103 protein-coding genes and 3 pseudogenes (2 of these 106 cut by a window edge) are annotated in these 112,194 nt (G+C 62.0%); 39 read left to right on the forward strand and 67 right to left on the reverse strand.

Annotated features, from left to right (window positions below; translation table 11 throughout):
• On the reverse strand, positions 1-361 hold the 5' portion of the coding sequence (locus ACFHWW_RS05415) for a cobalamin B12-binding domain-containing protein (RefSeq protein ID WP_379937563.1). It extends 107 nt beyond the left edge of the window; the window shows 361 of its 468 coding nt (coding positions 1-361); its start codon is at positions 359-361; its stop codon lies beyond the left edge, outside the window.
• A 12-nt stretch (positions 362-373) separates the two neighbouring features.
• On the reverse strand, positions 374-1,711 hold the full coding sequence (locus tag ACFHWW_RS05420; protein ID WP_379937564.1) for an aspartate aminotransferase family protein: 1,338 nt from the start codon (positions 1,709-1,711) through the stop codon (positions 374-376).
• Positions 1,712-1,802: 91 nt separating this feature from the next.
• On the opposite strand from ACFHWW_RS05420, the gene ACFHWW_RS05425 reads away from it, so the two are divergent.
• Positions 1,803-2,663, forward strand: a complete 861-nt coding sequence (locus ACFHWW_RS05425; protein ID WP_379937565.1) for a LysR family transcriptional regulator — start codon at positions 1,803-1,805, stop codon at positions 2,661-2,663.
• 104 nt (positions 2,664-2,767) lie between these two features.
• On the opposite strand, the gene ACFHWW_RS05430 is transcribed toward ACFHWW_RS05425, so the two are convergent.
• The 3 genes from ACFHWW_RS05430 to ACFHWW_RS05440 all read right to left on the reverse strand — a co-directional run bounded on the left by ACFHWW_RS05430 (position 2,768) and on the right by ACFHWW_RS05440 (position 6,107).
• Entirely contained in the window at positions 2,768-3,886 is a 1,119-nt protein-coding gene (locus tag ACFHWW_RS05430; protein WP_379937566.1) for a branched-chain amino acid ABC transporter substrate-binding protein, read from the reverse strand.
• Positions 3,887-4,124: 238 nt separating this feature from the next.
• A complete protein-coding gene (locus ACFHWW_RS05435) occupies positions 4,125-5,315 on the reverse strand; it encodes an acetyl-CoA C-acyltransferase (protein WP_379937567.1) in 1,191 nt (396 codons plus the stop codon).
• A gap of 24 nt (positions 5,316-5,339) precedes the next feature.
• On the reverse strand, positions 5,340-6,107 hold the full coding sequence (locus ACFHWW_RS05440) for a 3-hydroxyacyl-CoA dehydrogenase (protein ID WP_379937568.1): 768 nt from the start codon (positions 6,105-6,107) through the stop codon (positions 5,340-5,342).
• 120 nt (positions 6,108-6,227) lie between these two features.
• Here ACFHWW_RS05440 and ACFHWW_RS05445 point away from each other — a divergent pair, with 120 nt between their 5' ends.
• Positions 6,228-7,271 carry an AraC family transcriptional regulator gene (locus ACFHWW_RS05445; protein WP_379937569.1) on the forward strand — a complete coding sequence of 348 codons (1,044 nt, stop codon included), beginning with the start codon at positions 6,228-6,230 and terminating at the stop codon, positions 7,269-7,271.
• Here the strand turns inward: ACFHWW_RS05445 and ACFHWW_RS05450 are convergent.
• The gene (locus ACFHWW_RS05450) at positions 7,253-7,771 is read right to left on the reverse strand and encodes an RES family NAD+ phosphorylase (RefSeq protein ID WP_379937570.1); all 519 of its coding nucleotides are present in this window, start codon (positions 7,769-7,771) and stop codon (positions 7,253-7,255) included. The genes ACFHWW_RS05445 and ACFHWW_RS05450 overlap by 19 nt on opposite strands.
• Positions 7,768-8,157 (reverse strand): antitoxin Xre/MbcA/ParS toxin-binding domain-containing protein, encoded by a 390-nt coding sequence (locus tag ACFHWW_RS05455; RefSeq protein ID WP_338279661.1) that lies wholly within the window; start codon positions 8,155-8,157, stop codon positions 7,768-7,770. Before ACFHWW_RS05455 ends, ACFHWW_RS05450 begins: the two co-directional genes overlap by 4 nt.
• A 104-nt stretch (positions 8,158-8,261) precedes the next feature.
• On the opposite strand from ACFHWW_RS05455, the pseudogene ACFHWW_RS05460 reads away from it, so the two are divergent.
• Positions 8,262-8,471: pseudogene (locus tag ACFHWW_RS05460) on the forward strand (glycine cleavage T C-terminal barrel domain-containing protein); the annotation flags it as partial.
• Positions 8,472-8,561: 90 nt separating this feature from the next.
• Here ACFHWW_RS05460 and ACFHWW_RS05465 read toward each other — a convergent pair.
• Together ACFHWW_RS05465 and ACFHWW_RS05470 are read right to left on the reverse strand one after the other, a co-directional pair.
• The gene (locus ACFHWW_RS05465; RefSeq protein WP_379937571.1) at positions 8,562-9,056 is read right to left on the reverse strand and encodes a cupin domain-containing protein; all 495 of its coding nucleotides are present in this window, start codon (positions 9,054-9,056) and stop codon (positions 8,562-8,564) included.
• A 382-nt stretch (positions 9,057-9,438) separates the two neighbouring features.
• Positions 9,439-9,510 (reverse strand): annotated as a pseudogene (locus ACFHWW_RS05470) (VapC toxin family PIN domain ribonuclease); the annotation flags it as partial.
• A gap of 360 nt (positions 9,511-9,870) precedes the next feature.
• Between ACFHWW_RS05470 and ACFHWW_RS05475 the strand changes: the two are divergent.
• The 3 genes from ACFHWW_RS05475 (at position 9,871) to ACFHWW_RS05485 (ending at position 12,003) form a co-directional block, all read left to right on the forward strand.
• The gene (locus tag ACFHWW_RS05475) at positions 9,871-10,116 is read left to right on the forward strand and encodes a type II toxin-antitoxin system VapB family antitoxin (RefSeq protein ID WP_379937572.1); all 246 of its coding nucleotides are present in this window, start codon (positions 9,871-9,873) and stop codon (positions 10,114-10,116) included.
• Positions 10,116-10,553 (forward strand): type II toxin-antitoxin system VapC family toxin, encoded by a 438-nt coding sequence (locus tag ACFHWW_RS05480; protein WP_379937573.1) that lies wholly within the window; start codon positions 10,116-10,118, stop codon positions 10,551-10,553. The genes ACFHWW_RS05475 and ACFHWW_RS05480 overlap by 1 nt, the downstream gene beginning before the upstream one ends.
• A gap of 337 nt (positions 10,554-10,890) precedes the next feature.
• Positions 10,891-12,003, forward strand: coding sequence for a pyridoxal-phosphate-dependent aminotransferase family protein (locus ACFHWW_RS05485; protein WP_379937574.1), 1,113 nt, complete (start codon positions 10,891-10,893; stop codon positions 12,001-12,003).
• Positions 12,004-12,082: 79 nt separating this feature from the next.
• Here ACFHWW_RS05485 and ACFHWW_RS05490 read toward each other — a convergent pair whose 3' ends face one another.
• The 3 genes from ACFHWW_RS05490 to ACFHWW_RS05500 are packed head-to-tail and all read right to left on the reverse strand — an operon-like array spanning position 12,083 to position 15,437.
• Positions 12,083-12,730, reverse strand: coding sequence for a glutathione S-transferase family protein (locus tag ACFHWW_RS05490; RefSeq protein WP_379937575.1), 648 nt, complete (start codon positions 12,728-12,730; stop codon positions 12,083-12,085).
• 10 nt (positions 12,731-12,740) lie between these two features.
• Entirely contained in the window at positions 12,741-14,507 is a 1,767-nt protein-coding gene (locus tag ACFHWW_RS05495) for a Rieske 2Fe-2S domain-containing protein (protein ID WP_379937576.1), read from the reverse strand.
• 24 nt (positions 14,508-14,531) lie between these two features.
• Positions 14,532-15,437, reverse strand: coding sequence for an aromatic ring-hydroxylating dioxygenase subunit alpha (locus tag ACFHWW_RS05500; RefSeq protein WP_100673271.1), 906 nt, complete (start codon positions 15,435-15,437; stop codon positions 14,532-14,534).
• Positions 15,438-15,912: 475 nt separating this feature from the next.
• On the opposite strand from ACFHWW_RS05500, the gene ACFHWW_RS05505 reads away from it, so the two are divergent.
• The 5 genes from ACFHWW_RS05505 to ACFHWW_RS05525 all read left to right on the forward strand — a co-directional run bounded on the left by ACFHWW_RS05505 (position 15,913) and on the right by ACFHWW_RS05525 (position 21,421).
• The gene (locus ACFHWW_RS05505; RefSeq protein WP_379937577.1) at positions 15,913-16,683 is read left to right on the forward strand and encodes a GntR family transcriptional regulator; all 771 of its coding nucleotides are present in this window, start codon (positions 15,913-15,915) and stop codon (positions 16,681-16,683) included.
• Between the two features lie 54 nt (positions 16,684-16,737).
• Positions 16,738-17,832, forward strand: coding sequence for a BMP family ABC transporter substrate-binding protein (locus tag ACFHWW_RS05510; protein ID WP_379937578.1), 1,095 nt, complete (start codon positions 16,738-16,740; stop codon positions 17,830-17,832).
• Positions 17,833-17,917: 85 nt separating this feature from the next.
• Entirely contained in the window at positions 17,918-19,453 is a 1,536-nt protein-coding gene (locus tag ACFHWW_RS05515; RefSeq protein WP_379937579.1) for an ABC transporter ATP-binding protein, read from the forward strand.
• Positions 19,437-20,501, forward strand: coding sequence for an ABC transporter permease (locus ACFHWW_RS05520; protein WP_324764670.1), 1,065 nt, complete (start codon positions 19,437-19,439; stop codon positions 20,499-20,501). Before ACFHWW_RS05515 ends, ACFHWW_RS05520 begins: the two co-directional genes overlap by 17 nt.
• Positions 20,501-21,421 (forward strand): ABC transporter permease, encoded by a 921-nt coding sequence (locus ACFHWW_RS05525; protein WP_102763227.1) that lies wholly within the window; start codon positions 20,501-20,503, stop codon positions 21,419-21,421. The genes ACFHWW_RS05520 and ACFHWW_RS05525 overlap by 1 nt, the downstream gene beginning before the upstream one ends.
• A gap of 46 nt (positions 21,422-21,467) precedes the next feature.
• Here ACFHWW_RS05525 and ACFHWW_RS05530 read toward each other — a convergent pair whose 3' ends face one another.
• Complete coding sequence (locus tag ACFHWW_RS05530; protein WP_100673265.1) at positions 21,468-21,659, reverse strand: DUF6494 family protein; 192 nt, start codon at positions 21,657-21,659, stop codon at positions 21,468-21,470.
• Between the two features lie 276 nt (positions 21,660-21,935).
• On the opposite strand from ACFHWW_RS05530, the gene nuoH reads away from it, so the two are divergent.
• From nuoH to ACFHWW_RS05545, 3 genes are all read left to right on the forward strand, one after another.
• Positions 21,936-22,922 (forward strand): NADH-quinone oxidoreductase subunit NuoH, encoded by a 987-nt coding sequence (gene nuoH, locus ACFHWW_RS05535; protein WP_018096347.1) that lies wholly within the window; start codon positions 21,936-21,938, stop codon positions 22,920-22,922.
• Positions 22,923-22,989: 67 nt separating this feature from the next.
• The gene (locus ACFHWW_RS05540) at positions 22,990-23,556 is read left to right on the forward strand and encodes an NADH-quinone oxidoreductase subunit I (RefSeq protein WP_324764673.1); all 567 of its coding nucleotides are present in this window, start codon (positions 22,990-22,992) and stop codon (positions 23,554-23,556) included.
• A gap of 42 nt (positions 23,557-23,598) precedes the next feature.
• Complete coding sequence (locus tag ACFHWW_RS05545; protein WP_018096349.1) at positions 23,599-24,039, forward strand: CBS domain-containing protein; 441 nt, start codon at positions 23,599-23,601, stop codon at positions 24,037-24,039.
• A 92-nt stretch (positions 24,040-24,131) separates the two neighbouring features.
• On the opposite strand, the gene nuoG is transcribed toward ACFHWW_RS05545, so the two are convergent.
• The 14 genes from nuoG to ACFHWW_RS05615 all read right to left on the reverse strand — a co-directional run bounded on the left by nuoG (position 24,132) and on the right by ACFHWW_RS05615 (position 38,541).
• A complete protein-coding gene (gene nuoG / locus ACFHWW_RS05550; protein ID WP_379937580.1) occupies positions 24,132-26,693 on the reverse strand; it encodes an NADH-quinone oxidoreductase subunit NuoG in 2,562 nt (853 codons plus the stop codon).
• Between the two features lie 30 nt (positions 26,694-26,723).
• A complete protein-coding gene (gene nuoF / locus ACFHWW_RS05555) occupies positions 26,724-27,989 on the reverse strand; it encodes an NADH-quinone oxidoreductase subunit NuoF (protein WP_379937581.1) in 1,266 nt (421 codons plus the stop codon).
• Between the two features lie 3 nt (positions 27,990-27,992).
• Positions 27,993-28,502 carry an NADH-quinone oxidoreductase subunit NuoE gene (gene nuoE / locus ACFHWW_RS05560; protein ID WP_379937582.1) on the reverse strand — a complete coding sequence of 170 codons (510 nt, stop codon included), beginning with the start codon at positions 28,500-28,502 and terminating at the stop codon, positions 27,993-27,995.
• Positions 28,503-28,520: 18 nt separating this feature from the next.
• The gene (nuoD, locus tag ACFHWW_RS05565) at positions 28,521-29,735 is read right to left on the reverse strand and encodes an NADH dehydrogenase (quinone) subunit D (RefSeq protein ID WP_379937583.1); all 1,215 of its coding nucleotides are present in this window, start codon (positions 29,733-29,735) and stop codon (positions 28,521-28,523) included.
• A gap of 1 nt (position 29,736) precedes the next feature.
• On the reverse strand, positions 29,737-30,300 hold the full coding sequence (locus ACFHWW_RS05570; protein ID WP_018096354.1) for an NADH-quinone oxidoreductase subunit C: 564 nt from the start codon (positions 30,298-30,300) through the stop codon (positions 29,737-29,739).
• Positions 30,297-30,800 carry an NADH-quinone oxidoreductase subunit B family protein gene (locus ACFHWW_RS05575; RefSeq protein WP_102763235.1) on the reverse strand — a complete coding sequence of 168 codons (504 nt, stop codon included), beginning with the start codon at positions 30,798-30,800 and terminating at the stop codon, positions 30,297-30,299. Before ACFHWW_RS05575 ends, ACFHWW_RS05570 begins: the two co-directional genes overlap by 4 nt.
• Positions 30,788-31,153: an NADH-quinone oxidoreductase subunit A gene (locus ACFHWW_RS05580; protein ID WP_026168746.1), complete on the reverse strand. Its 366-nt coding sequence runs from the start codon at positions 31,151-31,153 to the stop codon at positions 30,788-30,790. Before ACFHWW_RS05580 ends, ACFHWW_RS05575 begins: the two co-directional genes overlap by 13 nt.
• 196 nt (positions 31,154-31,349) lie before the next feature.
• A complete protein-coding gene (locus ACFHWW_RS05585) occupies positions 31,350-32,789 on the reverse strand; it encodes an NADH-quinone oxidoreductase subunit N (RefSeq protein WP_379937584.1) in 1,440 nt (479 codons plus the stop codon).
• Positions 32,786-34,261 carry an NADH-quinone oxidoreductase subunit M gene (locus ACFHWW_RS05590; protein ID WP_379937585.1) on the reverse strand — a complete coding sequence of 492 codons (1,476 nt, stop codon included), beginning with the start codon at positions 34,259-34,261 and terminating at the stop codon, positions 32,786-32,788. Before ACFHWW_RS05590 ends, ACFHWW_RS05585 begins: the two co-directional genes overlap by 4 nt.
• A 5-nt stretch (positions 34,262-34,266) precedes the next feature.
• Entirely contained in the window at positions 34,267-36,027 is a 1,761-nt protein-coding gene (locus ACFHWW_RS05595; RefSeq protein WP_379937586.1) for a Na(+)/H(+) antiporter subunit D, read from the reverse strand.
• Positions 36,020-36,274, reverse strand: a complete 255-nt coding sequence (locus tag ACFHWW_RS05600; RefSeq protein WP_018096359.1) for a hypothetical protein — start codon at positions 36,272-36,274, stop codon at positions 36,020-36,022. Before ACFHWW_RS05600 ends, ACFHWW_RS05595 begins: the two co-directional genes overlap by 8 nt.
• Entirely contained in the window at positions 36,271-37,734 is a 1,464-nt protein-coding gene (locus ACFHWW_RS05605) for a monovalent cation/H+ antiporter subunit D family protein (RefSeq protein ID WP_379937587.1), read from the reverse strand. Before ACFHWW_RS05605 ends, ACFHWW_RS05600 begins: the two co-directional genes overlap by 4 nt.
• A 4-nt stretch (positions 37,735-37,738) precedes the next feature.
• A complete protein-coding gene (nuoK, locus tag ACFHWW_RS05610; protein ID WP_379937588.1) occupies positions 37,739-38,041 on the reverse strand; it encodes an NADH-quinone oxidoreductase subunit NuoK in 303 nt (100 codons plus the stop codon).
• Entirely contained in the window at positions 38,041-38,541 is a 501-nt protein-coding gene (locus tag ACFHWW_RS05615; RefSeq protein ID WP_102763241.1) for an NADH-quinone oxidoreductase subunit J, read from the reverse strand. The genes nuoK and ACFHWW_RS05615 overlap by 1 nt, the downstream gene beginning before the upstream one ends.
• Before the next feature lie 295 nt (positions 38,542-38,836).
• On the opposite strand from ACFHWW_RS05615, the gene ACFHWW_RS05620 reads away from it, so the two are divergent.
• The 8 genes from ACFHWW_RS05620 (at position 38,837) to ACFHWW_RS05655 (ending at position 50,726) form a co-directional block, all read left to right on the forward strand.
• Positions 38,837-39,508: a protein-L-isoaspartate(D-aspartate) O-methyltransferase gene (locus ACFHWW_RS05620; protein ID WP_100673251.1), complete on the forward strand. Its 672-nt coding sequence runs from the start codon at positions 38,837-38,839 to the stop codon at positions 39,506-39,508.
• A 145-nt stretch (positions 39,509-39,653) separates the two neighbouring features.
• Positions 39,654-42,869, forward strand: coding sequence for a PAS domain S-box protein (locus ACFHWW_RS05625; protein ID WP_379937589.1), 3,216 nt, complete (start codon positions 39,654-39,656; stop codon positions 42,867-42,869).
• A gap of 188 nt (positions 42,870-43,057) precedes the next feature.
• The gene (locus ACFHWW_RS05630; protein WP_018096365.1) at positions 43,058-43,741 is read left to right on the forward strand and encodes a response regulator transcription factor; all 684 of its coding nucleotides are present in this window, start codon (positions 43,058-43,060) and stop codon (positions 43,739-43,741) included.
• 177 nt (positions 43,742-43,918) lie between these two features.
• A complete protein-coding gene (locus ACFHWW_RS05635; protein ID WP_379937590.1) occupies positions 43,919-45,280 on the forward strand; it encodes a CheR family methyltransferase in 1,362 nt (453 codons plus the stop codon).
• The gene (locus tag ACFHWW_RS05640; RefSeq protein WP_379937591.1) at positions 45,277-45,945 is read left to right on the forward strand and encodes a chemotaxis protein CheW; all 669 of its coding nucleotides are present in this window, start codon (positions 45,277-45,279) and stop codon (positions 45,943-45,945) included. The genes ACFHWW_RS05635 and ACFHWW_RS05640 overlap by 4 nt, the downstream gene beginning before the upstream one ends.
• The gene (locus ACFHWW_RS05645) at positions 45,923-47,563 is read left to right on the forward strand and encodes a methyl-accepting chemotaxis protein (RefSeq protein ID WP_379937592.1); all 1,641 of its coding nucleotides are present in this window, start codon (positions 45,923-45,925) and stop codon (positions 47,561-47,563) included. Before ACFHWW_RS05640 ends, ACFHWW_RS05645 begins: the two co-directional genes overlap by 23 nt.
• Positions 47,550-49,676 carry a response regulator gene (locus ACFHWW_RS05650; RefSeq protein ID WP_379937593.1) on the forward strand — a complete coding sequence of 709 codons (2,127 nt, stop codon included), beginning with the start codon at positions 47,550-47,552 and terminating at the stop codon, positions 49,674-49,676. Before ACFHWW_RS05645 ends, ACFHWW_RS05650 begins: the two co-directional genes overlap by 14 nt.
• A gap of 9 nt (positions 49,677-49,685) precedes the next feature.
• Positions 49,686-50,726 carry a chemotaxis protein CheB gene (locus tag ACFHWW_RS05655; RefSeq protein WP_379937595.1) on the forward strand — a complete coding sequence of 347 codons (1,041 nt, stop codon included), beginning with the start codon at positions 49,686-49,688 and terminating at the stop codon, positions 50,724-50,726.
• Positions 50,727-50,804: 78 nt separating this feature from the next.
• Here the strand turns inward: ACFHWW_RS05655 and ACFHWW_RS05660 are convergent, their stop codons facing one another.
• The 8 genes from ACFHWW_RS05660 to ACFHWW_RS05695 all read right to left on the reverse strand — a co-directional run bounded on the left by ACFHWW_RS05660 (position 50,805) and on the right by ACFHWW_RS05695 (position 58,376).
• Positions 50,805-51,770 carry a type II secretion system F family protein gene (locus ACFHWW_RS05660; protein ID WP_379937596.1) on the reverse strand — a complete coding sequence of 322 codons (966 nt, stop codon included), beginning with the start codon at positions 51,768-51,770 and terminating at the stop codon, positions 50,805-50,807.
• 9 nt (positions 51,771-51,779) lie between these two features.
• Positions 51,780-52,781, reverse strand: coding sequence for a type II secretion system F family protein (locus tag ACFHWW_RS05665; RefSeq protein ID WP_102763251.1), 1,002 nt, complete (start codon positions 52,779-52,781; stop codon positions 51,780-51,782).
• A gap of 28 nt (positions 52,782-52,809) precedes the next feature.
• Positions 52,810-54,234 (reverse strand): CpaF family protein, encoded by a 1,425-nt coding sequence (locus ACFHWW_RS05670; protein ID WP_379937597.1) that lies wholly within the window; start codon positions 54,232-54,234, stop codon positions 52,810-52,812.
• Positions 54,235-54,326: 92 nt separating this feature from the next.
• Positions 54,327-54,503 carry a Flp family type IVb pilin gene (locus tag ACFHWW_RS05675; RefSeq protein WP_102763253.1) on the reverse strand — a complete coding sequence of 59 codons (177 nt, stop codon included), beginning with the start codon at positions 54,501-54,503 and terminating at the stop codon, positions 54,327-54,329.
• Positions 54,504-54,841: 338 nt separating this feature from the next.
• Entirely contained in the window at positions 54,842-55,267 is a 426-nt protein-coding gene (locus tag ACFHWW_RS05680) for a TadE/TadG family type IV pilus assembly protein (protein ID WP_379937598.1), read from the reverse strand.
• Complete coding sequence (locus ACFHWW_RS05685) at positions 55,264-57,006, reverse strand: AAA family ATPase (RefSeq protein ID WP_379937599.1); 1,743 nt, start codon at positions 57,004-57,006, stop codon at positions 55,264-55,266. The genes ACFHWW_RS05680 and ACFHWW_RS05685 overlap by 4 nt, the downstream gene beginning before the upstream one ends.
• 22 nt (positions 57,007-57,028) lie before the next feature.
• The gene (cpaB, locus tag ACFHWW_RS05690; RefSeq protein ID WP_338279762.1) at positions 57,029-57,820 is read right to left on the reverse strand and encodes a Flp pilus assembly protein CpaB; all 792 of its coding nucleotides are present in this window, start codon (positions 57,818-57,820) and stop codon (positions 57,029-57,031) included.
• Between the two features lie 43 nt (positions 57,821-57,863).
• Positions 57,864-58,376 (reverse strand): prepilin peptidase, encoded by a 513-nt coding sequence (locus ACFHWW_RS05695; protein WP_100673453.1) that lies wholly within the window; start codon positions 58,374-58,376, stop codon positions 57,864-57,866.
• Positions 58,377-58,633: 257 nt separating this feature from the next.
• On the opposite strand from ACFHWW_RS05695, the gene ACFHWW_RS05700 reads away from it, so the two are divergent.
• Both ACFHWW_RS05700 and ACFHWW_RS05705 read left to right on the forward strand, forming a co-directional pair.
• Positions 58,634-59,929: a pilus assembly protein TadG-related protein gene (locus ACFHWW_RS05700; protein ID WP_379937600.1), complete on the forward strand. Its 1,296-nt coding sequence runs from the start codon at positions 58,634-58,636 to the stop codon at positions 59,927-59,929.
• An 87-nt stretch (positions 59,930-60,016) separates the two neighbouring features.
• Complete coding sequence (locus ACFHWW_RS05705) at positions 60,017-60,529, forward strand: pilus assembly protein N-terminal domain-containing protein (RefSeq protein ID WP_379937601.1); 513 nt, start codon at positions 60,017-60,019, stop codon at positions 60,527-60,529.
• Positions 60,530-60,567: 38 nt separating this feature from the next.
• On the opposite strand, the gene ACFHWW_RS05710 is transcribed toward ACFHWW_RS05705, so the two are convergent.
• From ACFHWW_RS05710 to ACFHWW_RS05725, 4 genes and pseudogenes are all read right to left on the reverse strand, one after another.
• On the reverse strand, positions 60,568-61,851 hold the full coding sequence (locus tag ACFHWW_RS05710; protein WP_379937602.1) for a mechanosensitive ion channel family protein: 1,284 nt from the start codon (positions 61,849-61,851) through the stop codon (positions 60,568-60,570).
• A 99-nt stretch (positions 61,852-61,950) separates the two neighbouring features.
• Positions 61,951-63,714: a tetratricopeptide repeat protein gene (locus tag ACFHWW_RS05715; RefSeq protein WP_379937603.1), complete on the reverse strand. Its 1,764-nt coding sequence runs from the start codon at positions 63,712-63,714 to the stop codon at positions 61,951-61,953.
• A 115-nt stretch (positions 63,715-63,829) separates the two neighbouring features.
• Complete coding sequence (locus ACFHWW_RS05720; RefSeq protein WP_379937604.1) at positions 63,830-64,132, reverse strand: hypothetical protein; 303 nt, start codon at positions 64,130-64,132, stop codon at positions 63,830-63,832.
• 469 nt (positions 64,133-64,601) lie between these two features.
• A pseudogene (locus tag ACFHWW_RS05725) lies at positions 64,602-65,043 on the reverse strand (transposase).
• 305 nt (positions 65,044-65,348) lie between these two features.
• Between ACFHWW_RS05725 and ACFHWW_RS05730 the strand changes: the two are divergent.
• Positions 65,349-66,746, forward strand: coding sequence for a family 16 glycosylhydrolase (locus ACFHWW_RS05730; protein WP_379937605.1), 1,398 nt, complete (start codon positions 65,349-65,351; stop codon positions 66,744-66,746).
• A gap of 288 nt (positions 66,747-67,034) precedes the next feature.
• Positions 67,035-67,244: a hypothetical protein gene (locus ACFHWW_RS05735; RefSeq protein ID WP_100673572.1), complete on the forward strand. Its 210-nt coding sequence runs from the start codon at positions 67,035-67,037 to the stop codon at positions 67,242-67,244.
• A 344-nt stretch (positions 67,245-67,588) separates the two neighbouring features.
• On the opposite strand, the gene ACFHWW_RS05740 is transcribed toward ACFHWW_RS05735, so the two are convergent.
• The 5 genes from ACFHWW_RS05740 to ACFHWW_RS05760 are packed head-to-tail and all read right to left on the reverse strand — an operon-like array spanning position 67,589 to position 72,567.
• Entirely contained in the window at positions 67,589-68,656 is a 1,068-nt protein-coding gene (locus ACFHWW_RS05740; protein ID WP_379937606.1) for a DUF2218 domain-containing protein, read from the reverse strand.
• Entirely contained in the window at positions 68,653-69,495 is an 843-nt protein-coding gene (locus ACFHWW_RS05745; RefSeq protein WP_379937608.1) for an ABC transporter ATP-binding protein, read from the reverse strand. Before ACFHWW_RS05745 ends, ACFHWW_RS05740 begins: the two co-directional genes overlap by 4 nt.
• A complete protein-coding gene (locus ACFHWW_RS05750) occupies positions 69,492-70,532 on the reverse strand; it encodes a FecCD family ABC transporter permease (protein ID WP_379937609.1) in 1,041 nt (346 codons plus the stop codon). Before ACFHWW_RS05750 ends, ACFHWW_RS05745 begins: the two co-directional genes overlap by 4 nt.
• Positions 70,529-71,575 carry a FecCD family ABC transporter permease gene (locus ACFHWW_RS05755; RefSeq protein WP_379937610.1) on the reverse strand — a complete coding sequence of 349 codons (1,047 nt, stop codon included), beginning with the start codon at positions 71,573-71,575 and terminating at the stop codon, positions 70,529-70,531. The genes ACFHWW_RS05750 and ACFHWW_RS05755 overlap by 4 nt, the downstream gene beginning before the upstream one ends.
• Positions 71,572-72,567: an iron-siderophore ABC transporter substrate-binding protein gene (locus tag ACFHWW_RS05760; RefSeq protein WP_379937611.1), complete on the reverse strand. Its 996-nt coding sequence runs from the start codon at positions 72,565-72,567 to the stop codon at positions 71,572-71,574. Before ACFHWW_RS05760 ends, ACFHWW_RS05755 begins: the two co-directional genes overlap by 4 nt.
• Before the next feature lie 311 nt (positions 72,568-72,878).
• On the opposite strand from ACFHWW_RS05760, the gene ACFHWW_RS05765 reads away from it, so the two are divergent.
• Positions 72,879-75,017: a TonB-dependent siderophore receptor gene (locus ACFHWW_RS05765; RefSeq protein WP_379937612.1), complete on the forward strand. Its 2,139-nt coding sequence runs from the start codon at positions 72,879-72,881 to the stop codon at positions 75,015-75,017.
• A gap of 37 nt (positions 75,018-75,054) precedes the next feature.
• On the opposite strand, the gene ACFHWW_RS05770 is transcribed toward ACFHWW_RS05765, so the two are convergent.
• The 4 genes from ACFHWW_RS05770 to ACFHWW_RS05785 form a co-directional block, all read right to left on the reverse strand.
• Positions 75,055-75,954, reverse strand: a complete 900-nt coding sequence (locus tag ACFHWW_RS05770; protein WP_379937613.1) for a helix-turn-helix domain-containing protein — start codon at positions 75,952-75,954, stop codon at positions 75,055-75,057.
• A 175-nt stretch (positions 75,955-76,129) separates the two neighbouring features.
• The gene (locus ACFHWW_RS05775) at positions 76,130-77,044 is read right to left on the reverse strand and encodes an agmatinase (RefSeq protein ID WP_379937882.1); all 915 of its coding nucleotides are present in this window, start codon (positions 77,042-77,044) and stop codon (positions 76,130-76,132) included.
• Between the two features lie 13 nt (positions 77,045-77,057).
• Positions 77,058-77,543 (reverse strand): YidB family protein, encoded by a 486-nt coding sequence (locus tag ACFHWW_RS05780; RefSeq protein ID WP_018096395.1) that lies wholly within the window; start codon positions 77,541-77,543, stop codon positions 77,058-77,060.
• Between the two features lie 27 nt (positions 77,544-77,570).
• On the reverse strand, positions 77,571-77,822 hold the full coding sequence (locus ACFHWW_RS05785) for a GlsB/YeaQ/YmgE family stress response membrane protein (protein ID WP_324764696.1): 252 nt from the start codon (positions 77,820-77,822) through the stop codon (positions 77,571-77,573).
• A gap of 196 nt (positions 77,823-78,018) precedes the next feature.
• On the opposite strand from ACFHWW_RS05785, the gene ACFHWW_RS05790 reads away from it, so the two are divergent.
• A complete protein-coding gene (locus ACFHWW_RS05790) occupies positions 78,019-78,369 on the forward strand; it encodes a DUF2200 domain-containing protein (protein ID WP_324764697.1) in 351 nt (116 codons plus the stop codon).
• 115 nt (positions 78,370-78,484) lie between these two features.
• Here the strand turns inward: ACFHWW_RS05790 and ACFHWW_RS05795 are convergent, their stop codons facing one another.
• The 5 genes from ACFHWW_RS05795 to ACFHWW_RS05815 all read right to left on the reverse strand — a co-directional run bounded on the left by ACFHWW_RS05795 (position 78,485) and on the right by ACFHWW_RS05815 (position 83,428).
• Positions 78,485-79,072: a DJ-1/PfpI family protein gene (locus ACFHWW_RS05795; protein WP_379937614.1), complete on the reverse strand. Its 588-nt coding sequence runs from the start codon at positions 79,070-79,072 to the stop codon at positions 78,485-78,487.
• 118 nt (positions 79,073-79,190) lie between these two features.
• Positions 79,191-80,159: a substrate-binding domain-containing protein gene (locus ACFHWW_RS05800; protein ID WP_100673494.1), complete on the reverse strand. Its 969-nt coding sequence runs from the start codon at positions 80,157-80,159 to the stop codon at positions 79,191-79,193.
• A gap of 29 nt (positions 80,160-80,188) precedes the next feature.
• Positions 80,189-81,184 carry an ABC transporter permease gene (locus ACFHWW_RS05805; protein WP_324764699.1) on the reverse strand — a complete coding sequence of 332 codons (996 nt, stop codon included), beginning with the start codon at positions 81,182-81,184 and terminating at the stop codon, positions 80,189-80,191.
• Complete coding sequence (locus ACFHWW_RS05810; protein WP_379937615.1) at positions 81,150-82,739, reverse strand: sugar ABC transporter ATP-binding protein; 1,590 nt, start codon at positions 82,737-82,739, stop codon at positions 81,150-81,152. The genes ACFHWW_RS05805 and ACFHWW_RS05810 overlap by 35 nt, the downstream gene beginning before the upstream one ends.
• Entirely contained in the window at positions 82,736-83,428 is a 693-nt protein-coding gene (locus tag ACFHWW_RS05815; protein ID WP_379937616.1) for a GntR family transcriptional regulator, read from the reverse strand. The genes ACFHWW_RS05810 and ACFHWW_RS05815 overlap by 4 nt, the downstream gene beginning before the upstream one ends.
• A 94-nt stretch (positions 83,429-83,522) precedes the next feature.
• On the opposite strand from ACFHWW_RS05815, the gene ACFHWW_RS05820 reads away from it, so the two are divergent.
• From ACFHWW_RS05820 to ACFHWW_RS05840, 5 genes are all read left to right on the forward strand, one after another.
• Complete coding sequence (locus ACFHWW_RS05820; RefSeq protein WP_379937617.1) at positions 83,523-84,551, forward strand: Ldh family oxidoreductase; 1,029 nt, start codon at positions 83,523-83,525, stop codon at positions 84,549-84,551.
• Positions 84,548-85,747 (forward strand): iron-containing alcohol dehydrogenase, encoded by a 1,200-nt coding sequence (locus tag ACFHWW_RS05825; RefSeq protein WP_379937618.1) that lies wholly within the window; start codon positions 84,548-84,550, stop codon positions 85,745-85,747. Before ACFHWW_RS05820 ends, ACFHWW_RS05825 begins: the two co-directional genes overlap by 4 nt.
• A 16-nt stretch (positions 85,748-85,763) precedes the next feature.
• Complete coding sequence (locus ACFHWW_RS05830) at positions 85,764-87,227, forward strand: NAD-dependent succinate-semialdehyde dehydrogenase (protein WP_379937619.1); 1,464 nt, start codon at positions 85,764-85,766, stop codon at positions 87,225-87,227.
• 15 nt (positions 87,228-87,242) lie between these two features.
• Positions 87,243-88,088 carry an alpha/beta hydrolase gene (locus ACFHWW_RS05835; RefSeq protein ID WP_379937621.1) on the forward strand — a complete coding sequence of 282 codons (846 nt, stop codon included), beginning with the start codon at positions 87,243-87,245 and terminating at the stop codon, positions 88,086-88,088.
• A gap of 251 nt (positions 88,089-88,339) precedes the next feature.
• Positions 88,340-90,433 (forward strand): NAD(P)-binding protein, encoded by a 2,094-nt coding sequence (locus ACFHWW_RS05840; protein WP_379937622.1) that lies wholly within the window; start codon positions 88,340-88,342, stop codon positions 90,431-90,433.
• Between the two features lie 55 nt (positions 90,434-90,488).
• On the opposite strand, the gene ACFHWW_RS05845 is transcribed toward ACFHWW_RS05840, so the two are convergent.
• The 8 genes from ACFHWW_RS05845 to ACFHWW_RS05880 all read right to left on the reverse strand — a co-directional run bounded on the left by ACFHWW_RS05845 (position 90,489) and on the right by ACFHWW_RS05880 (position 98,828).
• Positions 90,489-91,466 carry a 3'-5' exonuclease gene (locus ACFHWW_RS05845; protein ID WP_379937623.1) on the reverse strand — a complete coding sequence of 326 codons (978 nt, stop codon included), beginning with the start codon at positions 91,464-91,466 and terminating at the stop codon, positions 90,489-90,491.
• Between the two features lie 126 nt (positions 91,467-91,592).
• Positions 91,593-92,273 (reverse strand): DUF2161 domain-containing phosphodiesterase, encoded by a 681-nt coding sequence (locus ACFHWW_RS05850; protein WP_379937624.1) that lies wholly within the window; start codon positions 92,271-92,273, stop codon positions 91,593-91,595.
• A gap of 158 nt (positions 92,274-92,431) precedes the next feature.
• A complete protein-coding gene (locus tag ACFHWW_RS05855; RefSeq protein WP_100673505.1) occupies positions 92,432-93,436 on the reverse strand; it encodes a TRAP transporter substrate-binding protein in 1,005 nt (334 codons plus the stop codon).
• Between the two features lie 51 nt (positions 93,437-93,487).
• Positions 93,488-94,765, reverse strand: coding sequence for a TRAP transporter large permease (locus tag ACFHWW_RS05860; RefSeq protein ID WP_275598203.1), 1,278 nt, complete (start codon positions 94,763-94,765; stop codon positions 93,488-93,490).
• Positions 94,765-95,298 (reverse strand): TRAP transporter small permease, encoded by a 534-nt coding sequence (locus ACFHWW_RS05865; protein WP_018096421.1) that lies wholly within the window; start codon positions 95,296-95,298, stop codon positions 94,765-94,767. Before ACFHWW_RS05865 ends, ACFHWW_RS05860 begins: the two co-directional genes overlap by 1 nt.
• A complete protein-coding gene (locus ACFHWW_RS05870) occupies positions 95,299-96,495 on the reverse strand; it encodes a fumarylacetoacetate hydrolase family protein (RefSeq protein ID WP_379937625.1) in 1,197 nt (398 codons plus the stop codon).
• Between the two features lie 147 nt (positions 96,496-96,642).
• Positions 96,643-97,368: a FadR/GntR family transcriptional regulator gene (locus ACFHWW_RS05875; protein ID WP_338279816.1), complete on the reverse strand. Its 726-nt coding sequence runs from the start codon at positions 97,366-97,368 to the stop codon at positions 96,643-96,645.
• A 14-nt stretch (positions 97,369-97,382) separates the two neighbouring features.
• The gene (locus ACFHWW_RS05880) at positions 97,383-98,828 is read right to left on the reverse strand and encodes an FAD-binding oxidoreductase (RefSeq protein ID WP_338279817.1); all 1,446 of its coding nucleotides are present in this window, start codon (positions 98,826-98,828) and stop codon (positions 97,383-97,385) included.
• 196 nt (positions 98,829-99,024) lie between these two features.
• On the opposite strand from ACFHWW_RS05880, the gene denD reads away from it, so the two are divergent.
• The 4 genes from denD to otsA all read left to right on the forward strand — a co-directional run bounded on the left by denD (position 99,025) and on the right by otsA (position 104,535).
• Positions 99,025-100,008: a D-erythronate dehydrogenase gene (denD, locus tag ACFHWW_RS05885; protein ID WP_379937626.1), complete on the forward strand. Its 984-nt coding sequence runs from the start codon at positions 99,025-99,027 to the stop codon at positions 100,006-100,008.
• Positions 100,005-100,886, forward strand: coding sequence for an NAD(P)-dependent oxidoreductase (locus tag ACFHWW_RS05890; protein ID WP_379937627.1), 882 nt, complete (start codon positions 100,005-100,007; stop codon positions 100,884-100,886). The genes denD and ACFHWW_RS05890 overlap by 4 nt, the downstream gene beginning before the upstream one ends.
• A gap of 8 nt (positions 100,887-100,894) precedes the next feature.
• Positions 100,895-102,673 carry an IlvD/Edd family dehydratase gene (locus ACFHWW_RS05895; RefSeq protein WP_379937628.1) on the forward strand — a complete coding sequence of 593 codons (1,779 nt, stop codon included), beginning with the start codon at positions 100,895-100,897 and terminating at the stop codon, positions 102,671-102,673.
• 470 nt (positions 102,674-103,143) lie between these two features.
• On the forward strand, positions 103,144-104,535 hold the full coding sequence (gene otsA / locus ACFHWW_RS05900) for an alpha,alpha-trehalose-phosphate synthase (UDP-forming) (protein WP_100673514.1): 1,392 nt from the start codon (positions 103,144-103,146) through the stop codon (positions 104,533-104,535).
• A 52-nt stretch (positions 104,536-104,587) separates the two neighbouring features.
• On the opposite strand, the gene ACFHWW_RS05905 is transcribed toward otsA, so the two are convergent.
• The 5 genes from ACFHWW_RS05905 to ACFHWW_RS05925 all read right to left on the reverse strand — a co-directional run bounded on the left by ACFHWW_RS05905 (position 104,588) and on the right by ACFHWW_RS05925 (position 110,196).
• Positions 104,588-105,109: a transcription elongation factor GreAB gene (locus ACFHWW_RS05905; RefSeq protein ID WP_379937629.1), complete on the reverse strand. Its 522-nt coding sequence runs from the start codon at positions 105,107-105,109 to the stop codon at positions 104,588-104,590.
• Positions 105,110-105,357: 248 nt separating this feature from the next.
• Entirely contained in the window at positions 105,358-105,780 is a 423-nt protein-coding gene (rnk, locus tag ACFHWW_RS05910) for a nucleoside diphosphate kinase regulator (RefSeq protein WP_379937630.1), read from the reverse strand.
• A 316-nt stretch (positions 105,781-106,096) separates the two neighbouring features.
• The gene (gene gdhA, locus ACFHWW_RS05915) at positions 106,097-107,443 is read right to left on the reverse strand and encodes an NADP-specific glutamate dehydrogenase (protein ID WP_379937631.1); all 1,347 of its coding nucleotides are present in this window, start codon (positions 107,441-107,443) and stop codon (positions 106,097-106,099) included.
• A gap of 146 nt (positions 107,444-107,589) precedes the next feature.
• Positions 107,590-108,582, reverse strand: coding sequence for a PQQ-dependent sugar dehydrogenase (locus tag ACFHWW_RS05920; protein ID WP_379937632.1), 993 nt, complete (start codon positions 108,580-108,582; stop codon positions 107,590-107,592).
• Positions 108,583-108,729: 147 nt separating this feature from the next.
• Positions 108,730-110,196, reverse strand: coding sequence for an MFS transporter (locus tag ACFHWW_RS05925; RefSeq protein ID WP_379937633.1), 1,467 nt, complete (start codon positions 110,194-110,196; stop codon positions 108,730-108,732).
• Positions 110,197-110,324: 128 nt separating this feature from the next.
• Between ACFHWW_RS05925 and ACFHWW_RS05930 the strand changes: the two genes are divergently transcribed.
• Positions 110,325-110,939 (forward strand): TetR/AcrR family transcriptional regulator, encoded by a 615-nt coding sequence (locus tag ACFHWW_RS05930; protein ID WP_275598193.1) that lies wholly within the window; start codon positions 110,325-110,327, stop codon positions 110,937-110,939.
• Positions 110,940-111,087: 148 nt separating this feature from the next.
• On the opposite strand, the gene ACFHWW_RS05935 is transcribed toward ACFHWW_RS05930, so the two are convergent.
• Positions 111,088-111,789, reverse strand: a complete 702-nt coding sequence (locus ACFHWW_RS05935; protein ID WP_379937635.1) for a GntR family transcriptional regulator — start codon at positions 111,787-111,789, stop codon at positions 111,088-111,090.
• A gap of 118 nt (positions 111,790-111,907) precedes the next feature.
• On the opposite strand from ACFHWW_RS05935, the gene ACFHWW_RS05940 reads away from it, so the two are divergent.
• Positions 111,908-112,194: the beginning of an aldehyde dehydrogenase family protein gene (locus tag ACFHWW_RS05940; RefSeq protein WP_379937636.1), read on the forward strand. The gene runs 1,228 nt beyond the window's last position; only the first 287 of its 1,515 coding nucleotides appear in the window; its start codon is at positions 111,908-111,910; its stop codon lies off the right edge, out of view.

Raw genomic sequence — 112,194 nt, forward strand, 5'->3', positions numbered from 1 at the left:
GATAGTCCTGCTCGGGGATCACGCCGCCGGCGACCACGAAAACGTGCTCCGCGCCCTCCTCGCGAAGGCAGCGGCACAATTCGCGAAAGAGCGGGACATGCGACCCCGAAAGAAGGCTGACGCCGATGACGTCGACATCCTCCTGGATCGCCGCCGCGACGACGTCCTTTGGCGACTTGTAGAGCCCCGTATAGACCACTTCCATGCCGGCATCGCGCAGAATGCGCGCCACCACTTTGGCGCCGCGGTCATGGCCATCGAGGCCCAGCTTGGCGACAAGGACACGAATGGTGTCGGCCGCGTGCGACGGAGTTTCGGCTCCGTCGCCAAGGCCATCGCCGGTGCGATTCGTTTCGGTCATCGGCTGCCTTCCCTATTCTGCCGCAAGATCGGGAAGGCCCGCGCCGAGAGACAGAGCCGCTTCGATGGACTGCGTGATGATGCCCAGCCCGAGGTCGATCTCCTCCTCGGAAATCGTCAACGGCGGCGCGATACGGAACACGCCGCCCATGCCGGGAAGCTTGACGATGTTCATGCTCAATCCCCGGCGGAAAGCCTCGGCGGCGATCCTGCCGCCAAGCTCGTGATCGGCGCTCCTGCTCGGGCCCGGCTTAACGATCTCGACGCCGAGCATGAGGCCGCGGCCGCGAACGTCGCCGACGCATTCGAACCTCTGCTTCAGTTGCGACAGCCCGTCGAAGAGCTTCGCGCCTGTCAGGCGGGCGCGGTCGACGAGCCCTTCCTCGGCAACGACATCGAGCACGGCCAGCCCTACCGCGGCCGGCAAGGGATCCGACACATGGGTCGTGTAGAAGAGGAAACCCTTCTCATGTGCCGCGTCTTCGATCTCGGCGGTCGTCATCACGGCGGAAAGCGGCAAGCCGGCGCCGATCGTCTTCGAAAGCGTGAGTATGTCGGGCGTGACGCCATCGCGCTGGAATGCGAACATGCTGCCGGTCCGGCCGATCCCGGTTTGCGCCTCGTCCAGAATCAGCAGCATTCCGCGCGCGTGGCATTTCTCCTTCAACGCTGCGAGATAGCCCTGAGGCAATTCGAGCATTCCGCCGCTCGACAGGATCGGCTCGGCTATGAAGGCGGCGAGGCTGCCGGTCGACTGGCTGTCTATGAGCGCGAAGGCATCCTCCAGTTCCGTCTCCCAGTCGAGGCTGCCGTCCGGATGGCGAAAGCGCGGACGGAACGCGTTGGGCGCGGGAATGGTGAGCGAGCCGACCATCGCGGGGCCATATCCCCTGCGGCCGGCACTGTACGTGGCGGAACTCGCCGCGCCCGTCATGCCGTGCCAGCTTTTGGAAAAGGCGACGATTTCATGCCTGCCGGTGACCAGCTTGGCCATGCGGATCGCCGCCTCGTTGGACTCCGCCCCGGTCGAAAGCAGCATGACCCTGTCCAGACCGGGCGCCAGCGCGGCCAGGCGCTCTGCCAGGTCGACGACAGGCCGCGACAGCATTCCGCTGAACAAATGCGCGACCTTTTCCATCTGTCGCTGGACGGTTTCGACGATCCGCGGATGGGAATGGCCGACCAACGCACTCATCTGTCCCGATGTGAAATCGAGGATGGGCCGATCGTCCGCATCGAAAACGAAGGAGCCCCGGGCCCGCTCGATGATCGCCGGGTCGAAGCTTCCGCCATAGCGTATCAGATGCCTGCTCGCGGCCGCCCAGAAGGCGGGATCCTGATTTTTCGACATTGTAAGCCTCCCAACACCTGGGAATCGATAGCGGCTGACAAGTTCTGTGTAAAATTGATAGTATTGGGATTCAGATATAAGGAAAACTGATATGCACGGACCGCTCGACCTTCGCCTGCTGATCACCTTCGTGCATGCTGCCCATTCCGGGTCGCTGAGCGCGACGGCGGTGCAGGTCGGGCGGACGCAGTCCGCGGTCACGATGCAGATGCAGCGGCTCGAGGAGATGCTCGGCCAGAGCCTGCTGCATCGCAGCGGCAGCGGTGTTCGGCTCACCGGCAGCGGCGAACGCTTCCTCGCTCATGCCGAACGCATCCTGAAAATGCACGACGAGGCGGTGTCGGCCTTTTCCGAGAAGGGTTTGCACGGCTCCATGGTTTTCGGCAGCCCGGAGGACTATCTGATATCCTTCTTTCCGGCGCTCCTGAGGAGCTTCGGCACAAAATACCCCGACGTCGAAATCAAGGTCGTATCCGCTCCCACGGCCGAATTGCGGACGCTTCTGCAATCGCACAAGGTCGATCTCGCGCTGGTTTCGACACCCAACCTGAACGACGTCGAAACCATCATCAGAACGGAGCCGCTCGCCTGGGTCGGCAGCAAGCCGGCGCTGGAGCTGCATGATTTCGGCGACACGGTGCCCCTGGCCCTGCCGGCGTCGAACGCCATGGACCATCGCGCAGCCCGGGAGGCGATGGCGCGTGCCGGATTGCGCTACAAGATATCCTATGCGAGCAACAGTCTTGCTGGTCTGATCGGTCTTGCACGCTCCGGACTTGCCGTCAGCGTCATGACGCAGGAAGCCGTTCCGCCGGATCTCCACATCCTGAATGCGCCGCTTCCGGAACTGCCGCATCTGGGCATCTTGCTGGCGTTCGCTGACGCCGACCACCAATCTCCCGCGGTCGCGGCCTTCGCCGAACATGTTCGGGCGGTCTTGCCAACGCTTTGAGGTATGGATCTGATTTCCGTCGCCGGATTGCGGCTGCGGCGAGCCCCTCTCCTGCCGCAGCCATGATGTTCACGAACGCCGCACTTCATGCAACCGTCGGTGCTCTATTTCTGAAAATAGGTCGGCCTTCCGTCCTCGCCCTTTTTCCATTCGTAGATCACATAATCCGGACGCGTGATATCGCCCTTGTCGTCATAACCGATCTCACCCAGGACGGTCGACCACGGTCCGCCCGCCTTGATGGTTTCGGCGACCTTCTGCGCGTCGTCGGCCGAACCCGTTTTCTCGATGGCCGCGGCAACGATCTGCACGGCGATATAGGCGTAGAGCGTATAGGCTTCCGGCTCGAAGCCGGCGGCACGGAAGGTTTCGACCACCTCCTTGGCGGCCGGATTGCGCCGCGGATCGGGAGCGAAGGTGTTCAGGGTCCCGACGACTGCGTCGCCGGCGATCGATGCCAGTTCGCTGGAAACCATGCCGTCGCCGGAAAAGAGGGTGGCGCCGAGCCCCTGATCGGCGGACTGTCGCATGATCAGGCCGGCCTCGGTATGCAGTCCTCCGAAGTAGATGAGCGTCACGCCGGCATTCTTCATCTTGGCGATCAGCGCCGAGAAGTCCTTCTCTCCGGCGGTAATTCCCTCGTAAAGCACTTCTTCGATGCCTGAGCCGTTCAGCACCTGCTTCGCCACGTCGACGATACCTTGCCCGTAGGGCGTCTTGTCGTGAACGATCGCTATCTTGTCCCCGTGAAAATTGGCGGCGATGTACTCGCCCGCGACCTTGCCCTGCTGGTCGTCACGCCCGCATGTGCGGAACGTGTTCCAAAGGCCGCGCTCGGTGAACTGCGGATTTGTCGATGCGGGCGTGATCTGGAGCACACCGTTTTCCGCATAGACTTCCGAAGCGGGGATCGATACGCCGGAATTGTAATGCCCCACGACGTAGCGGACGCCGTCCGCGACGAACTTGTTGGCAACCGAAATGCCCTGCTTGGGGTCCGAAACGTCGTCCCCGATGACGATCTTGAGCTTTTCGCCAAGCACACCGCCGGCGGCGTTGACGTTGGCAACGGCACGTTCCGCGCCCTTGACGAACTGCGCTCCGAAAGCAGCGTTCGGACCCGTGACCGGACCGGCGACACCGATCAGGATGTCGGCCCAGGCAGTGCCTCCGGGTGCGACGATCGACGTCGCGACCACGGCGGACAAGAGTAGTTTCTTCATTGTTGCGCTCCCAGTACTGCTGCGGGCCCCCGATGAAGCCTCCTGCGCTGCCCACTCGTGACGCAGAAAGCCGTCTGGCGCGCAGAGATACGCGTCAGGCATTCCGTACCGGCGACTTTGGATCGTATTGTTCCCTGGACGGGCCTCTTCTATGTCTCCGAGGCATCGGCGCCCGCCAATGCCCGCCACCCTCCACCTACTAGGCGCGCCGCCCGTGCGTGCTGCGCCCTGTCCTCCCTCAGCCTGATATCTCCACCGCCACCGCGGTCGCCTCACCGCCGCCGATACAGACGGAAGCTATGCCGCGTCTGAGGCCGCGGCGGCGCAGCGCATTGACGAGCGTGACGATCACCCGGGCGCCCGAGGCGCCGATTGGATGGCCCAGTGCGCAGGCGCCGCCGTGGACGTTCACCTTTTCCGCGGCAAGGTCCAGTTCGCGCATTGCCGCCATCGGCACGACGGCAAAGGCCTCGTTGATTTCGAAGAGATCGACCTCACCGATGTCCCAGCCGATGCGCAGGCAGAGTGCCTTGATCGCTCCGATCGGCGCCGTCGGAAAGAGACTGGGGGCATCCGCATGGGTGGAGTGACCGCAGATCGTCGCCAGAGGCGCGATGCCCTTTTGATCCGCCGCCGACCGGCGCATCAGCACCAGCGCCGCCGCGCCGTCCGAAATCGAAGAGGCATTGGCAGCCGTGATCGTGCCGCCGTCGCGAAAAGCCGGTTTCAACAGGGGAATCTTGTCGAGCCGCGCCTTTTGCGGTTGCTCGTCCAGGCTGACGGTTCGCTCCCCCTTGCCCGAGGCGATGTTCAAGGGGACGATCTCCTCCGCAAAGCTGCCGTCGGCACTTGCCTTTTGCGCCTTCTCGAGGGACGCAATGGCATACTCATCCTGAGCGCTGCGGGTGAATTGGTAGGCTTCGGCGCAATCCTCGGCAAACGTGCCCATCAGGCGCCCCTTGTCATAGGCATCCTCGAGGCCATCGAGGAACATGTGGTCCAGCACCTTCTGGTGGCCGATGCGATAGCCCTGCCGCGCGCGGTCCAGCAGATAGGGGGCATTGGTCATGCTTTCCATGCCGCCCGCAACCACGATCGAGGCGGAATCCGCCTTGATCAGGTCGTGTGCCAGCATCGCCGCCTTCATGCCCGAACCGCACATCTTGTTGACGGTGGTCGCGCCGACGCCGGGAGGAAGGCCCGCAGCGAGCGCAGCCTGACGGGCTGGCGCCTGTCCCTGTCCCGCGGTCAGCACACAACCGAACATCACCTCATCGACCGCATCCGGGGCAAGCCCGGCGCGCTTCAGAGCATCGGCAATCGCGGCCGCCCCTAGCTCGGCGGCGCAAAGGTCCCTCAACTCACCTTGGAAACTGCCAAGCGGGGTTCGGGCCTGCCCGACGATGACCACAGGATCCTGCTTGTTCATTCGAACCTCCCTGCATGGCCATGCTTACCGGGGCGCCATGCGCAAAGCCCCGTCGAGGCGGATGACCTCGCCATTAAGCATCGTATTCTCGCAAATATGCTTCACGAGGGCGGCATATTCCTCGGCCCGACCAAGACGCGGGGGAAAGGGCACACTTGCCGCGAGCGCGTCCTGAACATCCTGAGGCATACCGGCCATCATCGGCGTATCGAAGATGCCAGGCGCGATGGTGACGACGCGAATTCCAAAACGCGCGAGCTCGCGCGCGGCCGGAAGCGTCAGCGCGGCGACGCCGCCTTTCGACGCAGCGTAGGCGGCCTGGCCGATTTGCCCGTCGAAAGCGGCGATCGAGGCGGTATTGACGATCACCCCCCGCTCTCCGTCGGCGTCCGGCACTCCCTGCGACATGACCTCGGCGGCAAGCCGTATCATGTTGAATGTCCCGATCAGATTGACGGCGACCGTGCGGGCGAAACTGCCCAGTGCGTGCGGGCCGCTCCTGCCGAGAATCTTCTCGCCGGGCGCAGTGCCGGCACAATTCACCAATCCGTGGACGTGCCCGAATTCCTGCTTCGCAAACACCAGAGCGGCGGTGGCGTCGGCCTCACTCGTCACGTCGGCATTTCGGAAGCACACCGCCGCGCCGAGTTCGGCGGCAAGCTCCTCTCCCGCTTGAGGCTTCAGGTCGAGCCCCAGCACCCTCGCGCCCTCCTGAGCCAGCATGCGCGTCACAGCCGCGCCAAGTCCGGAACTGGCCCCCGTGACGATAAAGACGCGGCCCTTGAGTTGCATAGGCTCCGGCTCCAACTTTTTCCAACCGGGATGATGCAGAGGAGAAATATGGTATGCAATGACCGAATGACTCAGATTACGTGATCGCTTTTGCAATGTTCGACGAGAGGGACGTCGCCCATGGAACGCCGGATGATCGCCCCATGTTTCATGGACGACACGCTCGAATGCCTCCGGCGCCATGGAGTGGATGCCGAACCCCTCCTTGCACAAGCCGGCCTGCCATCCGTCGTCACCGGTCCGGTTTCGGCCGAACAATACGGCGCCTTCTGGCATGCGGTGGCACAGGCGATGGATGACGAGTTTTTCGGCGAGGGCGCTCGGCCGATGCGCGCCGGCAGCTTCGCATTGCTGTGCCACGCCATTCTTTCGACCGTGACGCTCGAACATGCGCTGCGGCGAGCGCTGCGCTTCCTCAGGGTGGTCCTCGAGGAACCGCATGGCGAGCTGGTCGTCGAAAACGGTCTGGCACAGATTGTCCTGAAGGACGCCGGCGCGACGCGCTCGGCCTTCGCCTATCGTACCTTCTGGATCATCCTGCATGGCGTCAATTGCTGGCTGATCGGACGCCGGCTTCCGATCCGCTGGGTCGACTTCCGCTGCAGTGCGCCCCCCGCCGGAACCGATTATCGGCTCTTCTTCGGCGCGCCCGTCCACTTCGATCAGCCCCGGACGCGGCTCGTTTTCGATGCCGAGTACCTGAAACTGCCGCCCATTCGTGACGAGCGGGCACTGAAGCACTTCCTCCGTCATGCGCCTGCAAATATTCTAGTGCGCTATCGCCACGACGCAGGATTGTCCGCGGCAATACGCCAGCGGCTCCATGCCACGGCTCCGTCCGCCTGGCCGGGTTTCGAGGCGCATGCCGCGCGCATGCGGATTGCAGCGCCGACCCTTCGACGGAGATTGAAGCAGGAGGGCCAGACCTATCGATCGATCAAGGAGGACCTGCGCCGGGCGCTTGCGATGGAAGCCCTCGCCGACGGCCGGACGAATGTGGCCCAGCTTGCCGTCGAGCTCGGCTTTTCCGAGCCGAGCGCCTTTCACCGCGCATTCCGGAAATGGACCGGAAAGTCCCCGGCGCAATTCCGGCGCAATGCAACGCGGACGGAATTCTCGGAAAGCACTTCACCACGGAAACGCAGTCAGCCCCAGGAGAGCTGATCTTTAGGCAGCCGGCCACTTGGATCGTACACGTCCACGCGATGCGGCAAATCCGGTCCCCACGTCCAAAGTACGAGATTCCGGTCTTCCGCTTCGGTCCCCGGTGCGAAACTCGGAACCAGGATGCCGGCGGTCCCGCGCGGATGGAGACGGTCGTAAATGGCCCAGGAGGCCGGACGCCTCCCCTCGGCAAGCGCGCCCGCCCAGCTGCAGGCCATCTCCTCGAGCGATACTCCGTGTTCCGCCCTCCCCCTCTCGGTCGTCAGATCAGCGATGTCGGCGCAATCGATGTCGTAGGAGCAAAGCACGCAAGGATCGATACGATGGGCGAAGCCCTGATTGGCCTCCTTGACCGCTGTCATGATGCTGAGTGCAAGGTAAAGCGTCTTCACGCCCTTCGGGTTGAAGCGTGCGCCCTTTATTGCCGCGCCATCGCCGGATATAGGCTTGAAAGCCCAGCGTGGGTCATGCGCGCGATAGCAGGTTCCGGTGAACCTCAAGCAAAGCCCCCGAGGGCCATGTGGTCGAGATAATCGCGCACGGCCGCCGCCTTGCCGTCCTTCACCAGAGCTTCGGCCGTTCTTCCGCCGAATGCCGGGAGGGGCTGGGCGCGATACCACGCCATTGCCTGCTCCTTGCCGCCCGCCCAGTCGGTGACGCGGCTGATGATCTCGAGCATTTCGCGGAGGCGGTTCTGCGTCTTCGTCGCCCGACTGCGCTCCAGCCGGTAGAGCGTTTCACGCGCAAGCCCGGCCGTTTCGGCAAGTTGCGTTTTCGACATGCCGAAGCCGTCCGCGACCTGCTGAACCGCGATCTTTCCGCCCTTGTCCATGTAGGACAATATCAGCGGTCCGCCATCGCTTTGGGTCTTATGAGACTGAGCCATGTTGCGTCATATCCAAGAACATATTTCCTGTGCAAAATATATGGCAGTGTATGCGATTTCACAAGATAGACACGACCGCCCATCGATAACCGCTTTTCACCGCTATCTTTCGCCGTGACGGCACCCCGATTGGCCATGTTTCATCCGGCGCCTACGGCTATACCGTCGGCATGTCGCTAGCGCTCTGTTACATCAAGGCTGAAATGGCGAAACCGGGTGACACGGTGAGTGTCGCAATCCTCGGCCGCCCTCATGACGCAGTCATCCTGGAACGGCCTCCCTTCGACCCGGCAGGCGAAAGGCTTCGAATGTGACGGACAAATGTGTGCCGTCTCTCTGAAGCCGACACGGTAGAACCGGTCCGATATCTGCCGGAAGATCTCGTGCTCTGGAAGAACGCCGGGTCAGCCAGGATGTTTGTGGATCGGATCCACCCAGTAGACTTCCTCTGGCTTTTCGACCGCATCGACATCGGTAATGTTCACCACGACCGCCTCATTATCGGATCGGACCAGCACGCATTCAAGCGGATTTTCCGGATCCGCGTTGATTTCCTGGTGCGGCACGAAAGGCGGCACGTAGATGAAGTCACCGGGTCCGGCTTCGGCGACATATTCGAGCCTGTCGCCCCAACGCATGCGCGCCTTGCCGCGAAGCACGAAGATCACGCTTTCAAGCGGCCCGTGATGATGCACCCCGGTCTTGGCATTGGGCTCGATCGCAACGGTCCCGGCCCAGATCTTCTGGGCGCCGACGCGGGCATGGTTGATTGCCGCCTGCCGATACATGCCTGGCGTCTGAGCCGTGTTGGCGTCGAGTTGGTCACCCTTGATAACGCGAACGCCGTTGTTCCTCCAGTGGTCCTCTCCGTGATGATCGTGATCGTGCTTCTCGGGCATTCTCCGTCTCCTGCGTTAGACACAGTTCCGCACTAGATCACGATGAGTTAGGTCGGGTCGACCGAAAAACATGAAGGTGATCGATATCGACACCGCGCCGCCACTATGGCAGGTTCGCGCCAACAAAAGCCATCGCATGCCAAGCGACATGCCGGAAGCGACGGCGATACCGGAACGGCGGCGGTGCCGGTTTCCTCTCTGGGGGTCGGAACAAGAGCTGCTCGAAGTCGTACGCTAACGCAGAACGAACCGGAAACGCGGTACTTTTGGCGTACTCAATCGTGTTTTAGGTCTTTTGGACGCTGATTTTAGCACATGAAAGCCGTGCTCATTCTAACGAGAGGCTTCCATGTTCAAATCTCTATTGCACGCGCTGGGGTTCATTGGCATCGGCTTTGCCGTCACCGACCTTGCGCAGTTCGGAAACTACATTGGTATCGAGCACGTATCTCAAGACAAGTCCAAGTCGCGCGGAAACTTTCCGCGTCTGAGCAAAGGTTCGACGCCGCCATCCAGATAGCCCCAGGGAGCATAGTAGCAGAGATCACCCGGAGCTTCGTTGGAGAGCGCGTCGCTGCCTTCCTGGAAACTGCGTCCGGCATGCCACACGCGGGTCCCGGTCGGTTACAAGCCAGCCAGTCCTCTTGCCGTCGTGGCGCATAATGCCCTCAGGCAGCGTCGCTCCCTGCCGTTTCTCTTCTGCCCTGAGCGAAAGCCGTCTGGAGAGGCGGATGCGCCCTGACCCTTGCGATTGATGTATATTCAAGCTAATATATCCGCATATTCCATGCTGGATATACATGAGGAAACGGTCATGTCTCTCTACATTCGCGACGACGATGTTGATGCCCTGGCAAAGAAGGTGCAGCAGGTCACCAAAGCCCCGACGAAGACCGAGGCGGTCAGACGCGCTCTAGAAAATGAGTTGGCGCGAGTGGAACAAGCTGTGCCGCTAAAAGAGCGAGTCGAAAAGATTCAGAACAGTGTTCGAGCCAAGATGGGACCAAACAAGCCGGACTTCGACATGAAAAAATTTACTGACGAAATGTGGGAGATCTAATGTTCTTGGATGCGTCGGCGATCGTCGCCATCTTGGCTGGTGAAGAGGATGCAGGTTACCTTCTCGCCAAGATTGAGATGTCGGAAGGTCATAAGATCTACTCGCCGCTCTCGATGTTCGAGGCCGTGATCAGTTTAGCCCGTATAGTCTCGATCTCGCAGTTCGGCGATCAGGTCCCTACTCCGCCCGAGTTGATCGATGAGGTGCAAGAGGACGTAGCGAAGTTCCTGGAGACGATCGGCGCGCGCGAAGTGTCCGTGAGCGGCTCCCTACACCGCAATGCAATTGAAGCGGCTCGCAACTATGGCCGTTTTGTCGGGCACCCGGCGCGGCTGAATTTTGGTGACTGCTTCTCCTATGCCTGCGCCAAGGAATATCGCCTTCCCCTTCTGTTCGAAGGCGACGATTTCTCGAAAACGGATATCGACGCTGCTTAAAAGTGCGCACCTTCGCAGGTTTGCGGGCAATGGCTTGCTCGCGGCAAAGCTGCCGGGTTGGCAGTGATCGCGGGATGTGGATCACAGGTGGAGCATTTTCTCGAGGGCGGCGAGATCGATGCGCCGGACGCCGCGTCCCAACCACTGCCGCAGCGCCCGCGCCCGGGCCGCCAAGTCGGACACAACGCAGGCGGCCACAAGAGGTGCACCTGCATTGCGTAGGTAAATTATTATTACCGAACTCCTAAATAAACTAAACTTTACTTATCGCCGCCTGTGCCTGCATCGTGCTCCCGGAAACAAACGCGCCGGGGACCGCCGGCAGAGGAATGCTCGAATGAATGCTTTTTCGCCGCCGCCCCGCCTCCTGATGGGCCCCGGTCCGTCCAACGTCGCGCCGGAAGTGCTCGCGGCACAGGCGCGACCGACGATCGGTCATCTGGACCCCAGCTTCGTCGGATTGATGGACCGCATCAAGGACCAACTCCGCCTCGCGTTCCGAACAGATAACCGTGTGACTTTCCCCCTATCGGCCCCCGCCTCGCTCGCCATGGAGATGGCGTTGGTGACGCTGCTCGAGCCAGGCGACACCGCCATCATCGCGCAAAACGGCGTGTTCGGCGGACGCATGGCCGAAATTGCTCGGCGCGCGGGCGCGGAGGTACGGCTGGTTTCCGTCAAATGGGGCAAGCCTGTCGATCCCGAGGCGGTTCGCGCGTCAATTCTGGAGGCACCGCAGGCCAAGCTGCTCGCTTTCGTGCACGCAGAGACTTCGACCGGCGTACGGTCGGATGCGGCCGCGCTCTGCGCCCTGGCGCGCGAAGCGGGGTTGCTGTCGGTCGTGGATACCGTGACGGGCCTCGGCGGAATTCCGGTGTCGGTCGACGAATGGCAGGCGGACGCCGTCTATGCCGGCACGCAGAAATGTCTGTCCGCGCCGCCAGGGCTTGCGCCGATCACCTTTTCCGATCGCGCCGTCGCGGCAGTCAAGGCGCGCAAGGCGCCGATCCAGAGCTGGTTCCTCGATCTCGGTCTTATGCTGGGGTATTGGGAGGGGGAGGGTGCCCGATCCTACCACCACACCGCACCGGTCAATGCGCTTTACGGCCTGCACGAGAGCCTTACCCGCCTGCTTGGCGAAGGCTTGGAGACCGCCTGGGCGCGCCACCGCTCCGCCCATGATCGGCTGGTCGAACGGTTAGAAGGGCTGGGCGTCGGCTTCGTCGTCGACAAGGAGCACCGGCTGCCGCAGCTGAATACGGTTTGGCTCCCGGAAGGCGTGGAGGACGCGCCCGCGCGCAGACGCCTGCTTGACGAGTTCGGGATAGAGATCGGCGGAGGACTCGGGCCGCTCGCCGGCCGTATCTGGCGCATCGGACTGATGGGCGAGACTTGTCGGATCGAGAATGTCGACCGTCTGGCCGAGGCGATCGGGGCAGTTCTGCCGTAGCCTCTTGGGCCCTGAGTTCCCACTCCGCCAAGAAGAGCGCCGTAAGAGTGCCGACTGCTGTGATCCGGTCGCTTGCCCCCTAGGCGGCACGCGCCGGCCCGGCCGGGAACACACCCGACATGACCGTGAAGCCCTTGATCCGCTTGAGGCGATCGCACCAACGACGGATTGCCGGATAATCCTGCCGGGGAATGCCCCCCTCTTCCGAAAGCATGATGTAGGGGAAACAGGCGATATCGGCCACGGTCGCGTGCGGCGCCGAGCATATCCAGTCACGCCCTTCCTGCTCGCCGAACCAGAGATGCTCGTCGAGGATGCGAAACAGCCTGTGAGCGCCGGCCCGAGCCGCCTCGACGTCCAGATCGTAGAACAGGCCGTCATGGAGACGCGCGGCTGAAGCCGTGCCGGTGATGCCGTCCGCAAAGGCGAGCCATTGGCCGATCTCGCCGAGAAGCGCCGGATCGCTGCGCGGGTACCAGGTGCCGGAGGGATCATATTTGGAGGCGAGATAGACGAGGATCGCCTGCGCGTCGCGCAGCACCAGTCCGTCATCCTCGATCACCGGCAGCTGTCCAAGCGGATTGAGCTTCAGGAACCAATCCGACTTGTGTTCGCGGCCGGGATAGAAATCGACCGGTACCGTCTTGTACTCGATGGCGAGCATGCTCATCAGAAGTCTGAGCTTGTAGCAATTGCCCGAGAGTTCGTAATCGTAGAGGGTGATCATCGGGCAGCTCCTAGAGATCGAGGACGAGACGCGCGGATTTGGCGCGCGACACGCAGGTCATGATCTTGGTGCCGGACCTGCGCTCGGCATCGTTGAGGTAGACGTCCTGGTGATCGGGCTCACCCTCGATCACGGTCGCAAGGCAGGTGCCGCAGGCGCCCTGCTCGCAGGATGACGGCATGTCGATGCCGGCTTCGCGCATCACCTCCAGGATCGTCCTGCCGGCGGGGACCTTCAACGTCACGCAGGAGCGCGCAAGCGCCACCTCGAAGCTCGAACTGTCGTCGATCGTATTGGTGTTCTTGAAATATTCGAAATGCACCGCCGTTTCCGGCCAGCCGCGATCCGCCGCGATCCGGCGCGCCGCCTCGAGCATTGGCCCCGGACCGCAGAGATAGAGGTGCATGCCGGGCCGATATCCGGAGAGAATGCCCTCGAGCTCGGCGGCAGTCGCGTCCGGACGGAGTCCGAGGTGAGGCTTAATCGCCTCGCCGAGGAGAGCGGTCTTTTCCGGAAAGGCGAGCTGTTCCTGGTTCTGGGCGAAGTAGTGGAAGGCGAAGTCCAGGTTCTGGTTCTTAAGGGCCTGTGCCATGGCAATCAGCGGCGTGACGCCGATGCCGCCGGCGACGAAAATCGTCTTCTCGGCATCGCGGCGCAGCGGGAAATTGTTGCGCGGCTCCGAAATCGCCAGGACGTCGCCCTCGCGAAGCGTCTCGTGCATGCAGAGCGAGCCGCCCTTCGAATCCCGCTCCAGCTTGACGCCGATGACGTAGCTGTCGCTTTCGCCCGGGCCATTGGTGATCGAATATTGCCGGATGAGGCCATTCGGCAAGTGAACGTCGATATGGGCGCCGGGCTGGAAAGTCGGCAGCAGGCCCTTGACCGGGCGAAGCTCGAACGCCGCGATGCCCTCGGCAGCCATCCACTTCCGCGCGACCGTTACACGGACCGTCGCCTTGCGGCCGTGAGCGGTCAGTTCCGGCATCTCTGCAAGTTCCGGCGAGACGCGCTCGATCACCGGCTCGAGCGGCGCCGGCTGCGGTGCGGCGGCCGCCTCGCGCTCGACGATCTCACGCAGGTTCGAAAGCCGCTCGTTGTGATGGCGCAGAACGGCGATCCGTTCGGCGCCGCGCGGCGAGCCATCGAGTACGCCGCGGATGACCGAACGGTTGGAGTCGACCGGCTGGACGAAGAAGACGGCCAGCGTCTCGGTGCCGTCTTCGCGGGCCGTGAGCGCCACCGAGAAGCCGTCGCTCGCCTTAAGCGACATATCTGCCGCTGTGCCTTCGAGGCAGCCGTTCGGCTGAAAGCGATAGCCCGTCAGCGCCGGCACCACGACATCGGCCGGCGCATTGACCGGAATGCCGCGAAGGGTGAGAAGATCGCCTTCGGCGAGGCCCGCAACGTCCGGCACGTCCCCTTGAGGCTCCTCCGCCGACCAGACGAGGCCATAGCGCTCGACGCCCGCAAAGGTACGGTTGGTAATGGTGCGGGCCGGCGCGTCGGCCGGATGTGCCGGAATATAGGTACAGCCGGCGGTGCGGTTGGAATACCGCCAGCCGTGATACTGACACTTCAACTCGCGTCCATCGTTGATGCCGATCGAGAGGCGGACGCCGCGGTGCAGGCATCGGTTCTCCCAGATATTGACGTAGCCGTCGTCGGCACGCCAGACGGCGAACTCGCGGCCGAGCAACTGGGCGTGGAAGACGTGGCGGAACGGCAGATCATAGGACGCGGCAACGGGATGCCATCTGGTCTTGGCGGTATCGAGCATCGTTCTCTCCAGAATTCTGAAACGTCAGGTGGCGGCCGGGATGACCCCGTAGGTCACGCCCTTCTGGCTGAGCCAACGGCGGTAGGCGATCGCCGACTTGTCGGCGCGGATCGGCGTCTCGGCCCGCGGGTCGAGCGGCAAACGCTTCGGAAACTGGTTCTCCAGGATCGGCTTGTCCTGGCCGAAAATCGTTTGCTGGAAGCGCTTGATCACCTTGTCTTCGTTCTCTTCGTCGAGGACACAGAGCATCATATGCGCGCGGACATGCTCCTGATCGACCGGCTGAAGGAAAACGGCAATGACGTCGAGGCGGCTCTCGTCGATGGGGCTGGATTTGTACAGCACCGAACAATAGGGATGCGGCACCCGATAGATATATTCGACATCGGCGCCTCCGGTCGATGCGGTCGAGGCCATCGGTTGGAAGAAGCGACAGCGCGTGGCGACGATCTCGTCGCGCTCGACCGAAAGCTCGACGTCGTATTCCTTGACCTCCGTATGGGGTTCTGCTCCCAGAATATCGGTATGGACATAAGGAAAGTGGCCCATGTCGAGGAAATTCTCGATAGCGCGGGGTGCCGAAACATTGACTCCGATGGTGGCGGCATTGAGCCTGCGCCGATCGGCCTCCGCATATTCGGGAATGGGAAACAGCTCGGCGGGCGGCGTCCCCAGCGAGGTCCAGATATAGCCATAGGCAAGTTTGATCGGTAGACAGCCGCCGAGCGTACCGATATCGACCGGACTGCCGGCAGGGAGCTCCGGGCGCGAACGCCAGACGGCCGCCTTGCCTTCGCCATCCGAAACATAGCTGATGCGCTCCTCGAGCAGCACCGTGTCCTGCACCGTCCCCGCCGGCACCTCGTCCACCGCCGCCAGCGGGTGCCACAGATCGAGAACCACCTGGTCCTGGCATTTGGTCGGGCTCATGCGTTCATCTCCGTGAATGGCGTCTGGTCATGAAGCGGTTGGAAACCGTAACGGCTGTCGGAATTCACCGGCTCGCCGCTACCGCTGCGAACCACCTGCCGGCGATAGCCGCCCACGGCACTGGGTGGCGAGGTCAACAGCGATCAGGCGCGGGTGAAGGGGCCCGCCCGACGACGTCAGGTCCGCGGCGACATCGCAGTCACTAAGAAGAACTCGATCGCTACAAAGGGCAGTTCTGCTCATCGCATCCTCCCTGGCTAGCACTTCCCTATGAACCTAGCTCCGTGATGGACTCATTGGAACCACAAGATTGGATACCAATCAACAAAAAATTGCATGGCAAAATGCGTTTTTTGATTGACAGCTTGATTTGATTGAATACCGATATGGAATTCGTAACGCCGGATATGCGGCCGTGCAATGCTCCGGTGCGACCGTCCCGCAGATTTTTCTGCGGGAGATGGAGAGACCTGTCATGAGCAGCCGTTCGCAGGCGATTGCCGACATCCTGACCCGGGCGATCATCGATCACCGGCTCGTACCCGGATGCAAGCTCGGTGAGCGCGAACTGGCCGAAATCTTCGAGGTCAGCCGCATCGTCATCCGCCAGGCGCTGATCAGGCTTGCCGACGACGGGCTCGCGCAGATCGAACGCAATCGCGGCGCCTTCGTCGCACGCCCGAGCATGCAAGAAGCGATGGAGATCTACGACGCGCTGACGCTCGTGGAACAGGGCGTCGCCGCCCAGCTCTGCGACCGGCTGGGGCCCGCCGGCTTCGCCGAGTTGCGCCAGCACGTCGAGCGGCAGCGCCAGGCCGTCGCATCCGGCAACGACGCGCTTGCCGACGTTCTCGGCCAGGAGTTTCACACTCTCTTCGTCCGCCTCAGCCGTAACAAGGTCATGCAGGAAATTCACGCGCAGCTCGTGCGGCGCACCACGCTCCTGCGCTCGTTGATCTCCGCCGATTTCGACTATTGCAATCTGCTGGACGACCACCAGCGCGTGATCGACCTGCTCGAAAAGGGTCGGCTGAAGCCTGTCATGGAGTTGATCGACACCCATCACCGCAGCGTCGTGCGCGGCTATATCATGGATCGGCAGGTCTTTCCGGAGCTGACGTCGCGGGAGGCGCTTCAGCCCTATCTCGACGGCAAAGCCGATGAGGCGTCCAAGGCGGCGCCACGCAAGAAAGCGGGAGAAAGCGGCGGGGCCGGCGCGAGCCGCCACGTCCACGCCACGAAATAGATCCGGCGGCCACAAGCCGGAGAAACGACACGAACCGACAAAGGGGTTACTGCCATGTTCAACCTGACCAGACGACAATTCCTTCGATATTCCGGCGCGACCGGTGTGGCACTCGGAACCGGAAGCCTTGCCAGCTTCGCGAGCGCAGAGGAGCCGTTAAAGATTGGCGTCGTCTACGTCTCGCCGATCGCTGAGATAGGCTGGACCAAACAGCACAGCCTGGGCGTCGACGCGATCAGGGAGGAATTCGGCGACAAGGTCGCCATAACGGTCATTGACAACATCTTCATGCCCCAGGATGCCGAACGCGTGTTCCGCGAGCTCGCCGCCTCCGGAAATCAGCTGATTTTCGGGACCAGCTTCTCGCACGGCACGCCGATGCAGAAGGTGGCGCCGCGCTTCCCCAAGACGGCGTTCGAGCACTGTTCGGGCATCGTGCACCGCGCGAACCTCGGCACCTTCGAGGCCAAATATTACGAGGGCACCTTCGTCGCGGGCGCGGCCGGCGGGCATATGAGCAAGTCCGGCAAGATCGGCTTCATCGGCGGGTTCCCGATCCCCGACATTGTCGGGCCGGCGAACGCGCTTCTTCTCGGCGCGCAGAGCGTCAATCCGGAGGTCACCTGCAACGCCATCTTCCTCAACTCCTGGTTCGATCCGGGCAAGGAGAAGGAAGCAGCCAACACGCTCCTGTCGCAAGGTTGCGACGTGATCTGTTCGATGACCGATACGGCAACCGGCGTACAGGTGGCCGGTGAAGGCGGCGCCTGGTCGATCGGCTACGCCAGCGACATGGCCAAGTTCGGCTCCGGCAAGCAACTCACGGCCTTTACCCTCGACTGGTCAAGTGAGTATCTGCGCGCCGCAAGGGGCGTAGCGGAAGGCAGCTGGAAGGCTGAGGCGCGGTGGGACGGGCTTGCCGCCGGCGTCGTCAAGATGGCCCCCTATAACGAGGCGATCCCTGCCGACATCCAGGCCAAATTGAAGCAGCTCGAAGCCGATATCGCAGCGGGCAAGATCCATCCCTATGCCGGCGAGCTTAAGGACCAGGACGGCAACGTCAAGGTCGCTGCCGGGTCGGTTCTTTCGGATAGCGACATCCGAGGGATGAACTGGTTCGTCAGGGGGATGATCGGCAAGCTCAGCTGAGCCGCGTCCTGAAATCGGCGTGACCGCGGCGGAATCCGCGTCGCGGACACGTCGTCGCCAACGCACAACCACGGCAGGAGCGGCCATGATCCCCCGCCTCGAATTGCGCAGCATTACCAAGAGCTATCCCGGCACCGTCGCGAACGACGCCGTCTCGCTGTCGATCCTGCCGGGAGAGATACACGCCGTCCTCGGAGAGAACGGCGCCGGCAAATCGACGCTGATGAAGATCATCTATGGCGCAGCTCAAGCCGACTCGGGCGAAATCTATTGCGACGGCAGACGGATCGAAGCGCACAATCCCGCAATCTCGCGCTCGCTCGGGATCGAAATGGTCTACCAGCATTTCGCGCTCTTCGAATCGGTCTCGGTGGTCGAGAATATCGCCCTGGCGGTCAAAGGCACTTTCGATCTCGACCGGCTCGCGGCTGAGATCAAGGCCTTGTCGGCGCGCTACGGCATGCCCATCGATCCGCACCGCAGGGTGCACGATCTCTCCGTCGGCGAGCGGCAACGCGTGGAGATCGTACGTTGCCTCTTGCAGTCACCCAAGCTTCTGATCCTGGACGAACCGACCTCGGTGCTTACGCCGCAAGCCGTGGTGAAGCTCTTCGAAACGCTTCGCCAACTGGCAAGCGAAGGCTGCAGCATCGTCTATATCAGCCACAAGCTCGATGAAGTGCAGGAACTTTGCGACACCGCCACGGTGCTGCGCAACGGCAAGGTGACCGGCACGGCAAAACCCAAGGAATCGACGTCGCTGGAGCTCGCCCGGATGATGGTCGGCTCGCAGCTTCCGCAAATGCATGTGAGCCCTTCAGCCCCCAGCGCCAAGCCGCTGCTGGAAGTCCGCGGGCTATCCGCTCCCGCCCGGGACAAGTACGGCACCGAGCTGACGGATGTATCCCTCGAAGTGCATGGCGGCGAGATCGTCGGACTGGCCGGTGTGTCGGGCAACGGCCAGGCTGAGCTGATCGCGCTGTTGAGCGGCGAGCGGACCCATCCGCGTGCGGAGACGATCCTCATCGGCGGCAGACCGTCCGGCCATCTCAGCGCCGGCGAACGACGCAAGCTCGGCATGGCCTTCGTCCCGGAGGAACGCCTCGGCCGTGGCGCGGTGCCGCCCCACGCCCTGTGGGAGAACGCCGTGCTGACGGCCCACCGGGCTGGCCTCGTACGCAACGCCCTTGTCGACCGCAGGAGGGCCGGCGATTTCGCGAGGCGCGTTATCGAGCGCTTCAAGGTAAAGGCGAATGGACCGCAAGCGAGCGCGCAGAGCCTCTCCGGCGGCAACCTGCAGAAATTCATCGTCGGGCGCGAGCTCACCCTGGAGCCGAAGGTTCTTCTCGTGTCCCAGCCGACCTGGGGCGTGGATGTCGGTGCAGCCGCCTTCATCCGCCAGACGCTCGTCGATCTCAGCCGCGCCGGCGCAGCGGTGCTGGTCGTATCGGAAGAGCTCGATGAGCTGTTCGAGATCTGCGACCGGTTGCTGGTCATTTCCAACGGCCGCGTTTCGCCGCCATTGATCAGAAAGCAAACCAATCGCGAAGAGATCGGCCTCTTGATGACCCGGGTCGGCCATGGCGAAACGAGGAGAACCGAAGTTGCCCTTGAGGATTGAACAAAGGCAGGAACCATCCGCGCAGATGCGGATCGCCGCTCCGGTGATCGCCACGGTGCTGACCTTCCTTGCGGGGTCCGTACTGTTTGCCGCCCTCGGCTATGATCCGCTGGCGACGCTGTACGCCTTCTTCGTGGCGCCCATCAATTCCATCAACGGCCTTTCGGAGTGGCTGCTCAAGGCCTCGCCTCTGATCCTGATCGCCTGCGGACTGGCGGTCGGATTCCGTGCCAACATCTGGAACATCGGCGCCGAGGGGCAACTCATTATCGGCGCTGTCGCAGCCTGTGGCGTCGGCCTCTTCTATCCCGATCCCGAGAGCCCGCTCCTCATTCCCCTGATGTTTCTCGCAGGCGCAGGCGCCGGCATGGCATGGGCCGCGATCCCGGCATTTCTCAGAGCCCGCATGAACACCAACGAGATCCTCGTCACGCTCATGCTGACCTATATCGCGACGCTGTTGCTGTCCTTTCTGGTCCACGGCCCGTGGCGCGATCCGGCCGGGTTCAACTATCCGCAAACGGCGCTCCTGCCGGCGGCGGCGATGTTCGAACCTTTCGATTATGCCTACCGGCTCAATCCGTCGATCTTCATCACGGTCGTGGCGGTCGTCATGATGTGGCTCTTCACCGATCGCAGCTTCCTCGGCTACAAGATGTCGGTGAGCGGCGCCGCCCCCCTAGCGGCACGCTATGCGGGCTTTCGCGAATCCTCCGCAGTCTGGACAGGGCTGCTTGCGGGCGGCGCGGCGGCAGGCATCGCCGGTATGGCGGAAGTGGCCGGTCCGCTCGGACAATTATCGCCCCAGATCTCGCCCGGTTACGGCTTTGCCGCCATCATCGTCGCCTTCATCGGACGGCTGAACGCCTTCGGCATCGTGCTCGGGGGACTGCTGATGTCGCTCCTCTTCCTCGGCGGCGAGACCGTCCAGATGACCCTCGGCCTGCCGGCGGCGCTCACCCGCATCTTCCAGGGCATCCTCCTGTTCTTCCTGCTGGCCGCCGATTTCTTCATCTACTACCGTCTTCGCCTTCCGGAGCACGCCTGATGGATCTTTTCATTGCCATTTTCACCGGAACCATTATCGCGGCGACGCCACTGATATTCGCAGCCCTTGGCGAGCTCGTCGTCGAGAAGTCCGGCGTGCTCAACCTGGGCCTCGAAGGCATGATGCTGATGGGGGCGGCCTTCGCCTTCTGGGCGGTGATCGCCGGCCTGCCGATGCCCGTAGCCATCGCAGCCGGGGCACTCGCCGGTGCCGCCACCTCGCTTCTCTTCGGGGTGCTGGCGCTGACGTTCCTGACCAACCAATATGCTGCTGGCCTGGCGCTCGCCATATTCGGGTCGGGGGTTTCGGCCTTTCTCGGGCGCGGTTTCGGCAGCGCACCGATCGATGCGCTGAAGCGCGTCCATATCCCCTTTCTCTCCGATATTCCGGTGATCGGGCCGATGTTCTTCCGCTTCGATCCGATGGTCTATCTGGCAATCGCGATGTTCGGCCTCATCACCTGGTTCCTTTACCGTACCAAGGGCGGCCTCATCTTGCGCACCATCGGAGAGTCGCCCGAAACGTCGCACGCGATCGGCTATCCGGTCATCAGGATCAGATATCTGGCGGTGCTGTTCGGTGGTCTGATGGCTGGCCTTGCCGGGGCATATCTCTCGGTCGCCTACACGCCGCTCTGGGTGGAAAACATGACGGCCGGCAAAGGCTGGATCTCGCTGGCATTGGTCGTCTTTGCGACATGGCGGCCGCTGCGCGTCCTGATCGGCGCCTGGCTTTTCGGCGGCATGACGATCCTGCAGCTGCAGGGCCAGGCCCTCGGTATCGCGGTCCCTTCGGAGCTGCTCTCGGCGCTTCCCTATCTCGCGACTATCATAGTCCTCGTGATCATCTCGCAAAACCGCCAATTGCTGACGCTGCATTTCCCGGCGTCGCTGGCAAAGCCATTCCGGGCGGCGAGCTAGCGTTCAAGGCAAAGTGGCGGGGACGCCGGAGCTTCCCGTTCTCGAGTTATGGCAGTTCGATTTCACCCGCCACTACATGATTGAGGCCGGTGCCTTCCGCCGTCAGCGTCATGCGGACTTTCAACGTCTTGCCTGCGATCTGCCCATTGCGCACCGTCTCCTCGATCTCTCGCTGCGAGGTGACTCCCACTTCCTTCAGGAACTTGCGGATCGACATATTGAAGGCATCTTCGCTCATGGCAGGACTCCTCTGTGTGTGGAAGTGATTGTAGGAGAATGGGAGTGAACAAGGAAGCAAGCGACCGCGCGGATGCTGTCGGCGCCGGTTCCTGCCGCCTCATTGCAAGTAGAGCGTGACGGCTGTACCGTGAGGCTGACAGGTGCGCAAAGCGCGCTGCTGCATGCTGCCTTAGGTACCTGGCCGAGCCAAGGGCGAAGTCATGCAGCGATCCAAGGTGCCACGTGCTTTGCGCGTCCGACAGCACGCGCGGGGCTGGGCAACGGACGCAAAGTCATGGAACTTATCGTCGCTCTCGGCGTGATCGTCTTCAAGGTCGCCTTGCTGATCGCGATCCTGCTGTTGCTGCCCCTGCCGCTGACATGGTTGGAACGCAAGATCGCCGGGCACATGCAGCAGAGGATGGGACCGATGCGCGTGGGCTGGCACGGACTGCTGCAGCCGGTGGCGGACGGGATCAAGCTCCTGACCAAAGAGGATCATATCCCGGCCGAAGCCGACCGCTTCCTGTTCAAACTGGCTCCGATCCTGGCGCTTGCCCCGCCCTTCGTGGTGTTTGCCGCAATCCCCTTTGGCGAAACCGTTTCGGTTCTCGGCAACGAGATCACGCTCTACATTTCCAACCTGAACGTAGCGCTGCTTTTCGTCTTCGCGGTGATCGGGCTGGAGGTCTATGGCGTCATCTTCGGCGGCTGGGCGGCCAACAGCAAATATGCCGTGCTTGGTTCTCTGCGGACCTGCGCGCAAATGATCAGTTACGAAATTCCGATGGGTTTCGCGGTGATCGGCGTCGTCATGCTGGCGCAATCCATGAGCCTGCTCGACATCGTGCGGGCGCAAACCGACGTCTGGAATATCGTCTATCAGCCGATCGGATTTTTCGTGTTCTTCGTCGCAGGACTTGCAGAAGCGCAGCGTATTCCTTTCGACCTCGCGGAAGCCGAAGGCGATCTGGGAGCCGGCTTCCACACAGAATATAGCGGCATCCGCTTCGCCTTGTTCATGGTCAGCGAATATGTCGTGATGGTGCTGGTGTCGGTCCTTACCGTGATCCTGTTCTTCGGCGGATGGAACGGCGTGCTCATCCCGCTGCCGCCGCTCCTCTGGTTTTTGCTGAAGGTTGCCTTCTTCGTCTATTTGTTCATGTGGTTCCGCTTTACCTTCCCCCGCTACCGTTATGACCAACTGATGGCGATCGGCTGGAAGGTCTTGCTTCCACTGTCTTTGGCGAACATAATCATCAGCGGTGTTGTTTTCTCTTGATGCATGCCGCCCGGAAACTCCGGGCGCGGACATGCAGACGACTCTCAGGAGCCGCAGCGAGGCGGCCATGTCGCACGCACTGGACAAAGCTGGAAGATGGATCGGCTGGGCCTTCTTCGCCGATCTGGCGAATGGTTTGGCTTTGACCTTCGGCTACATGTTCTCCAGACCCGTCACCATGCAATATCCGGACAAGGAGAAGTGGCTGCCCTATTCGCGTTATCGCGGGCACCATTTCCTCAAACGTGACGCCGAGGGAGAGATCAAATGCGTCGCCTGCGAGCTCTGCGCGCGGATCTGTCCCTGCGACTGCATCGAAGTAGTCCCCTACGAGGACGAGAAGGGCAACCGGCGCCCGGCCAAATTCGAGATCGACACGGCCCGCTGTCTCTTCTGTGGGCTCTGCGAGGACGCCTGCCCGGCGGACGCGATCGCCCTTGGCCAACAATATGAATTTTCGAGTTTCTCCTCGCGCGACTTGGTGATCGGCCGTGACGATCTGCTCGCCAAGCCGGGCAAGGCGATGACCGGCGGCGGTGTCGTCGCTGCGCGCCTGAACACCGAACGGGATGTTCTGGTCCAATCCAGCGAGCCGCGCGGGTACAATTGGTGGCGGAATATTCGACGAAAGTGAAGGCGCGCCGGGGTCGCGCCGAAGCAGGGACTGGAGGCTCAGATGCACATCTGCCAAATCCTGGGAAGCAAGTCTCCCGAAATCGTCTCGGTCACGCCGGACCACACGATGGTCGAAGTATTGCGGCTGTTTCGCGACAGGAATATCGGCTTCGTCGTCGTCGGCCGTTCGCCAGGAGAATGCCTGGGCACGCTCTCGGAGCGGGACTGCTGCCATGCCGTGGCCGAGTACGGCACCGAAGCACCGCTGATGCGGGTGGGAGAAATCATGAACCGCACTGTCGCGACCTGCTCGACGGAGGATTTCCTGCCCTTCGTGATGTCGATCATGACCGAGCGGCGCACGCGCCATGTGCTGGTCATGGACGGCAACGATGCCGTCGGCGTGGTCAGCATCGGCGACGTGGTCAAACACCGGCTCGAAGAGGCATTGCAAGCGGAGCGGGACATGCACGACTACATTTGCGGAGCCAACTACCGCTGACGAAAACGCCTGCCGCAGATTGCCTTTGAGTTGACCCGATCGACAGCAAGGCTGCAGCAAATACCCCCTCTGCCCCGCAGATCCGGATGCAATCAGACCCGGTCTTCCTCCAGAGCGGATTCTGCGCGCCTCGCGCAGGCGCGGATCTCCACCGGACATGGATACTCTCCCCGCCGCATCAGACTGTTGAGCCGCAGGGCGCGGTAGTTTTCGGGAACGAACGCGAGCCCGTCCGGAAAGCGCCTGTTGACCTTGAGCTTCGCCGTCAGCTCGCCCCGGGCGGACCGCACGAGCACCTGATCCCGGTCCGAAAGGCCGACTCGCGCGGCATCCTGAGCGCTCATTTCGATAAACGGGTCGTCTGCGACCGAATTCAGGGTTTCCGAGCGCTCGGAAACATAGCCATTGTGGAACAGGCAGTTGCCGGTGATCAGCTGGAGCACGTCCGTCACTTCAGGAGCAGACGGAGGAGCGAAGAACCCGCTTGCCCATGGCTGCGGGGCTGACGTGGTGAAGGCACCGTCGGCACCAAGCCCTTCCCGCGTCAAGCCGTCATAGGCGGGAACCAACCGGGTCATCTCGTCGAAGATGGCGGTCTCGGTCGATGGCTGCAGCGGCTGCTCCCGAAGCGCCGCGATAAAGTCGAAGATCGCCAGATTGCTCCTGGCGTCAAAAGCCGGTTCGCGGAATTTTCGAAGCGCCTGGGTCCGGCCTTCATTGTTGGTGAAGGTCCCGGATTCTTCGCCGTAACCGGCTGCGGGCAGCACGACGTCGGCCAATGCCGCCGTATCGGTGAGAAACGCGTCCTGCACGATCAGAAGATTGGCGGTACCGAGTGCGCGCTCGACGAACTCCCGGTCGGGATAGGACATCAGCGGGTCGCTTCCGACCACATAGAGGACGCCCATCCGCCCGTTTACGCAGAGTTCCAGCATCGCATCGAAATCGGCGCCCGGGTCGCGGGGGATCTCCGCGCCCCAGCTCCGTGCGAACTCCGTGCGCGTCGCCTCATCGGCGACAGGGCCAAGGCCCGGCAAAACTCCGGACAGAACACCCATGTCCCAGGCGCCCATCTGATTGGCACGATCGAAGAGAAACTGCAGCGAGGGTTCCTTGCCGAGCAGGCGCAGGAGCTGGAGAAGATTGCCCAGCTGCTGCAGCGTCTCCCGTGCCAGCGGTGATCTCAGCAGATCGACGCTTACCAGGAGGGTGACGCTCCGATCTTCCTTGAGCGTTGAAACCAGACGGCCCAACGCGTCATTGGCGTCGGCCCCGGTGATCGTCCCGCTGGTCATCGCAAGGATATCGCCCGGCAAGCCCTGATCGGTCACGGCCACGAGAGCAGCCACGACCGCGGCAAGGCTCCGAGCCTCGCCGCCGGGATGGGCACGAAGGACCGCCGCCGCATCGGCATCAAGCCGCGATGGCCGCGCCGAAAGCATGAGCAAGCGGGTATGCCGTCGCCGCGCGGCATCGCGCAGGAGGTATTCGGTGACCGGATTCTCCTCGGTCACGTTGCCGCCGATGATGAGCACGCAGTCCTTGCCGATCACCTGTTCGAGAGGGCCGCGGCTGTAAAAGCTTGCCACCAGCGGCGCCAGGATGTCGAGGGGTGTGGACCAACGCGACGAGCAGTCGACGTTATTGGTCTGGAACACTGTCCGCATCAGTTTCTGGAACTGGTAGAGCACCTCGTTCGGCAGACGCGGCGAGATGAGCCCGCCGGCGGCCATGCCCTCCATTACACCGAGGCGCCGGCGGACAAAGTCGCCCGCCTCCTCCCATGACACCGCCGTCAGCGCGCCGTCGCTGCGGATCATCGGCCGCTTGATGCGATCCCGGCTTTCGATGTAGTCGAGGCCGAAGCGGCCGCGCACGCAGAGCGTTTCGCGGTTGACGCCATGTTCCCAGTCAGAGCGGACCCGCATGAACTCGCCTTTGCGCGCTCCGACGGTGAGCTGGCATCCGGTGCCGCAATGCGGGCAGATCGTGTCGGTCTCGGCGAGATCCCAGGGCCGTGCCCGGTAGCGATAGGGGAAACTCATCAGCGCGCCGACCGGGCAGACCTCGACGCAATTGCCGCACTGGTCGCAGCTTGCAAGGCTCCCCTCGAAGCCGGTGACGGCGGTATCCATGCCCTTTTCCACCGTGCCTAGCGCCACCGCGCCCACGACCTCCTCGCACATGCGCACGCAGCGCTGGCATTGGATGCATCGGTTGACATTCATGATGATGACCGGGCTCAGACGGATGTCCTTCGAATGGAACACGCGTTTTGGGTCGCGGAACCGGCTTTCGCCGGGCCCATACGCCATGACCATGTCCTGAAGTTCGCACTCGCCTCCCTTGTCGCAGATCGGGCAATCGAGCGGGTGATTGGCGAGCAGCATGTCGAGCATCGACGAGCGCGTTTCCTCGATCAGCGGCGTATTTGTCCGAACCACCATGCCGTCCGATGCCACGGTCGCGCAGGCCGGCTGCAGCCGCCGCAGTCCCTCGATCTCCACCAGACACATGCGGCACGAGGCGAGTGGCGGCAGGCGCTTCCAATAGCAGAAGGTGGGAATGTCGATGCCCAGGCGTTCGGCGGCGGCGAGCACCGTGGAGCCAGCCTCGACCTCCAGCATTTGTTCGTCGATCGTGACCTTGACCATACTTCCTCCCGGACCGGTCGGGTGCCCGTTTCAGTGGAAAGGGCACCTCCGCTCTTCGATATGGACGACGAATTCCTCGCGGAAATGCTTGAGCGCGGCCCGCAAGCCCATGGCCGCACCGTCGCCCAGGGCACAAAACGTGTTGCCGAAAATACCCTTGCAGAGCATCTCCAACTGCTCCAGATCGCCGGTTTCACCCTCGCCTGCCTCGATGCGGCGCAGAACTTTCACGGCCCAGTCCAAACCTTCGCGGCATGGCGTGCACTTGCCGCAGGACTCATGGTGGAAGAACTCGATGATCCGCGTGGCGAGCTTGACCATGCAGGTCGAGTCGTCGATCACGACCACGCCTGCCGAGCCGAGCATCGAACCGGCGGCAGCTAGCGAGTCGAAATCCATGCCCACCTCGAGCTCGCTCGCCGGGATAACCGGCGCCGATACCCCACCGGGAATCACCGCCTTGACCTTTCGCCCCGGCAGGGGTCCGCCGGCATGCTCCTCGACGAGTTCCTGCAGCGATATGCCCATCGGCAGCTCGTAGAGGCCGGGTTTGCGAACCTGACCGCTGAGGCAGTAGAGCTTCGGACCGGGGCTCCTGTCCGGCCCTATGCCGCGAAACCACGCCGGTCCGCGCATCACGATATGCGGCACGCAGGCAAGCGTCTCGACATTGTTGATGACCGTGGGACTGGCGTAGAGCCCGGCCACGGCCGGAAACGGCGGCTTCAGTCGCGGCTGCGCCCGCTTGCCCTCGAGTGACTCGAGCATTGCGGTCTCCTCGCCGCAGATATAGGCGCCGGCACCGCGATGGATGTAGACCATGAAATTGAAGTTCGAGCCGAGAATGCCGGTGCCCAGATAGCCGTTTTCATGTGCCTCGGCGATCGCCTGTTCCATACGGCGAATAGCCGTCACATATTCTCCGCGAATGTAGACGTAAGCCGTCTCGGCCCCGATTGCATAGGCGCTGACCGCCAGCCCCTCGATGAGCTGATGCGGGTCGCGCTCCATGATGATGCGGTCCTTGAAGGTGCCGGGTTCCCCTTCATCGGCGTTACAGCAGAGATATTTCGGCTTGCCGGCCGCTTTCGGCACGAAGCTCCACTTCATGCCCGTCGGGAACCCGGCACCCCCGCGGCCGCGCAGGTTGGATTCCTTGACGAGGTCGACGATCTCGTCCGGCGTATATTCGCCGAGCGCCTTCCGGAGCGCCCGGTAGCCGCCGCCAGCCTCATAGGTCGACAGCAGATGACCGTCCGGCACATCGACATTCCTGAGCAGGACCGGCTCGAACATGGCTTATTCTCCTGGTGCCGGCGCAGCAGCGCGCTCGATGTTCGCCGCCCGCTCCGCCGCGCGGAAGCTCTCCAGCAGCGCATCGAGCCGCGCGGTATCAAGGTTGCCGTGGTAATCGTCGCCGACCTGCATCACCGGAGCCATTTCGCAGGCCCCGAGACATTCGACGGTCGAAAGCGTGAACGCACCGTCCGGCGTGGTTTCTCCCTTCCGGATCCCCAGTGTCGTTTCCAGATGCTTCAGCAGCGCCTCGGATCCGCACAGCATGCAGGAGACATTGTCACAAAGTTGCAGGTGGAACCTGCCGATCGGCTCGGTATGGAAGAGCGTGTAGAAGGTCGCCAGTTCATAGACCCAGACGCGTTCGACGCCGAGGATCTCGGCGACGTCTTCGAGCACCGGCCCGGGCAGATGACCATGCTCCTTCTGCGCGATCATGAGCGCGGGCATGATCGCCGACCGCCGTTCGGGGTATCGCGCCGCCGCCGCCTCGATCTCTTCGCGCATGGTCATCGCGTCCGATCCTCCCTGCTACTTGTCCACCTCCGCCATCACCGGGTCGAGACTGCCGAGCACGGCGATCATGTCGGCGAGGTAGCGTGCATTGGTCACGCCGAAGAGCGCCTGAAGATTGACGAAAGAAGGCGCCCTCACCTTCATGCGGAACGGCTTCGGCGATCCGTCGCTGATGATGTAGAAGCCGAGTTCTCCTTTAGGCGCCTCGATCACCGAATAGACCTCGCCTTTTGGTACGTCGAAGCCATAGGCGGAGAGATCGAAATGCTGGATCAGGGCCTCCATCGAGCAATGCACGCGCTCTTTGTCGACGGGGAAGGCGATCGTCGGGATATCGACCTGAAACGGCCCCTCCGGCATCTGCTCCATGCATTGTTCGATAAGGCGGATGCTCTCGCGCATCTCGTCGACGCGGCAAAGCCAGCGCGCATAGCAATCGCCCTCCTCGCGCGTGATGACGTTGAAATCGAGCCGATCGTAGATTTCATAGGGTTCGTCGCGCCGGATATCCCAGTCGACGCCGGAGGCACGCAGGTTCGGCCCGCTCAAGCCGAGGTCGATCGCGTCCTTCGCGGAGATCACGCCTATCCCCTGCGTGCGGCTGAGAAACACCCGATTGTTCTCTATCAGGCGTTCATAGTCGCGGATCCTGTTCGGGAAGATCTCGCAGAATTCCCTGATCTTCGGAACGAACCCGTCGGGCAGGTCCTCGCGTACTCCGCCGACGCGGCAGTAGGACGTGTGCATGCGCGCACCGGTGATCATCTCCAATAGGTCCATGATCATTTCGCGCTCGCGCATGGCGTAAAGCAGCGCCGTCATGGCGCCCAGATCCATCGGCAGCGCGCCGGTGATCAGGAGATGACCGGAAATCCGTGCGAGTTCGGCCATCATCACACGGATATATTGCGCTCGGATCGGGGCCTCTATGCCGAGCAGCCTCTCCACGGCGAGCGCGAAGCCCAGGTTGTTCGAAGGCGGACAGAGATAGTCGAGCCGGTCGGTCAGCGGGAAGATCTGGGTATAGGTGAAGCTCTCCGCCAGTTTTTCGGTGCCGCGGTGCAGATAGCCGATATGCGGGTCGACGCGTTCGACATATTCGCCGTCGAGTTGGAGCACGAGTCGCAGAACCCCGTGGGTGCTCGGGTGTTGCGGCCCGAGATTGAGAAGCACCTCCTTGGTATTGAGCGCTTCGCCTTCCGGCCTCATGAGCTCGGTGACTTCGGTCATCTCAACTCTCCGGCGTCTGACGGCCTCCTTGCGGTATATCTCTGGTGGCGAGGTCCGGCTGCGTCGGCGGCGGCCCCTCGGCACCGAAGGGGTTCAGTTTGTCCTTGTAGCCCCTCAAGGGAAAATCCTTGCGCTGCGGAAAGCCCTCGAAGCCTTCCCACATATAGATGCGGCGCAGATCGGGATGCCCCTCGAAACGGATGCCGTACATGTCCCAGGCCTCGCGTTCATGCCAGTTGGCGGTGCGCCAGACTCCTGCAACAGAGGGAACATGCGGTGGATCGCCGAGCCGGCACTTGATGCGCACGCGCCATTTGTTCTTCAGCGAATAGAGGTGGTAAACCGTCTCGAAACGCGGCGTTTCGGGGTAGTGATCGACGCCGCATATGTCGGAGAGGAAATCGAACTCAAGCGCCGGGTGTTCTTTCAGGAATCGACAGAAGTCGACGATCTGCTCCGGTTGGACGGCAAAGGCGCAGATACCATGCGCGGCGCCGAGATTCTCGACTGCTCCCGCGAAGCTCCCGATGATCGCCTCGAGATCGACACGCCACTCCCCGGTCATGATGCTACAACCCGTCCCAGTGGCGACCCGGTGAGCGCGCGGGACCTCCTGATCTTCTCCTGAAGGAGGAGAAAGCCGTGCATCAGCGCCTCCGGCCTCGGCGGACAGCCCGGCACATGCACGTCGACGGGGACGAAGGTTTCCGATCCCTGCACCACGGCATAGGTGTTGTAGACCCCGCCCGAAATCGCGCAGGTCCCCATCGCAATCACCCAGCGCGGTTCCGGCATTTGGTCGTAAAGCCGCCGCACGACGGGCGCGAATTTCCGCGTGACCGTGCCGGCGATGATCATCACGTCGGACTGCCGCGGAGAAGGCCGGAACACCACGCCGAACCGGTCGAGATCATAGCGCGCGCATCCGGCCGAGATCATTTCGATGGCGCAGCAGGCAATGCCGAAGGTTTCGGGCCACAAGGCCGACCTCCGGCTCCAACCGATGATGCTGTCGGCCGTGGTGAACAGTACGCTGTCGCGGATCGCGTCGTTTATTCCTGCCATTCCAGCGCCCCCTTCAGCCAGGCATAGGCGAAGCCCACAAGCAGCAGCAGCATGAAGACGAACATCTCGATATAGCCGACGATGCCGATCTCCTTCAGGACGACCGCCCAGGGAAAGAGGAACATCGCTTCGACATCGAAGACCACGAGGAGGATGGCGAGGATAAAGAAAGGAACCCGGAAGCGGCCGCCCGCGGCCTCGCCCGCCGCCTCCATACCGCATTCATAAGGGGCGTTCTTTTCGGGATAGGGATTGGACGGACGCAGCAGCGAGGAGACGAAAAGCGTCGCCGTCGCCACCAGGACTATCCCGGTAACCATGAACAGAACCGGCAGGAACTCCATTGCCGTCATAGCGTTTGGCCTTGGCCAATCAGCGGCTTTTCTCAGCCGCGATCGGTCCCTTCGGAACCGGGGATGCCGGCGCCCCGAGAGGCGGTCTGGGCAATCCTCTTCCTCCAGGGCGAGTCTATGCCGTCGGGCGGATCAATGCAAATCCAATTGATTAGTAATGTATGATCCGAATTGGCCCTCCTGCAGAAGACCCGCCTTACCCTCCGAAAGCCGACTGTTGAGCAAGCCTCAGGAACCACGCCGGAAACAGGCCGATGCCGATGGTGCCGGCTGCTGTGAAGGCGAGCGTGGCACGGACGAGCGGCGTCAGCGCAGGTTCGAACGTCCTTTCCGGCTCGCGCATGTAGATCACCATCACGATGCGGATATAGAAATAGGCGGCGACGACGCTGAGCAGGACTGCGATCACCGCCAGCACGACGAAACCTCGCTCCACCAGCGCGACCAGCACGTAGAACTTGGCGAAGAAACCGGCCGTCGGCGGGATGCCGGCGAGCGAGAAGAGATAAAGGAGCATCAGAAGCGCGAGCCCGGGATGGAACTTGGCGAAACCTGCGTAGTCTTCGATGACCTCGCCGGATAGATCGCCGTTCCGCATCATGATCACGGCGCCGAAAATGCCGAGATTCATGAAAGTGTAGATAAGCAGATAGAGCATCACGCTGGCGATCCCGTCCTGGCCGCCGGCCACCACTCCGAAAATAGCAAAACCCGCATGGGCGATGCTGGAATAGGCGAGCAGGCGCTTGAAATTATCCTGCACCAGCGCCACGAAACTGCCGAGCGCCATCGTTGCCACCGCAATGGCCGCGACGATGATCCAGGCGTTCGAGACCTCGACAAGCGGATTGAGGAACACCCGGAGAATCACTGCGAACCCGGCCGCCTTGGGCGCGACCGACATGAAGGCAGTGATCGTCGTCGGCGCGCCTTCATAGACGTCCGGCACCCACATATGGAACGGCACAGCCCCGATCTTGAAGACGAGCCCCGCAACGATGAAAACGACCGCCAGCAGCAGTGCGGGATCGAGCGGACCGCCGCTCACCGCCTCAGCCATCCGGTCCAGTTGGGTCGTACCGGTGAGCCCGTAGATGAGCGAAACGCCATAAAGGAAAATCGCCGTCGAGACTGCGCCGAGGATCACATATTTCAACGCCGCCTCGTTCGACCGCCGCTCTTTGCGCAGGAAGCCTGTCAGCACATAGGTGCAGAGCACCATCAGCTCGAGACCCACATAGATCGACAGGAGGTCGAGCGACGAGGCCATGATCATCATCCCCACAAGGGCGAAGAGCAGCAGGACATAATATTCGCTCCTGCCGATCCCCTCGATCTCGGCGTATTTCCGCGACAGGAAAAAGGTCAGGATGGTCGCCAGATAAAACACCAATTTGAAAAAGACGGCGAAGCGGTCGGAAATGAACATGCCCGCATAGGCCGGCCGCATTTCGCCTGCCAGCATGAGCGTGGCCACCGCGGCGAGGAGCACGATCGCTACCGAAGCCCACAGGAGCAGTTCGTCCCGCCCCTTGCGCACAAGCTCTCCGACAATCAGCAGGATGCAGGCACCGGTGACCACGATGATTTCGGGGACGCTCGCCAGGGCCCATTGGAGAAGCGCTGCAGCAGTCATTGACCGCTCCCTTCACCGTGTACCTGCACCAGCAGATTTCGCACCGACGCATCGATGATCCCGAGGAACGGTCGCGGATAGAGCCCGACCCAGAGCACAAAGACGGCGAGCGGCAGGATGGCAGCCATCTCGCGGCCGTTCACGTCGTGTATCTTGTACCTGGCAGTCACATTCGCCGGACCAAGCGCCACTTTCCCGTACATGCCGAGCAGGTAGGCGGCACTCAGCAACGCACCCACTACGGCCGCGGCGCCCGCGGCGAGGTTTGCCGCAAACCCGCCTGACAGCACCAGCAGTTCGCCGACGAAAGCGTTCGTCCCCGGCAGCGCCATCGAAGACAGGGTGAAGAGCGCAAGAAAGGCGGTATAGACGGGCGCCGCCTTCATCAGCCCGCCGTAATTCGCGATGCTGCGGGTATGGGTGCGCTCGTAGATCAGGCCCACGAACAGGAACAATGCGCCAGTCGTTATCCCGTGGTTGAACATCTGCAGGATGCTGCCCTCGAGCCCGCGCAGATTCAGCGCGAAAATCCCGAGCGTCACAAATCCCATATGGCTGATGCTGGAATAGGCCACCAGCTTTTTCAGGTCGTCCTGAGCCAGGGCCAGCAAGCCGCCATAGACGATCGCAAGAGCCGAAAGCACGAGCATAAGCGTCGAATAGTAGAGCGATGCTTCCGGCAGCATCGGCAGCGAGAAGCGCAGGAACCCGTAAGCGCCCATCTTCAGGAGCACGCCGGCGAGAATGATGCTGCCCGCCGTCGGCGCCTGGACATGTGCGTCCGGCAGCCAGGTGTGCACCGGCACCATCGGCACCTTGACGGCGAAGGCCACCAGGAAGGCGAAGAACAGCCAGGACTGAACGCCGAAGGGCAGATCCTGCGCCGTCAGGGCGAGTATGTCGAAGGTCTCGCCCCCATGGAAATAGAGCACGATGACGCCGATCAGGAAGAGGATGCTGCCAGCCAGCGTGTAGAGGAAGAACTTGAACGCCGCATAGACCCGGCCTTCCCCGCCCCAGACGCCGATGATCAGATACATCGGAATCAGCATCGCCTCCCAGAAGACGTAGAACAGGAACAGGTCGAGCGCGCAGAAGACACCGAGCATCAGCGCCTGCATGATCAGCAGGCTGACCATGAACTCCTTCACCTTGCGGTCGACCGCCACCCAGGAAGCGAGCACGGAGATCAAGCTCAAAAGCGCCGTCAGGAACAGGAAGAGCGCGCTGATGCCGTCGACGCCGAGCGCGTAAGTGATCCCGAGCGCGGGCACCCAGGGACGGCTCTCGGTGAACTGCATTTCGTGCGTCGTCGTGTCGAAACCGGCCAGCATAACTATGCAGAGAGCGAGATCGACAATCCCGAAACCGAGCGCCGTCCACCGCACCGCATCGTCGCTGCGCATGAACACCACCACCGCCGCCCCGGCGACGGGCAGGAAGACGATGAGGCTCAGCAGCGGGATCGACATCGTGCCTACCTCCACACCACCGCAAAGACGAGGATGGCCGCGATCAGGCCGGCGATCATCGCCAGCACGTAATGGGTGACGACGCCGGTCTGCCAACGTCGCAATACGCTGCCGCCGTCAAGGATCGATCGGGCGAAACCATTCACGACGCCGTCCACGCCATTGAGATCGAGCCGCACCCCCGTGCGCGCCGAGCCGTGCAGGAAGGGCAGTACCGCAGTCTCCGACACGTCGCTGACCGCCTTCTCATACCGCGCCAACGGTCTTTCTGCGAACCACATGAAGGCGCGGGCGCCCTTGCGATAGAACCAGTCGGTGTCGAGGCTGATCGTGTTCTCGGGATCGAGCGCCCGAAGGAAGATCACGAAGCCCAAAGCCGTGAACATCAGGATCCCGAGGCTTTCGGTCACGTGGACGCCGGTATAGGGCTCGAAATCGACAGGATAGGGCAGAAGCGCGTAGAGCGGGCCGGGGAATACGCCGATGGCGATGCAGAGCGCCGCCGCCATGCCCATCGCGACCAGCATGTTGCCGGGTGGCTCCCGTGCCTGCAGCCCCCGGTCGGTACCGAAAAACATGTAATAGGGGAGCTTGAGCCCGGTGTGCAGGAACGTCCCGGACGACGCCATCGTCAGCGCCAGCATCACCAGCGCGCGATGATCCTGCCCTGCCGCTGCTATCACCATCGATTTGCTGACAAAACCCGAGAAGAACGGAAATGCCGAGATCGCAAAGGCGCCGATCATATAGAGCGCTACCGTCAGCGGCATTGCCTTGTAGAGCCCGCCAAGCTCGGTGAGCTTGCGCCGGCCGGTGACGTAGATCACCGCCCCGGCACCCATGAACAAAAGCCCCTTGTAAAGGATGTGCGCGAAGGCGTGACTGGTGGCCCCGTTCACCGCCAGCTCGGTGCCGATGCCGATGCCCGCGACCATGTAGCCCACCTGACTGACGATATGATAGGCAAGAAGGCGGCGGCAGTCGTTTTCCAGCACCGCATAAATGACGCCGTAGAGCGCCATCACCGTGCCGAGCCAGACCAGCAGTTCGATACCCGGAAACGCCCGCGCCAGCACGTAGACGGCGGTCTTGGTCGTGAACGCGCTCATGAACACCGCGCCGGTGACCGTCGCCTCCGGGTAGGCATCGGTCAGCCAGGCATTGAGCGGCGGCACCGCCGCGTTGAGCAGGAAGCCGGCAAGAATGAGATAGGTACCCGCGTCCAAAGCGCCCTCGACCGGACCGAAGAGGAGCGAGCCTGCGGCTGCCCCATGGAGCAGAATTCCACCGAGCAGGATGACGCCGCCGGTGACGTGGACCATGAGATACCGAAAGGCAGCGCGGATCGCCTGTCCCCCTCCTTGAGCGAAGACGAGATAAGCCGACGCGAATGCCATGCCCTCCCAGAACAGATAGAGGGTCAGATAGTCGCCTGCGAACACCACGCCCAGCGCGCTGCCGACATAGACGAAGGCGGCTACATGCTGGCCGGCGCCGGAAAGGTGCAATGCATAGACCGTCCCGATCAGCGCCATGATGGTGAAGACGGTAGCGAAGACGGTGCTGAGCTGGTCAACCTTTGCAATCCGAATTTCCTGGCCGAGGAACTGCTTCTCGCCATAACTGCCGGGCTCTATCGCCAGGACGACGACGACCGCCAGTACCGGGATCAGCACGAGATAGGCTTTACGCACCGGTCCCGTGAAGAACGGGATCGGTAGAGCGCCCAGAATGAAGATGAAGGCCGGATGGACGAAATCAGTCATAATAGTCCTCGCGCCGCATCAGCCCGGCGCGGTGGCCGAGAAACTTGGAAACGAAGATGAGCAGCACGCAGGAGCCGAAGCCGTACGCCGCCGACCAGCCCGGCAGGCGCTCCCACAGGTATTCGGCGTGGTCGCGGCGAACCAGGAAGTCGGCGACGACGATCAGGACGAGCACCAGATAGAACAGCCGCCGGCGCAGCCTCGCATATTGCGCATCACCAAAGAAATCGACGACAGGCTTGATCATCGGATCACTCCGTCCGCGAGGGTGAGGAAATAGTAGGGGAAGATGCCCATCAGCACTGAGAGGATCGCGGTCGCGACCAGCGGGATCGTGACCAGCGGGATTTCGCGAACCGGCGCCCGGCTCTCCTTGGTCTCCGACTCGAAAAAGGCGGTGTAGCTGACCGGCAGAAAATAGGCGGCGTTGAGGACCGAACTTGCGAGCAGCACGGCCAGGAAAGCCATCTGCCCGGCCTCTACCGAGCCCTCCGCCAGATACCACTTGCTGACGAAACCTGCCGTCGGCGGGATCCCGATCATGCTCAGCGACGCGACGAAGAATGCCCCCATTGTCCAGGGAAGCCTGCGGCCGATGCCGGCCATGTCGCTGATATTGCGTTTTCCGGACGCACAATAGATCGATCCCGCGCAGAAAAAGAGCGTGATCTTGGAGAATGCATGCGCCGCGATGTGGATGATGCCGCCGACCATCGCCAGCGGCGATAGCAGTACCGCGCCCAAGACGATGTAGGAGAGCTGGCTGACGGTCGAATAGGCGAGCCTCGCCTTCAGGTCGTCCCGCGTCAGCGCGTACACCGAAGCCATCAGGATGGTGAACGAGACCAGATAGGCCGTGGCGATGCCTAGGCCCAGTTCCCCGACCATGCTGACACCAAAGACATGAAAGATCACCCGCAGCACGCAGAAGACGCCCATCTTGACGACCGCCACGGCATGCAGGAGCGCGCTGACCGGCGTCGGCGCCACCATTGCGGCGGGCAGCCAGGCATGCATCGGCATTACGGCCGCCTTGGCGAAGCCGAAAAGATAGCAGAAATAGACGACCGCGAGCAGCGTCGCCGAGGCATTGGCGCCGGCCAGCAGCCCGCCCGCCACGAAGTCGAGCGACCCGGCGATGTGGTAGGTCAGCGCCAAGGCAGCGAGAAGCACGCTCTTCGAAGCGCCCATCAGATAGACGAGATACTTGCGGCTGCCCCGCCATCCGTCTTCGTCCTCGTGGTGGTAGACGAGCGGATAGGTGACGAGGCTCAGCACCTCGTAGAAGACAACCAACGTGAACAGATTCGCGGCGAAGGCGCCGCCCACCGCGGCCGCGAGGCTGGTGGCGAAGCATGCGAAAAAGCGGGTCTGCGCATGCTCGTGCAAGTGGCGCATGTAACCGATGGAATAGACCGCGGCCACGATCCACAGAAGCGAGGAGACCGTGGCGAACACCATGCCGAGCGCATCGGCGCGGAACGCGAAGTCGATCCCCGGCAGGATCTCGAACAGGCGCAGTTCGACCGTGCCGCCGGCCAGCACCGTGGGCGCCATGGAGACGACGATCGCAAACATGGCGACCGCCGCGACCGGCGATACCGCGTCGCGGAGTTTCTCGCGCTTGTTGAGAAAGAGGATGGCGAGGGCCGCCAGTCCGGCGACGGCGACGGCGAGCAGCGGCCGGGTCGATATCACCGGGTCCAAGCCGCTATCCTTTCATAATGGTGACGTCGTCTACCTTGAGGGTGGACTTGTTCCTCACCAGCGCGACCAATATGCCGAGGGCCACGGCAACCTCCGCCGCGGTGATCGCGATGACGAAGATCGCGAAGATCTGTCCGCGGAAGTCGTCGTAGTAATGGGCGAAGGCGATGAAATTGATGTTGACCGAATTGAGCAGGAGCTCCAGCGACATCAGCACGATCAGGATATTGCGCCTCAACAGGACGCCCCCCGCCCCGATCACGAACAGGGCCACTCCGAGCAGGATCGACCACCAGAGCGGGACCATCAGCCTGGTTCCTTCCGCGCCAGCACGATGGCGCCGACGAGGGCCGCGAGCAGGATGACCGAGGCGACTTCGAACGGCAGGAGATAGTCGGAGAAGAGCGTCTTGCTGAGATCCCTGATCGCATCGCCGCCGCGCTCGGCAACGGGCGGCGTTGCGGTGAAGCGATCGCTCCAGAGCACCAGCACGACCATCTCGGCACCGAGCAGGACGAGCAGCGCGAGCGCCGGCAGGTTGCCGCCCGGCATGAAGCGCTGCAGCACCGCTTCGCGCACGTCGACCATCATGATCACGAACAGGAACAGGACCATGATCGCGCCGACATAGACGAAGATCTGGATGACCGCGAGCAGCGGCGCACCGAGCATGACGAAGATTGCCGAAATCTGCAGGAAGCACGCCATCAGCGCCAATGCGCTGTGAACCGGATTGCGCGCCAGAACCAGTGTCAGGGCTGTGACCACGGACACCGTAGCGAACAGAAGAAAGAACCCCTGATGCATCGACGCCGACCTTTCGCCACGAACTCTCGGCGCAAGACGGCCGGAGTCGAGATAGCGCCGCACTCACAAATTGTGCCCTAGTATCGGGTCTTTCACAAGATTATTGTCGCTTTGACAAATCCCCGATGCTCTGTCCGCGCTTGCGCGACCGTCGGCTTACACCTTCTGAGATTGCCTACGACGCGCCGGATCGCTCAGCCCATTGTTGCCATTTGATCTTGCTATTGCATGTCGGTCACCCTTTAATGTCTAGAGGCCCATTTGCCGGCCGACTGGCTGAGGAGAGCCCGCCCTCATGAAGCCAATGAACGAAGAGCATCTCGCGGTTCTGCGCAGGCACATGGTCGAGGTTGTCGCAATCTATGCCGACCTTGCAAGCGAAGAACTCGGCAAGGCGGCGCTCGACGAACGGGTGATGGCAGCGATGCTGCGGGTGCCCCGGCATCTTTTCGTGCCGGTCCCGGCTGCGCCCTTTGCCTACCAGGACATGCCGCTTCCGATCGGCTTCGATAAGACCGTGTCGCAGCCCTTCATGGTCGCTCTCATGACCGATCTCCTTGCTCCCCAGCCGCATGAGGCCGTGCTCGAGATCGGCACCGGCCTGGGCTACCAAACCGCAATCCTCGCGCAACTCGCCGGCCAAGTTTGGAGCGTCGAGATCATCGAGGAATTCGCAGGTCAGGCCGAAGCTCTCCTGCACGGCCTCGGCATGTCGAATGTCGGCATTCGTATCGGCGATGGTTCTCGCGGCTGGCCCGAGCACGCTCCGTTCGACAAGATCCTCGTCACGGCGGCCGCTGAGCAGCCGCCCCCGGCTTTGCTCGAGCAGCTCAAGCCAATGGGCCGCCTTGTTCTTCCTGTCGGCTCCGAAGAACAGGTGCTGACCGTCATCGACAAGGATTCGGCCGGGAAATTCGCGGCGCGGCAACTTATCCCGGTTCGGTTCAGCCGGCTCGAAGCGGCCTGAGCGCGCGCCTTTCCTTGAAGCACGAGAGGCTCGTGTCTTTCTCCGGGAACAATTTACGGTCGCGAGCAGTTGACCCAGGTTGCACAACCTAGCAGGGGCTTTCTTCCAATGCGATACAGCGCCTCACCAATCTGAGTGTCGTGTCATGAACGCACCGACGCCCGAACCGCCCTCCCATAGGCCACATGATCTCTTTCACCGGCTTATGGATGGCATTGCCGAAGCGGTGATCGTCAAGGACGATGCGTCACGGTTTGTCTTCATCAACGACGCGGCTTGCGAGCTTCTGGGCAAAGACCGGAACCAGCTCATCGGACGGACCGACCACGACATATTACTGCGGGAGCAGGCAGACAGGATCGTCTCGCTTGACAGGGTCGTGCTTTCGACGGGTGAAGGCCACGAGCTCGAAGAGCAAATCACGACGCCAGATGGGACACAGCGCACGCTCCTGACGAAAAAGCGGTGCGTGAGCATTCCCGCCGGTCCGACCGAGGAAAAGTTCGTGGTCGTGACGATCGTGGATATCACCGACCTGCGCAGGACCGAAGAGACTCTCCGGGCGAGCGAGGAGCACTATCGCTCTCTGGTTGACCTTCACCCGCAAGTTCCGTGGACCGCAAACACGGCGGGAGAGGTCCTGGAGGTTGGCCCGCGATGGAGCGAACTGACTGGTCTGGGCGAAAAAGAAACGCTCGGCAGTGGATGGGCCAAAGCCGTTCATCCGCAGGACGCGCAATCTTTGGAAGAGAAATGGCACCGCTCCCTGGCAAGCGGCGCACCATTCGACTGCGAATACAGGCTTTTGACCCGGACCGGCCATTATCGCTGGTTCCGCGCTCGCGCAGCCGCAAAGCGAGACGCGGATGGAAAAATCGTGCGCTGGTACGGCCTCCTGGAAGATATCGACGAAAGGCGACGCGCCGCCGACGCCTTGCGCGAAAGCGAGGCCCGCTTTCGAGCCATCGCTGACAACGCGCCCGTGATGATCTGGGTTGCCGACCCCACAGGCGACACGAGCTTCTTCAATCGCTTGTGGTTGGAAACGACGGGGCAAACAGAGGCCGAGGCGCTCGGTTTCGGTTGGGTCGAAGTCATCCATCCCGATGATCGGCAGGCAGTCGAGGAAATATTCTTCAGGGCGACTGCGGGCAAGGAACCGGTGCACAGCGAGTACCGGTTGCGACGGGCCGATGGAAGCTGGGCATGGGTCATCGACGTCGGGCAACCGCGCTTCTCCGCCGACGGAACGTTCCTCGGTTATGTCGGGTCCGTTCTCGACATCACGGAACGGCGAGCCGCGGAGGTAGCTCAGCAGGAAGCTCAGGCGTTTATCAGAAGCATTTTTGACAGCAGTCCCGACTGTGTGCGCGTGCTCGACATGGAGGGACGGCCGCTGCTTATGAACGAGGCCGGGCGGCGTATCTTCGGACTGGATGTGGGTGCTCCGGTGACGGGGCAGACATGGGACTCCATCGGGCGAGCTTCCGACGCCGACAAGGTCGAGGCCGCCTGGGAAAGCGTCAGACGCGGGGAGACAGCGCGTTTCGAGATTTCCGTTCGGGATGCCGGCGGTGAAGAAAGATGCATGGACGTGATTTCGGCCCCGATCACGGACCATCGAGGAAAACCGTTCAGAATCCTGTCGCTCTGGCGCGACATTACCGATGCGAAGCGAGCAAGCGACGAAATCAGTCGTGCGCAAAGGCATGCCGAAGCCGCTGCCGACCAACTTTCTTCGGTACTCGAGAGCACTATGGACAGCGTCATGCTGCTCGACGCCGACTGGCGCGTGCGCTATCTCAACGAGAACGCTCGGAAGCTCCTGCAGGTCGGAGACGAGGCGCTGGGAAGAGTGTTCTGGAAGCTTTTCCCCGAAGAGGAAAAGGGGAGCTTCGCCAAGCATTGCCGCGAAGTGATGGACCGCCGGGTCCGCTCCTTTTTCGAGGACCATTTGTCGTCGCTCGGCCGGTGGGTCGAAGCGAATGCCTCCCCGACGCAAGACGGCATTTCCATTTTCTGCCGAGACATAACCGAGCGGCGTCGCGCGGAAGAGGACACGCTGCTGGCCCAAAAGCAGATCGCCCATATGGCCAGGCACGACATGCTTACCGGCCTCGCGAACCGAATGTTCTTCCGCGAATGCTTCGAGCAGGCGCTGAACGAGAGCAGCCATGCCCGTATGGCAGTGCTGTGCCTGGACCTTGACGGCTTCAAAGCCGTCAACGACACGCTCGGCCATCCCGCCGGCGACGCTTTACTGCGTCAGGTCTCTCAAAGGCTGATCCAATCCGTCAGAACCACGGAGACTGTCGCGCGACTTGGGGGCGACGAATTCGCCATAATACAACCTTTGACGAAGTCACGTGACGAAGCGTTCCGCCTCGCACAGCGGATGATCGATACCCTTTCCGAACCCTTCAGCATCGAGGGCGTCGCCGCAACTGTGGGGACGAGCATCGGAATTGCCTTTGCGCCGGAAGACGGAACCTCTGCAGACGAGCTGATCAAGGCAGCCGACATCGCGCTCTACAGTGCGAAATCCAGCGGACGCGGCACCTACAAGCTCTTCGACGTTGCGATGCATGCGCAGCTGCAGGCACACCAGCAGATGAAGATCGCAATGCGGGATGCGCTGGCGAGGGGAGAGTTCGAGCTGCATTATCAGCCGCTGGTGAGCCTGGAGTCGCGCTGCGTGAGCTGCTGCGAGGCGTTGCTGCGGTGGCGACACCCTCAACGGGGAATGATCGCACCGGCCGAATTCATTCCGATTGCCGAAGAGACCGGCTTGATCGTTCCGATCGGCGAATGGATTTTGGGTGAGGCATGTGGACAAGCCGCGCGCTGGCCGGAACATGTGAGCGTCGCCGTAAACCTCTCCCCCGTCCAGTTCAAGCATCGCAACCTGGTGAGGGCCGTCGCCAACGCCCTTTCCGCCACCAGACTTAATCCCGCTCGTCTGCAATTGGAGATCACCGAGACGGTTCTGCTGGATGAGAGCGAGCATAACCTCGAGCTGCTACAGGATCTGCGAAGGCTCGGCGTCAAGATCGCGATGGACGATTTCGGAACGGGTTATTCGTCGCTCGGCTACCTGCGCAGCTTTCCCTTCGACAAGATCAAGGTCGATCAGGCCTTCGTCCGGGACCTGCCGCACGGCAAGGAGTCGCTCGCGATCGTCAAGGCCGTCGCCGGCCTTGGGCAGAGCCTTGGCATGACGACAACGGTCGAGGGCGTCGAAACGGAGGATCAGCTGGCGGTGGTGAATTCGGAAGGCTTCAATGAGGTGCAGGGCTACCTCTTTTCGCGCCCCCTGCCCGCCGCGGAAATCTCCAAGCTGATCGCAGCCGGTTCCCTCTAACTCGAATGGCGTAGTTTCCGAGCAGGGCAGGAATTAGCCCTACACGTCGCGCGGCGTGTGTGGCACAATCCAATTACTACTGCTCATTGATCGAAATGACGGGAACTCATTCGCCGAGACGATCGTTAGTTGCAAGTCGAGCCGGGTTCGGAAACCCGTGGCGTGAGCCAGCGAGCGGGGATAGCGTAATGAATGCCTCAGGCGTCGCACTTATTGCCGATGACGATGAATTCTTCAGGATTGCGCTTGGCTTCATTTTGAAGAGCAAATTGCGCTTTACCGAGATTATCGAGACCGGGTCACTCGACGAGGCGATCGAGAGGCTTTCCGAGCGCGAAGACGTCTCGCTGGCATTGTTCGATCTGGCGATGCCGGGCATGCAAAGCGTCGCCAGCCTTGCTGCCGTGCGCGACGTCCACCCGGATTTGAAAGTCGCGGTCGTTTCGGCATCGTCGCGCCGATCGGATATCCTCTCCGCCCTGACTGCAGGCATAAACGGTTATGTCCCCAAGGGCCTTGGCGCCACCGACCTCGCCGAAGCAGTTCGCGCCATTCTCAACGGAGCGGTCTATGTCCCTCCCTCCATTGCAGGCCGCGCCTCCCCTTCCGAAGCAGAGACGCCAGCGCCTGGCGCGGGAGACCAGAACGAACGCCGCCGTACAATCGAATTCCTTACGCCGAGGCAGCGCGAAGTCTTGCAGCTCCTTGTACAGGGGTTCTCGAACAAGGAAATCGCCCGCAAGCTGAAACTCGGCGAAGGCACCGTGAAGATCCACATGGCAGCATTATTCCGAAGCCTGCGGGTCAGGAACCGCCAGGAGGCGGCCGCGGCCGGGGCGCGCCTTTTGCCGATGACCGAAAACCGACAATAGTCCGCTTGGATAGGCCGCCCTCTAGGTCATCCGGACGAATAGCGCAAATACACGCCAGGACGTAGTGACGACAGCAGTCAATGTATGTGGAACGATAATGCGCCAGCCGGTTTTGACAGAGAGTTTCATCCCGACGCCGCTTCGCGCCTGTCCGGCACCCGGGGAACGAGGTGTCCAGTGAACAGGCGCCGCCCCTCGTTGGAGCTCGCTGAACAGGTTGCAGGCAAGATCGGCCTGAGCTTCTCGGCATCCCGGAAAGAAGCCGTCGCCACGGCGATAGAGCGGGTGATGGTGCGGCGCCGCATTGGCGAGGGCCGCTCGCTTCTCGACCGGCTGGGATTGGACGAGTATTTGACAGATGACGTGATCTCTGCGGTTACGGTCGCCGAGACGCATTTCTTCCGGGGACCCGAGCAATTCGAACTGATACGGCAGACAATTCTCCCGGAACTGCTGCGACGGCGGTCCGGGGGGCCTCCTCTGCGGTTCTGGAGCCTCGGCTGCGCGACGGGTGAGGAACCCTATTCCCTTGCCGTTCTCTGCGAAGAGGAGGGCCTCCTGAACGATGTCCGGATCGATGCAGCCGACATTTCGAGGAGGGTACTCGCCGCGGCCAAGGCTGCCGAATACGGCGAGTGGGCCTTGAGGAATACGGACCCGAGGCTGAGGCAACGTTACTTCACTTCGTGCGAGGGGCGTTTTCGACTGAACGAGCGATTGCGCCGGCAGGTTGACTTCGCTCATCTGAACCTCGGCACCGACGCGCTTCCGGCTCCGGAAAAGCGATTGGCCGACTTCGACTTGATCCTTTGCCGCAACGTGCTCGTCTATCTCGAGGCGAGCGCGGTGCGCCGCATCGCCCGTCAGCTTCTGGCCTGCCTTTCCGATGGCGGCTGGCTGCTGACGGCCCCGACCGACCCGCCCCTGTGGAAATACGCCCCCTTCGAGACGTCGATCACGCCCGCGGGCATTGTCTACCGCCGGATCATGGCTCCGGACGCACGTAAGAGCCCGACCGCGTGCGTCGCTGCCGTTCGGCGCCAGACCGGCAACCCGGCCGCGTGCGTTCCGCCCGCCCTGGCTCGCTCCGCGCCCTCGCGAAAAACGACCGGTGACGATACGGCCAAGGCGATCGCGCGGCAAATCCGATCGCGTTTCGACCTGGGTGAGCCCCTTGAGGCAGCGCGCCTTGCCGCGCGAGCGATCGAGAGGCATCCGCTATCCGCGGAACTGCACTTCCTCGAAGGTGTCTCGCGGATGGCCAGCGGCGAGACCGACGCGGCGACGGCGGCACTCCGGCGGGTGGCCTATCTCGACGGCAAACTGGCGGCTGCACAGTTCTTCCTCGGTGTCTGCCTCAAGGACAGCGATCCGCAGGCGGCCCTGCGCGCCCTCGAAAATGCGCTCTCGTCCTGCCTCTCTCGTTCGCCGCGCGAACACGTTGCGTTGATGCCCGAGGCGACGGCCGGACATCTGGCGCAGCGCGCACGGCGAGAGATCGCCACGATACGCCAACATCTCGGGAGCGAAGCCGGATGAAGACACCTTCCCGCCCCCCCGCCCGTCCGCTCGACTGGACCGCCGTCAGAAGCCGTATGGCAGCCGCGATAGAACAGACGGAGGCGCTTCTGGAAGCGGCACAACAGGATTCGGAAGCGCAATACGTGCAACGATCACCCCGCGTGGCCGTTGACGTATCCGCCGGGCAAAGCGAAGAACAGGCCGTCGATCTCGTGATCTTCGTGCTGGGGGACCGGCAGTTTGCACTGGAGATCCGCTTCGTTTGCGAAATCGTTTCGAGGGCACGCGTCACCCCGCTCCCTGGAATGCCCCCGCATGCCTGTGGCGTTTACGACCTGCGCGGTCAGCTGCTTCCCGTATTCGATCTGCGCGGACCGCTGGATCTCCCGCAACTGGCCGGCATCGCCAATGACTGGGCGATCGTGTGCGGGCGGGAACGGCCCGAATTCCTGATCCTTTCCGAAGCCGCCCCAGAAATATCGACGCTCCCGCTGGAGGAAATCCGCGCAGCGGAGCCCGCTGCGGGCATAGCTTGGCATTGGGCGACGACGAAAGCCGGGGCGGTCATTCTCGACGGCCGACTGCTTTTGGAGGATCGCCGCTTCTTTCTTGATGATGGGCAGATCACCGCCAGCGACGAGACGGAAAGGACCGAGTTTCATGAGTCCCCGACCAGCAAATAGCCTCTATGGCGCATTGGGGTTGGCAATGCTCCTATTCTTAGCAGCATCGGCGCTGCTCGTCGCGTCCAGTTTCATTGCTCTGGAACGCGTCCAGGCGGATCTTGCGGCGACGTCCTCGCTCGGTAAGGAACGGCTGGCCTACCAGATGATCTACACGGCCAGTCACCTGGAACAAGCCGAGGGTCCGGCTCGGGCCGCTGTTGCCGACGAACTGCGCCGCTTGATGGATCGCAATGAGCGGCTTCTTGCAAGTCTGGCGAATAGCGAAGAAGGGATCGGACTGGCGGCAGCGAACGAACCTGCTGCCCTCACGCAGCTCGAACAAGCCCGCCAACTATGGCGAGATGAAATCAGGCCCGCTCTGGAAAGCGCCATGGCCAGCGCACCGCTCAGCCGCGGCGCGCTGGACGAGCTGGATCCGGAGATCAGAGCGTTTGCGGCGCGTCTGGACGGATTGATCAGCCGCATCGAACAGGCCGGAGCCACCCGGCTTCAGCGCTCCCAATTGCTGCAGTTCGGTTTTTCGGCTCTCGCCCTGCTGGTGCTCCTTCAGGTGCTGAGGGTCGGGCGCCGTCTGGCCCGCCGCACGCGCGCGCTCGCGGTGCTGGCGGAAAAGGTCAGCGACGGTGACCTGGCGCAGAAGGCGTCGGTCGACGGCAGCGACGAGCTCGCAGTTCTCGGCGCCTCCTTCAATGCGATGACAGAGAGGCTCGCCGGAATGATCGACAACGAGCGGGGCAGCAGGGAGAGGCTCGAGAAGTTGCTCGCCACGATTTCGGAAACGGCGCAACACCTCTCATCGTCGGCTGCCGAGATTCTCGCCGGCACCACGCAACAGGTCGAAGGCATGCGCGAGCAGTCCTCGGCCGTTGCCCAGACGGTCACGAGCGTCGATGAGGTATTGCAGACTTCAGAACAGGCGGCGCAGCGCGCGCAGCAGGTTGCCGCCTCCTACGACAACGCCGTCAAGATCAGCAATGAGGGCCGCAGAGCGCTGGACGACACGGTGCAGGTAATGAATGCCGTCAGCGCGCGGACGGAAACGATTGCTGCAGATATTCTCTCGCTTGCGGAAAACAGCCTCGAGATCGGCGAAATCGTGTCGGTCGTTGCCGAGATCGCGGACCAGACGAACCTCCTGGCATTGAATGCTGCGATCGAGGCATCGCGCGCCGGTGAACACGGCAGGGGCTTCAATGTCGTTGCCAGCGAGATCCGGACGCTTGCCGACCAGTCGAAGGCTGCGACTACCAGGGTCCGCCGCATTCTCATGGAAATCCAGAAATCGACAAACTCCGCGGTCATCGGCGCCGAGGATGGATCCAAGAGCGTCAGCCGTGCGCTCGAGACGGTCAGCGAAGCGGGCGAGACCATCCGGCAATTGGAGGCGATCGTAGACGATTCCGCGCGATCGGTCGCTCAGATCGCCGCGTCGGCGGGTCAGCAGCGCGCCGGCATGAAGCAGATTCACGAAGCGATGCATTACATCGAACAGACCAGCAGCCAGAACCTCTCGGCGATACGGCAGGCCGAGGAGGCCGCGAAGGACTTGAACGAACTCGGCTCAAGGCTGAAGGAAATGCTCACCGACCACGGCAGCGAACATGATAACACCTGAAGAACTCGACCCCGGCTTATTGACCATGTTCACTCAGGAGGTGCGGGAACGTGCGTCGGAGATGGAGAACGCCGTGCTGGCAATTGAGGCGTCCGGCGATGCGGATCGGAAACGGCATCTGCAGGAACAGCTTCTAAGGGTGGCGCATAGCCTCAAGGGTGCCGCCGGCCTGCTTCAGGTGCGCGGCGTGGAAACGATTTGTCACTGGATGGAGGAAATTCTCTCGATCGCTGCGAATGAACGGCTTGTGCTCGAGAGATCGAGGCTGGACCTGCTGCTGTCGGCTGCGGACGCGATCAGGAACGCGGCCAATCTGCTTGAGGGCGGCGAGATCCCCTCTCCCGTGCATGGCGAGGACGTGGTCGAAAAGCTGAAGTCCATCGCAAGCGCGGGTTCCGATGACGGCATGAAAGAAGCGCACCACCATCCGCCCTTGCCTGAGCCGGAGATCGCCATTCGCACCACCGACACCGACGGTTCCATGCGCGTCTCCGCCGCGCGCCTCGATGCACTCCTTTACAGGAGCGGTGAGATGCTCACCTTCAATGGCGTCATGCGGCGTCATGCCGAGCAGGCCTCTTCGCTGCGCGAGGAAGCAAGGAAAATGCGCGCACCGGGCTCTGAACCCGCCGGACAGGTGGCGCGTGTCGAAAGCGGCCTGCGTCAGCTCGCGGCATTCCTTCGCCAGGATGTTCGCCTGATGCAAAGTGCGGTGACCGCGCTCGACGAAGAGATCAGGCTAGCGCGCACACAGCCTTTTGCGGAGGCATGCAAGGGCCTTGGCCGAATCGTCCGGGACGTGGCGGCGGCATCGGGGAAACGGGCAGAACTGGAGATCAGGGGCGGAGAGATCGAAGTCGATCGCTCCGTCATTTCAGCGCTGCAGGATTCGCTGCGCCACCTCGTCCGCAACGCGGTTGCGCATGGAATCCAGACGCCGGAGGAGCGTCGGGCGGCAGGGCGGCCGGAAACGGGCAGCATCCTGGTTTCGGCCGCCATGCGCGGAAACAGGATGGAGGTTCGTGTCGAAGATGACGGCCGCGGCCTGAATTTGGCTTTGCTGAGTGCGGCGACAGGCGAAAGCCCTCGAAGCAATCAACCCGAAGCGGATCTCCTGCGGCGTGTCTTCGAGCCGGGCGTCTCCACCTCGGCGACCGTCACCAGCCTTTCAGGGCGCGGCATAGGTCTCGACATCGTGAAAAGCAATGTGGAAAAGCTACGCGGCGCGGTCGACGTTTCGCAGGTACCGACCGGCGGTGCTGCCTTCACCCTCACCCTGCCTCTGACCCTTGCAACGGTTCGTGTTCTGGAAGTCCTTGCAGGAGGACATGTGTTCACGATCGACACCACGTCCGTCCAGCGCGTCATCCGGATCGGCCGGGGGGACTTCACGCTGGTGGAGGACAGGGATTTCGTCCGTACCCCCGCCGGTCCGATGCCCTTCGTCGATCTTTCGCTTTGGCTCCGCCTCCAGCCGAACCGGAGCGACGCGAGCGAAACCATCCCGGCAGTGGTTGTCGACTCGCCGGGCGGGCCCATGGCAGTGCTCGTCGACGAAATCACCGGGGAACAGGAACTGCTCACACGATCGCTCGGTCCGCGCCTGGCAAATGTCCGGCGTTACAGCGGTGGAATGGTGCTCCCCGACGGGCGCATCGCCCTCCTCTTGAACGTCGCAGCCCTCGCCGAGGCTGCAGCCGAGGTGCAGCCTCGCAAGAGCGTCGTCGGGCGCCGGCCCGTTGCGGCCGCTCGTCGAAAGGTCCTTGTCGTAGACGATTCGAAATATGTTCGAACATTGGTGAAGCTCATACTGGAAGGCGCCGGATACGATGTGACCATGGCGACCGACGGCACGGAAGCGTTGAAGCAGCTTCGCGACCATGGAGCCGACGTGGTCGTAGCCGACGTCGATATGCCATCAATGAATGGCTTCGAGCTGACCCGGGCCATTCGCCAGTCGGACCGCCTTACCGGCACGCCCGTCGTACTCGTCACCGGGCGGGAATCCCTTGAAGACAAGTTGAAGGGACTGCGCGCCGGCGCAAACGCCTACCTGAGGAAGGATCAGTTCGATGCGCACGACTTCCTGGAAACAATGCGGCAGGTCGTTTGAGGGAAGAGGATGGTACGCATTCTTCTCGCGACATCCACGCACGAGCTTGAAGATCTCGTAAAGAGGGCGATCGAGCGGGACGCCTCTGCGGAGCTCGTCCTGATCGCAAGAAACGGGAGAGACGCCGTTAGAATGACCGGCGAACTCCTGCCGGACATTGTCGCCCTGGAACTTAGCCCTTCCGGGGATGACAGCGCAGAAACGGTCAGGGAGATAATGATCGCGGCACCGACGCCGGTCGTTTTGCTCTCACATAGGGACGGCTCGCAGCTCGGGACCATTTCGGCGCGGGCGCTCGAAGCGGGCGCTCTCGCGGTCATCCCGGCGCCGGCCGCCCACGGCATGCCGCTCGAACAGCCGGCAGTTGAGAAGTTTCTCTCGACGATCAAAGCCATGTCGCAGGTAAAGGTCGTTCGGCAATGGCGCCAGAAAGTCCGCGGAGATCGCGCGGCCAAAGACCAACCGCCAGCGGCAGGGACGCCGATCGGAATCGTGGCCATCGCGGCCTCGACCGGTGGGCCGGCGGCGATCCGTTCGATACTCAGAGACCTCTCAGCCGATTTCCCGGTGCCGATCCTCATCGTCCAGCACATGTCGAGCGGCTTCATCGACGGCGTTGCCGCCTCTCTCGACGCGACCGTGCCGCTCAAGGTGAAGGTCGCCAGGAATGGAGAACTTCTCAAACCCGGCACCGTCTACCTCGCACCGGACAATTATCAGCTCGGCGTCTCGGGCAGATCGCGCCTACGCGTCTCGGACGATGCTCCGGTCAACGGCTTCAAGCCGTCCGGATCCTATCTCTTCGGCTCGATCGCGCGCGCCTTCAAGGGGGAGTCGCTCGCGGTGATCCTCACCGGAATGGGCGATGACGGGACGGAGGGGCTTCGGGCGCTGCGCGTGGCGGGCGGCAAGGCGATCGCGCAGGACGAGAAGAGTTCGGTGGTCTTCGGCATGCCGAAATCGGCGATCGGTGCCGGCCTCGTGGACCTAGTGCTGCCGCTGGAAAGCATAGCTGAGAACATCGCTGCCATCGCCCGGGGACGGAGCTAACCGGGAGGCGAGACAAGGACTTGAACGTTGTGGGGCCCGCGCGTCGGACTTGACGCGCAGGCGCCACACCGCCCCCCTCTAGATGCTCATGATCTGAATGACCGCCGGTGTGATGATCACCGCAAAGAGCACGGGCAGGAAGAACAGGATCATCGGCACGGTGAGCTTGGGCGGGAGAGCGGCCGCTCTTTTCTCGGCCTCGCTCATGCGCATGTCCCGGTTCTCCTGCGCCATCACACGCAACGCCTGACCAAGCGGTGTGCCGTATTTCTCCGCCTGTATAAGGCTGGTGACGACGGCGCGCACGCCCTCCACGCCGGTTCTCTGCCCCAGGTTTTCGAAGGCCTGTCGCCGGTCCTGCAGGTAGGAAAGCTCCGCAGTCGTCAGCAGGATCTCCTCCGCAGTTTCCGGCGATTGCGTGCCGACCTCCTCGCCAACCTTGCGGAAGGCGCTTTCGATTCCCATGCCGGCTTCGACGGTGATCAACAGCAGGTCCAGCGCCTCGGGCCAGGAACGCCGGATCGACTGCTGCCGCTTGGTGATCCTGTTCCTGATGAAGATCGCCGGAGCGAAATATCCGAACGCGCCCATGGCGGCGGCCATCGCCACCACCAAAAGGAGCGGTGCCTCCGGGCGGACCACCAAAAGGATGTAAAGCAAGCAGGCCGTGAAGATGGCAACCGGCGCAATCAGCCGGAAAGCAAGAAAGGCCGTCACCGCGGCATGGCCACGATAGCCCGCCATGCTCAACTTGCGGACGATCTCGCCGTCCTCCGCCTGCTTGGCAAGACGGAAGCGGTCGACGATCGCCTGAAAGAGGCGCTTCGGCTCCACACGCAAGGATACCTTGCTCTTCTCCTCCAGCCGGGCGCGTTCGCGCTGGCGGATACGCTCGCGTTCGCCCTCCACTTTTCGCATGCGATCCGACAGCGTGTTCCGGAAGACGTAAGGCCAGGAAACGACGACGACCGCTGAAAAGGCGGAGAAGCCGGCCATCACGGCCGCCAACTGTTCCGGGTCTGGGATATGGACGCCAAGGTTCATCTCAAGTTCTCAGAAGTCGAAGTTGATCATCTTGCGCATGACGAGGATGCCGATGCCCATCCACAGGCCGCAGCAAACGAGTACGATCTTGCCGATCGTCGTCGTGAACAGGAGCGTCATGTAGTCCGGGCTCGTGAAGTATACGGCGCCCGCGACGACGAACGGCAAAGCACCGATGATGCCGGCCGAGGACTTCGCCTCCGCGCTCATCGCCTTGATTTTGGCTTTCATCTTCTTGCGTTCTCGGAGCACCTTGGAAAGATTTCCGAGCGCTTCCGAGAGGCTGCCGCCGGTGCGGCTCTGAATGGCGACAACGATGGCAAAAAAGTTGGCTTCGGCAAGCGGCATGCGTTCGCTCATGCGCTTTACGGCCTCGTCCACCGGTATGCCCAGCGTCTGGTCCTGAACGATCGCGAGGAACTCGCCCTTGACCGGCTCCTGCGCTTCCGTGGCAATCACCCTCAGGCAATCCGGCATCGGCAGACCTGCCTTGAGCCCTCTGACGATGACGTCGACGGCGTTCGGAAACTCAGCAGCGAACCGGGCAAAGCGCGCATTGCGCTTGATGTTCACGTAGAGGTGCGGCAGGAGCAGACCGCCGGCGATCGCGAAACCGACCGACACTAGCGCACCGAGGCCCGCAACCATCAGCATCGCGACCCAGGTGACCAGCGCGGTGCCGGCACAGACGAGAAAATAGGCCTTGCGGGACCAATGAAGGCCGGACTGACGGAGCCTCGCCGAGAGCGTCACTTTGCCTTTGCGCGCATTCGCCTGGCGCTTCTCCTCTATCTCGCGCAGCGTCTTTTCCACCGACCGGCGGCGGTCGCGGCCATCCGTCTCGGCTGGTTCGCTTCGCTTGTCTTCCGCCCGCGCCGAAATGCGCTCGAACCTCTGGCGATAGGCGCTTGCCTTGGAAACACGCGGATAGAACGCCGCCATCATCACACCGCCTATGCTGGTGGATGCCAGGAGGAAGACGAAAACGGGAAACAGCAAAGAGGTTGCCATCTGTTTTGGCCCTTTGTCAGCGTTTAATTCAAGCGGCGGCCTTCATTTCCGCCGCGTCGAGGGCCGCGGCGAGCCGGACCTCTTCGCCATAGTAGCGAGCGCGATCCCAGAATGCCGGCCGCCCTATGCCGGTCGAACGGTGTCGTCCGATGATGTTTCCCTTCTCGTCTTCGCCGAGGATGTCGTAGACGAAGAGGTCCTGCGTCGTGATCACGTCGCCTTCCATGCCGAGCACTTCGGTGATGTGGGTGATCCGGCGCGAACCATCGCGAAGGCGCGCCGCCTGCACGATCACGTCGACCGACGAGACGAGCATCTCCCGGATCGTCTTGGCCGGCAGCGAGCTCCCGCCCATGGTGATCATCGCCTCGACGCGCGCCATCGCTTCGCGCGGAGAGTTGGCGTGGAGCGTTCCCATCGAACCGTCGTGACCGGTGTTCATCGCCTGCAGCAGGTCGAAGGCCTCGGGCCCGCGGACCTCGCCGACGATGATCCGCTCGGGCCTCATGCGCAGGCAGTTCTTCACGAGGTTGCGCATGGTGATCTCACCCTGCCCCTCGATGTTCGGCGGCCGCGTTTCGAGGCGCACGACATGCGGTTGCTGCAGTTGAAGCTCCGCCGCATCCTCGCAGGTGATGACGCGCTCGCCGTGCTCTATATAACCGGTCAGGCAGTTCAGAAGCGTCGTCTTGCCGGAGCCGGTACCGCCGGAAATGAGAACGTTGCAGCGCACGCGTCCGATGATCTTGAGAACCTCGGCGCCCTCCGGCGAGATCGAGCCGAACCGGACCAGCTGGTCGAGGGTCAGCTTTTCCTTCTTGAACTTGCGGATCGTCAACGTGGGGCCGTCGATTGCCAGGGGAGGCGCGATCACGTTGACACGGGAACCGTCGCCCAGACGCGCGTCGCAGATCGGGCTCGATTCGTCGACGCGCCGGCCAACCTGGCTGACGATGCGCTGGCAGATATTGAGTAGCTGCTCGTTGTCGCGAAAACGGATTCCCGTCTCCTGCACGCGGCCATTCACCTCGATGAAGACCTGGTTTGCGCCATTGACCATGATGTCGGCGATGTCGTCGCGTGCGAGCAGGGGCTCGAGCGGCCCGTAACCCAAGATGTCGTTGCAGATGTCGCTGAGAAGATTGTTCTGCTCCGCCATCGAAATGCCGGCCTTCTTGGCCGCGATGATGTCGTTGACGATCGCTCCGATTTCCTTGCGCGCCTGCTCCCCATCCATGCCGGAGAGTGCTGCGACGTCGATTGTCGCGATGAGGGCGCTGAAGATTTCCTTTTTCAGCGCGTAATATTCGGCCTTGTGGGCCTTTTCCGTACGGACCGCCGGAACTTCGATCGGTTTTTGGCTCGGCTCCCGCACCGGCTCAGCATTACCGGACGCCGGTTGAACGGCCGCTTCGCGGGTCTTTTCTTCCAGGTGGAATTTCTTGCCGAACATTGGTGTCGCTCTGCTTGTTTGAGGTCCGTGAGCGTTGCATGCGAAAGCGGAAGGCAATGCCTTCCGCTTCGCTTGGCGACCGACGGCCCGGATTAAGCGGCAGGGATGACGAGTCTGTCCGCGATCGCTTGGAACGCGGCCGTCACGTCGGTACCGACAAGCCCTACCGCACCGATGATGGCGACGGCGATAAGACCGGCGATCAGGCCGTATTCGATGGCGGTTGCGCCGGATTCGTTGCGAGCAAAACGGGCAAGAAGATTTTTCATGGTTCGGTCCTTCAATGGGTTGGAGAAAGTGCCGAAACCAAGTTCGGCGTCACAGGGTTGGGCCGGGTTCTGCCTCGTGTCCCGCTTGCTGTGTGGCTCTTATATAGACTTTGTTAACCCTCTTGATCTATTCAGCCTGATGGCCGAGCCGGCGGAGCAGATGGCTCGTCCGGTTGGTCTAGTCCGATCGCCGATACCGCTATTTGCTTCAACCTTTTACTGCGACACGCCGCGATTCACGGGTTAATCGGAGACGATTCACCCCCCCATCCGAATAGCTATGGCCGCAGCCAATCCGGATCGTTGCAAACGCCCCGGGGCCGCGCCTGGAAATCCGGTCAACCGATCGGGATGCGCCGCGACAGGTTGAGGCTGACGGGGCTTTGGGTGAGACCGGGGACGACGAAGGTAAAGGGATAGCGGATCGACAGCACGCGGAAGGCTATGCCGTCCACCGTCTCCTTGCTGACGGCGATAGTGAGCAGCCTCGGGTCGCCGCTGTGAAAGCTCTCGCGCACCGCCCCAGCCAGCTTGGCCAGTGCTTCGCTGTCCGTAGCATCGCGGGCGATCTGCCCGATCAGCACCCGACGGGCAGCAACATCGACGGCGTGCGACAGCTCGTTGCGCATGTAAAAGGCGCGGCCGAACTCGAGGATGCCGAAGACGAGCAGCAGCAAAGGCAGGCAGACGAGCGCGAATTCCACCGCCGTAGCGCCTGACTGACTGCGCAACAGGCGGCGAAGGATGGCGGGCGGAGCCCTCATTGGACTTGCACTTGCATGGAGGACCCGAGCTCGAATACGGGAAGTACCGCCGGCAAGGACATCGGCCGATAGGACTTTGCAGCCGCGAGCCGATAATACACGAATTGCGGTTTCGCGTTCGCGCAGGTCACCGTTCCGCATTGCGGCGCGGCCTCAGGGGCGACATCGGCATTTTCCGGGCAGGCGCAGTAGCGCTTCACTGCCGGCAGCGTGGCACTCGCCAGACGCGGGCTCTGGGCCAGGGTGGAAACGAGCACCTTTTGGACCTGCGCCGCGCCGGGATCCGCCAGGGCTGCCTGCGCACCGGCGCGCAGGACATGGTCGATCGTCATCCGCTCGTTGATCGCAAGACCGAGATCGGCCGTTGCCACGAGACCGAGAGCGAGGACCGGCGCGATCAGCGCGAATTCGACCGCCGAAGCACCGGCCTCGGAGGTCTTCAATTCGCCGGCCTTCTTGCTCAGCAAGGATGATGCCTTCGGTTTGCCGCGCTTGAACACTTTCTGCAGCAACGCCTTTAGCCCTTTTTGGCGGATTCGTCGCTCACGCGTCCCGCCGACCCGCCAGCCAAGCGCAACGATGGCCTTCCCGGCTTTGGAGTCGGGCGCCGACTCGATGATCAGCCGGCCATTATTGGCCGCTGCGCCGAAGAGGGACGGGTCGAATGACAGCGAGACGCTTTCGTCAAGGCCTACGGCCGCCAGAAAATCCTTCTGTTTGATTTCCTGCAGCTTCGGGGTGCCGACCTTGTTGAGCACCAGACGGGGCGGCGGATCGTTGGGTCGCGCCTTCTTCAGGAAATCGATCAGGTTCTTGGCATTGCGCATGCAGGCAAGATCCGGCGTCGCGGTCACGACGATTTCGTCGGCCTCGAGCAGAACCTTCCGGGTCCACTGCGTGAGGATATGCGGCAGGTCGACGACAACATGCCATGAGCTCGAACGAGCGACGTCGAGGAGATGATCGACATCCTCCTCACGCAGATTGATGAACTTGTCTAGTTCCGTGGTTGCCGGAAGCAGGTGCAGGCGATCCGTGTAGCTCACCGTCAGGCGTCGCAGCAGCACATCGTCGAGGCGTTCGGGCCTCTGGAGCACATCCACCATGCCGTACTTTGCTTCGATATCGAAGTTCAGGCCGAGCGTCCCGGACTGAAGGTCGAGATCCGCCAGAAGAACATCGGCATCCACCCGCTTGGACATGGCGTAGGCAACATTGTGTGCGAGTGTCGAGGAGCCGGTTCCGCCCTTCGCGCCGACAAATGCAACGATGCGCCCCAGTTTCTCCTCGGTGGAATCGCGAAAGCAGCGGTGTACCGCCGCAACGAAATCCATCGGCTCGAGCGGCATGACGAGGTAGTCGCTGACGCCCGCGTCCAGAAGCTTCTTGTAGAGTCCCACATCGTTGGAGCGGCCGATGACGATGACCTTGGTGCCGGTGACGCACTCCATTGCCAGCGTTTCCAGGGCCTGCATCAGGCAGGCTTCGCTTTCCTCGCTCTCCACCACGACCAGATTCGGCGATGTGACGCCGCCATAGAGCGCCGCCGCCTCTTTGATCCCGCCGGCCTTCACGGTCACGCTGGCACGCGCCATTCGCCGATCGATCGCCGCCGTTGCGACGGCATCTCTTACCGATTCCGACTGGCAGAAGATTGCGATGTCCACCTTCGGAATGGGCAGCAGCGGGGGAGCCGTGGCTGGCAGCGGAGATTCTTTGATTTCGTCAGGCTGTTTCATCGTCAAGGGTTCCGTAAATGGATCAGCTGCCGTCGGAACGGGAGGGAACCTCCACCATCGACATGCGTCCGCCGTTGAAGAAGCGCACCACGCCGCGTCTGGTTCCCTCGGACTCGACGACAGAGGCCTCGTGGTTGTCGGTGATCGCACGAAGTGCGAGCGAGACGGTGCCGGAAGCCTCGGCGGCCGCGACGGCTGCGATCTGTTCCGGATCCACTTCCAGCGTCGCGGTCTTGCCGATGACCGAGGTTCCATCGGCTGCCTGCGAGACGGTCTGATCGACTGCAAGGACGCGAATATTGGACAGGATCGCGCGGCTGACGACCTTGCCGGCGTCGCCGGAGGCGTCCGGGCGGGCGGCGGTGTGAACCACGTCGACGTGATCGTTCGGCAGGATAAATCCGCCGGCCGTGCTTTCGGCCGTGACGCGAACCGCGATCGCCCGCTTTCCCGAAGGCAGCAGACTCGACAGGTAACCCGTGCCACGCTGCGCCAGCTTGTCTTCGCGAATGGGCTCACCGGCAACGAAGTCGCTCAGGGCCAGAGAACCTTTTAGCGCTGTCGTCGCGTCCGGGCGGGAGCTGCGGCTTATGAAGACAGGAGGGATTTCGCCCTCCCACGGCTGCCAGCGCAGGTGACTCTCGTCGATCGCCGCACCGCGCTTGAACTCTGCGGCGGCCACGAGCACCTCCTGCGAAGGCGCTTCCCGAACCTCAGCAACCTTGACCGCGGGCTCTTCGCCGACGCCGAGCGCCAGCCAGGAGGCGGCTCCACCGGATGCCAGTGCGAGCAGGAGAATGACGATACGGATCATGGATTAAACCTCGTCTTGCGCAAGCGGACCGTGGCGCGATCGATCAAAGAAGGGCGGAGCACCAGTGGCTTTCCGGCAGCAGCAAAAGGGCAGCCGGCGCCATTGCCGCGCCATAGGGAATGCCCGTCTCGCGGTCGAGAAGACGCTTCGCCCAGGCATTTTTCTTCAGGACGAGCGGCAGAGGCACCCGTCGAAGCTGAAGAAGCCCAACCGTCAGGGCCGCGCCGATCACCGACGTGTAGAGGATGAAGGGGAGCGCAAGGTCGGCGCCGAGCCAGAGCACGGCGACAGGCAGGAGTTTCGCGTCACCGCCGCCGATCCAGCCGGCAGCAAAGAGGACGAAAGTGCAAGCGAGCACGGCGGAGGCAACGAGAACGCTTGACGTAACCGTCGCGAGGTCCAGGCCTGCAGCGGGCGCAAGAAGGGCGAAGGCGATCACCAGGGAGACCACCAGGCGGTTGGATATGGTCATCGTCACCACATCCCTGATGCCGGCGTAAGTCATCGCTCCGGCAAAGACAAAAAAAGCGAGCCAGGCTGCGGATGTCGAGATCATCTTCGATGCCTCATGCACAAGGGCCGACGGGCCGGTTGGAATGTCCGGAATGTGCCTATTAAGCCAAGGAATATCCATTCGACCTGATGGACTAGGAACGCCAGGCAAGGGCTGCGATCCGGACTAGGCCGACTGGCCGAATCGCCGGCAGGCGGCGGGCGGGATATATCGTCCCACCGGAAAGCCCTGATGCATTTCTTCAAGGATATGCGGTTTCGAGTAGCGGCACGCAAAGGCTTCGGCTTCGGGAAACGTGGATGAGCAAGAAAATTGACGCGATCGATGAAGCGAGCCGTTCGCCTCGACGGCCAGGGGTCGCGCGGCGATTTCTGAAGGCGGAGGGCGGCGCCGTTGCGGTCATCGCTGCGGTGGCTTTTCCGGTCCTCGTCGGGGCGATGGGATTGGGGGCCGAAACGGGCTATTGGTATCTGGAAAAGCGCAAGCTGCAGCACGCTGCGGACGTATCGGCCTATGCCGCAGCCGTGCGCCATCGCGCAGGTGATCAACAATCCGCACTCGAGGCCGCCGCGCGAAGGGTCGCAGGCGGCTCGGGTTTTTCCCCGGGCGGCCTCACCGTGTCCACGGCCGCGGGCTCTGCCGGTGGATCGAACAACGTGACGGTCGAGTTGACCGAGACGCATCCCCGCTTGTTTTCTTCCGTGTTCGGTGCGGGAACCATTACGATGAAGGCACGTGCAGTCGCTCAGGTTACGGGCGGCTCGAAAGCCTGCGTGCTTGCCCTGTCGAACTCCGCATCGGGCGCGGTAACCGTAACCGGCTCGACGGATGTTCGATTGTCCGGCTGCAGCGTGGTCTCTAATTCAACTGCGGCCGACGCCTTTCTGATGAAGAACGGCAGCGCGCTCATGTCGACCGATTGCGTGTATACGGTCGGCGAAGCCGTAACCACGACAGGCCTCACGCTCACCGGCTGCAGCAAACCCGTCCAGCAGGTTCCACCGACGCCGGATCCCTTTGCATCCGTCGTCGAGCCGGACAAACTGCACATTCAGCAGCTTCCCTGCCGAGATCTGACCTATGTCTCGAACTCCACCTATGTCTTCGACCGGCTTGCAAGCGGGGTCGAGGCAATCCGTTTCTGCGGGGGAGTCGACATCAAGGGAACGATCACGCTGAAGCCTGGCCTCTATATCATAGACGGCGGCGAACTGACGATAACGGCCGGGGCAAAACTCACCGGCGACGGCGTCACCTTTTTCTTCGTCAATTCGGCGGCCGCCAATCTGCTCGGCAACGGTGACATCGATCTGTCCGCTCCGACCACCGGACCTTTTGCCGGCCTGCTGTTTTTCTCAAGCCGCAAAAGTGTCGGCGTAGTCCATCAGATAACAGGCAATTCCGAGTCGACGCTGGTTGGAAACCTCTACGCGCCGACGGGCCAAATCGACTTCACCGGAAACTCGAGCGTTTCGGGAGGATGTACGCAGATCATTGCCGATCATGTAACCTTCACGGGAAATTCGACGATGGAGACCTGCGCCTCGCCGACGAAGGAGATCCTGGTCGGTCGAACGGTATCGCTCATCGAGTGAACGAGCGGCCACTTCTTTGTAGCCGGCTGGAACGCAAGGGGACGTCCAGCCGTTGACTCCCACTGTCATCAAAGCAGGAGTTTTCCCATGTACAGGCGCTCAACAGGGGCCGTCTTGGTGCTGGCAATGTCAGCTCTGGTCAGGCCCGCCGCAGCGGACGAGTCAAAAATGGCGATCGTTCCCGTTCAGCAGCGAAGCATGGGAGCCGAAGGGGTGGAGCGGCTTGTCGTTGACTTTGCCAAGACCGTTGCGCTTCCTCGGCCTGCAAGCACAGTCATCATCGGCAATACAGGAATAGCGCAGGCAAGCCTCAGCGACGACAGAACCGTGATCCTCACCGGCAAGACACCCGGCTCCACGAACCTGATCGTGATCGACGGCGACGGTGCCGAAGTGGCCAACCTCATTCTGGATGTCGTCGCGGGAAGCGGTCGTCTGGTGACGGTTCACCAGGGCGTGCGCCGGGCAACCTTTACATGCGGAAGGCGCTGCGACCCGGTCTTGCTCGTCGGAGACGACGCCGACCACTTCAACGCCACGGCCTCGCAAATTGCCGCGCGCAACGGCTTTTCCGCCCCTTCCCCGGACAATCAGCAGTGACGGCATCCTGGAGCGCCTGTCCGCCGATCAGGCCTAATCTATGCTCGCGGTGGCCGCTGAATCTCCACCGGCGTCTTGACGATGATTTCCCGATGGGGAAAGGGGATGGATATCCCCGCCTCTTTGAAGGCATCCCATAGTGCCATCAGAACTTGGCCGCGCACATTCGTCAGGCCGTTGGCCGGATCCGAGATCCAGAAGCGGAGGCGGAAATCCAGCGAGGAGGCACCAAAGGCGGTCATCCAGCAGACCGGCGCCTTGTAGGCATTGACGACGCGGGGAACGCTCGATGCCGTGCCGATGGCGATCCGTACCACCTCATGCGGATCGCTGTCGTAGGACGTGCCGAAATCGACATCGATCCGGACGTAGTCGCTGGAAAACGACCAGTTCACCACCTGCTGCGAGATGAAGTCCTCATTGGGGATGAGGTATTCCTTCCCGTCGCGGGTAATCACCGACACGAAACGCGCACGGAGGTCGCGGATGGACCCGAACGTGTCTCCAAGCGTGATGGTGTCGCCGGGCTTGATCGACTTGTCGAGCAGGATGATGATCCCGGAAATGAAATTGGACACGACCTTCTGCAGTCCGAAGCCGACGCCGACACCGACAGCACCCGAAAACACCGTCAACGCCGTGAGATCGATACCCGTCGCGGACAAGGCGACTGCACCGGCGATCATGATCAGAACGATCTTGATGACCTTGCTGATCAGCACTTTAAACGATGGCGAAAGGTCGCCGGAACGCTGAACCCAATGGGCAAGCACATTGCCAACGAGCACTGCGACCCAGATAAGGGCGACTGTCAGAACAACCGCCTTCAGAATGATCAGCAGTGAAAGACGCATCACGCCCAGATTGACGGCGGCAGCATCGAGCGCCGCCAGGACAGGGCCGTCAAGGCCGGTGGCATATACGGCGAGGTATCCCCAGCTTACGATCGCCACCAGGCGCGACAAGGTCGGGTTGCGGATGATCTTGGTCAGGACGGAAATTATGAACCAGGCGGCCGCGAGGGATAGCGCCGTAGAGACCAGCCATCGCTGCGACGGCCAGGTACCCTGTTTGAGAATGACGTTCGCAAGCCACAGCCACAGGGTCAGAAAAAGCCATTTCAGGCGGCGCATGAAGGCGATGATAACGCGCAGCAGGTCCGGATTGCCCTTGATGCGCCGAGCCCTCGTTTCCATCGCCGGCTCGGATCTGGATGCGACGAAGGAGGCGAAAACGTAACCGGCGGCGATAATCCCAAGCTGGTAGAATGTCCATTCGCTGAGGACGAATGTCCTGAACCAGATTTCAAGCGGTCGAACCATCAGCATGAAATCCACGGCGGCGCCCTTTGAACTAGATCTGCAAACCCCCTGTTCCCAAATGTTAGCAGGAAAACCGTTACACACTTTCCCGGAAGTGCTCTAGATGGAGACTCCCGCCTCGCGGAGTCCCTCCACCATCCGGTCCATCAGATGGGGATCTTGGTAGGGTAGAGATCGCCTCAGGTGATCGACGGAAAAGCTCGGATTGACCCCCAATACTTCCCGCCAATAGCCCCGCGCTTCTTCGTGCCGCCCGGTACGACCATAGAGGCAGGCAAGATAGAAGCGCGTCATGTCCGATCGGGGCGCAAGCATCAGCCGACGTTTGAAGGCTACCTCGGCCTCGTCAAAACGCCCGAGATTCAACAAGGCCCTCCCTTGGAAATGCAGTGACAGGTCGAATTGCGGATCCAACCGGTGGGCTCGTGTGTACAGCGTCAGGGCCTCTTCGTGCCGGCCCTGGAAATCCCGTATGGTGCCGAGTGCCGTATAGGCGTTGGCGGAATTGGGGTCGAGTTCGATCGCTCGCTCTGCAGCGTGCTCCGCCTCGTCCAGACGCCGCATCCAGGAAAGGGCAAGCGCGAGTGTGTAATGGCCTTGCGGCTCGGTATCGTCGGTATCGATGGCCTTTTGGGCCAGTTCGCGCGCCTGTGTGAGATTGTCAGGCGTCGCGCCGTTCCACTGATTGATGAAGTCGGTCAAGGCAATGATCGAAAGCGAAGCATGGGCAGCCGCCATCCCTGGATCGATCTCGAGGACGCGGTGCAGCATGCCGCGGGCCTCCATGGACGACAGCGCGCTGAACTGCAGGATCGCCTGACGGGAGCGGACGAGCAGGTCATAGGCCTGCGGGTCGACCTTGCCGCGGCTCTCGCGCCGCTCCTCTTCCCCGGCCGTCAGCTTCACGCGCAGCGCGTTGACGATGGTGCGCGTCACCTCGTCCTGTACGGCGAAGATATCTTCAAGCCCGCGATCGTAGCGCTCGGCCCACAAATGGCCGCCGGTCGTACCGTCGATCATCTGGGCGTTGATGCGGATGCGATCGGCTGCCCTGCGTACGCTGCCTTCCAAGACGTAGCGTACACCGAGTTCCCGGCTCACCTTGCGGATGTCCGGCGTCTTGCCTTTGTAGGCGAAAGAGGAATTCCGGGCGATTACGAAAAGGCCGGAAACCTTCGAGAGATCGGTGATGATGTCTTCGGTGATGCCATCGGCGAAATAACCTTGTTCCGGGTTGCCGGACATATTGTCGAATGGAAGGACGGCAATGGACGGCTTCGCCGGAAGCTGCGGGGGCGGTTCGGCAGCAATTTCATGGGGCTCGCTCGTGCGATCGTTAGGCGACCATGTCCAGATGTGCACCGGCCGCTCGATGTTCTTGACTTCATGATAACCGCTGTCGACGAAGTCGATGTCGGTGCGACCATGCACATATTCATGAATTCCATCAGAAATCGCCACGCCGCCGGGATCGGCAAGCGCTTCGATACGGGCAGCTACATTGACGCCGTCGCCGAAAAGATCGCTGTCCTCAACCATGATGTCGCCGAGGTTGACACCGACGCGCAGTACGATGGCCCGGTCTTCCGGCAGGTCTCTGTTGGCAGCCGCCATCGCCTGTTGAAGTGCTGCAGCGCATTCGACGGCGTTAACCGCACTGCCGAATTCGACGAGCACGCCGTCGCCAGTCCTCTTGAAGACACGGCCCTGGTGAATGCCGACGAGCGGCTCCAGCACCTCTTTCCACCGAGCCATAAGCAATGTGTGCGTGCTTTTTTCGTCCCGCTCCATGAGCCGGCTGTAACCGACCGCGTCAGCGGCCAGAATGGCTGCAAGCCGACGTCTGATGGGTTCCTTGGCCATAGGCAATGGCGCCTTCCTAGTGCCCGCGGATCAAAAATACTACCTCGATTCGGCGGTTCGCGCATTGATGCGCTCTCGCGTCAAACATGCAGAACCACTTCGCGAGGAGCAGAACTCAAACTTGCTCCAAAAGTGCCCGTGCGAGCTCTTCCCATTCTTTATCGACCGTCAAGGTCGACGGTGCGGTACCGCATCGGCGATACCAATATTCGGCGTTCGATTGATCACCTTCCTTGCGATGGAGATAGGCATGCACACGCATGCCCGCGCTATCCTCGTGCTCCTGCGCGCGTTCGTGCGCCTTGTCCCAATCGCCCTTTCCATCCCACCACAGCGCCTGCAGCGCACGGCTTAGACCGGCGGGCGGCTGTGGCTTGGCAAGCGAATCTCGGAAAACCTGCAAATCCAAATCGTCCATCCTCGTGAAACCGAACTCCGATAATACGCTCGCCCGGGCCCGAGCGGTAGCGTGCATCGGGCGATAGTCGGATTACGCCTACCTTGCCGGGAAGGATCGAAATCGGGCGCCGCATGCAATCCCGCTATCGCGCATCAAACGCGCAAGCATCTTCTTGAGGAGCAAGTTCTGTGCATGAAGCTGTTCCGCCAGCAGCCTCCTGAGCCGCTCGTTGTCTGCGTCAAGGGCAGCGAGCTCATCGAGGGAGATCCACGCCGTTCGGCGCCGCGGCATTCCTGACGGCGCATCAATACAGTCCTTTCCGCGCGCTTCAACTCCTCCACGTGCGAGGCGGCTCTATGCCTCACGCGCCAACTCGCTTGCCTTTCGCGAAGTGACGGCAGGAAACGGCAGCGCAAAATTTTGCCGGCATTGATGCGAAAACGAGAGCGAATTCAGGTTTATGGCGAGCCGCGCGTTCCGGTGGTGATTAATCCAGCCCAAGCCTTGCGCAGTTCGGCATTTTCCGCTCGCAACTTTTCCGCCGGAAGCTTGCGGAGCCTCTGGTTTTCTTCTTCGAGCCGATCGAGATCCGCCAGCTCTTCGCCGGCGGGAAGAGGCTTCTCTGCCCTGTGCTCAACCGATTAACGGTCCGCTTCCACAGAGAGTAGGTTTGCTCCGAAATGCCGGCACTCTTGATAGCGTTTTTGAGTGTACCATTGCCTTCGGCGACTTGCGTCTCTATCAGCTTGAGCTTCTCCTTTCTCTCTTGTTTGCTATACCTCCTCGGTTTAGCGGCCGGCGCCTCTGATACAGCTCGCCCCGATTCGGCAGCCCCTTCCGGCGCCGTGGCGACCTCTTCTTCTTAGCCGCTGATCGACGTCCCGCGCTACGGGCGCAGCAATTGACCCGGTGTTATTCTCGTCAGCCATCAGCAATACCCTCCTTGGTCTTCACTTGTTTCCTTCTGAGTGCACCACAGAGTCAACACAACCACCAAACACCCGCTTTACAGATAGTTGATGGACCCCCGTACTTGCGAGCCATGGTGCCTGCAGCGCAGTCGTACCCGTCGGCCACTGCACGGCGCACCAGTTGCGAATGTGGGTTGTTGCAATGCTCACCGCACCTCCATCTTGTTCGGTTAAGGCGGGAGGTGTGTGCGACAAGTCACAGTACGCGATGCTAGGGGTGGCCCCGCGGGCGGGGGTCAAGCCACTAAGCAGGAGACTTCTCGATGAGCAGAACTGTCACGAATGCCCCAGGCGAGCCGCTGTCCTATAGCGGTAGTTCTACGGCATGGTTTTCCGCCAGCGCGTCGGGACCGGTGCTCTACGGAACGGCCGGCAACGATTCGATGTGGGCTGACAGTTCCACCGATGTCACTATGATCGGGGGCACAGGCGACGATATCTACTATCTTTATTCGGGGGCCAACCGAGCCTCTGAGGCGCCCGGCGCCGGCCTCGATACCATCAAGACCTGGATGAGCTATTCCCTGCCGGAGAATTTCGAAAACCTGACGGTCACAGGCGCTGAAGGTTTTGGCTTCGGCAATAGTGCCGACAACATCATCAGCGGTGGCTCAGGCAGCCAGACGATCGATGGTGGCATCGGCAACGACATCCTCATCGGGGCGGGTGGTGCAGACACTTTCGCTTTCAAAAAGGGCAACGGTAGCGACCTGATCAGCGACTTCGGCGCCGACGATATGGTGAGGCTCGAAGGTTATGGTTTCACGTCATTCGACCACATTCTTGGCAACGTTGCCCAGGAAGGCGGGGATCTCAGGCTCAGCCTCGCCGATGGCGAGAGTCTCGTCTTTGCAAATACGACCGCCGATCAGCTGCAGGCGAGCCAGTTCAGCCTAGCGCTGGACCGATCCGTTCTGACGCAGACCTTCTCCGACGACTTCAACACGCTTCAGCTCAACGACGGCACCAGCGGTGTCTGGGACCCGAAGTACTGGTGGGCACCCGAAAAGGGCGCGACCCTCACCGGTAACGACGAGCTGCAATGGTACGTCAATCCGACCTATCAGCCGACCGCCTCGGCCAATCCATTCTCCGTGACGGACGGCGTTCTGACGATCACCGCCAAGCCGGCCTCGCAGGCGATCCAAGCCGAAACCAACTGGTATGATTATACCTCCGGCATGCTGACGACCTACTCGTCATTTGCTCAGACTTACGGCTACTTCGAGATGCGCGCCGACATGCCCGATGATCAGGGGGCGTGGCCGGCATTCTGGCTGCTGCCGGCCGACGGCACCTGGCCGCCGGAACTGGATGTGGTCGAAATGTACGGCCAGGATCCAAATACGGTCATCGCCACCGTTCATTCCAATGAGACCGGTTCGCAGACCAGCATCGCAAGCGCAGCCAGGGTTATCGATACAAGTGGTTTTCACAAATATGGTGTGCTTTGGACGGAAGAGGAGATCGTCTGGTACTTCGACGATACCGCGATCGCACGCGCCGACACCCCCTCGGACATGCACGATCCGATGTACATGGTTGTCAATCTTGCGGTTGGCGGGATGGCTGGCCCACCGGACGACGGGCTCGTGGATGGCGCCGAAATGAAGGTCGACCATGTCAAGGCCTATTCGCTCGACGCCGACTGGCACATCTGAGCAAGGAAAGCAGATCTGAGCCAGGAAAGAAGTTTCCGAGGAGACCGGCAGCGCAAGCATCTGCCGGTCAGAATGGATCTGCAGAACCCGCTTTCGCTAAACTGTTCCCTTTGGAACTGCGGGGTTCCCAGTGACGGTCATAAATTAGAGCTTGGAACCCGAAACTTGCAGAAGCGGCTCGTGCACCAAAAGGAAGGCGCACATGGCGTGAATGGGTTCATAGGGCCCATCAATACAGTCATTGCCGCTATCCGCGTGTGCTTAATTTCACCGCGGGAGGGGATTATCATGGAGCCGGTAACGCTTGTACTGACGGTATGCCTTTTGTCGGCACCCGAAAAGTGCCGTGAGGAGCGCCTGGAGCTCGAGATCCAAGACTCGTTGACGCAATGTATGTTCCGTTCCGTCATGTATGTCAGCAACTGGTCTGGACAGCATCCAGGCCTGAGCGTCAGAAAATGGCGTTGCGAGCTACCCGTTGCCAGCCGAGATGCCTGAATGCGTTCCGTCACCCTTGGCGCAGATGGATTGCAGGCCAGGTTGAATCATCCGCTGGACCTGCCTAGCCTTTCGGGCCCGGACCAGCCTCAGAGTGTCCATCGCTTTGAGCGGATGCGAACCGCCCGCCCACCAATAGCTTCCACTGTCGAGAGTGTCCCAGCGCCAGCGATTTTGCGGCTCCTGCATCCATTGAGGACCACGACGCCGACACGTGAGACCTTCGCACTTCTATGCCGGGCATCGGCGAACACGCCGTCGATCAGCAGCTGTAGCGTCGGAGAACACATTACAGATCGGCTGCGGCACTCCAGGCCCCACGTGGCAAGCTTCCCGTCAATATATTATGCGATTTTCCCTCTTTCCCAGTACCAAGCGACATACATCTTCCTGCGATCATGTTGCCGCGCTTTGAGGAAGGTCCTGATGGCTCGTATGTCTCTTCGTTCGCACGCAACCCAAACAAACGTTTCGGCATCGACGGCTTCTATCGCTGCTTTCGCCTCGGACACGAGAACGTCGGCAGCATCTTCCGGGTAGCTCCGCCTGTGCAACCAACGCACGTCGAGCACGCCATCGGTCGGAAGCGGTTGCTCTTCCGCCTTGTCCTCAACCTCGATCATGGCACGTATATGCGTTTCAGCCGGAGCCTCTGCCGCGATCCGTGCTATGGCCGGTAGGGCGCTCTCGTCACCGATCAGCAAAATGGAGCGCTCCGCCGGCAGGCCGCCTGCGCCTGGCCCTAACAGGGCGGCCACGTCTCCGGGCTGCGCGTCGCGCGCAAAGTCTGCACCCGGAGTCGGTACGCCAGGAGCGGGATGCTGCAAGAAATCGATCCACAATTCGCCCCGATCCAAATCGACGGCACGGATGGTATAGACACGAACCAGAAGCGTGTTCTCGCCTTCCGGCCACGCTATGCGGCCGTCTTCCCGCGAGCCGGGCCATACCGGCGGTTTGCCCTTCGGCGGCACCAGCAGGCGGACATGCATGTCGCCGCCCACAAAAGGCGTCACATCGGCGCAGGAAAATATCACGCGACGCATATGCGGAGTGACATCGTGCGCCGAGACGACGGTCACCTCATGAAGGTTCGGCAGCACCGACAGGGACATCGATTCCGACCAGGTCAATTCGAACGGTTGGTCTTCGGCGAAATAGAAAAGATGTTCCGCCAGGATCGTGCGGCTCATGTGCAGCATTTCACGCGTCGGGCAGTCGAGCTCGATCGACAGGCCCGCGTTTGCAATGCCGATGCGAGCGACGCCGAGCTCGCTCCGCAGCACCGCCAGGTCGTCTATCCGTTCGACCTCGGCATGTTCGACAAAATGCTCGCAGATCTCGTCGAGCATGTCGGCAGCGCTGCCGCAGACCGCTACGCCCGACAGTTTGAATGAATGAATTGCGTTCATGCGCGACTCTCCTTTTGTGGTGCATCGCTCGTGTCGTCGATGACGGCCATCCGGTGTCGCCCGATCGGCAGCATGATCGGCCGGCCCGAGGTGGGATCGCTGATGACGCGACTGTCGAGGCCGAAAACATGCCGCACGGTCTCTTCGGTGAGCACCTCTTCCGGAGTGCCCGAAATGTGCACGCGCCCACCGGCAATCGCCACGAGATGGTCGGCATAGCGGGCAGCAAGGTTGAGATCGTGCAGCACCATGACCACCGTCGTTCCACGCGTGCTGTTTAGATCGGTCAGCAGATCGAGCACCTCGATCTGATGGTTGATGTCGAGAAAGGTCGTCGGCTCGTCGAGCAGCAGGATCTCGGTCTGCTGCGCGAGTGCCATGGCGATCCAGACCCGCTGCCTTTGGCCGCCGGAGAGCTCGTCGATCGGCCGTTCGGCAAGGTCGAACGTCTTTGTCGCCTCAAGCGCGCGGTCGACCGCCTCGTCGTCTTGTCGCGTCCAGCGGGAAAACAGGCTTTGATGCGGATGCCGTCCCCTGCTGACGAGGTCGGCCACGGTAATGCCTTCCGGCGCGATCGGCGATTGCGGCAGCAGACCCAGCGTCCGGGCGAGGTCTCGCGACGGTGTCCGGTGGATGGACTTGCCGTCGAGGAGAACTTGTCCCTTGCTGGGCGCGATCAGCCGCGAGAGCGTGCGAAGAAACGTGGACTTGCCACAGGCATTTGCGCCGACGATCACCGTGATTTTGCCCGGGGGAATGGTGAGGTCGAGCGCATGCAGGATTTCAGTATTGTCGTAGCCGGCCGTCAATCCGCTGGCGACGAGCAGATGATCGGTCATAAAGCCCCCCCGATCCGATTGATGCGAACGATGAGATAGATCAGGTAGGGTGCGCCAAGCGCCCCGGTTACGACCCCCACAGGGTAGCGGCTCGGCAGAAGGTGCTGCCCGACATAATCGGCGACAAGCACGAGAAGGGCGCCCGTCAGTGCAGACGGGATCAGCACCGAGCCGGCGTTTCGTACGATCCGGCCGGCGATCGGGCCCGACAGGAAAGCGACGAAGGCGATCGGCCCCGTTGCCGCGGTCGCCGACGCGATCAGTCCGACCGCGGCGACAATCACCAGCATCCTTGTATGCGAGACCCTCGTTCCGAGAGCGGCCGCCGTATCGTCGCCCAGCCGCAATGTCTCGAGATCGCGACCGCGAACGAGCAGCAGCGCCCCGAAGAACAGGAGGGCAAGCAGAAGCGGCAGCGCCTGGCCGAGCTGAGCGCCGTTGACGCTGCCGGTCAGCCAACGCATCGCTTCCTGCAAATTCCAGGCAGGCGCCGATTGAAGGATATAGGCGATAACACTTTGCAGCATGGCGGAAACGCCAATGCCAACAAGGATCAGCCTGGTGCCGGCGACCCCATTGCGGAAGGAAAGGCCATAGACGAGCAGCGCCACGCCAAGTCCCGCTACGACAGCGATAACCGAAACCATCGGCCCGTCCATGGACAGGACTACAATGGCGAAAACGGCAGCCGCCCCAGCGCCAGAGGTAATCCCGATGATATCGGGACTGGCGAGCGGATTGCGCAACATGACCTGAAACGCCACGCCGCCCAGTCCAAAGCATATTCCTGCAAGGATCGACAGCACGGCGCGCGGCAGCCTCAGTTGCCCCACCGTAAAGGATGCGCCCGAAACCGGTTCACCGACGAGCACGCGCAGAACATCGCTCGGCGGCGTGACGGATTGCCCAACCGACAAGGTGACGGCGAAGACCACTGCGACCAGGGTCAGCAACACCGCGAGAATGACAGCGTGCCTGCGCGCGCTTTTTCTGCGGTGTGCGATCACGACGCCAAGGGTGGATGAGGGAGCTGTCACAGGTCCCTCACGCGCTGGCGCCGGACGATCCAGATGAAGAATGGCGCACCGATCAGGGCGGTGACGATGCCGACGTCGATCTCTGCAGGGCGCGCGACGATGCGCCCGACAACGTCCGCCGCGAGCAGGAGGCACGCGCCTGCCAGCGTCGAAAAAGGCAGCAGCCACCGATAGTCCACGCCAATCAACAGGCGGCAGAGATGCGGCACGACCAGCCCGAGAAAGCCGATCGGCCCGCATATGGCTGTCGTCGCGCCGCAGAGAAGGATGGCGCCGAAGGAAGCAACGGCCCGCGCGGTTGCGACGCTCTCGCCGAGCCCGGTCGCAAGCTCGTCACCGAGTGCAAGAGAGTTGAGTTTTCTGGCCGACAGCAGGCTGATCACGAACCCAACAAGCAGAAACGGCACCAAGGGAAGGATGCGCTCGTAAGTCGCGCCGCCAACACCACCGATCTGCCAGGAATTTATACCGCCTGCGATATCACCACGCGGCAGCACGACGGCGGTGACCATGGACGCAAATGCGACGGACGTTGCCGCGCCTGCCAGCGCCAGTTTCAAAGGGGTCGCGCCGCCCCTGCCCAGCGAACCTATGGCATAGACGAAGATCGCGGCGCATCCGGCACCCAGGATGGCCACCCAGATATACGCATACAGCGACGACATCCCGAACCAGGCGACGCCGATGACAACTGCGAGGGATGCCCCCATATTGACGCCGAGAATGCCGGGGTCTGCAAGCGGATTGCGGGTCACGCCCTGCATGACCGCTCCGGCCAGCCCCAGAGCGCCCCCCGCAAGCAGGGCCAGCAACGTCCGCGGAATGCGCAACGCGACCGATGCGCGACCGATGTTATCCTGCGCACCGCCGAGCGCCGCGGCGACATCGTCCCACCCGACATAGCGCGTGCCGACCGTAACAGAGGCGACAAGCAAGGCCACCAGAAGCGCGAAAAGCGCTGCCAGCCAAAGACTTCGCATCCGGCTGGAACGGGACACGGGCGACCAACGCCCGTCCGATGTCTTGATAATCCCGGCGGTCATTTTGACTTCTTGACTGCCTCGCTGAGCAGCTTCACGTAGTCCTTCAGGACCCATCTGATGGACAGTGGCGTGGGATTGGCGGCATTGCCGACCGCGTTGTTGCCGAGCATGACGATCGATTCCCGTGCAACGGCAGGCATATGCTGCATCAGCGCGTTGGCTTTCAAGGCATCGAAAAGCATCCCGTCGCCGTAAGTAACGAGAATATCCACATCGTCGAAAGCATCGATCTGTTCGGCGCTGACGGAGCCTGAGAACTTTCCGGCTTGTGAAGCCTGCACCACGCTTTTCGGCGATCTGAGCCCGAGATCGGCGAAAAACCTGACGCGCGTATCGTTGGTCGTGTAGAAATTGACGACGCTGAGGTCCCATGAGCTGAGATGAGTAATGAACATTGCCGATTTGCCCTTGAGCTCGGGATATCCTTCAAGCGTCAGGGCAATCTCAGCTTCGATGCCGGCTATCAGCGCTTCCCCTTCCGCAGCCATCCCGAGCCCCGCGCTGTTCATCCGGATCGTCTCGCGCCAGTCGGTGGACCAGGGAGCCTGCGGATAGGCGATGACAGGTGCAATCTCGCTCAACGTGTCGTAGTCCGCCTGACTGAGGCCCGAATAGGCCGCAAGGATCACGTCCGGTCGTGTGGCGGCGACCGCCTCGAAATCGATGCCATCCCCCTCGTCGAAAAGCACCGGCTTTTCAGCCTCGAGTTCACCGAGACGTGCGGCCACCCACGGCAGAATGCCATCATTGTCATCATCGCCGAAGTTGGCGCGCGCCATTCCAACCGGAACGATGCCCAGAGCCAGCGGCACCTCATGGTTCGCCCAGGCGACGGTTGCGACACGCTCCGGCTTCTTTGCGATGATGGTGCTGCCGAAGGCATGCTCGATGGTGATGGGATACGCAGCACTCTCGGCAGCGAACGCAGTGTCGTGCCTGCCTGTCCAAAGAAGGGCTATGACTGCCAGTACAGCGAAACGGAACAGCCTCATCGCCACACTCCATCCAAGGTTTTAAGTTGACCCCCAGTCTCAGCTTAATTAAGCGGCGTCAACGGCAAAGCCGCCGATATCCAGAAAGAGCGCGCAGATTTCCGGAGGATCGTACAAATCCGGGGAAACATACAATACTGGACAATACTGCTCCAGTTAATAGCGGCTCGTGGGAGAACGGCTTCACGCCGGGGCCGGTTGAGCGCAGCTTTCCTGTGTAGCGGACGGCCGGACGCGATGCAGTTCGGAGACCTCAAAGGGCGTTGGTATTGGGGCCCGCTTTCAGCATTTACGTCAATTGGAACATGGACATGGACATCGATCAGACCGGCCGCTGGCCAACCAGGGTACCGTTTCGTTCACGAAACGCATTTCTGTTGGGCTGCACAGCACTTTTTGCTTTAACGCCTGTCCTCTCGTTCGCACAGGACGCAGGCACTGAAGGCGACGCAACGGTGCTGGAGACTATTGTGGCGCACGGCACCGGTGGCGGAAGCGTTCTCAATACGGAGGACGATTCAAAGTCGATCGTCGCCACCGAAACGACCGGCGCCGGCAAGATGCCGACCGATATACTGGTAGCCCCTGCCTCGGTATCCGTCATCACCTCCAAAGAAATCGAGGAACGCGCCGCCGACACCATCCAGCAAGTCGTACAATATACGGCGGGGGTCGTGACCGACTTTTATGGTTCGGACGACCGTTACGACTACTTCGATATTCGCGGCTTCACTCCGTATACGTATCGCGACGGTTTGGCGATCGGCAGGACCTTTGCAGGGGTCCGGGAAGAGCCCTATGCCTTCGAGCGCATCGAGGTGTTGAAGGGCGCCAGCTCCTCAAGCTTTGGAGCGGCCGAACCCGGCGGATCGATAAACTACGTCACGAAAACGCCGAAGAGCGATCGTTTCGGTGAAGTCTATGGCACGGGCGGCTCGTTCTCGCATAAGGAACTCGGCTTCGATTTCGGTGACAATCTTACAGCGGACGACACCCTGTCCTACCGTTTAACCGGCAAATTTCAGCGCTCGGACGCGGAATACGATTATTCTCAGGATGACGAGAACTTCGTCATGGGCGGCCTGACGTGGCGCCCCACCGACGCGACAAATCTGACATTTGTCTTCGATCATCTCGACAGGGACGGAGTTCCCGGGAGCGGTGGCCACCCACTCGGGACCGATTTCGACAGGGATCAGTTTTTTGGGGAGCCGGACTATTACTTCACAGAGACGAACCGCAATAGCTACAGCGTTCTTTTCGACCACGATTTCGGCAACGGCCTGAGTGTCAGCTCCAACGCCCGCTACAGCAAGCTGAACGACGGGTTCGGCAGTGCCTATATCGGCAGCACGCCAACCGATGGCTCGACCGTGGCGGGTCGCTATTTCTTCGGAAACGAGAAATCGACTGAACAATTCGTCATCGATGCTCACCTGATTTACGAAGCAAGTCTCGACAATGTGGAAAGCCGCACGCTTCTCGGTGCCGACTACAATAAATACGAATCGGACAGTGCCAACTTTTACACGTCTGCGCCTTCGATCGATTGGGAAAACCCGATCTATTCAGGTGGGCCCGGCGCGATGGCGCCTTATGCCAGCACGAACAACGACCAGCAGACCAACGCGATCTATCTGCAGCAGGATCTGACCTTTTTCGACAAGCTCACCGTGAGTGTCGGCTTGCGCAATGACTGGCTCGATCTTAGCGAGACGAACCTCCTTGCGGGTACCACAAGGGCTGGCAACCACAGTGAATTTACGACGCGGATCGGCGCGAGCTACAAGATAACCGAGGAGCTGGCGCCCTACATCAGCTACGCCGAGTCGGCCGCGCCGCCTGCCGCAGGTAGCGATCCTACCACGGGAAAGCAGTATGAAGTCGGGATCAAATATCGGCCGGATGCCTTTCCGGCCTTGTTCACCGCTTCCGTCTACGACCTGACGAAGGGCAACATTACGGTTTTCGACCAGGTCACCTACCTGCCGCAAACCGTCGAAAGGGTCAGACATCGTGGTTTCGAACTGGAAGCCAAGGCGGAGGTAACGAACAATATCAGCGTGATTGCCGCCTACAGCTACATCGATTCAAAGATTGAAGAACCTGGCGGTGCTAATGATGGCAACCGCCTCATGCGTGTCCCCAAGAATATTGCTTCGGTGTGGGGCACCTACACGCTGGAGGGCGACGGCGCGCGGGGCGACATGATGTTCGGGCTCGGAGCTCGCTACGCGGACGCCTATTACACGGACATTACCAACAGCTCATCGTCGGAGAGTGCAGTCGTCTTCGATGCAGCCTTTACTTACAAGGTTCAGGAAAACACCACGTTCCAGCTGAACGTCAACAATATATTCGACGAAAAACACGTGGCGAGCAAGGACTCCGGGGCGGTCTACTACAATCCGGGCCGCAGCATTCTCGCGACGCTGCGCCAGACTTGGTAGGGGCAAGCCGTCCACCCGCGACTTGCCGCCGGGATCTTCACGATTGCCGGAATTGCCGCATCCGCCGCCAGGCCGCGGGAGTTTCGCCAACGATCTGACGGAAGACCTTCGTCAGGTGTGCCTGATCGGAGAAGCCGAGCTGCGCGGCGATGCTGGCGACCGGGAGGTCGCTTTCGCCGAGCAGCTTTTTCGAAAGCTCGACTCGCTTTGCAAGTTGCCATTGCAGCGGTGTCTTACCCATTGACTGCTTGAAGACGTTTGCAAACCAGCTTTCGGACAGGCCGACGACGGCAGCCATATCGGCGACGGGCATACGATAATCACCAAGCGCGTCGATATGCGAGATGAGCTTGTTCATCTGTGCCTGCGTCAGCCTGCCGCCGGCCCTTTCCTCCCTCTCGGCAGGAATATCCAGAAGCCCCGCGACGATGCTGCCGACAAGGCTCTCCGCATAGACTGCATGCTTGGTAGGGCTCTTTATTTCGTCGGCCAGCAGCTTCGCCAACGCATCGATTGCCGCAACGTTTTGAAGCTCGACCGGACGGCGCAACGCCGTCAGCGCTGCTGAGCTCCCAACCGATGGAGCCAGAAACCGTAACACCCGATCCTTGTGAAGGTGCAGATTGAGGTGGCTGAAGCTATGTGTCTTCAGACTGCCCGTCCACAACGGCACACCGGCAGGAACATACACGGCACGCGCCATCGGGCGCGAATTCTTCGCCAGATCAGTGTCCTGGTTCGAAATGCGAACGTTCGACGAGACGTCGTTGAAGAAAAACATGATGCGCGGATCGTCCGCGAGATAATAGCCACTGGCACCGGGTTGACTCTCCGCCTCCCAAAGGACGCTGACCATCCCATCGTATTGGCGCCATTGAACTGGCGCCGTGACCCGAATGCCTTCGGTTTTCCAAGACATGGAATGCCAGAAGCTCATTTGTAGATCAGTTCTTCCTCTTCAAGGCGCCAGATGTCGGTGCGTGGACGAAATTGCACTGTCGTTCCGCATCCGCATCGCAGGCGAAGTAAGTGGAGCCGTAATCTCATCTTTTTTGCACACTGGCAAGCTGGGGCGTTTGCGGGAGGAGCGAAACCAGCGCTAAGCTTTTGGCTCAAACCTGCCGAACCACAGAACCTATCACATTGACGAGGATGCGTGCCGCGGTCAGAGCTGAGGTTCCGTCGATATCTGCGGGTGGGTAAAACTCCACGAGATCAAATCCCGCGATCCGTGCGCGCTTGGTAACGCCGCTGATCAGATCGATTACCTGAGTATAGGTTAGCCCTCCCGGCGTTCGCGCAGCCACGCCCGGCATGACGCTGGGATCGATGCTGTCGCAGTCGAGGGTGATGACGACACGCGCACCCTCCGGGATTTGTTGCAGAGCGGCCTCAACACCATGGCTATGTACCTCGCGTGCGGTGACAAAACGGCTGCCATAGCGGCGTGCCGCTTCGATATCGGTCATGCGAGCGCTGCCGACGCTGCGTAGCCCTACTTGCACGATACCGGCGACATGCGGCATCTCACTTGCCCGCCGCATTGGGCTCGAATAGCCATAGCGCTCACCATCCACCTCGTCGCGCCAATCGATGTGGGCATCGATCTGGAGAACCCAAATCGGCCTGTCATCCGCGAAAGCGGCGAGGAACGGAAAGGTCACGGAACAATCCCCGCCCAAGAGGATGGGGACCGCTTGAAGTGCCAGGATCTCACGCGTCTTCGCCTCAATCACAGCCCGGTTGCCGGCATTGTCATGCATGCTGGTAGGGATGTCGTCGGCGTCGACGCATGAGATTGGCCCGCCGTCGAATAGCGGACCACCGAGGTCGAAATCCCAATGCTCGATCAGCGAGGCATCTTCCTGGCTGGCGGCGCGTATGGCGTTAGCAGCTAGAGCGTATCCGCTGCTATCCTTGCCAGGGTACGTGCTTCCATGACCGGCGCCGAAGATCACCACGCGTGGCGTTTGGCCGTCAGAAAGGTGACCGGCGAAGCCGAGAAAGGCATTCGAGACGTGGCGCATCCCGCCGATCTGGCTATGCGGAAGCGGGGCCTGCGGACCGCCCAAGGACTTCCTCATCGTTCTGCGGCAACCGACCGTTCGGGGTCATCTTGTCCACAGCGTCTGGGATCGATGTCGAAAGGCGCTTCAGCAGCTCATCGTAGTCCAGTCCCGTCTTCGCGGCCAATTCCTGGAGGGTATCCTTGCCGATCGACGCTTCAACCTGTTCGGCCGAAACGCCCTGAGACGGCTTTTCGGCGCTTACCCAGGAGTCTGCGGCCTCCCGGTTCCCACCGTTCTTGAACGCATCGACAAGTTCTCCCAGGCCTTTGCTGAGCGAACCTTCCTCGGAGCCACCGAACATCTTGCCGAGTTCGCCGAGAATACCGCCGCTGTTCTGAGCGCCCCCCTTCGCGTCCTGAAAGATCTGTCCCAGCTTGTCCCGGTTCTGGTAGCCAGCGACCGCGAGCAGCCCCAATAGCGCCGCGAGCGACGGCATGGTGTTGCGAGATGAGGCCATGTCAGTTCCTTTCTGCTTGGTGAAACCTTAAGCGCGCCGGGCGACGGCACCCCATACGAGCAAAACGATCACGGCGCCGACGATAGCTCCGATGAACCCGGCGCCCTGATTGGCGTTGTACCACCCCAATGCCTGCCCCAGATATGAGGCGACGAAAGCCCCTACGATGCCCAGGATTGTCGTCAGGACGAAGCCTTTCGGCTCGTTGTCGCCGGGCACCACGATCTTCGCCACGATACCGGCGGCAAAGCCAATGATGATGGTCCAGATTATACCCATTCCAGAAATCCCTCGTTTGAGTAGCAGGTCTGCTCATTGCATCGGCGGGTTCGGAGGCTCCCGTCCTTTGAAAACAATTAAAGGGGGCTTCAGGAAAACACACATAGCGCGGCCCGACAAGCAGCAGCCTTGTGTCTTTTGCCGGCTCGTCAGCTATCCTGGGCCGGTAGGACATCCGGAACGTTCAGGAGGACGCATGGAGAAGCATCGCATCTATTCGGTCAGCCTCGCGAGCGTCTATCCCCACTATATCGCCAAGGCTGAGAAGAAAGGACGCACGAAGGCAGAGGTCGACCAGATCATCTGCTGGCTTACGGGATATGGCCAACAGGCCCTGGACGATCAGCTGGCGAAGAACACCGACTTCCAGAACTTCTTTGCGCAAGCACCTCGGATGAATCCCTCCCGATCGTTGATTACCGGGGTGATCTGCGGCGTCCGAGTGGAAGAAATCCAGGATACCACCATGCGGGAAATCCGCTACCTGGACAAACTGATCGATGAACTGGCGAAGGGGAAGGCGATGGAGAAAATCCTGCGGAAGTAGTCAGCCCCGGTTTCAAGATTGTGCAGCAGAAGCGCACTCAAGACCGGCTTTCGCCGCAAATGCCCTCGGGCCGACGACCCGAGGGCACGCAGTTGTCGATCTCACCCTCAATCCATTAGGTGTGGGTGATCTTCGTGCCGAGCACGTTCAGGCACTCGCGCATGAAAGCGGCGAGGCCAGTCCACCCCTTCGCCGAGACCATGTTGCCGTCGACATAGGCCCCGGTGGGCTCCACGTCGATGTAGATGCCACCGACAGCCGTCACCTCCGGCTCGCAGGCGCCAAGGCCGGCGACCTTCCGGCCCTTCAGCACGCCAGGCACAGCCATGAGGATCTGCACCCCATGGCAGATCGTGAAGATCGGCTTGCCCGTTTCGTGGAAGTGCCGCACCATGTCCTGAACGCGCTTGTCGGTGCGGATATATTCCGGGCCGCGTCCGCCGGCTGCATACACGGCGTCATATTCCTCGACCCGCACTTCGGAAAACGTCTTGTTGATGTCGGCGTAGTGGCCGAGCTTTTCCGTGTAGGTCTGGTCGCCCTCGAAGTCATGCAGCGAGGTCTTGATACGGTCGCCCGCCTTTTTGTCCGGGCAGACGACGTGCACCGTATGGCCGACGGCCTCCATGCCCTTTTGAAAAACGTAGATTTCATACTCTTCGGTGAATTCGCCGGTCAGCATGAGGATCTTCTTGCCGCTCATGTCATATCTCCTGTTGCCTTGGATAGGTTGAGACACGGGATGCGGGTGGAAAACCGCACACATTTTTCTCACCCGCTCTCATGTTTGATCGATGCCCGGCCAGCAGGCCGGGCAACACTCAGAATGGGGAATCGGGGAAGTAGAATTGGTCGGCGTTCTCCGGAGTGATAAGCGGTGCACCGAGCAGGAACGAACCGCGCATCGGCGCCTGACCGGAGAATTGTGCCGCGGTCATATAGATCGCCGACTTGATCATCGACGGCGGATAGGGGGTCGAGACCGGTGTGCGCTCATTGCCTTCCTTCACCATTTCGATGACTTGCTTCATGCCGTTGCCGCCGAGGGCATACTTGATGTCCTTGCGGCCCGCACGGTCGACGGCCTCGATGACGCCGAGCAACATGTCGTCGTCGTTGGCCCAGACGGCGTCGATCTTCGGGTACTTTGCGAGATAGTCCTGCATGAGCTTGAAGGCTTCGTCCTGGTTCCAGTTGGCGTACTGGATATCGAGGATCTTGATGTTCGTCTTGTTGATGACGTCCGAGAAGCCTTTGATGCGTTCGTCGTCGATCACGGTCGGGATGCCGCGCAAGACGACGATCTCGCCCTCCCCGCCAAGTTTATCGGAAAGCCAGCGCGCCGTATTGGCACCCACGGCGATGTTGTCGCCGGCGACATAGAGGTCCTGGATCGTCGGGTCGGTGAGGCCACGGTCGACCACGGATATGAAGGTGCCCTTTTCCTTGATCTGCTCGACCGGTCCGGTCAGTTCTTCCGACGTAAACGGCAGAATGACCAGCGCGTCGAGCTTCCGGGTCGCCGACAGGTCTTCAAGCGCGGAGACCTGCGCGGTCGCCGATGACGCGGTCGACAGCACGACGTCTACATTCGGAAAGGCGGCCTCGACCTCCTTCTCAGCCTGCTCTGCATGATAGACGACTCCTCCCGTCCATCCATGCGTTGCGGCCGGAATTGAGACGGCGACAGTCACGTTCCTCTCCTGGGCCTGAGCGCTGCCCAGTGGCAGAGCCAGGACCAGGGTAGCCGTCGATAACAAGAGTCCAGCCTTGCGGATAATAGACTTCATTTTCTCCTCCTTCGAAGTCGGTGCTGTTTTCAGCGGTTGGCAGTAAAGCGGTGCGCCAGCATGGCGACGATGATGATCGCTCCCTGGACGGCGGCGACGAGGTATTCCGAAACCATGTCCGACAAAACCATGACATTGGCGATCACCTCAAGGATGAGGGCGCCGGCCACCGTGCCGCCAATGCGTCCCCGCCCGCCGCGGAGCAGCGTGCCGCCGATCACGACCGCGGTGATGACCTGCAGCTCCCAGAGCTGTCCGGTCGTTGGCGTTGCCGCGCCGAGGCGGGGCACATAGCAGATCGCAGCGACGGCGACGCAGAAGCCCTGGATCACGTAAGCGACGGTACGCACTCCGGCGACGTTGACGCCTGAAAAGCGCGCGACCTCGACATTGGATCCCGCCGACTTCAAGCGGCGGCCATACTTGGTCTTGTAGAGCAGGAAGGCGCCGGCCACGACGACGACGAAGGTGATGAGCACCGGATAGGGAATGCCGAAGACGCTGCCGAAATAGACCGGACGATAGGCTTCCCGGAGGCTGCGATCGATAGGCAGCGAGCCGCCATCGGTCATGAAGGTGATGAAGGCTCGGAAAATGCCCATCGTGCCCAGCGTCACGATGAAGGGCTCTATTCGCCCGACGGTCACGATAAGCCCGTTGAAGAGGCCGCACAGCGCTCCGACCAGCAGCGCGATGCCCGCTCCCATCGGAATCGCCCAAGGTCCAAATGCCGGGGCGAGTTGGTTCATCGCCATGATCATGATACCGGTGACGAAGGCCATCATCGAACCCACGGACAGGTCGAGCCCGCCGGACGAGATGACGAAGGTCGCCCCGACGGCGATGATCGCGATGAAGGCGCTCCGCGTAATGACGTTGATCAGATTGGCCGACGACACGAAGTTGGAGTTCACCAGCGCCCCGAACAGCACGATCACCGCAAGAGCGATGAAGGGCGCCAGATCGGCCCAACGGATGCGCGCTCCTTCGTCAGTGGGTGCGAGTGTTGCTGTCGCTGCGGTCATGTTTCTCCTCCCCGACGTCCGCGCGCCCACCGGTCGTGGCGGCGTAGACGACATTTTCCTCATTGATTTCATTGCCGCTCAGCTCAGCGACGATCCTCCCGGCACGCATCACCAGAACGCGGTCGGAAAGACCCACCAGTTCCGGCATTTCCGACGAAATGACGATGCAGGCCTTGCCGGCGCGCACCATCCCGTCGATGAATTCATAGATCTGGCTCTTGTTGCCGATATCGATCCCGCGCGTCGGCTCGTCGATGATGATCACCGAGGGGTCGGCCATCATCACCTTGGCAAGGAGCAGCTTCTGCTGGTTCCCACCCGAAAGCTGGCTGGCTTCGAGGCGTAGCGAGCGAACGCGGATGTCGTAATCGGCCACCGCCTTTCGAAGGCGGGAAAGCTCTCCCCGCTTGTCCAGAAGGACACCCGGATTGATCGTGTCCAGCGCCTGCAGGGTGAGGTTGGGACCGAGCTTCTCCTCCAGGAGCAGGCCTTTGCCCTTGCGGTCCTCGGTGAGGTAAACCAGGCCGGCGTCCATTAAGGTGCCGACGGAACGGCTCCCGATCTGCCGGCCGTTCAGGACAATGCTTTCAACCTCTGACGGACGAAGACCCATCAGGCCCTCGATCAGTTCGGTACGACCCGCCCCGATCATGCCGCCGATACCCAGCACCTCGCCGGGCCTGACGCTAAATGAGACCTTCTGCGAGCCGTGGTCGACGGCAAGGTTGGTGACTGACAGGATCGGAGCCGCAGTCGCGGTTGGCCGCTTATGCGGATAGAGCATTTCCAGCTCCCGCCCGACCATCAGCTCCGCCATTTCACGCTGGCCGAGGCCGGCCGCCGGCCAAGTCCCGATCATGCGGCCGTCCCGAAGCACGGTGACGCGGTCGGCAAGCGCCTGAACCTCATCGAGGCGATGGGAGATGTAGAGCACCGCAACCCCGTGATCGCGCAGGCTGCGAACGATGTCGAGCAGCGCCGCCACTTCGTCGTTTGCGAGAACCGCAGTCGGCTCGTCGAAAATGACGACCTTTCGCTCGTCCAGAAGGGCGCGCGCGATCTGCACGAGCTGGCGCTGGGCGAGCGGCAGCTCACCCACACGGTCGCGCGGCCGGGCCGCTGAACCGACCCGCGCGAGGAGTTCGGCGGCACGACTGTTCATCGCCTTGTCATTGACCAGCAGACCTCGGCCGACCTCGCGACCCAAATACAGGTTTTCCGCAACGGTGAGGTCCGCAGCGAGCAGGATTTCCTGGTGCACGAGTACAATGCCGGCATTTTCCGCCTCCACCGCGTTTCGGAACTCGATCGACTTCCCCTCCAGGAGCAGGTGGCCGGCCGTCGGGGCAACATGGCCGGAAAGGAGCTTCATCAGCGTCGATTTTCCGGCGCCGTTCTCACCGATAATGGCGTGAACCTCCCCGGCGCGAACCTCGAGCGTGACGCCCGAAAGGACGGTAATCGGACCGTAGGCTTTGCCAAGACCCTCTGCCGCGAGTGCGGCAACAGCGGGGTTTGGCGGCGCTACCGCATTGGAAGGCAGAGCGGCGTTCATTCGAACGCCGAAAGCAAACGATCGCGCGAGCGTTCGATGTGGACGCGCATGGCATCGTATGCGGCCTGCGGATCGCGCGCCCGGAAGGCAGCCAGCAGGCTCTCATGCTCTTCGAGCGCCTCCTCAGTCACCCGGATGTGGAACATCAGCCGGAAGATGTGCAGATGGACATGCTGGTTCGACAGCGTGCTGCGGATCACGTCGTTCCCGGCGATCTTCAGGATCGCGTCATGGAACTGCGCATCGGCGCGGGCAAAGCGGGAGTAGCGCGTGTTACGATCGACCGGCGCCTCGCCGTGGCCCATGTCGGCCGCGGAATTCTCGAGCTGCTGGAGCGCCTCCGGAGTCATGTTGACGGCGGCAAGCCGGGCAGCTTCGGGTTCGACCAACAGGCGAAAAGCATAGAGGTCTTCGAACTGCTTGCGCGTCCATTGCGGGGCTGCACTATAGCCGATCAGATGCTCTTTGCGAACGAGGCCCTCGCGTTCCAGGCGGCTCAGCGCCTCGCGGATCGGTGTCTGGGATACGCCGAGTTCGCGAGCGAGGACATCGATCGGAATGCGTGCACCAGGCGCAATATCGAGGGACATCAGCCGGTGATAGATGCTGTCATAAACGCCTTCGACCACACTCGTCGGGCGAATACCAGCCCCCCTGCTTGACCTCTCCGCTGCAACTGCCACTGCCATTCTCCGACTGCTTATTGACATACGACGTTTTGTTGCAAATAACATATCGCATGTCAAATACAATATCGTATATGATCTGATATAGGATTATCGAATGAGGCTGCCGCCCTCCCGCCTGAGGAATCTGAGCGTCGCTCTGCTGGAAAAGCGGGGTGTTCCCGCCGACTCCGCTCGTCTTCAGGCAGATCTCCTCCTGGAGGCCGAGCTGCGCGGATTGCCCTCCCACGGCCTGCAACGCCTGCCATTGCTTCTGACCCGGCTCGATAAAGGGCTCGCGAACCCCACGACGCGTGGAAACGGACTCTGGCGAAGAGACTCATTTCTGAGCGTCGACGGCGAACGCGGCCTGGGCCCGGTCGTGATGATGAACGCCCTGCGCGTCATGCAACGCACCCTTAAGGAGACAGGACTCGCCATTGCCGCGATCCGCAACGCCAATCACCTGGGAATGCTTGCCTATTATGCGGAGGCCGCCGCAAGAGACGGCCTGATCGGCATTGTCATGTCGACCAGCGAAGCGCTCGTGCACCCATTCGGCGGAACGCAAGCCATGGTCGGCACCAATCCGGTCGCGATCGGCATTCCTGCGGGTGACCGCCCTTTCGTGCTGGATCTCGCAACCAGCATCGTTTCCATGGGCAAAATCAACAACCATGCGATTCGCGGTCTCGCGATCCCGGCCGGCTGGGCAGTGGACCGAGACGGTCGCGCCACAACCGATCCGCACGCGGCACAGGCAGGGGCGATCGCGCCGTTCGGCGACGCGAAGGGATATGGTCTGGGCCTTGCGATCGAGCTTCTTGTCGCGGCGCTTGCCGGATCCAATCTGGCGCCTGATGTGCATGGAACGCTCGACGACATTCATCCCGCCAATAAAGGCGACCTTCTCATTCTGATCGATCCCTCGGCAGGCGCGGGTAACACACCGGAACTTGCCGCCTATCTCGACCGCCTGCGCCTATCCCGCCCGCTCGACCCTGCGCAACCAGTCGCCATTCCGGGAGACGGGGCACGAGTACGCCGCGCTGCAGCAGCGAAGACTGGCATCGAACTGCCGCGGACGCTTTTCGACCAGCTTACGGCCCTCGAGGTCGCTGAATTCATCGGAGGACATACGGAATGAACCTATTCGGCACATTAAGGGCGCCGCGCGAACTGCTTTTCGGCGCCGGGCAGCGCCATGCCCTTGGCGGCATCGCCGCCAAGCTCGGCCGGCGCGCGCTGATCGTCACCGACACGCGCCTTGCAGTGGATGCCGACCTGCTTACGCTGGTCCGGCGACTGGAGGAGGCAGGGCTGGAGGTGATGGTGGACAGTTCCACCCTGCCGGACGTCCCCGTGGAATCGGCCATCGCAAGCGCTGCCGCGGCCAGGGGCTTTGCGCCGGACCTCGTCATCGGCATCGGTGGCGGGTCCTGTCTCGACATGGCGAAATGCGTCGCCCTCCTCCTTACCCACGGCGGGCGGCCACAGGACTATTATGGCGAACATGCCGTCCCCGGCCCGGTGATGTCATTGATCGCCATTCCCACCACCGCCGGCACCGGCTCGGAGGTGACGCCCGTCGCCGTGCTTTCGGATGCCGAACGTAGCCTGAAAGTCGGCATTTCAAGCCCGCACCTGATCCCGGCGGTATCGATCTGCGACCCCGAACTCACCCTCTCCTGCCCATCCGGCCTGACTGCGATCGCCGGCGCGGACGCCCTGACGCATGCCATCGAAGCCTTCACGGCGATCCGGCGCGAGCCCGTCCCCGGTATCGCGCAGCAGCGCGTTTTCGTCGGTAAGAACGCGCTTTCCGATCACTTTGCCCTTGGCGCCATTACCCTCCTGTGGCAGGGGCTGGAGAGGGCCTGCAAGGACGGCGCCGACGCCGGCGCGCGCGAAAAGGTGATGCTCGGCGCAACGCTCGCCGGTCTTGCTTTCGGGGTGGCGGGCACTGCCGCGGCCCACGCCATCCAGTACCCCGTCGGCGCGCTCACCCATAAGGCCCATGGCCTCGGGGTCGCCTGTCTCATGCCCTATGTCATGACCTGGAATGCGCCGCTCATCCGCGACGAACTCGCGCAGATCGCGCATGCGGCCGGGCTCGGCGGACCGGATGAAGTGATCCCTGCCCTCGTTTCGCTCTTCGAACGCATCGGCATTCCCGCCACGCTGCGGGATCTCGGCCTCGAGGAAGACCGGATCGACTGGGTGGCGGAACAAAGCTCGGGTATCGCACGCCTCATCCAGAACAATCCCCGCCCCCTGAACCCGCACGAGATGCGCAACCTCGTCGCCGCCGCCCATTGCGGCGACCGCTCGCGCCTGAACTGAATAGAAAGGACCCTCCATGACCTTCCATGCCAAGTTTTCCGGCTACGCCGATCCCGCCCTGCATGCCGCGGGCCTCTACATCGGCGGCAAATGGCAAAGCGGCAGCGGAATAGCCGTTCTCGACCCTTCGACCGGTAATCTGCTGGCCGAGGTCGCCGACGCCTCCATCGAGGACGCACAGCGCGCAGTCGATGCCGCGCATGCCGCTGCGGCAGGGTGGCGCGCCACTCCGGCGCGCCAGCGCTCGGAAATCCTGCGACGCTGGTATCAGCTGATGACACAGCACGCCGAGGAGCTTGCAACTCTCATCGCACTGGAAAACGGCAAGGCCCTGGTCGACGCACACGGCGAAGTCGCTTATGCCGCCGAATTCTTCCGCTGGTACGCTGAAGAGGCGACCCGCATTCCGGGCGAATTCCGGCGCACTCCCTCCGGGTCGCACAATATCCTCGTTGACCATGAGCCGATCGGGATTGCCGTCCTGATCACGCCTTGGAATTTCCCCGCCGCCATGGCGACACGCAAGATCGGGCCCGCGCTTGCCGCCGGCTGCACGGTGATCCTGAAACCTGCCTCGGAGACGCCGTTGACGGCCTACGCCATGGCCCGACTCGGAGAAGAGGCGGGCGTTCCGCCTGGCGTCGTCAACGTGCTGACCACAAGCAATCCAGGCGGAATGACGAATGCGATGCTCGCCGATTCGCGGGTTCGTAAGCTTTCATTCACCGGCTCGACCGGCGTTGGCCGCGTTCTGCTTGCCGAAGCCGCCAAGTCGGTCGTCAGCTGCTCGATGGAGCTCGGCGGCAATGCGCCCTTCATCGTGTTCGACGACGCGGACCTCGAGGAGGCACTCGACGGTGCGATGATCGCCAAGATGCGAAACGCTGGAGAAGCCTGCACTGCCGCCAATCGTTTCTATGTCCAGGCGGGCATCCATGATGCGTTTGTCGCCGGCCTCACGGCGCGGATGATGTCACTGAAGATCGGTCCCGGCTACGATCCCGAGACGCAATGTGGACCGATGATCACGCAAAACGCCGTCCGCAAGATCGACCGGCTCGTCTCAGAGGCACTCGCCGCGGGCGCGCGGGCAACGACCGGCGGCAAACCTCTTACGGAAAACGGGTACTTCTATCCGCCGACGGTACTCGAAAACGTCCCCGTAAACGCGTCGATCGCACGTGAGGAAATCTTCGGACCGGTCGCGCCTGTCTACAAGTTCGAAAGCGACGACGAGGCGATCAGCCTCGCAAACAACACGGAGTATGGCCTCGCCGCGTACATCTACAGCCGCGATCTCAAACGTGCGATGACGGTCGGCAAGCGCATCGAAACCGGGATGCTCGGCATCAACAGGGGCCTGATGTCAGACCCCGCCGCTCCCTTCGGCGGCGTTAAACAGAGCGGCCTTGGCCGCGAAGGCGGCGTGACCGGCATTCTGGAATTCATGGAGCCGAAATATTATGCAGTTGATTATTGATCGGCGGAGCAGACGATGACAGCACAGGACCTTTACCGCATTCGCGACTTCGTGCCCGATTTCGACACCATCGCCGCAGAGTTCGCCGAACGCAGCCGGGCCCTGTCGGCGCGCGCCGATGTGCGGGCAGACATACCGTACGGCTCCGGCGCCCGCGAGGTCGTCGATGTCATCTTGCCGGAGCGCCTGCAGGCCGGTGCGCCCCTGCATGTGTTCGTTCACGGCGGATATTGGCGCTCCGGCGAAAAGATCAACTATCGTTTCGTCGCTGCACCGGTTCTTGCGGCGGGGGGCATTGCGGCCCTGGTCGAATACAACCTGATGCCTCGCAGCCGCTTGGACGTGCTGGTGGATCAGGTTCGACGATCGGTGCTCTGGCTTCAGGCCCACGCAAGCGATTTCGGCGCGGATCCTGCGCGACTGACCGTCAGCGGTCATTCGGCAGGCGCGCATCTTGCTTCCTTCCTCGCAGCAACCGGGCCCGAGGAAGCCTATCCGCCCTCCCTGCCGACACTTCAAGGCTTGCTGCTTCTAAGCGGAATCTACGACCTGTCGGGCATACCGGACAGCTTCCTTCGACACGAAGCGGAAATGACCCCGATGGAAGCTGCCGCATGGTCCCCTCTCACCAGCTCGCAGCTCCCCTGCCCGACGCGCGTCATCGCCTATGGCGCGGACGAGACGGCGCCATTCCACAGTCAGGCGGCCGGGCTATGTGAGCTGCTGCGTGCCCGGGACGAAAGTGCCGAACTGCTCCCGGTTCCTGATCTCAACCACATGAGCGTCGTGCTCGATCTTGCCGATACCGACGGCATACTCGGCCGGCAGCTTCACGATTTGGTGGCCAGACCAACGCGGTGAATCCGGAAAAGCGCCTTGGGGCGAAATGCTCGCGGCGAGCGCCGAAGAAGTTCGGCGCCGGTGCGTTGGTCCATATCGGTCGCATTGAAGGGATGCGAACCGCGGGCCACATCAAAAACTACGCCGCAGCATAATATTATACACTCGTATAACAAATCTCTTGCCTGACGGAAGGTTCCCGATATCTTGCCGCCACCCCAACCGCGGCGCTCCGGCGCGGTGGACCGCAGCTCCCTTCAGGATCCAAGGCAATGTCCCGAGACACCCGCTTCGATATTCTCTTCGAACCCGTAAAGATCGGCCCGGTCACAGCGCGCAACCGCTTCTATCAGGTGCCCCACTGTTCCGGCATGGGCTACCGCTACCCCAATGCGGAAGCCCAGCTGCGCGGCACGAAGGCGGAAGGCGGTTGGGCGGTCGTCTCCACCCAGGAGGCGGAAATCCACCCGACATCGGACCTGACGCCAGCCAACGAAGCTCGTCTTTGGGACGACGGCGATCTGCCGGCCCTTTCCGCCGTCACGGAACGTATCCACGCCCATGGCAGCCTCGCGGCCATCCAGCTCGTGCACAACGGCCTTCACGTCGCCAACCGTTTCAGCCGGATGATCCCGCTCGCTCCCTCGCACGCCGTCAGCGACAGCCTCGATCCCGTCCAGGCGCGCGCAATGGACAAGGCCGACATCAGCGACATGCGCCGCTGGTATCGCAATGCCGCGCTTCGCGCCAAAAAGGCCGGCTTCGACATCGTCTATCTCTATGCCGGCCACGACATGAGCGTGTTGCAGCACTTCCTGTCCCGCCGCCATAACGATCGCAGCGACGAATATGGCGGCTCCTTCGACAACCGGCTCCGCCTGTTCCGAGAGATTCTCGATGATGTGCGCGAGGCGATCGGTGACACCTGTGCGCTCGCGGTGCGCCTTGCCGTCGACGAACTGATGGGCCCCTCCGGGATCACCTGCGAGGGAGAGGGGAAAGACATCATTTCGGCGCTCGGCGAACTTCCGGACCTTTGGGACGTCAATCTCTCCGACTGGTCGAACGATAGCCAGACGGCGCGTTTCTCGGAGGAAGGCTACCAGGAGCCCTATGTCCGCTTCGTCAAATCCGTCACCACCAAGCCGGTGGTCGGCGTCGGCCGTTATACGTCGCCGGACAGCATGGTGCGGGTCATCAGGCAGGGTATTTTGGACTTCATCGGGGCCGCGCGCCCGTCGATCGCCGATCCCTTCCTCCCGAAGAAGATCGAGGAAGGGCGCATCGATGACATCCGCGAATGCATCGGCTGCAATATCTGCACCTCCGGCGACAATACCAACGTGCCGATGCGCTGCACGCAGAACCCGACGGTCGGCGAGGAATGGCGCAAGGGCTGGCATCCGGAGACCATCGCGTTGTCCGAAACTCCCGAACCCGCCCTCATCATCGGCGGCGGACCTGCGGGCCTGGAAGCGGCACGGGCGCTTGCCCAGCGCGGCGTCGATGTCGTGCTGGCGGAGGGCGGCGGCGAATGGGGCGGCCGCGTTGCGCGCGAGTGTCGCTTACCCGGTCTTGCGACCTGGGGCCGCGTGCGCGACTGGCGCGTCGGCCAACTCAGCACCCGCGTCAATGCCGAGCTTTACCTGCACAGTCCGCTTTCGGCCGCCGACATATTGCAATACGGCATCCCCCATGTGGCGATCGCGACCGGAGCGAGCTGGCGCACCGACGGCGTTGGCCGCACCCACCGGGTGCCGCTCGATTTTCTGTCGAAAGGCATCCTCGTCTCTCCCGACGCAATTCTCTCCGGGGGCGTCGAGGCGGTGCCCGCCGACGGTCCCGTCATCGTGTTCGACGACGATTGCTTCTACATGGGCAGCGTGCTCGCCGAACTGCTCGCCAGGAGGGGACGCACGGTCATCTTCATAACCCCCGAATCCCAGGTTTCGCCCTGGAGCAGGAACACGCTGGAGCAGGCACGTATCCAGAAGCGCCTCATCGATCTCGGCGTCGAGATCGTCACGGCCATGGCCCTCGCCGGTCGGACGAAAGACCAGCTGGAACTATCCTGCGTCTACAGCGGCAGGACCCGTCCGGTCGATTGCGCCACTCTCGTCCCGGTCACCGCCCGCCTGCCGGACGAAACGCTGTGGCTGGAACTCAAAGCACGCGAAGACGAGTGGGCCGATGCCGGCATCAAGACCGTCACCCGCCTCGGCGACTGCCTCGCGCCAGGCCTGATCGCCGCCGCCGTCTATTCCGGCCATCAATATGCCCGGACCTATCAGGAACAGGTCGACAAGGATCGGGCGCCATTCATGCGGGAAGATATTGCAAGGCTTTACGGTCTTCGCTCGGCGTAGGATGGTCCCGCGGCCCCCACCGAATGGGTTTGGCACGCTCGACCGCGATGCTCGATTATCTTCGCGCTCGGTATCTGTCGAACGCCGTCAGCCGCTGCGTCGGAGGATCTGCCTCGTCCCAGCGATAGATCTCCTTCCGAAGGAAGCCGAGTTCAGCCTCGAGCTCATCCTCGGCGACCTCTGTCCACCATGATTTTGGGCGGCCGTCGCTGCCGTCAGACCAGCGGTACCCGCGAGCCTTCAGCACGTCCTTCAGGTCGAACGGCGCATTCTCCGCGAAAATCCTGACCCGTGAACGCTGGCTCGCTTTGTAGAGTTCGGCAAACGGCGGCAGCTTGGCACCCTCCGCAGACTGCTCAAGCACCTCGAGGAGAGCGAAGCAGTCATCCACAGCCCGATGCCCGTCATGGAAATGTCCGCTCTGACCGATCAGATAGCCGAGCTTCGTGCCTTCGAAACCTCGGCCACTCCAATCGATTTCGGAGACCGAGCATGCCCAGGCCTTGCGGACAAACACATCCGAAAGCGCCTCGCAAAACGGCCGATCGAAGCCGGCATTGTGGGCAATGATGAGATCCGCAGGCCCAACGATCGCTTGGACTGCAGCAATATCGATCGACTGGCCGGCGACCATGTCATCGGTAATACCCGTCAGCCGGGTGATCTCGGGCGGAATGGCGATGGTCGGCTGCTGCAAACCGCCATAAACAGCGACCACATCGCCGATCTCACCCTCTGCGTTGTAGGTGAATGCGACCAGCCCGATCTCGATGACCTCGCATCTGCGGGCATCGAGGCCGGTTGTCTCGGTGTCGAGGATGACGCCCCTCAGGGGAAAGCCGGGTCTCACATCGGACACGACCGTGCGGGCTTCAAGCTTTCGCAATATCCTGTAGCGACCCGTCGCCTTCAACGCGGCAAGCATCTCGGTTTCGGAAAGGGAGGTCGATGCCTGCCGCCGGGCCCGGCTTCGCTCGGTTCTCGCGGCTGCTGGTCGCACATCTCGGGCAAACATGTCGAGCTGAGAGGTCATCCGGTCCCCATCGTTAAGGTTCTCCAAGACTCTAAAGCGCCGGTTGCCCTGTGAACACCTCCCCCATGCTCATACCCACCGATAATGCGATGGAGCACCCCACATGCGCTCAGCGCGTCGGCAAAATCAGGCCGGGACGGCCGTTTTTACCTGCGTGTCCTGCTGCGGCCACCGCTGCAGTGCTTCCCGTCCGGCCTCCGTCAGGCCATAGACGCCTCTGTCGAGCCGTTCAAACCAGCCATAGACATTCGAAAGCAGTATCTTCCCGGCATCCGGTACGCCGGATCTGACTTCACGCACGCGCAGCGGGCCTGATGCCAGCGCCAGCGCACAGCCGAGCGCCTGCTGGCGGTACGCGGTCATGACAGGCGCGCGCGTGCTCCCGCCTATTGCGGGATCGCCGCGCCGCCTCTGGTGTTCGCGCATGAGCTTCGAACGCCGTTTCGGATTGGTGCGCGGCATCGGCGATACGGAGCCGACGATCACGCTGACGTCGCCGGCATCGGAAATGCCGAGCATGCCGACCCCGAGCCTGCGACAGAGATCACGGTAGCGTTTGTCGGCCTCGCGCCCTTTTCCCTTGGCCGAGACCCGCGCCGCGATCCAGACCTCGTCCGCGACAGCGGCGCGATCGACGGCCTGCAGTATGAGCTCCAGATTGAAGCGCAGCTTCAGCTCGCAGATCACGACCACGGGCGGATCGTCGTCGTTAAGGCCGACGAGATCGCAGCCGTCGACCTCGCCCTTGACGACGTAACCTGCCTTTTCGAGAAAGCCTTTGACGGGGAGATAAAGCGACGTTTCCATATGCCTGCAGGTTGGAGCGAAGAATCGCTCCGTAAGCTATATCGATCCGCCCCTACCGGACAATCGTCCTGATCGGATAAAACCCGCGGCCGGACGGCCGCGGGGTTCCCGGAAGCATAGAGAAAGGCCACGCTCGGTGACGCAGCCTGTTCTTTTGTTTACTTGCGGATCTCTTCCAGCTTGGCGAGAATGGCGTCTACCACGTCGGCACCGATCTCAGCCTTGTGCTTTTCATAGACGACCATGGACTTCTCGCGGATGCGAGCCTGTTCTTCAGCAGACAGGGTATTCACTTCGAGACCAGCTTCCTTGATCTTCTCCAGCGACTTCTTGTTGAGCTCCTGGATGACCTTGCGCTCCTCATCGCGGCCTACGACTGCGCATTCACGCAGTGCTGCCTGCTCTTCCGGCGTATAGCTGTCGAAGATCGGCTTCGAGAACAGGAAGAGGAAGGGCGTGTAGGCGTGGTTAGTCTCGGTCACGTACTTCTGCACTTCGAAGAACTTCGACGTATCGATCGTCACATAGGGGTTTTCCTGCGCATCGATCGCCTTGGTTTCGAGCGCCGAGAAGACTTCGCCGAAAGCCATCGGAGTGGCGTTGGCACCGAGGTTCTGGAAGGTGTCGAGGAAGATGTTGTTCTGCATCACGCGAACCTTCATCCCTTCGAAGTCTTCCCACTTGGTGACCGGACGAACCGAGTTCGACAGGTTACGGAAGCCGTTTTCCCAGTAGGCGAGATTGACCAGGCCGGCCGCTTCCAGCTTCTCGTTCATCATGTCGCCGAAATCGCCATCGAGCACCGTGTAGGCTTCCTGAGCGTTGCCGAAGAGGAACGGCAGATCGAATACGCCGAGTGCCGGTATGATGCCGACGAGCGGCGAGGAAGAGGTGACGACGGCCTCCTGCACGCCGGAGCGCAGGGCCTGCGTCGCCTGAAGGTCGCCGCCGAGCGCGCCGCCCCAGAAAGCGGTGAGCTTCAGCTTGCCACCGGATTTCTGATCGAGACAGGCCTGCATCGCCTTGATGCCGTTACCGACCGGATGGTCTTCGTTGATGCCGTTCGACACCCGGATGTTGCGGTCGTTGAACTCGGCGAAAGCCGGCGCCGCGGCCGAAAGACCGAAAGCGATGGCAGTCGTGGCAAGAAGCAGTTTTCTCACGGGGGTATCCTCCCTTGGATTGTTGGTGAGGGGTTGCGGGTTAAAGCCCTTCTAATGGAGCCAGCGTGCGGGCACGATGACGATGTCCGGGAACAGGACCAGAAGGAAAAGCACGAGTATCTGAGCGATCAGAAATGGCGTCACGCCGACAATTACCTTGCCGAGCGGAACCCGGCCGACGCCGCTGACGACGTTCAATACGACGCCGACAGGTGGGGTCAGCAGCCCTATGCAGGTATTCATGATGAACAGGACACCGAAGTAGACAGGATCAATTCCGGCCTGCTTGATGATCGGCATGAGCACCGGCGTCAGGATCAGGATCGTGGGCGTAAGGTCGAGTGCGGTGCCCACCACCAATACGACCAGCATGATGACGAACATCAGAAGCGTCGGGCGGTCGATCAGCGGAGAGATGAAGCCGGTGATTTCCGCTGGTATGTTCGCTGCAGTGATCAGCCACGAAGAAACGAGCGCGGCGCAAACGAGGAACATGATCACAGCGGTGGTCTTCGCCGCCTGGAGTATGACACCCGGCAGGTCACGCGGCTTGAGTTCCCGATAAATGAACATGCCGACAAAGAGGGCGTAGACTGCGGCGACCACAGCAGCTTCGGTTGGCGTCACGACGCCGGCCTTGATGCCGCCGAGGATGATGACCGGCATGCCAAGAGCCCAAAGCGCCCGCCCGGTGGCGCGGAGCCGCTCTTTCATCGGCGTGCGTGGAAGCGGCTGGATATCATCCTTCCGCACGACCAGCAGCCACGTGGCGACAAGCGCGATACCCATGATGAGACCGGGCACGATGCCTGCCATGAAGAGCTGCGTAATAGAGACGTTCGCCGCCACTCCGAACACGATGAAGGCCATGGATGGGGGGATGACGGGGGCAATGACACCACCTGCAGCGATCAGGCCCGCGGACCGGGGAACGTTGTAGCCGGCCTTCGCCATCATCGGAATCAGGATTGCCGCAAGTGCCGCAGTGTCGGCTGCCGCCGAACCCGAGATACTTGCCATGATCACGGCCGCCATGATGGCAACGATGCCGAGACCGCCGCGTATATGACCGACACAGGCGATTGCGAAATCGATGATGCGACGCGACAATCCCCCGGCGTTCATCAATTCACCGGCGAGAATGAAGAACGGGATGGCGAGGAGCGTGAAGGTATCCGCACCCGCGATCATGTTTTGAGCGATGATCTGGGTGTTGAACATGCCCATGTACCACATGAGCACGACGCCGCAGAACATCAGCGAGAAGGCAACCGGCACGCCGATTGCCATGGCGCCGAGCAACGAAACGATGAAGACGACAAGGGTCATTAAGTGCGCTCCGCCAGCTGCTCGAGAGACATGTTTTCACCGGCGAAGGCGGCGATTTCTTCTTCCGTGACGCGCCCCGTCAGCAGGCGGAAAAGGCGCTCGAGCGCGATCAAGACCACGCCCGCTCCGGTGAAATATCCGATTCCGTAGACCCACAGCATCGAGATGCCGGTAACGGGTGCGGCCATCGAGGCATTGATCGGCGATTGCTTCCAGGTACCCCAGAAGAAGATCGCCGACACGGCGATGACGACGATATTGGAGAGGATCATGCAGATGATGCGGCCCTTGCGGCCGAACAGCGAGACCAAGGTCTCGACCCCGACATGCGAATTTTCACGGAAGGTGACAACCGCGCCGATGAAGGTGAGCCACACGAAGAAATACCGTGACATCTCGTCCGAGACGTTGATGCCGGAGTTGAAGCCGTAGCGCAGCACGACGTTCAGGAACACCATCACCGCCATGCCTGCGAGCAGCACGATCAAAAGCAGCTCGAGCAGTTTATAGAACGTATCGATCGCTTTTTGCATCTAGCCCTCCCGTTTCGCCTGCAAGAGCCCGCGTTCGGCCAGGTTCTTCATCAGAGCGCCCAGGCCGAAGCTCCATTTCGGGCAGCGGTCGCTATGATCGACCCAATTTACGAGGCGTCCGAGGCGCGGCGTCGAGATCTCGACCCGGTCTCCGATTTCATGGGTGAAACCGAGCCCGGCGCCCCGACGATCCTTCACTGGCGCAAACATCGTTCCGAGGAAGAAGACCACGCCATCCGGATACTGGTGGTTGTCGTTGAGAAGTTGCGAAACGAGGTCTTCCGGGCTGCGGCTGATGGCCGACATCGGGCTGACGCCGGTCATCTTGAAACCCTCTTTGCCTTCGACGAGAAGCGAGACTTCCGCCTGTTTCACGTCCTCGATCGTGAAAGCACCGTCGAAGAGCCGGATGAAGGGGCCGATCGAGCAGGACGCATTATTGTCCTTCGCCTTGCTGAGAAGCAGTGCGGAGCGGCCTTCGAAGTCCCGAAGATTGACGTCGTTGCCGAGCGTCGCACCGACGATCCTGCCCTTCGACGTGACGGCAAGCACCACCTCCGGCTCCGGATTGTTCCAGTCGGATTTGGGGTGGATACCGATATAAGCACCACAACCGACCGAAGACATGGGCTGCGCCTTGGTGAAGATTTCAGCATCGGGACCGATACCCACTTCGAGGTACTGCGACCAAAGACCGAGCTCCTGGAGCAGTTTCTTGACCTCGGCGGCCTTGTCGGAGCCGGCTACGAGGCCTTTGAGATTGTCGCCGAGGACGGGGGCCAGCCGGCCGCGAATTTCCTGCGCGCGCAGCGGATCGCCCTTGGCCTGCTCCTCGATCACCCGCTCCAGCATGCTGTCCGCAAAGGTGACGCCGGCCGCCTTGACGGCCTGCAGATCGGCAGGCGCCAGAAGATCGCCCGCCTCGCCACGGAGGAATGCATCGAGAGAGCCGAGGCTGGCAAAGCGCGACGGGTCGCGCAGCGCGTCGACAAGACCGTCGATCTCAAGAAGCTCGGAAATCGTTGCTGCGAGTGGGGTCAGGTCGAAAACCTCTCCATCCGAGATCAGGACCGGGCAAGGTCCGCCGGCGGTTTTGGACCAGACGCGCCCGACGAGCATCGCGCCGGATGCGTCCGCAGGCTGGATTGATTCAGCGCTCAGTGCCTGTTCGAAACTCACGAGAAATCCTCCGCTCATCTCGTACCTCGAAGGTACGGGTCTCCTATTGTCAGGATGTCTGACAACGGGATGACCTGCTTCTAGTATGACTTTTTGCCCATGTCTAGGCCGTTGGTAAGTAAAGTCTGATACGCCCTTCACGGGCCGCGCCGCCCGACTCGAACCTCAGGACGAGAAGCTTTCAATCGTCAGGTCCAGGCGGGCCGCCGCCCCGTTCAGATGGTTGCGCATCGCCTCCTCGGCCTTGGCCGGATCCCGCGCCGCCACGCCATCTCGGATAGAGACATGTTCCGCAATCGTGACTTCGACGATCTCCTCCAGAATTGCAGCGGCGCGTGCCGCGTTGATCGCCAGGCTGATCCGCTCGGCGATGAATCCGATGAAAAGCAGGAAATATTCGTTATGGGTGGCCGCCGCAATCGCCCGATGAAATGCGAGGTCGGCGACGATCCCCTGCTCCGTCCATTTTTCCGCGCCGGTCATCTGCTGCAACGCCTCGTCGATCTTGCCCAATTCCTGCGGCGTATGATGGATCGCCGCAAGCCGGGCCGCCTCCACCTCAAGCGGAATACGGAGTTGAAACAGATCCCGGAAACTTCCCCGATTGGCGAGATCTCCCTGCTCTATACGAAGCGATTGCCGGCGCTCGATTTCCGTGGCGAAGGCACCGACGCCCTGGCGCGTTTCCACCAGGCCCTCATTTCGCAATTGAGCTATCGCCTCCCGCACCACCGAGCGGCTGACTCCGAAGGTCGTGGCGAGCAGATGCTCCGTCGGCAGTTTCTCTCCGGGTGCGATACGTCCTTCGGTGATCTCCCTGCCGATCTTCGCCGCGATGCGCGCGGGCAAATGCTCGCTCCTGCTGATCTGGCCGAAATCCATTGCCGCCAAGATTGCTCTCCCTTTTAGAATCTCAGTTGACAACCGGGATTCATGATCATCTCCGGGTCAACGGCATGCTTGAGCGCCGTCAACAGCTTTCGGCGGGTCTCCGGCAGCCTGGCGTCGAAATCCGGTCGCTTCAGGCGCCCGATACCGTGCTCGGCGCTGATGCTTCCGGTATAGCGATCGAGCACCTCGTTCACGACCGTCTTGGCCTTGTAGATCAATTCAATCCGCTCGTCGGGCGTACTGCCGGCCGGCGGCAGGACGTTGAGATGCACATTGCCGTCGCCGACATGGCCATAGGAAACGCTGACGGCGCCGGGAAGTGCGTCGGAGACCGCCTTTTCCGCCTCGTCTACGAAGGATGCCAGCTGCGAGAGCGGAACGGAGATATCGGTGCGCATATGAGCGCCGCGTTTCGCCTGGCCTTCGTTCATGCCCTCGCGGATCAACCAAAGATTGCGCGCCTGCGTCTGCGAGGCGGCGATCGTTCCGTCGAGGACGAGCCCTTCCTCCATCACACCTTCGAGGAAGCGCTGCATCAGATCGTCGACATCGACGAGGCCGGAGCCGGAGATCTCCATCAGCACATAGGCTGGATATTCCGCCGAGATCGGGATCGGCAAATCCGGCATCGCCTCCTGCGCCAAGGTGAAGGCGAGCGGCGGCATGAATTCGAAGGCCGACATCAGGTCGCAGCAGTCCCGACGCGCCCGGCGATAGAGCTTGATGGCATCTTCCAGGGAGGCAAGACCGAGCAGCGCCGTGGCCACGTGATCCGGATAGGGCGTTAGCTTGATGGAGACGGCGGTGATGATGCCGAGCGTGCCTTCCGCACCGATGAAAAGCTGCTTCAGGTCGATGCCGCGATTGTCCTTTCTCAACGTCGACAGACCTTCGAGGATGCTGCCGTCCGGGAGGACCACTTCAAGTCCCAGCACCAATTCGCGGGTCATGCCGTAGCGGAGCACGTTGATGCCGCCGGCATTCGTCGAAACATTTCCACCGATCTGGCAGCTTCCCTGCGCACCGAGTGCAAGCGGAAAGAACATGCCCATCTCCGCAATCGCATCCTTGAGTTCGGACAGGATGCAGCCGGACTCGACCACCGCCGAAAAGTCGGCCGGATCGATCTTGCGGATGCGGTTCATGCGAGAGAGAGAAAGCACGACCTGCCTCTCCGGAGCATCGGGGATCGCGCCGAGCACGAGGCCGGTATTGCCGCCCTGCGGCACGATCGAAAGCCCAAGCTCACGGCAGGCCTTCACGGCCGCCGCCACCTGCTCCGTCGAGCGCGGGCGAATCACCGCCACGGTGCCGCTGGTTACGTCGCCATGCCAGTCGCGGCAGTAACGGAGCATTTCCTCCGTTTCGCTCAGCACGATATCCTCGCCGAGCATCTGACGTAGCACCAGGCGCAGTTCCGCAGGTCCCTTTGCTTCCTCTATCGTGCCTGCGCTCGTCATGCTCCTTGCCCCTCCTCGCGCGTCTCTGCGAAAGCGTCCGCTATATGCCTGCACGCGATCGAGATTCTTTCGCTCGAACCGCCAGTCTCCTGTTTTCAATCGAATCATATAAGGTTATCAGACAACCGTACAAGACATATTTTCGACCCGCATGAAGACCTGATCGCATGCGGCCTCACTCAAGGAGGAGACATTCATGCATATCCTGATCATCGGCGCTGCCGGCATGGTCGGCCGCAAGCTCACGCAGCGCCTCGTCAAGGACGGCGCTCTCGGCGGAAGGACGGTGGAGAAGCTGACGCTCGTGGACGTGGTGACACCGGAAAGGCCGCAGGGTTTTGCCGGTACCGTCCTTGCACGCGAAGGCGATCTTTCCGCTTCCGGCGAAGCCGAGACGCTCGTCGAGGGGCGCCCGGATGTCATTTTTCATCTGGCGGCAATCGTCTCGGGTGAAGCCGAGCTCGATTTCGACAAGGGCTACCGGATCAATCTCGAGGGCACGCGCTATCTCTTCGATGCGATCCGCCTTGCTCACGATCAGGATGGCTACAAGCCTCGCCTTGTCTTCACCTCGTCGATCGCCGTGGTCGGAGCGCCGCTCCCCTTCCCCATTCCGGACGATTATCATCTTACTCCGCTCACGAGCTACGGCACCCAGAAAGCGATCTGCGAGCTGCTGCTCTCCGACTACAGCCGCCGCGGCTTCTTCGATGGCATCGGCATCCGCCTGCCGACGATTTGCATCCGGCCCGGCAAGCCCAACAAGGCGGCTTCCGGTTTCTTCTCCAATATCCTGCGCGAGCCGCTGGTCGGCCAGGAAGCCGTGCTGCCAGTTTCGGAGGATGTCCGCCACTGGCACACTTCGCCGCGTTCGGCGGTCGGCTTCCTCATCCATGGCGCGACCATCGACCTTGAAAAGGTCGGCCCGCGGCGCAACCTTTCCATGCCGGGTCTCAGTGCCACCGTGGGCGAGCAGATCGAAGCGCTGCGCCGCGTTGCCGGCGAAGAGGCCGTGAAGCTCATCCGCCGCGAACCCGACGAGATGATCATGAAGATGGTCGCCGGTTGGGCGCCGGGCTTCGAGGCCAAACGCGCAACCGAACTTGGCTTCACTGCCGAAAAGAGTTTCGATGAGATCATCCGCGTGCACATCGAGGACGAACTGGGAGGAAAGCTGTGACCGGGAAGACGAAGGTTGCGTTTCTCGGCACTGGCTTGATGGGGGCACCGATGGCGCGGCGCCTGCTCGGTGCCGGTTTTCCGGTTACGGTGTGGAACCGTGACACCGCCAAGGCCGAGCCGCTGGCCGCCGACGGTGCTGAAATCGCTGCCTCGCCGGCCGATGCCGTCGCCGGCGCAGCTGTCGCCTTCACCATGCTGACCAACGGCCAGGCCGTATCGGAGGTCCTCTTCGAGTGCGGCGTCGCCGATGGCCTGGCCGAAGGTACGATCGTCGTGGATTGCAGCTCCATAGCCCCGCAGATCGCCCGCGAACATGCGCGCAGATTGGCGGAAAAGGGCATCCGTCACCTCGACGCACCGGTTTCAGGCGGCGTGGTCGGCGCGGCCGCCGGTACGCTCGCCATCATGGCCGGCGGCGATGGCGCCGCGGTCGAAAGCCTGAAGGACGTTTTTGCCGCGCTCGGTCGCGTAACCCACGTTGGCCCGAGCGGTGCCGGCCAGGTCTGCAAGCTCGCCAACCAACAGATCGTCGCCGTCACCATCGGCGCGGTGGCCGAAGCCATGATCCTGGTGGAGGCCGGCGGTGCCTCGCGCGCGGCTTTTCGGGACGCGATCCGCGGCGGCTTCGCCGAAAGCCGGATCCTCGAACTGCACGGCGCCCGTATGGTGGAGCGCAACTTCGTGCCCGGTGGCGCTTCGAACAACCAGCTGAAGGACCTGAACGCCGTGATGGCCATGGCGGATGGGCTGTCCCTCGAGCTTCCCCTGACCAAGCAAGTGCGGCAGGAATTTGCCGATTTCGTCGAGTCCGGCGGCGGCGAACAGGACCACAGCGGACTGCTTCTGCATCTCGAAAAGCTCAACCCAAGGAATTAGGTCCCGCCATGACTGACAAACCCCAGCGCCGCCTGCGCTCACAGGACTGGTTCGACAATCCGGACCATATCGATCTGACGGCGCTCTATCTGGAGCGCTTCATGAACTACGGTGTGACGCCGGAGGAATTGCGTTGCGGCAAGCCCATCATCGGCATTGCCCAAAGCGGCAGCGATCTCACCCCATGCAATCGGGTGCACATGGATCTGGCGAAGCGCGTTCGCGACGGCATCCGCGATGCCGGGGGGATTCCGATCGAGTTCCCGACGCATCCGATTTTCGAGAACTGCAAGCGCCCGACGGCCGCCCTCGATCGCAACCTCGCCTATCTCGGCCTCGTTGAAATTCTCTACGGCTATCCGCTGGATGGCGTGGTGCTGACCACCGGCTGCGACAAGACCACTCCGTCCGCCCTGATGGCGGCCTCGACGGTCGACATCCCGGCGATCGTGCTCTCCGGCGGCCCCATGCTCGACGGCTGGCACGAAGGCGATCTCGTCGGCTCCGGCACGGTGATCTGGCGCATGCGCCGCAAGCTCGCGGCAGGCGAGATCGACCGCGAGGAGTTCATGCAGGCAGCACTCGATTCGGCTCCCTCCGTCGGCCATTGCAACACCATGGGCACGGCTTCGACAATGAACGCGATGGCCGAAGCGCTCGGCATGTCGCTCACCGGTTGCGGCGCTATCCCCGCTGCCTATCGCGAGCGCGGGCAGATGGCCTATCGTACCGGACGCCGCGCCGTGGAACTCGTCTTCGAGGACCTGAAGCCCTCCGACATCCTGACCCGGGACGCCTTTCTCAATGCCATCCGCGTCAACTCGGCGATCGGCGGATCGACCAATGCCCAGCCGCATCTTGCCGCCATGGCGAAGCATGCCGGCGTCGAGCTTTATCCGGACGACTGGCAGGTCCATGGTTTCGATATCCCGCTGCTCGCCAACATCCAGCCGGCGGGTGCCTATCTCGGTGAACGCTATCACCGCGCCGGCGGCACACCCGCGATCATGTGGGAACTCCTGAAGGCCGGAAAGCTCGACGGCGGCTGTCGAACCGTCACGGGAAAAACCATGGCCGAGAACCTCGAAGGGCGCGAATCCACGGATCGCGAAGTTATTCGCCCCTTCGACGAGCCCCTCAAGGAAAAGGCAGGCTTCCTGGTACTGAAGGGCAATCTCTTCGACTTCGCCATCATGAAGATGAGTGTCGTCTCCGACGATTTCAGGAAGCGCTATCTTCAGGAGCCGGGCCGCGAGGGCGTTTTCGAGGGCAAGGCCGTGGTCTTCGATGGCTCGGAGGACTACCACAAGCGCATCAACGACCCTGAACTCGAGATCGACGAGAACACCATCCTGGTGATCCGCGGCGCCGGCCCGCTCGGCTGGCCGGGGTCGGCGGAAGTCGTGAACATGCAGCCGCCGGATCACCTCTTGAAACGCGGCATCAGGAGCCTGCCTACCATCGGTGACGGACGTCAATCCGGCACAGCCGACAGTCCCTCCATCCTGAACGCCTCGCCGGAGAGTGCGGCCGGCGGCGGTCTCGCCTGGCTGCGGAGCGGTGATGTGATCCGCATCGATTTCAACCTGGGTCGCTGCGACATGCTGGTTTCCGACGAGGATATCGAAAGGCGCAAGGCGGACGGCATTCCCGCCGTACAGGCCGATGCCACGCCCTGGCAGCGCATCTACCGCAAGTCCGTCACCCAGCTTTCCGACGGCGCGGTGCTCGAAGGTGCAGCAGACTTCCGGCAGATCGCCAAGAACCTGCCCCGCCACAATCACTAGAGCACTTCCGGGAAAAGTGTTTTCCGTCCGGAAGTGCGTTGGATCAAATGGTTCCAAGAAGTTGAGACACGGGATGAGGAAAACCGACACACTTTTCCTCATCCCGCTCTAGAGCAATTCCAGGAAGCGTTCGTAGGTTTCAAATCCCTGATGATGAAGTGGCGGCTCCGGCCGCCCTTTTTATTCAACGGATAGCTCCCAGCCAGAAGCCGGGTGGGGCATGAAAGTGCGGCGGCGCGGACATCATCGCGCACCGCCGAGAAACCCGTTATTCATCCAGTTCGTCCATGCCCCCCGAATGATCGGCGCTGAATACGCCTTCGACACCAGAGCGGCCGTCGCCGCTCCACGCGCGGGTTGCATCCTCTCGGCGATTTTCCCGCCGTCGGGATCGTCTGCGTCGGAAACGCGTTCTCCCCCTGAACGTTTGAGCGCCAAGTCTATATTTTCTTGAATGAAAGGAACTCGGCATGAGCCGTCTCGTCATTGTTTCCAATCGTGTACCCGTTCCGGACAAGGGCGGCATTGTGCCTGCCGGCGGGCTGGCGGTCGCGCTGAAAGTCGCCCTTGAAGAGCATGGCGGCATCTGGATGGGCTGGTCGGGACAATCGAGCGGAGAGCACGAGCCGCAGCCGCTTGCTCAGTTGCAGCAAGGCAATATCACCTATGCACTCACGGATCTGACCGATACCGACGTAGAAGAATACTACCGAGGCTTTGCCAATCGCGTTCTCTGGCCGATCTGTCACTACCGGCTTGATCTTGCCGAATACGGCCGCAAGGAGATGGCCGGCTATTTCCGCGTCAACCGCTTCTTCGCCCACCGGCTGGCGCCGCTCATCAGGCCCGATGACGTGATCTGGGTGCACGACTACCACTTGATCCCTCTCGCCGCGGAACTGCGCCAAATGGGCTTGAAGAACCGGATCGGCTTCTTTCTCCACATTCCCTGGCCGCCTGCCGACGTGCTCTTCACGATGCCCGTTCACGAGGAGATCATGCGCGGCCTGTCGCACTACGATGTCGTCGGCTTCCAGACCGATCATGATCTTGAGAACTTTGCCGGCTGCCTCCGGCGGGAAGGCATCGGCGATGAACTCGGCGGAGGCCGCTTCAGCGCCTATGGCCGCGTGTTCAAGGGCGGCATCTATGCAATCGGCATCGAGACTGCGGCCTTTGCCGAATTCGCCAAGAAGGCATTGACCAACAAGACCGTCAGGAAAGCGCGAGAAAGCATCGAGCACCGCAGCCTGATCATCGGTGTCGATCGCCTGGATTACTCGAAGGGAATCACGCAGCGGATCGACGCATTCGAGCGCTTCATCCTGGCCAATCCGGCCCAGCAGGGGCGTGTCACCTATCTGCAGATCACGCCGAAGTCGCGCTCCGAAGTGCCGGAATACGAAGCCATGCAGCGCACTGTGGCCGAACAGGCCGGCAGGGTAAACGGCGCGCTCGGCGCGGTCGATTGGGTGCCCATACGCTATATCAACCGCTCGGTCGGCCGGAATATTCTTGCAGGGCTCTACCGGCTTGGCAAAGTCGGCCTCGTGACACCGCTTCGAGACGGGATGAACCTGGTTGCGAAGGAATACGTGGCCGCGCAGGACCCGGACGATCCGGGCGTGCTCGTGCTTTCGCGCTTCGCCGGAGCCGCCCGCGATCTGAGAGGTGCCCTGCTCGTCAACCCCTACGACATCGAGGGGACCGCAAACGCTATGGCGCGCGCACTCAGCATGCCGCTGGAAGAGCGGAAGGATCGCTGGAAGACAATGATGGATCACTTGCTGGAACACGACGTCTCGCGCTGGTGCCGGGACTTTCTCGATGATCTGAGGACATCACCGGATCCGTCGCGTTAGATCGCTGCTCTCTATCTTTGGCCCTGTACAGCCATGACCGGCTGCCTCAAGATCATGCGGCCGTGGGACCCGGATCATCGTCATGTGGAATGGCCGCTTTCCTGGGCCGCGGCCGGAAATTGACCACTTGCGGAGCGTGGTCGATCAGTTGCACGGATTCGTTGCCCGTGTGTTTCAGGCGAGCCTCCGACTCGGGTTGAAGGACGATGCGCTCGACCGCGAGGATTTCGGGCCAGCCGTCCTCTCCGAGGATCTCGGTCCTCTCGCCGACGGCCAGCCCAAGCAGCGCCAAACCCCGCATCGTCCGAACGGAGATGGCAGAGTCGGCAGGTCTACTCGCTGTGCTGCGGACCACAACATGTGGTCCGCAGCACACGCCGTTGACGGTGTAGGCTACCTGCGTGTCCAGCGTGACGATATTCTCAGGTATGTCTTCACGGAAGAACACGCTGGCGTAGTTCAACTTCTCGCGCAGTAGAATCGTAAAGGCTTCCGTGTGGCCGGTTTCGTCCAGCATGGACATCAGGATGTTGAGGTCTCCTGCAGTCAGTTGGCAGAAAGCTTCTCTCGACATTGCGCATCACTCCAGCTTCCGTCGGGTCGTGGACCTGCCCTCTCGAGCAAATATGGGGGCACGAACGGCGCAACCATGGCGGTCGGCCTTTGCTCGTGCTGACGAGACAGGAACTCCCTGTGCCGACCGCGAGCGGTTCGACACAGGGCTACGAGCCTGCGGTGAGGCAACCTCCTCTAGGTTTCCGCTTTCTGCTACCGGGCAAGTGCATGGAGTCCTCGATCGAGTCCTTTTGAGCGCCGGAAGCCTCAGAGGGCGAGTTCGCCCGTCACGTCGTCCTCGACCCGAGCGACCGTCAGACGGTTTCTCTGCCCATCTCGAGAGAACCACTCGACCGCCTGTCCGGACCGGAGACCGAGAAGCGCCACTCCGACCGGCGTCAGGACGGAAATCCTCCCCTCCTCGGCATCGACGTCATCAGGATGGACGAGAGAGAAGGTCCGGCGAATTCCGCCCTCGACCTCGCAAGTGACCACGGACCCTATCCTGATGACGTCGGGCGGCACCTGGTCGTCTGGCAGAACGCAAGGGCGCTCCAGCTTTTGGATCAGTTCAGCGGCGATGTCGAAGTCCCTCGACAAGGCTTGATAGGCCAGGCGGCTGAGAAGAGAATAGTCCGTCGCTCCAATGAAAGGCAGGGGCAGATTCGAGGAGACCATGATGCTGGACATCGTTCGCGATACCTCCGGAACAGGCACGGGATTTCCGCGTGCATGCAGTTGAAATATTCGGGAAGATTGTCGCGCATGTCAGCGAGAATTGTGCTGACCGCGTTCACCCAGGATCCGGCGGGCGACGAGGCCGGATCCGGGTTACGATCCTGCGATCAGGCGGATCCCCAGAGCGTTAGGCGGATATATGTCGCGGTTCGTCAGCATGGCCGGATGATCGCCCGCGGTATCAGGGAAGTCAAGCCGCCCGGCCGGGTGACGCAAGTGCGCAAGCACCCGCGGCACGCAGCCGGAGCGGCATTATCGCCCCTGCGCCTCAGATCACGCCGAGGGCATCCATTGCCTCGGCCACCCTGGCAAAGCCAGCTATGTTTGCTCCGAGGACATAGTCTCCCGGAGCTCCATATTCCTCTGCGGTCTCGGCGCAACGATCGTGGATCGCCTGCATGATGGTTGCAAGACGCGCCTCGGTCTGCTCGAACGTCCAGCTGTCGCGTGAGGCGTTCTGCTGCATCTCGAGAGCGGAGGTGGCAACTCCCCCTGCATTCGCGGCCTTGCCCGGGGCGAACAGCACACCCGCCTCCTGGAAGATGCGGACGGCCTCCGGCGTGGAAGGCATGTTGGCGCCCTCCCCCACGGCAAGAACACCGTTCTTGACCAATACCCTTGCGTCCTTCCCGGTAAGCTCGTTCTGAGTCGCGGAAGGCATCGCGACATCACAGGGCGCATCCCAGATCGAGCCCGCTTCGATATAGTGAGCCCCGGCGCCTTTCAGTCGCGCATATTCCGAGATCCGCTCGCGACGCACTTCCTTGATCTCCTTGACCAGTCGGAGATCGATGCCGTCCTCGTCGACAACGTATCCGTTCGAATCGGAGCACGCCACGATCTTCCCTCCGAACTCGACCACCTTCTCCATGGTATAGATCGCTACGTTGCCGGATCCGGAGACGGTCACCCGTTTGCCGTCGAAGTCCAGGCCCCTGGTTCCAAGCATGCGCTGGACGAAATAGGTGGCTCCGTAGCCCGTCGCTTCTTTCCGGGCGCGCGAACCGCCGTAGAACAATGCCTTGCCCGTGAGGACACCGGCCTCGTAGCGGTTGGTAAGCCGCTTATACTGACCGAACATGTAGCCGATCTCCCGGCCCCCGACACCGATGTCACCCGCAGGAACGTCCGTGTATTCGCCGAGATGCCTGTGAAGCTCCGTCATGAACGATTGGCAGAAGCGCATGATCTCGCCGTCCGAACGGCCCCTGGGATTGAAGTCGGAGCCGCCTTTGCCCCCGCCGATCGGCATCCCGGTCAGTGCGTTCTTGAAGGTCTGCTCGAAGCCGAGGAACTTGATGATTCCGACATTCACCGAAGGATGAAACCGGATCCCGCCCTTGTACGGCCCGAGTGCGGAGTTGAACTGAACCCGGAATCCCCGGTTGATCTGGACCTGGCCCTTGTCGTCCACCCAGGGCACGCGGAAGATGATCTGACGCTCCGGCTCGCAGATCCTCTCGATGAGCGCGTTTTCGGCGTAACGGGGATGTTTGGCTATCACGCGCCCGAGGCTCTCCAGGACCTCGCGCACGGCCTGGTGAAACTCGTGTTCACCTCCGTTGCGCCTCAGGACTTCGGTTAGAATGGGTTCCAGTTTTTCGTCGACATTCACAATGGTTCTCCTAACGCCGTCTTACCTCAATCGGCACAGGCGCAATATCCGAACGATGTGATTTAGGGAATAAGCAATTTTCGGTTGTTCAACCACCAGTAGGCGAAAGGCGCTTCAGACCTCCCAAATCCCTTTGCGTGGGGGCGTCATCGCCTGAAGATGTGAATCGCGCCGCCGGCGTCGTCGGATACGAGGATGGACCCGTCCGGCGCTTCCTTGACGTCGACCGGACGACCGACGTTTCTGAGGAAGGCGGTCGCCGAGACCGGGCGGCCGCCGCGGAAGCGTACCCGCACGACCTGATAGCCGACCGGTACCGACCTGTTCCAACTGCCGTGCTGGGCCACCAGAGCATCGCCGCCCAGGCTGCGGAAGAAGTGAATCCCGAGCGCTGCGACATGCGCCTGAAAGTTGAAGACAGGTGGAATCTGGCGCGCGGGCGGCGACGCGTCCTCGAACCCTGTGAGCGGCACCTCGCCTCCGAAATAGGGGAAGCCGTAAAAGCCGCCTGGCCGCAAAGCGTTCAGCTCATCGGGCGGGATATCGTCACCCATTCTGTCGGCACCATTGTCGGTAAAGAACATTGTGCCGCCGCGCCAGTCGAAGCCGACAGAGTTGCGCACACCCCAGGCCACTCTGCGAAGGTCGGACCCGTCCTGGTTCATGCTGACGATCGTACCTTGCAGCCCGCGGGGAATGCAGATGTTGCAGGGTGATCCGAGCGAGACATAGAGGCGGGAATCCGGGCCGACGGCGACATAACGATAGCCGTGGGCGCCCGAATCCGGCAGGTCGCGCCGAATAACGCGTCTGCCGCTCAAAGTGCCGCCGCGGCCGATCTCGAAAGCCGTTATGCTGTTTCCCGAAGCGACGAACAGCCGGCCGCGTGAGCAGGCAACGCCGTTCGCATTGGAAAATCCGGAGGCGACCCTGCGGGCGCGGCCCCCGGACAATGACAGGGCATAGACCGAGGAGCCCTTGGTTCCGACGAACAATACGTCGCCGCACACCGCCATCTCGCGTGCGGACGGCACGCGCGCGAGCAGTTCCGCCCGCGCCGTACCGAGGGGCAGGCCGCAGGCGAGTGCCACGGCTGAGACGAGCGCGACAAAACCGGCTTTCGGGAATGAGAGGCCCATCGCCACCCTCCGAATGCACGCGAATCGTGCTGGAACGGAATTGGAGCGGCGCAGTCCCGTTTCAAGCCGAAGTCCGAGCCTCACGGCGAAGTGATCTCCTCTTTCCTTCGTCGGGCGCACAGGACCGTCATACGCCGCGACGGAACATCATTCCGGCAACCTGCTCGGCAGCCAGACCCATGCCAAGACCCCGACTGCGAGCGTCAGGAGACCGCCCGTGCCGATCGCGACATGCATGCCGGTGAGGAACGCTTCCTGAGCCTGAATCAGGCTTTGATATGCAAGTCCGGGCTGATCGAGCGTTTCATCGAGCGTCCCCGCTACACCGGGGCCGAATAGCCGGAAGTTCAGTGTCGCCAAAGATCCAAGCAGAGAAATACCCAGCGCGTTGCCCAGTTCGTTGCTGGTCTCCGCTATCGCACCCGCCGCACCCGCCCGGCTCGCAGGAACCGCCGAAACCGCGATGTCGGCCACAAGGCTGAAGGACAATCCATATCCGACGCCGGCGACCATGGTGGAGGCGACGAAGACCGCAATGCCTGCCTCGGTCGTCGTGAAAAGCAGCAGGAAAGCGCCGGCGCTGATCAGCAGATGCGTTGCCACAAGTGCGGTCTTCCGGCCGATCCGTTCGACGATACGGGCGGTGCAAACGCAGGTCGCCGTCAGCACGATCGCGCCCGGCAGGGTCAACAGCGCGGCGGCGAACACATCGATGCCCAGCACCGATTGCAGGTAGACGCCCGACAGATACCCGGCAGCAGACCACACGACCAGCGACAGAAGGCCCGTCAGAATAGCGATAGAGAAGATGCGGTCGCGGAAGAGACCGAGGTCGAGCAGCGGGTATTCAAGTCTTGCCTGTCTGAGAACGAATAGCGCCAGCGCCATTATGCCGGCGGCTCCGGCAAGGATTTGTGTCGGAGTGAAGCCATAGGCGGCCGCATGCTTGAGCGAATAGGTGAACAGCAAGATGCCGGCAAAGGACAGGACGAGGCTCGCCAGGTCGATGCTGCCGCCGACGGTCGAGCGCACCTCCCGCAACAGGATGGGTGCGCCGATCATGAAGCCGATGACAACGGGGACATTGATGAGAAACACGGCGCCCCACGCGAACTGCCGCAGCAGCATGCCGCCAATGAGCGGGCCGATCGCAAAGCCGGCTGCGAAAGTGGCCGCAAAGATGCCGATAGCCTGAGCGCGCAGTCGCGGATCGGGGAACAAGGCGCTGACGATGGCCAAGCCGGACGGCAGGAGTGTTGCGCCACCCAGGCCCATCAGGGCACGCGAGGCGATCAGCAGCTCTGGCGTTTGCGAATAGGCCGCGCCGAGCGACCCTGCACCGAAGACCGCCGCGCCGGTCATGATGAGTTTCAGCCGGCCGTAGCGGTCGCCGATATTCCCGAAAACGATCAGCAGCGATCCGACCACGAAGCCGTAGATGTCCAGGATCCAGAGCGCCTGATCAGCGGTCGGCTGGAGGGCCGAAGTGACATGCGGCATGGCGAGATAAAGGATCGAGCCGTCCATGGCCACAAGCAGGACCAGGGGTAAAATGGCGATGAGGCCCAGCCATGCGGTTCGATCGGCGGAGCGTGGAAGTGAAGTATCGGTCATGGGCACAAATCCTCTGGGAACCGCATGCGAAGGCATGCGGAGTCGGCCGCCGGCGCGAGGCCGGTGGATGGTTGCGATTGAAGGGCAGTTACTATATACTTCAGGTAAGTTACTTTTGGTATATAGCGATGTCAAGCAGGCCGAAGAAAATGCAGCCTCCCGCCAAGCGTGTCCGTCTCAGTCGCGAGCAGCGACGGCGCCAGCTTCTCGACGTGGCGTGGCAGCTTGTGCGCGAAGAAGGTTCGGATGCCCTGACGCTCCCAAGGCTTTCGCAAGGAGCTGCTGTCGCCAAGCCGGTGGTCTATGATCATTTCGGCACGCGCAATGGCCTGCTGATAGCGCTCTATCGGGATTTTGACGCCCGGCAGACCGAGATGATCGACGCCGCACTCGACGGGAGCGGCCCGACCCTCGAAGATCGAGCCAAGGTCATCGCAACCTCATACGTCGACTGTGTGCTCGCGCAGGGCCGGGAAATGCCCGACGTGCTCGCAGCCCTTGCGGGCTCCCCCGAGTTGGAGGCAGTAAAGCGAGACTATCAACTGGCTTTCATCGAGAAGTGCCGAAGGGCACTGGCGGCTTTCGTGGGGCGGCGAGGCATCGGACCGGCGGGGTTCTGGGCTATGCTCGGCGCTGCTAACGCCCTGTCGGATGCCGCCTCTACGGGGGAGATCACGGCGGCGCAGGCGCAGGAGGAGCTTTTCGCGACCATTGTCGCGATGATCGACAGAAGTCATCGTTGATCACCTGGAGTATCAAGGCCCGACCGGGAACGGTGACCGCAGCGGCAACAGCACCGCGCGTCTTATCGGACGGGCAAAAGTCGCTGTAGCGCTTTGATCTGCTGCATGTTTTTGTCGGCTACGATCAAAGGAAGACGCCGGAAAACGGTCACTCGAACAGGTCTGGATTGTCCGCCTCGATCTGCGGCAGGTCGGCCAGAATGCCGTTGAGATGGCTGCGCATGGCGGCCGCGGCCGCGTCGGCATCCCGCGCGTCGATGGCGGTGATGATCGCCTCGTGTTCGGCAATCAGTTTCTTCATCGAGTCCGGATGGCGCAGCTGGAGGTTGCAGACCCGATCCATGTGTGCCTTGATGTCGGAGATGGCGTTCCAGGCGAGGCCGCAGCCTGCACCCTCGGCGATCGCAATATGGAACTGCTCGTCCTCCCGGCGGAAAGCATTGTGGTCATTCGCCTTATTCGCCGTCTTTTGCCGAGCGAGGATCGTGTCGATCTTGCGTCGCGTCCAGCTATCGAATGTCTCGCTGGCCCGACGCGCCACCGCGACTTCGATCGCCTCGCGCACGAAGCGGGATTCCATCATTTGTCTGGCTGAAATCCGCACGACGACCGTGCCCCTGTTGGGCCGGATTTCCACCAGTTTCGATTTGCCCAGCGCGATGAGCGCCTCGCGCACGGGCTGACGCGACACGCCCATGCGTGTGGCGATTTCCTGTTCGGAGAGCCGCATTCCGGGGGCGAGCTCCAGCCGGATGATGGATTCACGCAAGTCCCGCTCGACTTGGGCCGCGGCGGTTTCGCCGGTGTCGATCTTCAGGGATTCGAGGTTCATGTCTTTCGCCGCCGTCATCCGTTGACATCCAATTTGAACCACCATACAGTACCATACAATTCAGGCGCAACAGAAATCCGGCAAACCGGACGAACAGGGAGGGGCTGGCACCGCGCGGGCCGGCCTGAGAACGCTATTGCTGTCCAATTTCATCGCACCCGATTCCAATGATCCCCGCCTGCGTATTAAATCCCGCTACCAGATGCTTGTCGATGGCAAGTCGGTCGATGCCGCTTCAGGCAGGACGATCGATCGGGTGAGCCCCGGCCACGCCGGCGTCACGGTCGGCACTTGGCCGGAGGCCTCGGCCGACGACGTGCGCAAGGCCGTCGCGGCCGCTCGGAAGGCTTTCGATACCGGCCCGTGGCCGCGCATGTCGGGCGCAGAGCGGTCGCGCCTGATGTTCAAGGTCGCCGACCTCAT

This window comes from Sinorhizobium sp. P24N7 (genome assembly GCF_042436655.1).
In the GTDB taxonomy this organism is placed as follows: Bacteria; Pseudomonadota; Alphaproteobacteria; order Rhizobiales; family Rhizobiaceae; genus Sinorhizobium; species Sinorhizobium meliloti_A.

What these genes read in the sequence shown, in the direction of transcription:
- ACFHWW_RS05420 (WP_379937564.1), bottom strand. Translation starts at nt 1,711, where the DNA reads ATGTCGAAAAATCAGGATCCCGCCTTCTGGGCGGCCGCGAGCAGGCAT.
- ACFHWW_RS05425 (WP_379937565.1), top strand. Translation starts at nt 1,803, where the DNA reads ATGCACGGACCGCTCGACCTTCGCCTGCTGATCACCTTCGTGCATGCT.
- ACFHWW_RS05430 (WP_379937566.1), bottom strand. Translation starts at nt 3,886, where the DNA reads ATGAAGAAACTACTCTTGTCCGCCGTGGTCGCGACGTCGATCGTCGCA.
- ACFHWW_RS05435 (WP_379937567.1), bottom strand. Translation starts at nt 5,315, where the DNA reads ATGAACAAGCAGGATCCTGTGGTCATCGTCGGGCAGGCCCGAACCCCG.
- ACFHWW_RS05440 (WP_379937568.1), bottom strand. Translation starts at nt 6,107, where the DNA reads ATGCAACTCAAGGGCCGCGTCTTTATCGTCACGGGGGCCAGTTCCGGA.
- ACFHWW_RS05445 (WP_379937569.1), top strand. Translation starts at nt 6,228, where the DNA reads ATGGAACGCCGGATGATCGCCCCATGTTTCATGGACGACACGCTCGAA.
- ACFHWW_RS05455 (WP_338279661.1), bottom strand. Translation starts at nt 8,157, where the DNA reads ATGGCTCAGTCTCATAAGACCCAAAGCGATGGCGGACCGCTGATATTG.
- ACFHWW_RS05465 (WP_379937571.1), bottom strand. Translation starts at nt 9,056, where the DNA reads ATGCCCGAGAAGCACGATCACGATCATCACGGAGAGGACCACTGGAGG.
- ACFHWW_RS05475 (WP_379937572.1), top strand. Translation starts at nt 9,871, where the DNA reads ATGTCTCTCTACATTCGCGACGACGATGTTGATGCCCTGGCAAAGAAG.
- ACFHWW_RS05480 (WP_379937573.1), top strand. Translation starts at nt 10,116, where the DNA reads ATGTTCTTGGATGCGTCGGCGATCGTCGCCATCTTGGCTGGTGAAGAG.
- ACFHWW_RS05485 (WP_379937574.1), top strand. Translation starts at nt 10,891, where the DNA reads ATGAATGCTTTTTCGCCGCCGCCCCGCCTCCTGATGGGCCCCGGTCCG.
- ACFHWW_RS05490 (WP_379937575.1), bottom strand. Translation starts at nt 12,730, where the DNA reads ATGATCACCCTCTACGATTACGAACTCTCGGGCAATTGCTACAAGCTC.
- ACFHWW_RS05495 (WP_379937576.1), bottom strand. Translation starts at nt 14,507, where the DNA reads ATGCTCGATACCGCCAAGACCAGATGGCATCCCGTTGCCGCGTCCTAT.
- ACFHWW_RS05500 (WP_100673271.1), bottom strand. Translation starts at nt 15,437, where the DNA reads ATGAGCCCGACCAAATGCCAGGACCAGGTGGTTCTCGATCTGTGGCAC.
- ACFHWW_RS05505 (WP_379937577.1), top strand. Translation starts at nt 15,913, where the DNA reads ATGAGCAGCCGTTCGCAGGCGATTGCCGACATCCTGACCCGGGCGATC.
- ACFHWW_RS05510 (WP_379937578.1), top strand. Translation starts at nt 16,738, where the DNA reads ATGTTCAACCTGACCAGACGACAATTCCTTCGATATTCCGGCGCGACC.
- ACFHWW_RS05515 (WP_379937579.1), top strand. Translation starts at nt 17,918, where the DNA reads ATGATCCCCCGCCTCGAATTGCGCAGCATTACCAAGAGCTATCCCGGC.
- ACFHWW_RS05525 (WP_102763227.1), top strand. Translation starts at nt 20,501, where the DNA reads ATGGATCTTTTCATTGCCATTTTCACCGGAACCATTATCGCGGCGACG.
- ACFHWW_RS05530 (WP_100673265.1), bottom strand. Translation starts at nt 21,659, where the DNA reads ATGAGCGAAGATGCCTTCAATATGTCGATCCGCAAGTTCCTGAAGGAA.
- nuoH (WP_018096347.1), top strand. Translation starts at nt 21,936, where the DNA reads ATGGAACTTATCGTCGCTCTCGGCGTGATCGTCTTCAAGGTCGCCTTG.
- ACFHWW_RS05540 (WP_324764673.1), top strand. Translation starts at nt 22,990, where the DNA reads ATGTCGCACGCACTGGACAAAGCTGGAAGATGGATCGGCTGGGCCTTC.
- ACFHWW_RS05545 (WP_018096349.1), top strand. Translation starts at nt 23,599, where the DNA reads ATGCACATCTGCCAAATCCTGGGAAGCAAGTCTCCCGAAATCGTCTCG.
- nuoG (WP_379937580.1), bottom strand. Translation starts at nt 26,693, where the DNA reads ATGGTCAAGGTCACGATCGACGAACAAATGCTGGAGGTCGAGGCTGGC.
- nuoF (WP_379937581.1), bottom strand. Translation starts at nt 27,989, where the DNA reads ATGTTCGAGCCGGTCCTGCTCAGGAATGTCGATGTGCCGGACGGTCAT.
- nuoE (WP_379937582.1), bottom strand. Translation starts at nt 28,502, where the DNA reads ATGACCATGCGCGAAGAGATCGAGGCGGCGGCGGCGCGATACCCCGAA.
- nuoD (WP_379937583.1), bottom strand. Translation starts at nt 29,735, where the DNA reads ATGACCGAAGTCACCGAGCTCATGAGGCCGGAAGGCGAAGCGCTCAAT.
- ACFHWW_RS05570 (WP_018096354.1), bottom strand. Translation starts at nt 30,300, where the DNA reads ATGACCGGGGAGTGGCGTGTCGATCTCGAGGCGATCATCGGGAGCTTC.
- ACFHWW_RS05575 (WP_102763235.1), bottom strand. Translation starts at nt 30,800, where the DNA reads ATGGCAGGAATAAACGACGCGATCCGCGACAGCGTACTGTTCACCACG.
- ACFHWW_RS05580 (WP_026168746.1), bottom strand. Translation starts at nt 31,153, where the DNA reads ATGACGGCAATGGAGTTCCTGCCGGTTCTGTTCATGGTTACCGGGATA.
- ACFHWW_RS05585 (WP_379937584.1), bottom strand. Translation starts at nt 32,789, where the DNA reads ATGACTGCTGCAGCGCTTCTCCAATGGGCCCTGGCGAGCGTCCCCGAA.
- ACFHWW_RS05590 (WP_379937585.1), bottom strand. Translation starts at nt 34,261, where the DNA reads ATGTCGATCCCGCTGCTGAGCCTCATCGTCTTCCTGCCCGTCGCCGGG.
- ACFHWW_RS05595 (WP_379937586.1), bottom strand. Translation starts at nt 36,027, where the DNA reads ATGACTGATTTCGTCCATCCGGCCTTCATCTTCATTCTGGGCGCTCTA.
- ACFHWW_RS05600 (WP_018096359.1), bottom strand. Translation starts at nt 36,274, where the DNA reads ATGATCAAGCCTGTCGTCGATTTCTTTGGTGATGCGCAATATGCGAGG.
- nuoK (WP_379937588.1), bottom strand. Translation starts at nt 38,041, where the DNA reads ATGGTCCCGCTCTGGTGGTCGATCCTGCTCGGAGTGGCCCTGTTCGTG.
- ACFHWW_RS05615 (WP_102763241.1), bottom strand. Translation starts at nt 38,541, where the DNA reads ATGCATCAGGGGTTCTTTCTTCTGTTCGCTACGGTGTCCGTGGTCACA.
- ACFHWW_RS05620 (WP_100673251.1), top strand. Translation starts at nt 38,837, where the DNA reads ATGAAGCCAATGAACGAAGAGCATCTCGCGGTTCTGCGCAGGCACATG.
- ACFHWW_RS05625 (WP_379937589.1), top strand. Translation starts at nt 39,654, where the DNA reads ATGAACGCACCGACGCCCGAACCGCCCTCCCATAGGCCACATGATCTC.
- ACFHWW_RS05630 (WP_018096365.1), top strand. Translation starts at nt 43,058, where the DNA reads ATGAATGCCTCAGGCGTCGCACTTATTGCCGATGACGATGAATTCTTC.
- ACFHWW_RS05640 (WP_379937591.1), top strand. Translation starts at nt 45,277, where the DNA reads ATGAAGACACCTTCCCGCCCCCCCGCCCGTCCGCTCGACTGGACCGCC.
- ACFHWW_RS05645 (WP_379937592.1), top strand. Translation starts at nt 45,923, where the DNA reads ATGAGTCCCCGACCAGCAAATAGCCTCTATGGCGCATTGGGGTTGGCA.
- ACFHWW_RS05650 (WP_379937593.1), top strand. Translation starts at nt 47,550, where the DNA reads ATGATAACACCTGAAGAACTCGACCCCGGCTTATTGACCATGTTCACT.
- ACFHWW_RS05655 (WP_379937595.1), top strand. Translation starts at nt 49,686, where the DNA reads ATGGTACGCATTCTTCTCGCGACATCCACGCACGAGCTTGAAGATCTC.
- ACFHWW_RS05660 (WP_379937596.1), bottom strand. Translation starts at nt 51,770, where the DNA reads ATGAACCTTGGCGTCCATATCCCAGACCCGGAACAGTTGGCGGCCGTG.
- ACFHWW_RS05665 (WP_102763251.1), bottom strand. Translation starts at nt 52,781, where the DNA reads ATGGCAACCTCTTTGCTGTTTCCCGTTTTCGTCTTCCTCCTGGCATCC.
- ACFHWW_RS05670 (WP_379937597.1), bottom strand. Translation starts at nt 54,234, where the DNA reads ATGTTCGGCAAGAAATTCCACCTGGAAGAAAAGACCCGCGAAGCGGCC.
- ACFHWW_RS05675 (WP_102763253.1), bottom strand. Translation starts at nt 54,503, where the DNA reads ATGAAAAATCTTCTTGCCCGTTTTGCTCGCAACGAATCCGGCGCAACC.
- ACFHWW_RS05680 (WP_379937598.1), bottom strand. Translation starts at nt 55,267, where the DNA reads ATGAGGGCTCCGCCCGCCATCCTTCGCCGCCTGTTGCGCAGTCAGTCA.
- ACFHWW_RS05685 (WP_379937599.1), bottom strand. Translation starts at nt 57,006, where the DNA reads ATGAAACAGCCTGACGAAATCAAAGAATCTCCGCTGCCAGCCACGGCT.
- cpaB (WP_338279762.1), bottom strand. Translation starts at nt 57,820, where the DNA reads ATGATCCGTATCGTCATTCTCCTGCTCGCACTGGCATCCGGTGGAGCC.
- ACFHWW_RS05695 (WP_100673453.1), bottom strand. Translation starts at nt 58,376, where the DNA reads ATGATCTCGACATCCGCAGCCTGGCTCGCTTTTTTTGTCTTTGCCGGA.
- ACFHWW_RS05700 (WP_379937600.1), top strand. Translation starts at nt 58,634, where the DNA reads ATGAGCAAGAAAATTGACGCGATCGATGAAGCGAGCCGTTCGCCTCGA.
- ACFHWW_RS05705 (WP_379937601.1), top strand. Translation starts at nt 60,017, where the DNA reads ATGTACAGGCGCTCAACAGGGGCCGTCTTGGTGCTGGCAATGTCAGCT.
- ACFHWW_RS05710 (WP_379937602.1), bottom strand. Translation starts at nt 61,851, where the DNA reads ATGGTTCGACCGCTTGAAATCTGGTTCAGGACATTCGTCCTCAGCGAA.
- ACFHWW_RS05715 (WP_379937603.1), bottom strand. Translation starts at nt 63,714, where the DNA reads ATGGCCAAGGAACCCATCAGACGTCGGCTTGCAGCCATTCTGGCCGCT.
- ACFHWW_RS05720 (WP_379937604.1), bottom strand. Translation starts at nt 64,132, where the DNA reads ATGGACGATTTGGATTTGCAGGTTTTCCGAGATTCGCTTGCCAAGCCA.
- ACFHWW_RS05730 (WP_379937605.1), top strand. Translation starts at nt 65,349, where the DNA reads ATGAGCAGAACTGTCACGAATGCCCCAGGCGAGCCGCTGTCCTATAGC.
- ACFHWW_RS05735 (WP_100673572.1), top strand. Translation starts at nt 67,035, where the DNA reads ATGGAGCCGGTAACGCTTGTACTGACGGTATGCCTTTTGTCGGCACCC.
- ACFHWW_RS05740 (WP_379937606.1), bottom strand. Translation starts at nt 68,656, where the DNA reads ATGAACGCAATTCATTCATTCAAACTGTCGGGCGTAGCGGTCTGCGGC.
- ACFHWW_RS05745 (WP_379937608.1), bottom strand. Translation starts at nt 69,495, where the DNA reads ATGACCGATCATCTGCTCGTCGCCAGCGGATTGACGGCCGGCTACGAC.
- ACFHWW_RS05755 (WP_379937610.1), bottom strand. Translation starts at nt 71,575, where the DNA reads ATGACCGCCGGGATTATCAAGACATCGGACGGGCGTTGGTCGCCCGTG.
- ACFHWW_RS05760 (WP_379937611.1), bottom strand. Translation starts at nt 72,567, where the DNA reads ATGAGGCTGTTCCGTTTCGCTGTACTGGCAGTCATAGCCCTTCTTTGG.
- ACFHWW_RS05765 (WP_379937612.1), top strand. Translation starts at nt 72,879, where the DNA reads ATGGACATCGATCAGACCGGCCGCTGGCCAACCAGGGTACCGTTTCGT.
- ACFHWW_RS05770 (WP_379937613.1), bottom strand. Translation starts at nt 75,954, where the DNA reads ATGAGCTTCTGGCATTCCATGTCTTGGAAAACCGAAGGCATTCGGGTC.
- ACFHWW_RS05775 (WP_379937882.1), bottom strand. Translation starts at nt 77,044, where the DNA reads ATGCGCCACGTCTCGAATGCCTTTCTCGGCTTCGCCGGTCACCTTTCT.
- ACFHWW_RS05780 (WP_018096395.1), bottom strand. Translation starts at nt 77,543, where the DNA reads ATGGCCTCATCTCGCAACACCATGCCGTCGCTCGCGGCGCTATTGGGG.
- ACFHWW_RS05785 (WP_324764696.1), bottom strand. Translation starts at nt 77,822, where the DNA reads ATGGGTATAATCTGGACCATCATCATTGGCTTTGCCGCCGGTATCGTG.
- ACFHWW_RS05790 (WP_324764697.1), top strand. Translation starts at nt 78,019, where the DNA reads ATGGAGAAGCATCGCATCTATTCGGTCAGCCTCGCGAGCGTCTATCCC.
- ACFHWW_RS05795 (WP_379937614.1), bottom strand. Translation starts at nt 79,072, where the DNA reads ATGAGCGGCAAGAAGATCCTCATGCTGACCGGCGAATTCACCGAAGAG.
- ACFHWW_RS05800 (WP_100673494.1), bottom strand. Translation starts at nt 80,159, where the DNA reads ATGAAGTCTATTATCCGCAAGGCTGGACTCTTGTTATCGACGGCTACC.
- ACFHWW_RS05805 (WP_324764699.1), bottom strand. Translation starts at nt 81,184, where the DNA reads ATGACCGCAGCGACAGCAACACTCGCACCCACTGACGAAGGAGCGCGC.
- ACFHWW_RS05810 (WP_379937615.1), bottom strand. Translation starts at nt 82,739, where the DNA reads ATGAACGCCGCTCTGCCTTCCAATGCGGTAGCGCCGCCAAACCCCGCT.
- ACFHWW_RS05815 (WP_379937616.1), bottom strand. Translation starts at nt 83,428, where the DNA reads ATGGCAGTGGCAGTTGCAGCGGAGAGGTCAAGCAGGGGGGCTGGTATT.
- ACFHWW_RS05820 (WP_379937617.1), top strand. Translation starts at nt 83,523, where the DNA reads ATGAGGCTGCCGCCCTCCCGCCTGAGGAATCTGAGCGTCGCTCTGCTG.
- ACFHWW_RS05825 (WP_379937618.1), top strand. Translation starts at nt 84,548, where the DNA reads ATGAACCTATTCGGCACATTAAGGGCGCCGCGCGAACTGCTTTTCGGC.
- ACFHWW_RS05830 (WP_379937619.1), top strand. Translation starts at nt 85,764, where the DNA reads ATGACCTTCCATGCCAAGTTTTCCGGCTACGCCGATCCCGCCCTGCAT.
- ACFHWW_RS05835 (WP_379937621.1), top strand. Translation starts at nt 87,243, where the DNA reads ATGACAGCACAGGACCTTTACCGCATTCGCGACTTCGTGCCCGATTTC.
- ACFHWW_RS05840 (WP_379937622.1), top strand. Translation starts at nt 88,340, where the DNA reads ATGTCCCGAGACACCCGCTTCGATATTCTCTTCGAACCCGTAAAGATC.
- ACFHWW_RS05845 (WP_379937623.1), bottom strand. Translation starts at nt 91,466, where the DNA reads ATGACCTCTCAGCTCGACATGTTTGCCCGAGATGTGCGACCAGCAGCC.
- ACFHWW_RS05850 (WP_379937624.1), bottom strand. Translation starts at nt 92,273, where the DNA reads ATGGAAACGTCGCTTTATCTCCCCGTCAAAGGCTTTCTCGAAAAGGCA.
- ACFHWW_RS05860 (WP_275598203.1), bottom strand. Translation starts at nt 94,765, where the DNA reads ATGACCCTTGTCGTCTTCATCGTTTCGTTGCTCGGCGCCATGGCAATC.
- ACFHWW_RS05865 (WP_018096421.1), bottom strand. Translation starts at nt 95,298, where the DNA reads ATGCAAAAAGCGATCGATACGTTCTATAAACTGCTCGAGCTGCTTTTG.
- ACFHWW_RS05870 (WP_379937625.1), bottom strand. Translation starts at nt 96,495, where the DNA reads ATGAGCGGAGGATTTCTCGTGAGTTTCGAACAGGCACTGAGCGCTGAA.
- ACFHWW_RS05880 (WP_338279817.1), bottom strand. Translation starts at nt 98,828, where the DNA reads ATGACGAGCGCAGGCACGATAGAGGAAGCAAAGGGACCTGCGGAACTG.
- denD (WP_379937626.1), top strand. Translation starts at nt 99,025, where the DNA reads ATGCATATCCTGATCATCGGCGCTGCCGGCATGGTCGGCCGCAAGCTC.
- ACFHWW_RS05895 (WP_379937628.1), top strand. Translation starts at nt 100,895, where the DNA reads ATGACTGACAAACCCCAGCGCCGCCTGCGCTCACAGGACTGGTTCGAC.
- otsA (WP_100673514.1), top strand. Translation starts at nt 103,144, where the DNA reads ATGAGCCGTCTCGTCATTGTTTCCAATCGTGTACCCGTTCCGGACAAG.
- ACFHWW_RS05905 (WP_379937629.1), bottom strand. Translation starts at nt 105,109, where the DNA reads ATGTCGAGAGAAGCTTTCTGCCAACTGACTGCAGGAGACCTCAACATC.
- rnk (WP_379937630.1), bottom strand. Translation starts at nt 105,780, where the DNA reads ATGTCCAGCATCATGGTCTCCTCGAATCTGCCCCTGCCTTTCATTGGA.
- ACFHWW_RS05920 (WP_379937632.1), bottom strand. Translation starts at nt 108,582, where the DNA reads ATGGGCCTCTCATTCCCGAAAGCCGGTTTTGTCGCGCTCGTCTCAGCC.
- ACFHWW_RS05925 (WP_379937633.1), bottom strand. Translation starts at nt 110,196, where the DNA reads ATGACCGATACTTCACTTCCACGCTCCGCCGATCGAACCGCATGGCTG.
- ACFHWW_RS05930 (WP_275598193.1), top strand. Translation starts at nt 110,325, where the DNA reads ATGTCAAGCAGGCCGAAGAAAATGCAGCCTCCCGCCAAGCGTGTCCGT.
- ACFHWW_RS05935 (WP_379937635.1), bottom strand. Translation starts at nt 111,789, where the DNA reads ATGACGGCGGCGAAAGACATGAACCTCGAATCCCTGAAGATCGACACC.